Origin of the sequence: Pseudomonas sp. KU43P (assembly GCF_033095865.1) — a bacterium.
Taxonomy (GTDB): domain Bacteria; phylum Pseudomonadota; class Gammaproteobacteria; order Pseudomonadales; family Pseudomonadaceae; genus Aquipseudomonas.
Window position 1 is genome coordinate 5,540,515 of sequence record NZ_AP019365.1, and the last position, 115,343, is coordinate 5,655,857.

General features: G+C 62.0%; 97 protein-coding genes, 3 tRNA genes and 2 pseudogenes (2 of these 102 only partly in view). 58 read left to right on the forward strand and 44 right to left on the reverse strand.

Annotated elements, in window-relative coordinates; all coding sequences use genetic code 11:
• From KU43P_RS25390 to KU43P_RS25410, 5 genes are all read left to right on the forward strand, one after another.
• On the forward strand, positions 1-390 hold the 3' portion of the coding sequence (locus tag KU43P_RS25390; RefSeq protein WP_317660185.1) for an AsmA family protein. The gene continues 1,854 nt to the left of window position 1, outside the view; only the last 390 of its 2,244 coding nucleotides appear in the window; the start codon falls outside the window, past its left edge; the stop codon is at positions 388-390.
• Positions 387-1,454, forward strand: coding sequence for an A/G-specific adenine glycosylase (mutY, locus tag KU43P_RS25395; RefSeq protein ID WP_317660187.1), 1,068 nt, complete (start codon positions 387-389; stop codon positions 1,452-1,454). The genes KU43P_RS25390 and mutY overlap by 4 nt, the downstream gene beginning before the upstream one ends.
• On the forward strand, positions 1,451-1,723 hold the full coding sequence (locus KU43P_RS25400) for an oxidative damage protection protein (protein WP_317660188.1): 273 nt from the start codon (positions 1,451-1,453) through the stop codon (positions 1,721-1,723). Before mutY ends, KU43P_RS25400 begins: the two co-directional genes overlap by 4 nt.
• Before the next feature lie 90 nt (positions 1,724-1,813).
• Positions 1,814-1,889 (forward strand) — tRNA-Phe (locus KU43P_RS25405).
• 308 nt (positions 1,890-2,197) lie between these two features.
• Positions 2,198-2,641, forward strand: coding sequence for a hypothetical protein (locus KU43P_RS25410; protein WP_317660189.1), 444 nt, complete (start codon positions 2,198-2,200; stop codon positions 2,639-2,641).
• 129 nt (positions 2,642-2,770) lie between these two features.
• On the opposite strand, the gene gabP is transcribed toward KU43P_RS25410, so the two are convergent.
• The gene (gene gabP / locus KU43P_RS25415) at positions 2,771-4,156 is read right to left on the reverse strand and encodes a GABA permease (protein ID WP_317660190.1); all 1,386 of its coding nucleotides are present in this window, start codon (positions 4,154-4,156) and stop codon (positions 2,771-2,773) included.
• A 648-nt stretch (positions 4,157-4,804) separates the two neighbouring features.
• On the opposite strand from gabP, the gene KU43P_RS25420 reads away from it, so the two are divergent.
• The 5 genes from KU43P_RS25420 (at position 4,805) to KU43P_RS25440 (ending at position 9,109) form a co-directional block, all read left to right on the forward strand.
• On the forward strand, positions 4,805-5,578 hold the full coding sequence (locus KU43P_RS25420) for an ABC transporter ATP-binding protein (RefSeq protein WP_317660191.1): 774 nt from the start codon (positions 4,805-4,807) through the stop codon (positions 5,576-5,578).
• A 13-nt stretch (positions 5,579-5,591) separates the two neighbouring features.
• Positions 5,592-6,353, forward strand: coding sequence for an ABC transporter substrate-binding protein (locus KU43P_RS25425; protein ID WP_317660192.1), 762 nt, complete (start codon positions 5,592-5,594; stop codon positions 6,351-6,353).
• A gap of 54 nt (positions 6,354-6,407) precedes the next feature.
• Entirely contained in the window at positions 6,408-7,100 is a 693-nt protein-coding gene (locus KU43P_RS25430; RefSeq protein WP_317660193.1) for an ABC transporter permease, read from the forward strand.
• A complete protein-coding gene (locus KU43P_RS25435) occupies positions 7,100-7,789 on the forward strand; it encodes an ABC transporter permease (RefSeq protein ID WP_317660194.1) in 690 nt (229 codons plus the stop codon). The genes KU43P_RS25430 and KU43P_RS25435 overlap by 1 nt, the downstream gene beginning before the upstream one ends.
• Before the next feature lie 117 nt (positions 7,790-7,906).
• On the forward strand, positions 7,907-9,109 hold the full coding sequence (locus KU43P_RS25440) for a methyltransferase (protein ID WP_317660195.1): 1,203 nt from the start codon (positions 7,907-7,909) through the stop codon (positions 9,107-9,109).
• A 221-nt stretch (positions 9,110-9,330) separates the two neighbouring features.
• Here the strand turns inward: KU43P_RS25440 and KU43P_RS25445 are convergent, their stop codons facing one another.
• Both KU43P_RS25445 and KU43P_RS25450 read right to left on the reverse strand, forming a co-directional pair.
• A complete protein-coding gene (locus KU43P_RS25445; protein ID WP_317660196.1) occupies positions 9,331-9,603 on the reverse strand; it encodes a DUF3077 domain-containing protein in 273 nt (90 codons plus the stop codon).
• A gap of 4 nt (positions 9,604-9,607) precedes the next feature.
• Positions 9,608-9,877, reverse strand: a complete 270-nt coding sequence (locus KU43P_RS25450) for a hypothetical protein (protein ID WP_317660197.1) — start codon at positions 9,875-9,877, stop codon at positions 9,608-9,610.
• Between the two features lie 575 nt (positions 9,878-10,452).
• Between KU43P_RS25450 and KU43P_RS25455 the strand changes: the two genes are divergently transcribed.
• From KU43P_RS25455 to KU43P_RS25485, 7 genes are all read left to right on the forward strand, one after another.
• Positions 10,453-10,701, forward strand: coding sequence for a hypothetical protein (locus KU43P_RS25455; protein WP_317660198.1), 249 nt, complete (start codon positions 10,453-10,455; stop codon positions 10,699-10,701).
• 98 nt (positions 10,702-10,799) lie between these two features.
• Positions 10,800-10,875, forward strand: a tRNA-Thr gene (locus KU43P_RS25460).
• 165 nt (positions 10,876-11,040) lie between these two features.
• The gene (locus tag KU43P_RS25465) at positions 11,041-12,369 is read left to right on the forward strand and encodes a tyrosine-type recombinase/integrase (RefSeq protein ID WP_317660199.1); all 1,329 of its coding nucleotides are present in this window, start codon (positions 11,041-11,043) and stop codon (positions 12,367-12,369) included.
• 1,063 nt (positions 12,370-13,432) lie between these two features.
• Positions 13,433-13,948, forward strand: a complete 516-nt coding sequence (locus KU43P_RS25470; RefSeq protein WP_317660200.1) for an ATP-binding protein — start codon at positions 13,433-13,435, stop codon at positions 13,946-13,948.
• A 42-nt stretch (positions 13,949-13,990) separates the two neighbouring features.
• A complete protein-coding gene (locus KU43P_RS25475) occupies positions 13,991-15,055 on the forward strand; it encodes an N-acetyltransferase (RefSeq protein ID WP_317660201.1) in 1,065 nt (354 codons plus the stop codon).
• On the forward strand, positions 15,027-15,440 hold the full coding sequence (locus tag KU43P_RS25480; protein ID WP_317660202.1) for an ASCH domain-containing protein: 414 nt from the start codon (positions 15,027-15,029) through the stop codon (positions 15,438-15,440). The genes KU43P_RS25475 and KU43P_RS25480 overlap by 29 nt, the downstream gene beginning before the upstream one ends.
• Before the next feature lie 10 nt (positions 15,441-15,450).
• Positions 15,451-16,026 (forward strand): GNAT family N-acetyltransferase, encoded by a 576-nt coding sequence (locus KU43P_RS25485; protein ID WP_317660203.1) that lies wholly within the window; start codon positions 15,451-15,453, stop codon positions 16,024-16,026.
• On the opposite strand, the gene KU43P_RS25490 is transcribed toward KU43P_RS25485, so the two are convergent.
• Together KU43P_RS25490 and KU43P_RS25495 are read right to left on the reverse strand one after the other, a co-directional pair.
• A complete protein-coding gene (locus tag KU43P_RS25490) occupies positions 16,009-17,343 on the reverse strand; it encodes a hypothetical protein (protein WP_317660204.1) in 1,335 nt (444 codons plus the stop codon). The two genes, KU43P_RS25485 and KU43P_RS25490, sit on opposite strands and share 18 nt — an antisense overlap.
• 428 nt (positions 17,344-17,771) lie before the next feature.
• A pseudogene (locus KU43P_RS25495) lies at positions 17,772-18,101 on the reverse strand (radical SAM protein); the annotation flags it as partial.
• A gap of 400 nt (positions 18,102-18,501) precedes the next feature.
• On the opposite strand from KU43P_RS25495, the pseudogene KU43P_RS25500 reads away from it, so the two are divergent.
• Positions 18,502-18,822 (forward strand): annotated as a pseudogene (locus KU43P_RS25500) (winged helix-turn-helix domain-containing protein); the annotation flags it as partial.
• Positions 18,823-19,032: 210 nt separating this feature from the next.
• Positions 19,033-20,700 (forward strand): FMN-binding glutamate synthase family protein, encoded by a 1,668-nt coding sequence (locus tag KU43P_RS25505; RefSeq protein ID WP_317660205.1) that lies wholly within the window; start codon positions 19,033-19,035, stop codon positions 20,698-20,700.
• A 30-nt stretch (positions 20,701-20,730) separates the two neighbouring features.
• Here the strand turns inward: KU43P_RS25505 and KU43P_RS25510 are convergent, their stop codons facing one another.
• Positions 20,731-22,020, reverse strand: coding sequence for an OprD family porin (locus KU43P_RS25510; RefSeq protein WP_317660206.1), 1,290 nt, complete (start codon positions 22,018-22,020; stop codon positions 20,731-20,733).
• 469 nt (positions 22,021-22,489) lie between these two features.
• Between KU43P_RS25510 and KU43P_RS25515 the strand changes: the two genes are divergently transcribed.
• Complete coding sequence (locus KU43P_RS25515; protein WP_317660207.1) at positions 22,490-24,592, forward strand: TonB-dependent receptor; 2,103 nt, start codon at positions 22,490-22,492, stop codon at positions 24,590-24,592.
• A gap of 1,301 nt (positions 24,593-25,893) precedes the next feature.
• Here the strand turns inward: KU43P_RS25515 and KU43P_RS25520 are convergent.
• The 3 genes from KU43P_RS25520 to KU43P_RS25530 all read right to left on the reverse strand — a co-directional run bounded on the left by KU43P_RS25520 (position 25,894) and on the right by KU43P_RS25530 (position 30,421).
• On the reverse strand, positions 25,894-26,091 hold the full coding sequence (locus tag KU43P_RS25520) for a hypothetical protein (protein WP_317660208.1): 198 nt from the start codon (positions 26,089-26,091) through the stop codon (positions 25,894-25,896).
• Positions 26,092-26,274: 183 nt separating this feature from the next.
• Positions 26,275-27,381, reverse strand: a complete 1,107-nt coding sequence (gene aguA / locus KU43P_RS25525) for an agmatine deiminase (protein WP_317660210.1) — start codon at positions 27,379-27,381, stop codon at positions 26,275-26,277.
• A gap of 139 nt (positions 27,382-27,520) precedes the next feature.
• Positions 27,521-30,421: an aminotransferase gene (locus KU43P_RS25530; protein ID WP_317660212.1), complete on the reverse strand. Its 2,901-nt coding sequence runs from the start codon at positions 30,419-30,421 to the stop codon at positions 27,521-27,523.
• A 192-nt stretch (positions 30,422-30,613) separates the two neighbouring features.
• On the opposite strand from KU43P_RS25530, the gene rfbC reads away from it, so the two are divergent.
• From rfbC to KU43P_RS25555, 5 genes are read left to right on the forward strand one after another with little or no spacing between them, the layout of a single operon-like run.
• Complete coding sequence (gene rfbC / locus KU43P_RS25535) at positions 30,614-31,159, forward strand: dTDP-4-dehydrorhamnose 3,5-epimerase (protein ID WP_317660213.1); 546 nt, start codon at positions 30,614-30,616, stop codon at positions 31,157-31,159.
• Positions 31,156-32,016, forward strand: coding sequence for a dTDP-4-dehydrorhamnose reductase (gene rfbD, locus KU43P_RS25540; RefSeq protein ID WP_317660214.1), 861 nt, complete (start codon positions 31,156-31,158; stop codon positions 32,014-32,016). The genes rfbC and rfbD overlap by 4 nt, the downstream gene beginning before the upstream one ends.
• 38 nt (positions 32,017-32,054) lie before the next feature.
• The gene (locus KU43P_RS25545) at positions 32,055-33,869 is read left to right on the forward strand and encodes an ATP-binding protein (protein ID WP_317660215.1); all 1,815 of its coding nucleotides are present in this window, start codon (positions 32,055-32,057) and stop codon (positions 33,867-33,869) included.
• Positions 33,866-35,275 carry a sigma-54-dependent transcriptional regulator gene (locus tag KU43P_RS25550; RefSeq protein ID WP_317660216.1) on the forward strand — a complete coding sequence of 470 codons (1,410 nt, stop codon included), beginning with the start codon at positions 33,866-33,868 and terminating at the stop codon, positions 35,273-35,275. The genes KU43P_RS25545 and KU43P_RS25550 overlap by 4 nt, the downstream gene beginning before the upstream one ends.
• Positions 35,272-35,727: a YiiD C-terminal domain-containing protein gene (locus tag KU43P_RS25555; protein ID WP_317660218.1), complete on the forward strand. Its 456-nt coding sequence runs from the start codon at positions 35,272-35,274 to the stop codon at positions 35,725-35,727. The genes KU43P_RS25550 and KU43P_RS25555 overlap by 4 nt, the downstream gene beginning before the upstream one ends.
• 125 nt (positions 35,728-35,852) lie before the next feature.
• Here the strand turns inward: KU43P_RS25555 and cysQ are convergent, their stop codons facing one another.
• The gene (cysQ, locus tag KU43P_RS25560) at positions 35,853-36,680 is read right to left on the reverse strand and encodes a 3'(2'),5'-bisphosphate nucleotidase CysQ (RefSeq protein WP_317660219.1); all 828 of its coding nucleotides are present in this window, start codon (positions 36,678-36,680) and stop codon (positions 35,853-35,855) included.
• A complete protein-coding gene (gene nudE / locus KU43P_RS25565) occupies positions 36,677-37,243 on the reverse strand; it encodes an ADP compounds hydrolase NudE (protein ID WP_008098989.1) in 567 nt (188 codons plus the stop codon). Before nudE ends, cysQ begins: the two co-directional genes overlap by 4 nt.
• Before the next feature lie 64 nt (positions 37,244-37,307).
• Here nudE and yrfG point away from each other — a divergent pair, with 64 nt between their 5' ends.
• Entirely contained in the window at positions 37,308-37,970 is a 663-nt protein-coding gene (gene yrfG / locus KU43P_RS25570; protein WP_317660220.1) for a GMP/IMP nucleotidase, read from the forward strand.
• Between the two features lie 203 nt (positions 37,971-38,173).
• Here the strand turns inward: yrfG and lysM are convergent, their stop codons facing one another.
• Positions 38,174-38,614 carry a peptidoglycan-binding protein LysM gene (gene lysM / locus KU43P_RS25575; RefSeq protein WP_317660221.1) on the reverse strand — a complete coding sequence of 147 codons (441 nt, stop codon included), beginning with the start codon at positions 38,612-38,614 and terminating at the stop codon, positions 38,174-38,176.
• Positions 38,615-38,788: 174 nt separating this feature from the next.
• On the opposite strand from lysM, the gene fdhD reads away from it, so the two are divergent.
• From fdhD to KU43P_RS25590, 3 genes are all read left to right on the forward strand, one after another.
• Entirely contained in the window at positions 38,789-39,619 is an 831-nt protein-coding gene (gene fdhD, locus KU43P_RS25580) for a formate dehydrogenase accessory sulfurtransferase FdhD (protein ID WP_317660222.1), read from the forward strand.
• Positions 39,620-39,624: 5 nt separating this feature from the next.
• Positions 39,625-41,970: an FdhF/YdeP family oxidoreductase gene (locus KU43P_RS25585; protein ID WP_317660223.1), complete on the forward strand. Its 2,346-nt coding sequence runs from the start codon at positions 39,625-39,627 to the stop codon at positions 41,968-41,970.
• Between the two features lie 316 nt (positions 41,971-42,286).
• Positions 42,287-42,766, forward strand: a complete 480-nt coding sequence (locus KU43P_RS25590; RefSeq protein ID WP_317660224.1) for a glycine zipper domain-containing protein — start codon at positions 42,287-42,289, stop codon at positions 42,764-42,766.
• Positions 42,767-42,817: 51 nt separating this feature from the next.
• Here KU43P_RS25590 and KU43P_RS25595 read toward each other — a convergent pair whose 3' ends face one another.
• The 3 genes from KU43P_RS25595 to hslO all read right to left on the reverse strand — a co-directional run bounded on the left by KU43P_RS25595 (position 42,818) and on the right by hslO (position 46,104).
• Complete coding sequence (locus KU43P_RS25595) at positions 42,818-43,258, reverse strand: acyl-CoA thioesterase (RefSeq protein WP_317660225.1); 441 nt, start codon at positions 43,256-43,258, stop codon at positions 42,818-42,820.
• A gap of 225 nt (positions 43,259-43,483) precedes the next feature.
• Positions 43,484-45,025, reverse strand: coding sequence for a phosphoenolpyruvate carboxykinase (locus tag KU43P_RS25600; protein ID WP_317660226.1), 1,542 nt, complete (start codon positions 45,023-45,025; stop codon positions 43,484-43,486).
• Positions 45,026-45,204: 179 nt separating this feature from the next.
• A complete protein-coding gene (gene hslO / locus KU43P_RS25605; RefSeq protein ID WP_317660228.1) occupies positions 45,205-46,104 on the reverse strand; it encodes an Hsp33 family molecular chaperone HslO in 900 nt (299 codons plus the stop codon).
• Between the two features lie 120 nt (positions 46,105-46,224).
• On the opposite strand from hslO, the gene KU43P_RS25610 reads away from it, so the two are divergent.
• A complete protein-coding gene (locus tag KU43P_RS25610) occupies positions 46,225-47,019 on the forward strand; it encodes a phosphatase PAP2 family protein (protein WP_317660229.1) in 795 nt (264 codons plus the stop codon).
• A 116-nt stretch (positions 47,020-47,135) separates the two neighbouring features.
• Here KU43P_RS25610 and KU43P_RS25615 read toward each other — a convergent pair whose 3' ends face one another.
• The gene (locus KU43P_RS25615) at positions 47,136-47,537 is read right to left on the reverse strand and encodes an RNA-binding S4 domain-containing protein (RefSeq protein ID WP_317660230.1); all 402 of its coding nucleotides are present in this window, start codon (positions 47,535-47,537) and stop codon (positions 47,136-47,138) included.
• A 109-nt stretch (positions 47,538-47,646) separates the two neighbouring features.
• Between KU43P_RS25615 and KU43P_RS25620 the strand changes: the two genes are divergently transcribed.
• Together KU43P_RS25620 and rimK are read left to right on the forward strand one after the other, a co-directional pair.
• Positions 47,647-48,129 carry an ATP-dependent zinc protease gene (locus tag KU43P_RS25620; protein ID WP_317660231.1) on the forward strand — a complete coding sequence of 161 codons (483 nt, stop codon included), beginning with the start codon at positions 47,647-47,649 and terminating at the stop codon, positions 48,127-48,129.
• Positions 48,126-49,031 (forward strand): 30S ribosomal protein S6--L-glutamate ligase, encoded by a 906-nt coding sequence (gene rimK, locus KU43P_RS25625; RefSeq protein WP_012316721.1) that lies wholly within the window; start codon positions 48,126-48,128, stop codon positions 49,029-49,031. Before KU43P_RS25620 ends, rimK begins: the two co-directional genes overlap by 4 nt.
• 118 nt (positions 49,032-49,149) lie before the next feature.
• On the opposite strand, the gene KU43P_RS25630 is transcribed toward rimK, so the two are convergent.
• Together KU43P_RS25630 and ompR are read right to left on the reverse strand one after the other, a co-directional pair.
• Positions 49,150-50,463 (reverse strand): ATP-binding protein, encoded by a 1,314-nt coding sequence (locus tag KU43P_RS25630; protein WP_317660232.1) that lies wholly within the window; start codon positions 50,461-50,463, stop codon positions 49,150-49,152.
• Between the two features lie 13 nt (positions 50,464-50,476).
• Positions 50,477-51,217 carry a two-component system response regulator OmpR gene (gene ompR, locus KU43P_RS25635; RefSeq protein WP_317660233.1) on the reverse strand — a complete coding sequence of 247 codons (741 nt, stop codon included), beginning with the start codon at positions 51,215-51,217 and terminating at the stop codon, positions 50,477-50,479.
• Positions 51,218-51,400: 183 nt separating this feature from the next.
• On the opposite strand from ompR, the gene KU43P_RS25640 reads away from it, so the two are divergent.
• The 5 genes from KU43P_RS25640 (at position 51,401) to KU43P_RS25660 (ending at position 62,142) form a co-directional block, all read left to right on the forward strand.
• Positions 51,401-53,725 (forward strand): Tex family protein, encoded by a 2,325-nt coding sequence (locus KU43P_RS25640; protein ID WP_317660234.1) that lies wholly within the window; start codon positions 51,401-51,403, stop codon positions 53,723-53,725.
• Positions 53,725-54,108 carry a PaaI family thioesterase gene (locus KU43P_RS25645; RefSeq protein ID WP_317660235.1) on the forward strand — a complete coding sequence of 128 codons (384 nt, stop codon included), beginning with the start codon at positions 53,725-53,727 and terminating at the stop codon, positions 54,106-54,108. Before KU43P_RS25640 ends, KU43P_RS25645 begins: the two co-directional genes overlap by 1 nt.
• A 264-nt stretch (positions 54,109-54,372) precedes the next feature.
• A complete protein-coding gene (gene gshA, locus KU43P_RS25650) occupies positions 54,373-55,950 on the forward strand; it encodes a glutamate--cysteine ligase (RefSeq protein ID WP_317660236.1) in 1,578 nt (525 codons plus the stop codon).
• Positions 55,950-56,585 carry a TetR/AcrR family transcriptional regulator gene (locus KU43P_RS25655; protein ID WP_317660237.1) on the forward strand — a complete coding sequence of 212 codons (636 nt, stop codon included), beginning with the start codon at positions 55,950-55,952 and terminating at the stop codon, positions 56,583-56,585. The genes gshA and KU43P_RS25655 overlap by 1 nt, the downstream gene beginning before the upstream one ends.
• An 85-nt stretch (positions 56,586-56,670) precedes the next feature.
• The gene (locus KU43P_RS25660; RefSeq protein ID WP_317660238.1) at positions 56,671-62,142 is read left to right on the forward strand and encodes a DUF6543 domain-containing protein; all 5,472 of its coding nucleotides are present in this window, start codon (positions 56,671-56,673) and stop codon (positions 62,140-62,142) included.
• 46 nt (positions 62,143-62,188) lie between these two features.
• Here KU43P_RS25660 and KU43P_RS25665 read toward each other — a convergent pair whose 3' ends face one another.
• The 7 genes from KU43P_RS25665 to KU43P_RS25695 form a co-directional block, all read right to left on the reverse strand.
• The gene (locus KU43P_RS25665) at positions 62,189-62,404 is read right to left on the reverse strand and encodes a molybdopterin-binding protein (RefSeq protein WP_008095172.1); all 216 of its coding nucleotides are present in this window, start codon (positions 62,402-62,404) and stop codon (positions 62,189-62,191) included.
• Positions 62,405-62,449: 45 nt separating this feature from the next.
• Complete coding sequence (gene ssuB, locus KU43P_RS25670) at positions 62,450-63,262, reverse strand: aliphatic sulfonates ABC transporter ATP-binding protein (protein WP_317660240.1); 813 nt, start codon at positions 63,260-63,262, stop codon at positions 62,450-62,452.
• Entirely contained in the window at positions 63,259-64,056 is a 798-nt protein-coding gene (ssuC, locus tag KU43P_RS25675; protein ID WP_317660241.1) for an aliphatic sulfonate ABC transporter permease SsuC, read from the reverse strand. The genes ssuB and ssuC overlap by 4 nt, the downstream gene beginning before the upstream one ends.
• 10 nt (positions 64,057-64,066) lie before the next feature.
• Positions 64,067-65,215 carry an FMNH2-dependent alkanesulfonate monooxygenase gene (ssuD, locus tag KU43P_RS25680; RefSeq protein ID WP_317660242.1) on the reverse strand — a complete coding sequence of 383 codons (1,149 nt, stop codon included), beginning with the start codon at positions 65,213-65,215 and terminating at the stop codon, positions 64,067-64,069.
• Positions 65,216-65,280: 65 nt separating this feature from the next.
• Complete coding sequence (locus tag KU43P_RS25685) at positions 65,281-66,246, reverse strand: sulfonate ABC transporter substrate-binding protein (RefSeq protein ID WP_317660244.1); 966 nt, start codon at positions 66,244-66,246, stop codon at positions 65,281-65,283.
• Positions 66,247-66,602: 356 nt separating this feature from the next.
• Entirely contained in the window at positions 66,603-67,241 is a 639-nt protein-coding gene (locus KU43P_RS25690) for a peroxiredoxin (protein ID WP_286111975.1), read from the reverse strand.
• A gap of 165 nt (positions 67,242-67,406) precedes the next feature.
• Positions 67,407-68,738 (reverse strand): OprD family porin, encoded by a 1,332-nt coding sequence (locus tag KU43P_RS25695; protein WP_317660246.1) that lies wholly within the window; start codon positions 68,736-68,738, stop codon positions 67,407-67,409.
• 500 nt (positions 68,739-69,238) lie between these two features.
• Here KU43P_RS25695 and tauA point away from each other — a divergent pair, with 500 nt between their 5' ends.
• From tauA to tauD, 4 genes are read left to right on the forward strand one after another with little or no spacing between them, the layout of a single operon-like run.
• Positions 69,239-70,210 (forward strand): taurine ABC transporter substrate-binding protein, encoded by a 972-nt coding sequence (gene tauA, locus KU43P_RS25700; RefSeq protein WP_317660248.1) that lies wholly within the window; start codon positions 69,239-69,241, stop codon positions 70,208-70,210.
• Between the two features lie 19 nt (positions 70,211-70,229).
• Positions 70,230-71,018: a taurine ABC transporter ATP-binding subunit gene (tauB, locus tag KU43P_RS25705; RefSeq protein WP_317660250.1), complete on the forward strand. Its 789-nt coding sequence runs from the start codon at positions 70,230-70,232 to the stop codon at positions 71,016-71,018.
• Complete coding sequence (gene tauC, locus KU43P_RS25710; protein ID WP_317660252.1) at positions 71,015-71,854, forward strand: taurine ABC transporter permease TauC; 840 nt, start codon at positions 71,015-71,017, stop codon at positions 71,852-71,854. The genes tauB and tauC overlap by 4 nt, the downstream gene beginning before the upstream one ends.
• 47 nt (positions 71,855-71,901) lie before the next feature.
• Positions 71,902-72,735 (forward strand): taurine dioxygenase, encoded by an 834-nt coding sequence (gene tauD, locus KU43P_RS25715; RefSeq protein WP_317660253.1) that lies wholly within the window; start codon positions 71,902-71,904, stop codon positions 72,733-72,735.
• A 106-nt stretch (positions 72,736-72,841) separates the two neighbouring features.
• On the opposite strand, the gene betT is transcribed toward tauD, so the two are convergent.
• Both betT and epsC read right to left on the reverse strand, forming a co-directional pair.
• Positions 72,842-74,803, reverse strand: coding sequence for a choline transporter BetT (gene betT / locus KU43P_RS25720; RefSeq protein ID WP_317663916.1), 1,962 nt, complete (start codon positions 74,801-74,803; stop codon positions 72,842-72,844).
• 328 nt (positions 74,804-75,131) lie between these two features.
• Positions 75,132-76,064 (reverse strand): serine O-acetyltransferase EpsC, encoded by a 933-nt coding sequence (gene epsC, locus KU43P_RS25725; protein ID WP_317660254.1) that lies wholly within the window; start codon positions 76,062-76,064, stop codon positions 75,132-75,134.
• 271 nt (positions 76,065-76,335) lie between these two features.
• On the opposite strand from epsC, the gene tcyJ reads away from it, so the two are divergent.
• The 9 genes from tcyJ to KU43P_RS25770 all read left to right on the forward strand — a co-directional run bounded on the left by tcyJ (position 76,336) and on the right by KU43P_RS25770 (position 85,310).
• Entirely contained in the window at positions 76,336-77,130 is a 795-nt protein-coding gene (tcyJ, locus tag KU43P_RS25730) for a cystine ABC transporter substrate-binding protein (RefSeq protein ID WP_317660255.1), read from the forward strand.
• A complete protein-coding gene (gene tcyL, locus KU43P_RS25735) occupies positions 77,127-77,795 on the forward strand; it encodes a cystine ABC transporter permease (RefSeq protein ID WP_317660256.1) in 669 nt (222 codons plus the stop codon). The genes tcyJ and tcyL overlap by 4 nt, the downstream gene beginning before the upstream one ends.
• 2 nt (positions 77,796-77,797) lie before the next feature.
• Positions 77,798-78,556, forward strand: coding sequence for an L-cystine ABC transporter ATP-binding protein TcyN (gene tcyN / locus KU43P_RS25740; protein WP_317660257.1), 759 nt, complete (start codon positions 77,798-77,800; stop codon positions 78,554-78,556).
• 258 nt (positions 78,557-78,814) lie between these two features.
• Positions 78,815-80,056, forward strand: a complete 1,242-nt coding sequence (locus tag KU43P_RS25745) for an SfnB family sulfur acquisition oxidoreductase (RefSeq protein ID WP_317660259.1) — start codon at positions 78,815-78,817, stop codon at positions 80,054-80,056.
• A gap of 149 nt (positions 80,057-80,205) precedes the next feature.
• Complete coding sequence (locus KU43P_RS25750) at positions 80,206-81,387, forward strand: SfnB family sulfur acquisition oxidoreductase (RefSeq protein ID WP_317660260.1); 1,182 nt, start codon at positions 80,206-80,208, stop codon at positions 81,385-81,387.
• The gene (locus KU43P_RS25755) at positions 81,387-82,772 is read left to right on the forward strand and encodes an LLM class flavin-dependent oxidoreductase (RefSeq protein WP_317660261.1); all 1,386 of its coding nucleotides are present in this window, start codon (positions 81,387-81,389) and stop codon (positions 82,770-82,772) included. Before KU43P_RS25750 ends, KU43P_RS25755 begins: the two co-directional genes overlap by 1 nt.
• On the forward strand, positions 82,765-83,565 hold the full coding sequence (locus KU43P_RS25760) for a MetQ/NlpA family ABC transporter substrate-binding protein (RefSeq protein WP_317660263.1): 801 nt from the start codon (positions 82,765-82,767) through the stop codon (positions 83,563-83,565). Before KU43P_RS25755 ends, KU43P_RS25760 begins: the two co-directional genes overlap by 8 nt.
• 1 nt (position 83,566) lies before the next feature.
• Complete coding sequence (locus KU43P_RS25765; protein ID WP_317660264.1) at positions 83,567-84,676, forward strand: methionine ABC transporter ATP-binding protein; 1,110 nt, start codon at positions 83,567-83,569, stop codon at positions 84,674-84,676.
• Positions 84,666-85,310 (forward strand): methionine ABC transporter permease, encoded by a 645-nt coding sequence (locus KU43P_RS25770; RefSeq protein WP_317660265.1) that lies wholly within the window; start codon positions 84,666-84,668, stop codon positions 85,308-85,310. Before KU43P_RS25765 ends, KU43P_RS25770 begins: the two co-directional genes overlap by 11 nt.
• Before the next feature lie 109 nt (positions 85,311-85,419).
• Here KU43P_RS25770 and dibA read toward each other — a convergent pair whose 3' ends face one another.
• Positions 85,420-87,315, reverse strand: a complete 1,896-nt coding sequence (dibA, locus tag KU43P_RS25775) for a phosphodiesterase DibA (protein WP_317660266.1) — start codon at positions 87,313-87,315, stop codon at positions 85,420-85,422.
• Positions 87,316-87,462: 147 nt separating this feature from the next.
• Between dibA and desA the strand changes: the two genes are divergently transcribed.
• Both desA and KU43P_RS25785 read left to right on the forward strand, forming a co-directional pair.
• Positions 87,463-88,647 carry a delta-9 fatty acid desaturase DesA gene (gene desA, locus KU43P_RS25780; protein ID WP_317660268.1) on the forward strand — a complete coding sequence of 395 codons (1,185 nt, stop codon included), beginning with the start codon at positions 87,463-87,465 and terminating at the stop codon, positions 88,645-88,647.
• Positions 88,648-88,788: 141 nt separating this feature from the next.
• Positions 88,789-89,775 carry a sensor domain-containing diguanylate cyclase gene (locus KU43P_RS25785; protein ID WP_317663917.1) on the forward strand — a complete coding sequence of 329 codons (987 nt, stop codon included), beginning with the start codon at positions 88,789-88,791 and terminating at the stop codon, positions 89,773-89,775.
• A 96-nt stretch (positions 89,776-89,871) separates the two neighbouring features.
• Here KU43P_RS25785 and KU43P_RS25790 read toward each other — a convergent pair whose 3' ends face one another.
• The 5 genes from KU43P_RS25790 to KU43P_RS25810 all read right to left on the reverse strand — a co-directional run bounded on the left by KU43P_RS25790 (position 89,872) and on the right by KU43P_RS25810 (position 98,536).
• A complete protein-coding gene (locus KU43P_RS25790; RefSeq protein WP_317660269.1) occupies positions 89,872-91,167 on the reverse strand; it encodes a response regulator in 1,296 nt (431 codons plus the stop codon).
• Positions 91,168-91,304: 137 nt separating this feature from the next.
• The gene (gene gabT, locus KU43P_RS25795) at positions 91,305-92,582 is read right to left on the reverse strand and encodes a 4-aminobutyrate--2-oxoglutarate transaminase (protein WP_317660271.1); all 1,278 of its coding nucleotides are present in this window, start codon (positions 92,580-92,582) and stop codon (positions 91,305-91,307) included.
• Between the two features lie 178 nt (positions 92,583-92,760).
• Positions 92,761-94,203: an NADP-dependent succinate-semialdehyde dehydrogenase gene (gene gabD / locus KU43P_RS25800; RefSeq protein ID WP_016394128.1), complete on the reverse strand. Its 1,443-nt coding sequence runs from the start codon at positions 94,201-94,203 to the stop codon at positions 92,761-92,763.
• 305 nt (positions 94,204-94,508) lie between these two features.
• Positions 94,509-96,185, reverse strand: a complete 1,677-nt coding sequence (locus KU43P_RS25805; RefSeq protein WP_317660272.1) for an aryl-sulfate sulfotransferase — start codon at positions 96,183-96,185, stop codon at positions 94,509-94,511.
• A gap of 17 nt (positions 96,186-96,202) precedes the next feature.
• Positions 96,203-98,536 (reverse strand): TonB-dependent receptor, encoded by a 2,334-nt coding sequence (locus tag KU43P_RS25810; protein WP_317660273.1) that lies wholly within the window; start codon positions 98,534-98,536, stop codon positions 96,203-96,205.
• A 194-nt stretch (positions 98,537-98,730) separates the two neighbouring features.
• On the opposite strand from KU43P_RS25810, the gene KU43P_RS25815 reads away from it, so the two are divergent.
• On the forward strand, positions 98,731-99,639 hold the full coding sequence (locus tag KU43P_RS25815; RefSeq protein WP_317660274.1) for a LysR family transcriptional regulator: 909 nt from the start codon (positions 98,731-98,733) through the stop codon (positions 99,637-99,639).
• 113 nt (positions 99,640-99,752) lie between these two features.
• Here KU43P_RS25815 and KU43P_RS25820 read toward each other — a convergent pair whose 3' ends face one another.
• The gene (locus KU43P_RS25820; RefSeq protein ID WP_317660276.1) at positions 99,753-100,658 is read right to left on the reverse strand and encodes a TauD/TfdA dioxygenase family protein; all 906 of its coding nucleotides are present in this window, start codon (positions 100,656-100,658) and stop codon (positions 99,753-99,755) included.
• A 37-nt stretch (positions 100,659-100,695) separates the two neighbouring features.
• The gene (locus tag KU43P_RS25825; protein ID WP_317660278.1) at positions 100,696-101,739 is read right to left on the reverse strand and encodes an ABC transporter substrate-binding protein; all 1,044 of its coding nucleotides are present in this window, start codon (positions 101,737-101,739) and stop codon (positions 100,696-100,698) included.
• Positions 101,740-102,035: 296 nt separating this feature from the next.
• Between KU43P_RS25825 and KU43P_RS25830 the strand changes: the two genes are divergently transcribed.
• Both KU43P_RS25830 and KU43P_RS25835 read left to right on the forward strand, forming a co-directional pair.
• Positions 102,036-103,634, forward strand: a complete 1,599-nt coding sequence (locus KU43P_RS25830; RefSeq protein ID WP_317660279.1) for an ABC transporter permease — start codon at positions 102,036-102,038, stop codon at positions 103,632-103,634.
• On the forward strand, positions 103,631-104,494 hold the full coding sequence (locus KU43P_RS25835) for an ABC transporter ATP-binding protein (RefSeq protein ID WP_317660280.1): 864 nt from the start codon (positions 103,631-103,633) through the stop codon (positions 104,492-104,494). The genes KU43P_RS25830 and KU43P_RS25835 overlap by 4 nt, the downstream gene beginning before the upstream one ends.
• A gap of 9 nt (positions 104,495-104,503) precedes the next feature.
• Here KU43P_RS25835 and KU43P_RS25840 read toward each other — a convergent pair whose 3' ends face one another.
• The 6 genes from KU43P_RS25840 to KU43P_RS25865 form a co-directional block, all read right to left on the reverse strand.
• Positions 104,504-107,026 carry a dermonecrotic toxin domain-containing protein gene (locus KU43P_RS25840; RefSeq protein WP_317660282.1) on the reverse strand — a complete coding sequence of 841 codons (2,523 nt, stop codon included), beginning with the start codon at positions 107,024-107,026 and terminating at the stop codon, positions 104,504-104,506.
• 83 nt (positions 107,027-107,109) lie between these two features.
• Positions 107,110-107,385 (reverse strand): DUF971 domain-containing protein, encoded by a 276-nt coding sequence (locus tag KU43P_RS25845; protein WP_317660283.1) that lies wholly within the window; start codon positions 107,383-107,385, stop codon positions 107,110-107,112.
• Positions 107,385-108,350 (reverse strand): HEAT repeat domain-containing protein, encoded by a 966-nt coding sequence (locus KU43P_RS25850; RefSeq protein ID WP_317660285.1) that lies wholly within the window; start codon positions 108,348-108,350, stop codon positions 107,385-107,387. Before KU43P_RS25850 ends, KU43P_RS25845 begins: the two co-directional genes overlap by 1 nt.
• A 43-nt stretch (positions 108,351-108,393) precedes the next feature.
• Positions 108,394-108,639, reverse strand: coding sequence for a ferredoxin family protein (locus KU43P_RS25855; protein ID WP_317660286.1), 246 nt, complete (start codon positions 108,637-108,639; stop codon positions 108,394-108,396).
• 67 nt (positions 108,640-108,706) lie between these two features.
• Positions 108,707-110,431, reverse strand: a complete 1,725-nt coding sequence (locus tag KU43P_RS25860; protein WP_317660288.1) for a fumarate reductase/succinate dehydrogenase flavoprotein subunit — start codon at positions 110,429-110,431, stop codon at positions 108,707-108,709.
• Positions 110,428-111,177 (reverse strand): GntR family transcriptional regulator, encoded by a 750-nt coding sequence (locus KU43P_RS25865; RefSeq protein ID WP_317660289.1) that lies wholly within the window; start codon positions 111,175-111,177, stop codon positions 110,428-110,430. Before KU43P_RS25865 ends, KU43P_RS25860 begins: the two co-directional genes overlap by 4 nt.
• Positions 111,178-111,369: 192 nt before the next feature.
• On the opposite strand from KU43P_RS25865, the gene KU43P_RS25870 reads away from it, so the two are divergent.
• From KU43P_RS25870 to KU43P_RS25880, 3 genes are all read left to right on the forward strand, one after another.
• Positions 111,370-111,446 (forward strand) — tRNA-Arg (locus tag KU43P_RS25870).
• Positions 111,447-111,583: 137 nt separating this feature from the next.
• A complete protein-coding gene (locus KU43P_RS25875; protein ID WP_317660290.1) occupies positions 111,584-113,311 on the forward strand; it encodes a dipeptidase in 1,728 nt (575 codons plus the stop codon).
• Positions 113,312-113,514: 203 nt separating this feature from the next.
• Positions 113,515-113,952, forward strand: coding sequence for a CBS domain-containing protein (locus tag KU43P_RS25880; RefSeq protein ID WP_317660291.1), 438 nt, complete (start codon positions 113,515-113,517; stop codon positions 113,950-113,952).
• Positions 113,953-113,957: 5 nt separating this feature from the next.
• On the opposite strand, the gene KU43P_RS25885 is transcribed toward KU43P_RS25880, so the two are convergent.
• The 3 genes from KU43P_RS25885 to KU43P_RS25895 all read right to left on the reverse strand — a co-directional run.
• Positions 113,958-114,596 carry an NADH:ubiquinone oxidoreductase subunit N gene (locus tag KU43P_RS25885; RefSeq protein ID WP_317660292.1) on the reverse strand — a complete coding sequence of 213 codons (639 nt, stop codon included), beginning with the start codon at positions 114,594-114,596 and terminating at the stop codon, positions 113,958-113,960.
• Positions 114,597-114,668: 72 nt separating this feature from the next.
• A complete protein-coding gene (locus KU43P_RS25890) occupies positions 114,669-114,911 on the reverse strand; it encodes a DUF2789 domain-containing protein (RefSeq protein WP_317660293.1) in 243 nt (80 codons plus the stop codon).
• 62 nt (positions 114,912-114,973) lie between these two features.
• Positions 114,974-115,343, reverse strand: partial view of an aminoacyl-tRNA deacylase gene (locus KU43P_RS25895; RefSeq protein ID WP_317660294.1) — the 3' portion only. The gene runs 89 nt beyond the window's last position; only the last 370 of its 459 coding nucleotides appear in the window; the start codon falls outside the window, past its right edge; the stop codon is at positions 114,974-114,976.

A 115,343-nucleotide genomic window follows, 5' to 3' on the forward strand; every position in this document is an offset into this window, starting at 1 on the left:
GTGGTGCGCAACGGCGTAGCCAGCAATCCGGACCTCAAGGCGCGTATCCCCGGCCTTACCGTCAACGGCCACGGCGACCTCGACCTGCGCGTACTGGGCATGGACTACAACGTCGGCGTGATCGTCGAAGGTGACCAGCGTGCCATGCCGGACCCGGCCTGCCAGGTCAACGAACGCTTCGCAGGCGTCGAAGTGCCGCTGCGCTGCCGTGGCCCGCTGGAGCTGGGTGCCAAGGCCTGCCGCCTGGACCAGGACGGCCTGGGCAAGGTCGCAGCGAAGTTGGCTGGCAACCGCCTGAAAGACAAGATCGATGAAAAGCTCGATGAAAAACTCGGAGACAAAGTGAGCCCAGAACTGAAAGAAACGCTCAAGGGGCTGTTCAAGCGATGAGCCCAGAGCAGTTCTCCAGCGCCGTGCTGGCCTGGTACGACCAGCACGGCCGCCACGACCTGCCCTGGCAACAGGGCATCACCCCTTACCGGGTGTGGGTGTCGGAAATCATGCTGCAGCAGACCCAGGTCAGCACCGTGCTCAACTACTTCGACCGCTTCATGCAGGCCCTGCCGACCGTGCAGGCGCTGGCCGAGGCACCAGAAGACGAAGTGCTGCACCTGTGGACCGGGCTGGGTTACTACACCCGTGCGCGCAACCTGCAGAAGGCCGCGAAGGTGGTCGTGGAGCAGTATGGCGGCGAGTTCCCGCGCAGCGTCGAGCAACTCACCGAACTGCCCGGCATCGGCCGCTCCACCGCCGGGGCCATTGCCAGCATCAGCATGGGCATCCGTGCGCCGATTCTCGACGGTAACGTCAAGCGCGTACTGGCCCGCTACACCGCCCAGCCCGGCTACCCCGGCGAACCCAAGGTCGCCAACCAGCTATGGGCCACAGCCGAACGCTTCACCCCGCAGCAGCGTGCCAACCACTACACCCAGGCGATGATGGACATGGGCGCCACGCTGTGCACCCGTAGCAAGCCCAGTTGCCTGATCTGCCCGTTGCAGCGCGGCTGCGAAGCCCACCTGCACGGTGAAGAAACCCGCTACCCCGAGCCCAAACCACGCAAGGCGCTGCCTCAACGGCGCACGCTGATGCCGCTGCTGGCCAACCACGAAGGCGCTATCCTGCTGTATCGCCGCCCTTCCAGTGGCCTTTGGGGCGGCTTGTGGAGCCTGCCCGAGCTGGACGACATCGGCCAACTCGACGACCTCGCCTACCAGCACGGCCTGCGCCTGGCCGAGAGCCGCGCGCTTGACGGCCTGACCCATACCTTCAGCCATTTCCAGCTGGCGATCGAGCCGTGGCTGGTACGCGTCGACCCGGTCGGCCAGCACATGGCCGAGGCCGACTGGCTCTGGTATAACCTCGCCACCCCGCCGCGCCTGGGCCTCGCCGCCCCGGTCAAGAAGCTGCTCAAACGCGCGGCCGACGAACTGATTGCAGGAGATGCCCGATGACCCGCACCGTGATGTGCCGCAAGTACAAAGAAGAATTGCCAGGCCTGGACCGCCCGCCTTACCCAGGCGCCAAGGGCCAGGACATCTTTGATCACATCTCGCAGAAAGCCTGGGCCGACTGGCAGAAGCACCAGACCATGCTGATCAACGAAAAGCGCCTGAACATGATGAACGCCGAGGACCGCAAGTTCCTCCAAGGCGAGATGGACAAGTTTTTCGCCGGCGAAGAATACGCCCAGGCGGAAGGCTACGTACCACCGGCCGTATGACCCCAGAAATCGTAAGCGACGGAATTAATTTAAAATTTTTTCAAAAAGTCGTTGACGAGCGGTCTGGAAATCTATTTAATTCACCTCGTCGCCCAGATAGCTCAGTCGGTAGAGCAGAGGATTGAAAATCCTCGTGTCGGCGGTTCGACTCCGTCTCTGGGCACCACCTTCAAGCTTCTGGTGGTTGCAAAGTTACCCGAAGCGACAACAAGAAACCCGCCTAGTGCGGGTTTTTTGTTGTCTGTGATTTTTGCAGCAGGATCAGCAGCTTCACCCCAAGCGCCGGATGAGCTACTGGTCGGTCGTGCGCAGCCCATCGCCGGCAAGCCGGCTCCCACAGGTTTGGCGTTGTACCTGTAGGAGCCGGCTTGCCGGCGATGGGCCGCACAGCGGCCTCTGTCAGCAACACTTGGGTTTCCCAGGCAACTGCGCTTCAATACGCGCACTTTTCGGACACACCCAAGGAATCGCCCCATGGCCTCCAATACCAAGCAACAGAAACGCGCCAAACGCGCCGCCAGCAAGGCCAAGCAGAACCGCATGGTGCGCAGCGGCCAGGCGGTCAAGGCAAGCACGGGTGACAGCGCCAGCATCGAGCAGGTTTTCCACAAGGCCATGGAGTCGGACAGCTACAAGGAGCTGTTCAACAAGATGAAAGCCGCACAGGAAACCAGCCTGGTCGCGATGATCTCGGTGTTCCTGGTCGACCCGCTGCTGGCACTGGTGCTCAAGGGCCACAAAGAAGAACACGCCACCGACTACATCGTGCTGGTGTTCAACGCCTACCGCACCTGGCTTGATGGCGCCGACGAAGACACCACCATGGCCTGGCTGGAGAGCGACGAGTTCCAGGAAGCCTATATCGCCGCTTCCGAGCTGGTAGCCAAGCAGCAACAACAGCAGAAGCAGTTTGGCTAAAACCTCACCGCCCTGAAGCTTGCGGGGTACCTGTAGGAGCCGGCTTGCCGGCGATAGGGCCGGCACAGACAAACAAAAAGGCCGCGCCCTACCCAGGGCGCGGCCTTTTTTAATTGCAGCCCGCGCGGATCAGTTATCCAGCGCCACCCGCCCAGCAGCCTCACGCTTGCGATGCACCAGCAAGCCCGCTGCTACCACACCAATGCTCAGCAGCGCAGTCGCGATGATCTCGGCACGGTGGTCCTCACGCAGGGCCATCACCACCAGAATGGCAACGATGAAGGCAATGGTCGCCCAGGTCAGCCCCGGGAACAGCCACATCTTGAAGGCGATCTTCTCGCCGCGAGCCTCGCGCTGGCTGCGCATGCGCAACTGCGACACGGCAATCACCAGGTACACCAGCAGCGCGATGGCACCGGAGCTGGCCAGCAGGAACTCGAACACCTGGGCCGGCGCCACGTAGTTGGCGAACACGCACAGGAACGCCGCCGCGGTCGACAGCAATACCGCCACATACGGGGTAGCTGCCTTGGTGGTGCGCTGGGCAACGGCCGGTGCATCACCCCGTTTGCTCAGCGAGAACAGCATGCGCGACGAGGTGTACAGCGCCGAGTTCAGGCAGCTGGTCACGGCGATCAGCACGACGATGTCGACGATCAGCTTGGCGTTCGGCACGCCGATGCGGCTCAGTACAGTCTGGTAGGAACCGGTTTCGGCCAGCGCCGGGTCGTTCCACGGCACCAGGGCCACGACCAGGAAGATCGACACCAGGTAGAACAGGCAGATACGCCAAATCACCGAGTTGGTTGCACGGCTGATCTGCTTGCCCGGGTCTTTCGACTCGGCGGCAGCGATGGTCACGATCTCGGTACCCATGAACGAGAACATGGTGGTCAGCATGGCCGCCAGCACAGCGCCCAGGCCATTGGGCATGAAGCCCTGGGTATCGAACAGGTGGCTGGCACCGCTGACCTGGCTGCTTGGCATGAAGCCAAACATGGCAGCGCAGCCGACCACGATGAAGCCGATGATCGCCAGTACCTTGAGCAGGGCGAACCAGAACTCGAATTCACCGTAGTTCTTCACGCTGCACAGGTTGGTCGCCGTCAGGGCCAAGGTAATAAGGAGGGAGAAGGCCCACAGGTCGACTGCCGGGAACCAGGCATGCAGGATCGCTGCAGCCGCGTTGGCTTCCAACGGGATGACCAGCACCCAGAACCACCAGTACAACCAGCCAATGGTGAAGCCAGCCCAGCGGCCAATGGCGCGGTCGGCATAGGTGGAGAACGAACCAGTATCCGGCGAGGCGATGGCCATTTCGCCGAGCATGCGCATCACCAGCACCACCAAGGTACCGGCAGCGGCATAGGCCAGCAGCACGGCAGGGCCGGCAGCAGCGATGGCGTGGCCGGAGCCGACGAACAGACCGGCGCCGATGACGCCAGCAATGGACAGCATGGTGACATGCCGTTGTTTGAGCCCCTGAGCGAGGTCATTGGAATTGTTACCGCTCATAAAACTACCTTTGTAAGGAGTGGACCACCCGACTGAATACGAAGCGCGCCAGGGGTGAGTTAGGCGTCGCTGCAATCGGCGGTTTCCAGACGGCAATAAGCGGGCCATGTGCTGAATGCATTCGTCAGATAAGACTGGCAGGGCGTAAAGGACGCGGCTTGCAGGGCTTTCGGCCAACTCCTGACCGAAAGGCCGTCAAATCCGACAGGAAAGACGGGATTACGGAAATACCCACTTACAAATGCACCAGAGGTGCTCCTCGGTAACACCTCTGCACTATTGCAAAGCAAAAAAGTGCAACCTTGCGGTATCACCTTTTGCCTTGCGGGCCAATCGCGGGCAAGCCCGCTCCTACAGGGGCAGCAGCGTCAGCGGGTACGGCTTCAGCCGCGATCGAGGCCAAAATTGCTTCCCAGCCCTGCCCAAAACTGGCACCATCGCGCCTTTTTTCATCAAGGCTCTGGAGCTGGGCGACACCTTCGCGGACATCTGCGCGACGTTGCACTGCAGCGATGCGACAAACTGCCCCGCCACTGCCCCGAGCCCCCTGCGACCCTGTTGGCCGCCCTGATGCCGCTATGCTAGCTTGGCGCACGCCAGGAAGGCCGCCAACAGCTGGGAACGCACCCGAACACATGAGGACCGCACATGGCCCAGGCCACGCCCGCGCTGGAAATCCGCAATCTGCACAAACGTTACGGCGAGCAGGAAATTCTCAAGGGCATTTCGCTGACCGCGCGTGACGGTGACGTGATCTCCATCCTGGGATCGTCCGGCTCCGGCAAGTCCACCCTGCTGCGCTGCATTAACCTGCTGGAAAACCCTCATCAGGGTGAAATCCTCGTTGCAGGCGAAGCGCTCAAGCTCAAGGCCGCCAAGAACGGCGACCTGATAGCTGCCGACAATCGCCAGATCAACCGCCTGCGCAGCGAAATCGGCTTCGTCTTCCAGAACTTCAACCTGTGGCCGCACATGTCGATCCTCGACAACATCATCGAGGCGCCACGCCGCGTGCTCGGCCAGAGCAAAGCCGAGGCCATCGAAGCCGCCGAGGCGCTGCTGAACAAGGTCGGCATCTACGACAAACGCCACAGCTACCCCGCCCAGCTTTCCGGTGGCCAGCAGCAGCGTGCTGCCATCGCCCGCACCCTGGCCATGCGGCCCAAGGTCATTCTGTTCGACGAGCCAACTTCGGCGCTCGATCCGGAAATGGTCCAGGAAGTGCTTAACGTTATCCGCGCACTGGCCGAAGAAGGCCGTACCATGCTGCTGGTGACACACGAGATGAACTTTGCCCGCCAGGTGTCCAGTGAAGTGGTCTTCCTGCACCAGGGCCTGGTTGAAGAGCAAGGATCGCCGCAGCAGGTCTTCGAGAACCCGACCTCGGCGCGTTGCAAGCAATTCATGTCCAGCCACCGCTAACGGAGCAACACGAATGCAGACCTATAAGAAATTCCTCCTGGCAGCTGCCGCCACCCTGGTGATGTCGGCCAACGCCATGGCCGCAGAAAAACTGCGCATGGGTATCGAAGCCGCCTACCCACCGTTCAACAACAAGGATGCCAGCGGCCAGGTCGTCGGCTTCGACAAAGACATCGGCGACGCCCTGTGCGCCAAGATGAAGGTCGAGTGCGAAGTCGTCACCTCCGACTGGGACGGCATCATCCCGGCCCTGAAAGCGAAGAAATTCGACTTCCTGATCTCCTCGCTGTCGATCACCGACGAGCGCAAGGAGTCCGTTGACTTCACCGACCCGTACTACTCGAACAAGCAACAGTTCATCGCGCCGAAGAACGTCGACTTCAAGACCGACGATAAGTCACTCGAAGGCAAGACCATCGGCACCCAGCGCGCCACCCAAGCTGCGACCTGGCTGGACGATCACGGCGGCATGGACGGCAAATTCAAGGTCAACCTGTACGACGGCCAGGAAAACGCCTACCTGGACCTGACCTCCGGCCGCCTCGACGCCATCCTCGCCGACAAATACGCCAACTACGACTGGCTGAAGTCCGAAGCCGGCAAGAACTATGAGTTCAAAGGTGAGCCGGTCAACGACAGCGACAAGGTCGGCATCGCCGTTCGCAAAGGCGACGATGAGCTGCGCAACAAGCTCAATGCCGCACTGAAGGAAATTGTCGCCGACGGCACCTACAAGAAGATCAACGACAAGTATTTCCCGTTCAGCATCTATTGATTCGCCCCGACCGGTACGCCCTTGGGCGTGCCGGTCCTTAGAACGACCCTGCCCATGAATATCGACCTGCACGGATTCGGTCCGGCCCTGGCGGCTGGCACCTTGATGACCGTAAAACTGGCGCTTTGCGCCTTGCTGCTGGGGCTGGTCCTGGGCCTGCTCGGCGCTCTGGCCAAGACGTCCTCGATCAAGCCACTGCAATGGCTTGGCGGCTTCTACTCGACCCTGGTTCGCGGCGTGCCCGAACTGCTGTGGGTCCTGCTGATCTATTTCGGCACCGTCGGGCTGATGAACAGCCTCGGCGAAGCCCTGAACATGCCTGGCCTGGAACTCAGCGCCTTCGCCGCCGGAGTCATCGCCCTGGGGCTGTGCTTCGGCGCCTACGCCACCGAAGTGTTCCGTGGCGCCATCCTGGCCATCCCCAAAGGCCACCGCGAGGCCGGCCTGGCGCTGGGTCTGTCGAACGGGCGCATCCTGTCGCGGATCATCCTGCCGCAGATGTGGCGCATCGCCCTGCCCGGCCTCGGCAACCTGTTCATGATCCTGATGAAGGACACCGCGCTGGTGTCGGTGATCGGCCTGGAAGAAATCATGCGCCACGCGCAAATTGGCGTGACCGTGACCAAGGAGCCATTCACCTTCTATATGGTCGCCGCCTGCATCTACCTGAGCCTGACCATCGTTGCCATGACCGGCATGCACTTCATGGAAAAACGCGCCGCTCGCGGCTTTGCGAGGGCCGAATAATGAATTGGGAAGTGATCATCAAGTGGCTGCCGCGCCTGGCCCAGGGTGCCACCCTGACGCTGGAGCTGGTCGCCATCGCGGTCGTCGCCGGGTTGATCCTGGCCATCCCGCTGGGCATCGCCCGCTCCTCGCGCCACTGGTACGTGCGCGCTGTCCCTTACGGCTACATCTTCTTCTTCCGCGGCACGCCGCTGCTGGTGCAGTTGTTCCTGGTCTACTACGGCCTGGCGCAGTTCGACCTGGTGCGTTCGAGCAGCCTGTGGCCATACCTGCGCGATCCGTTCTGGTGCACCGTGCTGACCATGACCCTGCACACCGCTGCCTACATCGCCGAAATCCTGCGCGGTGCGCTGCAGGCCATCCCCAAGGGTGAAATCGAGGCGGCGCGGGCGCTGGGCATGTCGCGTGGCAAGACACTGTTCTACATCATGCTGCCGCGTGCGGCGCGCATCGGCTTGCCGGCGTACAGCAACGAAGTGATCCTGATGCTCAAGGCCAGCGCCCTGGCCAGTACCGTGACCCTGCTGGAACTGACCGGCATGGCGCGCACCATCATTGCCCGAACCTACCTGCCGGTAGAGATCTTCTTCGCTGCCGGGGTGTTCTACCTGGTGATCTCGTTCGTGCTGGTGCAAGGCTTCAAGCTGCTGGAGCGCTGGTTGCGCGTGGACGCCTGCCAAGGGCGTTGAGATCTCACTGGCTTCATCGCGGATAAATCCGCTCCTACCACCGGCCCGCGCGGTCCTCGTAGGAGCGGATTCATCCGCGATAAGGCCCTAAAATCCACCCCATACCTCACCCCTCCCATGCACCCTTTCCTCCACAGCCACCACCTAAGCAACCGCTTCCAGGCCCTCGACCAATTCCTGAGCGCCCACCAGCAGCTGTGGAAACCCCGCCCATTCACCGCCCTGCGCCTCGACTGGGAAACCGAATACCCCGAACTCGCCGCTTACCTGCGCCAATGCCCCCTGGCCGACGCCGAGTCCAGCATCGACCCACAAGACCTGCCAGCCCCCTTCCCACAACTGGCCCAGCAAGCCCAGCAGCTATCCGCCGTGGGCGACCTACCCGACATCGGCCTGCCACCCGCCGGCCACCGCCTCGACGTCAACGTCCCCGGCCGCAAATGGCAGCAGATCGAAGCCTTCAGCCGCCGCCTGGGCTTTCACCAACAGACCCACCACTGGCTAGACTGGTGCGCGGGCAAAGGCCACCTCGGCCGCCGGCTGCTACAGCCCGGCCAGCAACTGACCTGCCTGGAGTACGACGCCGAACTGGTGAGCGCCGGGCAAGCCCTGAGTGACCATCACCATCTGCCCGCCACCCATGTTCACCAGGACGTGATGGCCGCAGACAGCGCCCGCCACTTGGGCAGCGACAAGAGCGTGGTCGCCCTGCACGCCTGTGGCGAGCTGCACGTGCACCTGCTGCGCACTGCCAGCCAGCAAGGCTGCCGCCACTTGGCCGTGGCCCCGTGCTGCTATAACCGCGTCCCGGGCGACCACTACCAACCGTTATCCACAGCCGCGCAACATTCGCCCCTGCGGCTGTCGATGAACGACCTTGGCCTGCCGCTGAGCGAAACCGTGACCGCCGGCGCGCGGGTAAAGCACCAGCGCGACCGCTCGATGGCCCGGCGCCTGGCCTTCGACCTGCTACAGCGTCAGCAACGCCAGTGCGATGAGTACCTGCCTACCCCTTCATTGCCGGTCGCTTGGCTGGAGAAGCCATTGGAGCAGTACTGCCGCGACCTGGCGCAGCTGCGCGGGCTGGAGCTGAGCGTCACCCCAGACTGGGCAGCCCTCGAAGCCGCAGGCTGGCAACGCCTGGCTGAGGTACGCAACCTCGAACGGCTGCGCAACCTGTTCCGCCGACCGCTGGAAATGTGGCTAGTGCTGGACCGCGCCCTGTTCCTCGAAGAACAGGGCTACAGCGTTCGCGTTGGCACCTTTTGCGAATATCCACTGACACCGCGCAACCTGCTGCTGCTCGCCGAACGCGACTGATAGCCGCAGTACAACCTGTGGATAAGTCTGTGAACAAGCTTTTGATGACTGGATCAAGCCGAGCGCTATTTAAAGCCCTTCGGTTATTCCTACAGGCGCTCCAAGCCCAGTAAAAACAGGCGTTTGCGCAAAGACCAGCGGTGGAGTCAGTCGGCATGCCTTTCGCGCACACACTTGATGCCTCTTGTGCATAAGCTTTTCTTGTGCGTAGGCGCAAAGGCTCAGTGCAGGCGGTTCTTGGCCATTTCGATATCGTTCATCAGGGCCTTGGCCAGCGCACTCAAGTAGTCAGCAGCACCCAGCAGCTTGTGGTCGTCTTCCATATCGCCTTCACGAACGAGGTGCTTGATGTAGCCCAGCAGGATTGAAACCTGTTCATAGGCATCGTCCAGGGGAATGCCCGGTTGAACGCGCAGCAGGTCGATGGGTGGGTTGCCGACTTCCAGGAAGGTTTCGGCGCCCGCCGTCAGAAGGGTTGTGGTTTTTCCGGTCATGGCTTCACTCCCCGCCCTTATCTGCGGTTATGCGTGCCAGTGCATGTTCGGCGAGCACCCGTGCCGAATCGGTGGCGTGGGCAGCGTTACCGAGGATGTTCAGGCCGGGTTCGCCAGCGTGCAGGTGGCAGTATTCGTCGAGGGTGTCGATGACGCCGCACAGTAGCTCGGTGGCGTAGACAAGCGCGTCAGGCGGGGTGATGTCGCTGTGGATCGAAAAAAATGGAGTATTGAGGATTTTCTGGCGGGGTGGATCGGGGACAATCTTCTTCATGGCAGCAGCTCCGGTTGAACTGCCACGGTGACCTTTCTCACGGATCAAGGCGGCAGTCATACACGGGGTGAGAAAACCGAGGGAGCTACAAAGCTCGGCCAGACCGAAGTCTGCCCGTGTACGACTGCCATAAAAGCAAGCTCAGTAACTCCATAGCGGGTTCTCACGCCCGGTCACCAGAAATTGGCGACCCGGGAACGGTATCCCTGGGCCACTTCCCCGCCAACAGTGAAACTTCGCAAGCGTGCGTAGGATAATTCCCAAATGCACTTTTCCTGAAGCATTTGGTTCTAGGTTCAGAATTACCTTACTGGCTGATGGCCCTATCGCCGGCAAGCCAGCTCCCACAGGTACAACACAAGCCTCGAGAGCGGTACAACACCTGTGGGAGCCGGCTTGCCGGCGATAGGGCCAGAACAGCCACCCCAGCACAAAAGCGTTGCCCCCTCGGCCACCCTGCCGGTGTATCATCCCCATCCCAAATGATTAAAAAGCTACGTCGCACGCTGCCCACCAGCCTCGCGACCTTCTGGCGTTGCGCCAGAACCGACAATGGACTACCGGACTTTCACATCGTGACCCGAGCCAAACCCCTGATCCTGTTGGCCTGCACCCTGGCCCTCGGCGCTTGCGCCAGCAGCACCCCGGCGCCCCACACCAGCAATCTGGACTGGAATACCCCCGGCATGCAGCTAGGCGGCGACAACGGTCTGCCGCTACGCGTCGAAACCCCGTGCCGCAAGCGCGGCTGCGACAATGACAAGCTGTTCTTCAACCCCGCGAAGACCGAACCAAACGTCAACACCATCCACCGCGGCTGGTAGGAAAATTCCCCTTTCGGGCCGGTGACTTAGCTCATTTGCGCACAATCGAAAGGAAGTGGTTTACAGGCGCCATCCGATCGCTATAATGACGCCCCATTGCCGGTATAGCTCAGATGGTAGAGCAACTGACTTGTAATCAGTAGGTCCCGGGTTCGATTCCTGGTGCCGGCACCATATCCAGCTCCATCGCGTTCCACCGAATGCCTTGGAAGCCCCTAAAACCCGCCCTTTGGCGGGTTTTTTCGTTCCGGGACCCTCCGTCGGGATCCAACAAAATACCCCATCCCCGGGGGGTATTTTTAGGGTACAGCGTCTTGCCTGCATGGAGAACGTACCCTTATGCCACGCCTAGCCGTTCCTCTCAGCGACCTCAAATGCCGTACGGCGAAACCTCGCGAACGTGCCTACAAGCTATTCGACGGTGGCGGCATGTACCTCTTCGTGAAACCCAACGGCGTGAAAACGTGGCGATTGCGCTACTTCAAGCCCAGCGGCAAGGAGGGCACGCTGATCATCGGCAACTATCCCATCATCTCGCTGGCCGTCGCGAGGACCAAGCGCGATGAAGCCAAGGCCCTGCTGCTCGACAACCTCGACCCGATGGAAGAGAAGAAGAAAGCGAAGCTAGCTGCTCAACGAGCTTCCCTGCTTTTTGAAACCGTCGCCCTGGAGTGGCATGCCGAAATGTCGCGGCGCTGGACGGAGGGACACGCCAAGACCGTCATGAGCCGATTGCGCACCCACGTCTTCCCCCTGATCGGCCAACGCCCCATCGCTGAGATTGATACCCATGATCTGCTTGAGATCACTCTGCGTATCAAAGAGCGCGGCACCATGGACGTTGCTCTGCGCGTGCAGAATTATCTCTCCACGATCATGCGGGGCGCGAAGCGGGCACGGCAGATCAGCCAGAATCCTGCGCTCGATCTGGCAGGGTCGATTCATGCCCCGCGTACCGTGCACCGCCCTGCCCTCTCACTCAACCGCCTGCCCGAACTACTCAGCCGGATCGACAACTACAACGGCCGTGAGCTAACCAAGCTGGCTGTATTGCTGACGCTGCACGTGTTCGTGCGCTCCAGCGAACTGCGCTTTGCGCGCTGGGATGAGTTCGACCTGCAACGGGCGATGTGGGAAATCCCGGACACCCGCAAGCAAATCGACGGCGTGCGCAATTCCACTCGTGGTACCAAGATGAGCGGAGACATACAGATGGTGCCGCTCTCTCCCCAAGTCATCGCGATCCTTGAGAGGCTGCGCGGCTTGAGTCGCTTCTCCGAACTGGTGCTGCCCGGTGACCACAAGTACTGGAAGCCAATGTCGGAGAACACGGTTAACCAGGTGCTGCGCAACGTTGGCTACGACACCTCCAAGGAGGTATGCGGACATGGATTCAGGACCATGGCTTGCAGCGCCTTGCTTGAGTCAGGGCTGTGGACAGACGCGGCCATTGAGCGGCAGATGAGCCACAAGGAACGCAATCGCGTGCGCGCCGCCTATATCCACAAGGCCGAATTTCTGGAGCAGCGTCGGCTGATCATGGCGTGGTGGAGCAATTACATCGATGCCAACAGATCGGGGCATGTCACTCCACATGAGTTCGCCCATCCAGCTGGCGACAACATCACTCCCTTGCCAAGTGGGCGTGGCGCATTCAATCGTCGGTGAACCCTCCAGAACACCGCTGGCCGCTCTTTAATTCGGGTCCATCCAAACAGGGCTGCAAAGCCGCCCTGTTTGAATGGACCTCGCTTTGCAAAGCTAAAAGTCGACACAAATCCTTTGGATACCACTGATTTCCACCGGTGGATAATTTCATGCACAGCCCCAGAGGCCACGAGGAATGGGGCGTTGACCAAAACTATCCACAGGCGTAGAACTGTTGTTGCAAACGCTGTCGTTGACAGCACCCCAGGTGACCCGAGCCTTCAAGGTCACGCCGCTCCCGCGGTGGTTCTCCCCAAGGGCGATTCGCATCCGGCAGCTCGCCCGGTCACTACCCATGTGATGGATGCTCCTATACCTATGGCGCTCGTGCGCCAGATACACCGTAACTCGCTGCCCTGCAGCAACCTACCCGCTTGGCCGACTATTGCGCCAACCTGTGCCCGTCTCTTTCTGTGGAAAGAGACGGGCACTTCTAACACTGCTGCAGCCCTGATAGCACAAGGCTTTGCGGCAGTCCCCCTCGTGACAATCGGCGTGACAAACGCCGATGTCACCAGCAACAGCCATGTAGATGATGGTGCCGCAGACCAAGGAATGGATTGCACCTGACTGACAGTCAGGCATGCCCCGGTCATCGCATTGCTGCTTGCACCTGGCTCAGGATCTCGCGGCACTGGTCTCGTCAGCCAATGCAGCCTCCACCCGCCCATCGGTAACGGTGCTCAGGAGGTCAGATCATGAGATGCCCTTGCTCCCGGTCGTAAGGAGCCGCCAGTCCCGCGCTAGAGGACATCCCCACAGGTCGCAGGGGCCTTGATCCCTGATAACACTCAGCATTCTTGGCGGGATGACGTGGGACAAAGAACGAGAGGTAAAAGTAGGAGGCAGTGGGTATGACGCTAAACGGATGAAATGCTTTGCCATAGACACCGGCAGCACACATTGGTAGTGTCCAAAAACGAATGATTGCATCTCGGATACCATAAACAGTCTGGCCAAGAAAACGCACTCAACAGTTGACTTCTCAAGGTTGATTTCCCTTTGCCCTACCATGAAGGTTTCTATGATCATATTTGTAGCTGGCGTTTATGGATCTGGAAAAACCACCATATGCTCTCGGCTAGCAGCAGACTTAGGGTATCTAAGCGTCAGCGCAAGTGAGCTGATTCGAGCACGTCGAGGGAGTGCGTCCTGGAACAGTTCGAAAGAGACCCAGGACATAGAGCGCAATCAACAAATATTAATTGAGGCTGTCGCAGACCTCAAGATGAATCATCGCAATATATTACTAGACGGTCACTTCGCGCTGCTAGATTCCGAAACCAGAATAACCGTTCTACCGCAGAAGGTCTTCGACAATTTAAGCGTAGATAAAATAATCCTAGTTGAGTCCAGCATCCAAGATATTGAATCACGCCTAAAAGCAAGAGACAAAGAGGAGTGGGATCGCAAACTCATAAAAGAGCTTATCATTTCTGAAAGAAATAATGCTCTCGCCTATCACCAAGCAACTGGGACGCCACTAAAAATAGTCAACAGTAAAAATTATCGGGACATAATCCCCTACTTGGAAAAATAATAAATAACGCCATCACAATACACATCGATAAAGGAGTATCAAGTGAAAGGCTTGCAGCACAAAAAAATCTCAGAAATAGATGGAAACGATCCTTTTTTTAATTCCCTGAAAGAAGACTACAGCGAGTTCTGCTCTTGGTACGCAAAAAAAGCAAACGCTGGTGAGGAAGCATACGTATTCCACAACTCTAGAAAAAGAATGGACGGCTTTTTATATCTAAAGCTTGAGACTGATCCGGATCCAAGCATCGCCCCTCCCCTTCCACCTGGCAAAGCATTGAAGGTAGGCACACTTAAGATAAATGCCCACGGAACAAAGCTTGGTGAAAGATTTATCAAAAAAATTTTTGATCATGCGATGAGCCATAAAGTTGACTACATTTATGTGACGGTTTTTGAAAAGCATGCCGGCCTTATTAATTTATTGGAGCGCTACGGTTTCGAAAAGCGCGCCTGTAAGACTTCGATAAATGGCTCAGAACATGTCCTAACTAGGGACCTCAATCTAGTGACAGGTCACGTCGTTAGAGACTTCCCCCACTTTGAGTTAGCCGACAAAAAATTCTACCTTCTCGCAATTTACCCGGAATACCACTCAGCATTCTTACCTGACTCAATACTCAATGGCGAAAGCCACGATATCCTAGAGGACGTATCACACACAAATAGCATACACAAAGTATACATTTCAGGAATAAATAGAACAAAATGCTTGAAACCCGGTGACATTGTTGCGATTTATCGAACCAATGATGGAAAAGGTAAAGCCTATTATCGCTCCGTCGTTTCCTCACTGGGCGTAGTCGAGGAAGTACGGCAGATAAAATCCTTCAAAAACGAAGCGCAATTTATTAAATACACAAAACCATATAGCATCTTCACCATTGAACAACTCAAAGACTATTTTACTAATAAGCAAAAATCATATATAATAAAATTTACATATAATGCAGCGCTGAAAAAAAGAATTATCCGCAAACGGCTTATCGAAGAATGCCTGATTAGCACCCGTACTCGATGGGATTTCACCCAGCTTACAGAGAAACAGCTAAGATGGATTGCAAAAGAAGGTGAAATTAATGAAAGTATTATTATCCATCAAGCCTGAGTACGCTAATAAAATTCTTAGTGGTGAGAAAAAATTCGAATTTCGAAAAGTTTCATTTACGAACACCGACGTGAAAACTGTAGTGATCTATGCAACTAAACCTGTGGGAAAGGTCGTCGGGGAGTTCGAGATTCTAAAAATTTATAGCGACTCCCCTTCAAAAATTTGGGAACGGACCAAAAATTCGGCAGGCATCGATAAAAAATATTTTGATCGATACTACGAGGGAAAGGATCTAGCTATTGCAATCGCGGTCGGAGCTGTTCATCAATATGAGTCCCCTAAAAACTTGTCTGATGTAGGAGTTGGAATCTCACCGCCGCAATCTTTCTGCTATATTAAACCTAACGAGAGAGAACAGCAGCGAGAACTGGAGCTCGGATAAGGATATATTAATGATGAATTTGTCGCGAGAGGTGGATATAGACTGGGTCACCAGCTCGTTGAGAGCTGTTGATCAGAAATTTTTGATCGCCAATCCTTGGGCGTACGACCATGTATTGCCCGTTATCATTAGTCATCTTCACGATCTTTCAGGCTACTATCCAAGTTTTAACACTTGGTTAGACCATAAGGTCATACCTGGATTACTTTCAGGCGAGCGAACAATCCTTCTTGAGCATAGCCGAGGTTGTTTATCTGGATTAGCTATAGTCAAGAATGATGGTCTCGAGCAAAAATTGTGCTGCTTACGAGTTCTGCCGAGATTTCAAAATACTGGAGTTGGATTGAAATTATTTGAGCGCTCATTCCAAACACTCAACACAAGCATGCCTTTGCTATCAATTGCAGAAGAGCAAAAACCTGTTTTTAGCAGGCTATTCAAATACTATGGTTTCGAATTAGCCAAAAAGTATCATGATTATTACCGCCCTATGAAAGACGAGCTCAGCTTTAATGGACTGATCGAAGCTGAGCCCGTATTTAAAAAGAACTCGAATTGCTCTCAAAAGCTAATTTTTCTGACCTAAATGTTTGAGGGCTTTTTTCTTCAAATGTCCGAGTAGTGGCCGGGCACCTATCAATAAAAATCCGAATGCCAAGTACATTGATAACCAAGCCACCTTCCGCCCGCAACCGTCAGGTATCTCTTTAGCGATACAAGTCGTGCTAATATCCCATAATGCACTTCCCGACGCTCCGAAAATAACAACAAGTGTGACAAAGCGGGCTATCGAAAGGTAGTCAGATCGCACCTTTGAAAAACGGCCAAGGACAATTAGATCCTTGACGGAGTCTCCTTCTTTGCTTGCGGTCCATTGGTAACCCAAGTAATTTCTAACACTAGTCTCTTCAGAAATACCCACGCTGCTGTCAAGGCGAATGTACTCGTTCCAAACCTCTTCGTCCATGAGGGAACGATAGCCCTTATAATCCTTCGTATCAGAAACGCATACTTCATCTCGAATCGTTGTCAGAAAACAATGAATTCTCTGAAATTTCGGAAACTTCAACCGGTCGTTGCCGCTCAGAAGTTCTTCTGGCACCCCGCGACGCACATTAATTCTAAAATCAATAATCCGAGTTTCCGTGTTGGAACTGATTAACGCCCGATCCTTCTGGATAAAATCTACACTGTATACGCTAGGTGGAACATTTCGAATACGAAAGCGAATGTAGGCAGACTCGCGGCGATCTTTTATATTCGTAATAGCTGGACGACTAGGTAAGGTGATTGTCAACCGGGTACATACGTTTTCGTCGCTCAGAAAAATAGGCTCAACTTTAAAAAGCTGAGTATTCAGGCGAACCAAAGAGAAAGGTTTAACATCTTGCCCATCTTTTCTAAAACTAATATTAGCGTAGTTGCCTTCACCAAATCCGTCATAGTGAACGACCTCATTAAAAATCGCGGCAACGCTCTTTTCGCCATTTAATCTCGAACCAAGATCACTTACATCTTTCAGTTCAACTTTCCATGGAAAATCAACCACGACCGCAGAATAAGCATCACGCTTACCGATCATAAGCCCAATATCCATGAAGGGAGACAGTCTATCACGACCTGTTTCCCACAAATTCACATGGAGTTCATCCTCAAGTTCTCTTTCCCAGAGATCACCTGATTTTTTACGTTGTTCTATCAACCTCGTCTTCCGCGCCTTAGTACTCGCTAGCCAAACCTCTCTGACACTGACTTGATCGTCTAGAACGGTTTCGGTATTCGAGTGGGGTTGGTTGTCTTCCTGAGGGATGGCCTTTATCGGTAACTTAGGAGATCCGTGCTTTACGGGCTCCTCTTCATCAGATAAGTACCTGACAATTATCCCTGAAAAAGAATGGCGCATCGAACGCGTCCTTGGATTTCCGCACAATCGTAGGGGCATTTCACCTTTTTTTGTTGAATCTGTCAATAACTGCGCACCCCCAAAAATAGGGTAAAAGCGCTTAATATGCAGGATCACATAAACTTGTAAACGGCAAAACATTATTTATGCTTGACACACAACTTGCCTAAAGCCTTTTCTCAGGGCTGTGGTAGGCCATAAAGATACTTCTAAAGATGCCTTGTGCTACAAACCAACGCCTACAATGGCTGCTGACACCCCAATTCGATTCCACCAAACGCCATAACTAGCTGATTTATTTATAGCTACCCTATGAGGTACGCCAAAAAATCCACCAAATTCCAACCCCGCGAATCCCCTACCCTCACAGCTAGAAACCGTTCGTCTGGTGCCGCACCATAGGCAGTATCAAAAAAGGCTCACCGAAAGGTGTGCCTTTTTTGTTTGAAACCGCGCTCGCGGACCGCTCGCATGGCAGCAGGGAGCGCGGGTTGCAGCGTGGCTTCGCCGCCGCTGAACACCACCGCCTGCAACAGTTCCTGGCGGCGATCGAGCAGGTCGGTCACGTCGTGCCAGGGCACGCCGGGCTCGGTGCGGCGGAGGGTCAGCTCGGGGTTGTGGCAATAGCGGCAGTGCCAGGCGCAACCCTGGCAGAACACTGCGCAGGCGAGGTGGTCGGGGTAGTCGAGGGTGGTCAGGGGTTGTAGGCCGCCGATGCGCAGGGCGCTGGCTTGGGATTTGGGGTTGGGGGTTGGCATGGGCGCTTCTGGGCAGGGAGGGAGAGCTGTGTTGCCTGGGCTGGCCTCATCGCCGGCAAGCCGGCTCCCACAGGGATATCCACAGGCCTTCAATCCAGCGCTGTAACTGTGGGAGCTGGCGGGCTTGCGGCAATAGCGCGGACCGGACCATGCAACCGGTAGAGTTTGCTTGGAGAGGACTGGGGCAGCCTGGGTGAGCATCTGCAGGGTGAAACGGGTAGGACGGCTGGCAAACCCCGAATACTCATTTGTGAATACTTCGTATTTGCAGATGGTTTTTGTTACGATAGCCGGCATATCCTCCACGACCTCCCTGCCGGTGTTTTACCCGATGAGCACGACCTTGCCGGTCGTTGTCGATGACGACCACATTAAACCCGAATGCCCGGATGCTCCTGCCGACGTACAGCGCTTTGCCGGCTTCACGCTGGAACATGCCACCCGCCAACTCACCCGTCCCGATGGCGTATCGCTGACCCTGCCCCGCTCCGACTACCAAGTGCTGTGCGAACTGCTGGCGGCCAGCAACCGTGTGCTATCACGCGATCGGTTGACGCGCAGCGCGTTCGGCCGCGAACACCTCCCTGACGACCGTTCGGTGGACATGTGCATCAGCCGCCTGCGCCAGCAACTGCGCCGTGCACCCGGCGCAGACGTGCAGATACTCACCCTGCGCAACGAAGGCTACCTGCTGAGCATCGCCCGCGCCGAGGTCGGATAGGGCTGCTTTGCAGCCCACTCGCCGGCAAGCCGGCTCCCACAGGGACACCACTGGCTTCAAGACTTGCGCGTTACTTGTGGGAGCCGACTTGCCGGCGATGAGGCCAGCAGCAACACCGCAAACCGTAAGAGTGTTTTACCGATTCGCCAGGTTTTCCCACCGGCCAGTTTGCCTATCCTTGGCCCGGTCATCCTGTTTTGCGATGGACCCATGAAACACTCTCTACCCAGCCGCTACGCCTGCCTTGCCGCCTGCCTGCTCTTCACCTTCGCCAGTCTGCCGCTGCTCACCCAGCATGCCTGGTTGTGGCCGCTGACGGTGGTCACCGCCCTGCTCAGCCTGGTCGGCCTCAATGACCTGCGCCAGAGCCACCACGCTGTGCGGCGCAACTATCCGATCCTGGGCAACATCCGTTACCTGATCGAAACCATTCGCCCGGAAATCCGCCAGTACCTGATCGAGGGCGACGACGACAAGCTGCCGTTCTCGCGTTCGCAGCGCTCGCTGGTATACGCCCGTGCCAAGAATGAAAGCGCCGAGAAGGCCTTCGGTACGCTCAACGATGCCTACAAGCCTGGCTTCGAATTCATCAGCCATTCGATGCTGCCGGTGGCAACGCCGGACCCAGCCTCCTTCCGTATCTCCATCGGTGGGCCGCAGTGCCGCCGGCCTTACTCGGCGTCGATCTTCAACATCTCGGCAATGAGTTTCGGCGCCCTCAGCGCCAATGCCATCGCCGCACTCAACCAGGGCGCGCGCCTGGGCCGTTTCGCCCACGACACCGGCGAAGGCAGCATCAGCCCCTACCACCGTGAGCACGGCGGCGACCTGATCTGGGAGATCGGCAGCGGCTATTTTGGCTGCCGTACCGAAGACGGGCACTTCGACCCGAAGCGCTTCGCCGCCCAGGCCAGCGACCCGCAGGTGAAGATGATCGAGATCAAGCTCAGCCAGGGCGCCAAGCCGGGCCATGGCGGCATTCTGCCGGGGCACAAGGTGAGTGCGGAAATCGCGGCCACCCGTGGTGTGCGTGAGGGCGAGGATTGCATCTCGCCAGCCGCGCACAGCGCGTTCCGCACGCCCATCGAGTTGCTGAATTTCGTCGCCGGCCTGCGAGAGCTTTCGGGCGGCAAACCGGTGGGTTTCAAGTTCTGCCTGGGCCACCCGTGGGAATTCATGGGCATTGCCAAAGCCATGCTGGTGACCGGCATCACCCCCGACTTCATCGTCGTCGATGGCAAGGAAGGCGGCACCGGCGCGGCGCCGCGCGAATTCAGCGACAACATGGGCGTACCCATGCGTGAAGGCCTGATGTTCGTGCACAACACCCTGGTGGGCTTGAACTTGCGTTCGAGCATCCGTATCGGGGCAGCGGGCAAGATCGTCAGTGCCTTCGATATCGCCAGCGTGCTGGCCATCGGTGCCGACTGGGTCAACTCGGCGCGGGGCTTCATGTTCGCCATCGGCTGCATCCAGTCGCAGAGCTGCCACACCAACAAGTGCCCGACCGGCGTGGCCACCCAAAACCCGTTGCGCCAGCGCGCACTGGTGGTGCCGGACAAGGCACAGCGGGTCGCCAGCTTCCACCGCAATACCTTGCACGCCTTGGCCGAGATGCTCGCGGCCGCTGGCCTGGAGCACCCGTCGGAGCTCAAGCCCAAGCACCTGGCGCGGCGCATCAGCACCAGCGAGATCAGCCTGTTTTCGGACCTGCACCAATTCCTCAAGCCGGGCGAATTGCTCAGTGGCTCGATTGAAAGCGAGTTCTATGCGCGGATGTGGCGGATGGCGCGCAGTGACAGCTTTGCGCCGGAGACGGGGGACATGGCTGTGGTGCCAGCGACGCCAGCACGCAGAAAAGAAACAGCCCCGGCATAGGCCGGGGCTGTTCGGTACAACCAATCAGTATCAGAAGATGCTGATTGGGTACTCGACGAATACGCGAACTTCGTTGCCGTCGTCGAAGTAGCCGTTCTGACGAACGCTTTCCGACGTACGCAGCCAGGAGCCACGCAGTTTGACCGACAGGTCCTTGGCAGGGCCGTCTTGAACCACGTAGCGCAGCTGGTTGAAGATCTCGCGCTCTTTGCCTTCGCCGAAGCCGTGGGTGTTGATGTTGTCACCACGCACGTAAGCGATCTTGTAGGTCAGGCCAGGAATGCCGAAGGCGCCGAAGTCCAGGCCGTAGGCGAGCTGCCAGGAACGCTCGTCCTCGGCGTTGAAGTCAGACCAGTACGAGTTGGCCAGGTAAATGGTCGAACCACCATCACCGACGCCGCCGCGGTCCTGATACCAACCGTAGTTGTAGCCAGTGCTACCGGTGCTGCGCTGGTGCGCCACTGTCACCGAGTGCGGGCCGAACGCGTAGGTGGCCGCAAGGCTCCAGATGGTGTTGTCGTCACCGGTCAGGTCGGCCTTCTGCACGTACTTGCTGTTGATGTCCGACTTGTAACCGTTGAAGTCCAGGGTCAGGGACTGGTCTGCCGCGATCGGGAAGACGTAGTTCAGGCCCAGGTAGTGCTTCTTCATCACGTCTTCGATATTGGACGTGTAGGCAGAGGCAGTGAAGTTGTCGGTGAACTTGTAGCTGCCGCCGAACACATCGATCGACTTCAGGTGGCCGCTGTCACGGCCCTCGGCGCTCTTGCGCGCTTCCTGGGTGAAGTGACCGGCATTGAGCTCCAGGCCCTCGATCTCCTTGGAGGTGATGAAGGTGCCGGTGTAGCTCTCAGGCAGCAGACGGCTGTCGTCGTACTGCAGCACCGGCAGGGCAGGCATCATGTCACCGTACTTGAGCACAGTGTTGGAGACGCGGAACTTGATGGCTGCGCCACCACGGGCCAGGTTGTGCGGCGAGTTCTTAGGGTCGCTGTCGCTGGCTTTGAAGAAGTCGATACCGGCAGCGCCGTTGCGGCCTTTGCCGCCGTCGAGGCGCATGGCGTACAGGCCAAAGGCGTCAACGCCCACACCTACGGTGCCTTGGGTGAAACCGGAGGAGAAGTTGCCGATGAATGCCTGGCCCCATTCGCTCTGGTCTTTCGTGCCGTGCTTCTTGTCGCGGTTCATGTAAGCGTTACGCAGGAGAACGTTTGCGTGGCTGTCCTCGATAAAGCCCTTGCTGTCGGCCTGCTCGTTGGCCTGGGCCTGGGTCGCGGCGATCATCGCCAGGGCGACCAGGCTGATCCTGGTTTTCAACATGTTGTTTTCCTTATTCCTAATCAAAAACGCTCTGCAATATGACGCCAGGAACCAACGCCCCTTCGTAGGTTCGACGCTTTGCGGATCCAAACTGAAAAGCCCGCCGAAGCTTATGTGGCGGGCCTTGTGCAGCAGCATGGCCATGTCATGGCCAGCAGGCGTTGGCCGAATCCTAGCCGTGTGCGATTACAAATGTCAAAAAGTCGTGAAATGCAGGTCGATATAACCAAAATCTCCCAGAGGAACAGTGCATTTCCATGCAGGTTCACGCGGTCGGTGGGTAATTTATCTTTTGTCAGAAATATCAATTTGATCCTAATCACGATTTACCATGCTGCGCTCACACCAAGGTGCTAGTAACAAAGTGATACAAACGTAAAGACAAGTCTTTACGAATAGGCAAGCGGCAGTAAATAACAAGCATTACCATTCGCATCCCTTTTTACCTGCCTCAGGTTTGGATGCCTCCATGCTTGCCCCTTGCCGTATTTCACCCCTGACGCTCGGCCTCTCGCTGCTGTTCAGCGCCAGCCTGGCCAGCGCCGCCACCACGACCCTGCCGGAGCTGTCGGTTACCGCCGACAGCGAGCGCGAAGAAGACAACCCCCGGGTCAAGGAGGTCAGCACCGCCACCCGCACCTCTACGCCGGTGCGCTACGTACCCCAGGCCATCGACACGGTGAAGGCCGCCAACGTGCTGGACTACGGCAGCAACACGCTGGGCAAGGCGCTCGAAGGCATCCCCAACGTCAGCAGCGGCGCGGACACGCGCTTCGACAGCGTGCGTATTCGTGGTTTCGAGGCGAGCAACGATTTTTACCTGGACGGCATCCGCGACGACAGCCAGTACATTCGCGACCTGCACAACATCGAACGGGTCGAAGTGCTCAAGGGGCCGGCAGCGGTGTTGTACGGCCGTGGCAGCCAGGGCGGCATCGTCAACCGGGTGAGCAAGGCGCCAGAGCATGGCCGCCGCTCCTCCATCGAGGCCCAGGGCGGCAGCGAAGACCTGCGCAGCCTGTACGCCGACCTCAGCGCCGACCCCAGCGATACCGTGAGCCTGCGCCTGAACCTGGGCAACCAGGACAACAACAGCTTCCGCGATGGCGTCGACGGCAGCCGCCAGCTGTTCGCGCCGTCGATGAGCTGGCAGATCTCGCCTGACCTGAACTGGCTGGTGCAGTACGAATACAGCCGCTACAACCGTACCCCGGACCGTGGCATCCCCGGGGTCAATGGGCGCCCGGCGGATGTGAGCGGTAGCACCACCTACGGCGATACCCAGCGCGACTACATCGACGATCGCGCGCAGTCGTTGCGCTCGCGCCTCAACTACCAGCTCAACGACACCTGGCAACTGCGCCACACCCTCGGCCTGTTCCAGCTCGACAGCGACTTCGACAACACCTACGCGACCGGCTACAACGCCAGCAACAACACGGTCACCCGCCAGCGCTGGCAACAGGACCTGACCACCCGCAACCTGTTCAACAACCTCGAGGCCGAAGGCGATTTCGCCACCTGGGGCGTGGAACACACGCTGCTGGTAGGCCTGGAGTTCGGCCACCAGCGCCGCGACCCGACGCTGTACACCGCTGCGCCGGTTTCGGCCGGCGGCAAGCCGGTGCCCGGCCTGGACCTGAACAACCCGAACCGCGACCTGCAGCACAACGGCAGGATGGTGGTATCGAGCAACAACCACACCGTGGTCGACAGCCGTGGCCTGTACCTGCAGGACCAGATCCGCCTGAACGATCAGTGGCAGATCCTGGCTGGAGTGCGCTTCGACCAGTTCGAAGTGGAAACCACCAACAAGGTGCGCGACCTCTCCGAAAAGCAGGACAGCAACACCACCAGCCCGCGCCTGGGCGTGGTCTACACGCCGTGGCGCGACCATTCGTTCTACGCTTCGTGGAGCAAGACCTTCTCGCCGGTCGGCGGCGGCCTGATCGGCATCACCCCGGGCGCGCCCGGCAACACCAATGACACAAGCCCAGAGCTGACCCGGCAGAAAGAAATCGGGATGAAAAGCGACTGGCTCGACGAGCGCCTGACCACCACCCTGGCCATCTATGAGCTGGAGCTGTACAACCGCCGCACACGTGACCCGAACAACCCGGAAATCACCTTGATGAGCGGCCTGCAGCGCTCCCGCGGCGTGGAGCTGACCGCCACCGGCAACATCGTCGGCAACTGGTACGTGCGCGGCGGTATCGGCCTGCAGGACGCTACCATCGTAAAGGACAACAACGGCCTGGAAGGCAACCGCATCAACGACGTGGCCAAGCGCAACGGCAGCCTGTTCGTGACCTGGAAACCGGAGCTGGGCTGGTATGCGGAAACCGGGTTGACGATGGTGGGCGAGCGTTATGCCGACAACCAGAACACCACGGTGTTGCCGGGTTATGGGCGTTGGGATGCGCTGGCTGGCTTCCGTACCCGGGAATGGGATGTGCGGGCGGCGCTGAGCAATATTGCCGACAAGACCTATTACAGCTCGGCGACCAGTGCGGCACAGATTCAGCCAGGGGATCCGCGGAGCCTGGTGGTGACGGGGACTTACAGCTTCTGATGTTGTCTGCGCTGGCCCTATCGCCGGCAAGCCGGCTCCCACAGGTTTCAAGCCTTGCGCTGTTCCTGTGGGAGACCTATTACAGCTCGGCGACCAGTGCGGCACAGATTCAGCCAGGGGATCCGCGTAGCCTGGTGGTGACGGGGACTTACAGCTTCTGATGTTGTCTGCGCTGGCCCTATCGCCGGCAAGCCGGCTCCCACAGGTTTCAAGCCTTGCGCTGTTCCTGTGGGAGACCTATTACAGCTCGGCGACCAGTGCGGCACAGATTCAGCCAGGGGATCCGCGTAGCCTGGTGGTGACGGGGACTTACAGCTTCTGATGTTGTCTGCGCTGGCCCTATCGCCGGCAAGCCGGCTCCCACAGATTTCAAGCCTTGCGCTGTTCCTGTGGGAGACCTATTACAGCTCGGCGACCAGTGCGGCACAGATTCAGCCAGGGGATCCGCGTAGCCTGGTGGTGACGGGGACTTACAGCTTCTGATGTTGTCTGCGCTGGCCCTATCGCCGGCAAGCCGGCTCCCACAGATTTCAAGCCTTGCGCTGTTCCTGTGGGAGACCTATTACAACTCGGCGACCAGTGCGGCACAGATTCAGCCAGGGGATCCGCGTAGCCTGGTGGTGACGGGGACTTACAGCTTCTGATGTTGTCTGCGCTGGCCCTATCGCCGGCAAGCCGGCTCCCACAGGTTTCAAGCCTTGCGCTGTTCCTGTGGGAGACCTATTACAACTCGGCGACCAGTGCGGCACAGATTCAGCCAGGGGATCCGCGTAGCCTGGTGGTGACGGGGGCTTACAGCTTCTGATGTTGTCTGCGCTGGCCCTATCGCCGGCAAGCCGGCTCCCACAGGTTTCAAGCCTTGCGCTGTTCCTGTGGGAGACCTATTACAGCTCGGCGACCAGTGCGGCACAGATTCAGCCAGGGGATCCGCGTAGCCTGGTGGTGACGGGGACTTACAGCTTCTGATGTTGTCTGCGCTGGCCCTATCGCCGGCAAGCCGGCTCCCACAGATTTCAAGCCTTGCGCTGTTCCTGTGGGAGACCTATTACAACTCGGCGACCAGTGCGGCACAGATTCAGCCAGGAGATCCGCGTAGCCTGGTGGTGACGGGGACTTACAGCTTCTGATGTTGTCTGCGCTGGCCCTATCGCCGGCAAGCCGGCTCCCACAGGTTTCAAGCCTTGCGCTGCTCCAGTGGGAGCCGGCTTGCCGGCGATAGGGCCGCTACAGGCATTGCACAAACAAAAACGCCACCGCATTCACGGTGGCGTCTTGCATTGGGGCGGGCTCCTGCCCTGATTTCAGTGCCACACACCCAGCAGTGCTTCCAGCTCCGCATCGCTGATCAGCCCCTGCGGATAGCGGCCGTCAAGCAGACGTCGTGGGTCGGTCGTCCTGACCCTTTTGCTTCCATGGTGCTTCAGCCACTGCGCCAGCATTCTGAGCGATTGGCGATTCACTGACGATGGGCGCAAAGCCGTCTCACTTGCTGCATTCATGTCTACACGTACTCCCTGGGCCCGTGAGCGGCTAATTTACGTAGTGATTGTTACAAGACGGAGATCCGACGTGCTTCAGTAACTCCATGAAATCAATACAAAACATATGCCATTTGCAGTGCCGCATATCGCCCGCCAAAAAAAAGGCCCGTCATCTGACGGGCCTTTTCATTCGACGCAGTCTCAGCGCTTGAACGGCGCCGGTTGCTGCTGGGTCAGGCAGTGGATGTTGCCACCGCCCAGCAACAGCTCGCGGCCAGGAATCATCACCACTTCGTGGTCCGGGAAGACCTTGGCCAGGATCGCTCTGGCCTGGGCATCTGCCGGGTCGTTGAAGCTCGGCGCGATGATGCCGCCGTTGACGATCAGGAAGTTCACGTAGGAGCCGGCCAGGCGCACCGACGGGTCGCGCTCCTGGCTTCCGGCAACGTGGTCGACGCCGGCGCACTCTTCTTCGGTAGCGAACAGCGGGCCTGGAATTGGCATCTTGTGCACCACGAACTCGCGGCCTTTGGCGTCGCGGCTGTTTTTCAGCACGTCATAAGCCGCGTGGCAGCGTGCGTAGTTGGGGTCGTTGGAATCATCGGTCCAGGCCAGTAACACTTCGCCTGGGCTGACGTAACAGCAGAAGTTGTCGACGTGGCCATCGGTCTCGTCGTTGTACAGGCCGTCCGGCAGCCAGACGATGGTTTCCACCGCCAGGTGCTCGCGCAGGATCTCTTCGATCTGCTCGCGGTTCAGGTGCGGGTTGCGGTTGCGGTTGAGCAGGCATTCTTCGGTGGTGATCAGGGTGCCTTCGCCGTCAACGTGGATCGAGCCGCCTTCAAGCACGAAGCCCTCGGTGTGGTAGCGCTGGCAGCGCTCCATTTCCATCACCTTGGCCGCCAGTTCCTCGTCGCGGTTCCACGGTGCGTAGAGGCCGCCATCGAAACCGCCCCAGGCATTGAAACCCCAGTCCACGCCGCGCACTTCGCCTGCGTCGTTGATCACGAAGGTCGGGCCGGTGTCGCGCACCCAGGCGTCGTCGTTGCTGATTTCCACCACGCGGATGTTCGGCAGGTCGAGCTGGCGACGGGCGTTTTCATACTGGCCGGCGGAAACGGCGACGGTTACCGGCTCGAAGCGGGCAATGGCCTTGGCCAGGGTCACGTGGGCAGCCTGGGCAGGCTTGCCACCCAGGCGCCAGTTGTCCGAACGCTCGGGCCAGACCATCCAGACCTGGCTTTGCGGCGCCCATTCGGCGGGCATGTGGAAGCCGTCGGCGCGAGGCGTGGAGTTCAGGGTTTTCATCGGTAACCTCAGGGAAGAAGGGAAGGCATGGCGATTTTATACCCGATATATATCGATAATTAAAGCTCACCAACCAACCGTTAAGGAATAAAAAAACCGCGTTTGTCGATAACAATCGACAACCGCGGTTTCACCGTGATTACAGTCCTTCGGACAGGATGCGGTCGATGCTATCGACAAAGTAGTCCACGCTGGCCTGCGTGGTGCACATTGGCGGCTTGATCTTGAGGATGTTCAGGTAATCCCCGGTCGGCTGCATGAAAATGCCAAGGTCACGCAGGCGGTTGCACAGCACCATGGTTTCTTCGGTGGCCGGCTCCAGGGTCTGGCGGTCGCGCACCAGCTCCAGGCCCAGGTAGAAGCCCGAACCATGTGCGGCACCGGCAAGCGGATGTTTATCGACCAACGCCTGCAAACGCGCCTTGAAGTAGCGGCCGGTGTCGCGGGTGTTCTCCCACAAGCCTTCTTCGTCCATCACATCCAGCACCGCCATGCCGATACGGCAACTCACTGGGCTACCGCCTGCCGAGGAGAAGAAGTAGCCCTCCGCCTCCAGCGCCTCGGCGATCTCGCGGCGGGTGATGACAACGCCCAGTGGCTGGCCGTTGCCCATGCCCTTGGCCATGGTGATGATGTCGGGCACCACGCCCTGCTCTTCGAAGCCCCAGAAATACTCGCCCAGGCGGCCGTAACCCACCTGCACTTCGTCGGCGATGCACACACCACCGCGTGCACGCACTTTGGCGTAGGCCTGTTGCAGGTAGCCTGCCGGCAACGAGATACCACCGGCATTGCCGTACACCGGTTCGCAGATCATCCCGGCCAGCTGGCGGCCACGGGCATCGAGGTCGGCAAGCTTGGCATCGACATCGCGCAGGTAGTCGGCGGCACTGTCTGCGCCCCGATAACGACCACGGAAGGTATTCGGTGCCTCGACCGGGTGCACCCAGTCCGGGCGGGTTTCCAGGGCCTGCGGGTTGTCGGCGATCGAGGTGGAGATGGCATCGGTGGCCACCGACCAGCCATGGTAGGCCTCCAGCACGCTGATCAGGTCGCGCCCGCCGCTGTAGGCCCAGGCCAGGCGAATCGCCAGGTCATTGGCTTCAGTGCCGCTGTTGACCAGGAACACCCGGTCGAAACCCTCGGGCGCCAGTTTCAGCAGGCGTTCGGAGAACTCGGCGATGGCCGCGTAGTGGAAGCGTGAGTTGGTGTTGACCAGCGACCATTGCCGCGCCGCCTCGGCCGCCATGCGCGGGTGGCCGTGGCCCAATACGGCAACGTTGTTGAGCATGTCCAGGTAGGAGCGGCCCTGCATGTCGATCAAATAGTTGCGCCAGCCGCGCTCGATCTGTGGCGGCTGCGCATAGTAGTGCTTCTGCGAGCGGGCGAAGCTGGCGTCGCGACGGGCCAGCAGCGCCTGGGGATCGGGCAGCGGCTCGGCGTCGCAATCGAAGCCCAGCAGCGCCGCTGGCGATGGGCATAGTGCCAGCCAGGCAGCGGCCCGGGATGGAGTGGCGAAAAAAGGCGGCTGCAGTGTGCCGTCCAGGCACAACTGCACACTGAGGAAACCACAACTGTTGCCCAGCATCTGGCCCTTGGCCACGGCCTGGCCGTCTGCCGGCGTCTCTTCCAGGCCGCTCAGCCACAAGGCGAACTGCGGCGTATGTAAACAACCACGGCCTTCGCCATGGCGCTGCCAGGTGCCTGCCTGCGGCGCCTGTACCGCAGAGCCGTTGGGCACATGCAGTTCGACGCCCAAGGCACAGGTGGCCGGTTCGTCGGCGCGGTCGATATGGGTTTGCGACAGGCGATACTGCCCATGCAGGGTGCACGTCGGAGCAGGTTGTGCGGTCAGCAGGTGCTGGTCGAAACCGGCCTGCTCCCAGTTACCGGCTTCGCAGTGGGGGCTGAGCACACCCAGGTCGAGCCGGTTGATCGCCTGCCCGGCCAGTTCTGGTAGCAACGGTGCGCAATCGGCCAGGTCGGGGCTGCTCGGCGCGACCCCGGCTGCCTGCAGGATGGCAGCTTGCATCAGGGCAAACGGCACGGCGGTGGCGGTGTCGAAGATCTCCCACTCGTGGGCGATGTTGTCACGCGTGTACTGGTTGCCTGGGTCCACGGCCAGTTGCTGCTCACTGCTCAGCACCAGCACCGCAGCGCGGTTGAGCACCAGCGGCCACAGGGCGCGCAGCTCGGCCTCGCTCAGCGGGTTGACGGCCTGGTAGGCTTGCACCGCTGGCAGAATGCGCAGCGGATCGCCTTCGGCGTGGTGCAGCAACGCCGCGCAGGTCACGGACAGGTCGGCGATACGCCAGGTGCGCAACAGGTCACCGAAATCGATGACACCCTGCAACTGCCACTGGCGCTCGCCATCGCGGGCCCACACGGCATTGTCGTCGGTGATATCCAGATGCACGGCCTGTGTCGGTAGTTTGCCCACCAGTGGCGCCAGTTGTTCGCTGGCCTGGCGCGTGGCCTGCTCGATACGCGCACGCTGTGCCGGGTCCTGCAGCACGGGCAGCAGGTGCTCGATCAGGGCCTGGGCGTGCTGTGGATCCCATTGCAGGGTACGCGCAAGGCCAGGATGGTCGAAGCCGGCGAGCGCCTTGTCGACGCTGGCGCACAGCGCGCCCAGTTCGGCGATCAGCCGCACCGGCATGTGCTTGAGTCGAGTCAGCGGCTGCCCCTCGATATAATCGAGCAAACGTGCCCGCAACGGTTGCCCGTCGATGTCCAGCGCCAGCAGGGCCTGCCCGTCGCGAGACGGACGCACGGCCGGCACCGGCACGCCCTGCTCGCGCAGGTACGCCAATGCGGCATGCTGCGCCTCCAGCTCAACCTGGGCGTAACTGCCGTGGCAAACCTTGAGCACGTAGCGGCGCTGCCCCGTGTCCAGCCGGAAGTTCAGGTCCTGCTGGCTGCCCAGCGCGCACAGGCTGCCGGCAAGGTCGTAATGCGCCTGCAGCAAGGCATGGGCCTGGGCTTCGCTGAGCGAAGGGCTGGGCAGGCTGGAACGCTGGATCAGGGTGCTGAGGGGCATGAAGATGAAACCTCTTTTACTTTTCGCTTATCTCGCCACCGCCAAGGCCGATAAACAAGTGGCAAAGATGAAATGATGATCATGCGTCAACGCGTAGACCCATCGACAATCTAGGCTGCAAAAGGCCAAGGGCGGCAAAACTGCACATGACCGGTACGGTCGAATTCTGAGCACACTGGTCAAAAAAACGCCATGAACATAATCGCCACTGCAATACCTGACTTACTGATCATCGAACCGAAGGTCTTCGGCGATAGCCGCGGGTTCTTCCTCGAAAGCTTCAACGCCCGTGAGTTCGCCAAGGCGAGCGGGGTGGAGGCGCGCTTTGTTCAGGACAACCACTCCCGCTCGCAGCGCGGCGTGCTGCGCGGCCTGCATTACCAGATCGACAACCCTCAGGGGAAGCTGGTGCGGGTCACGCAAGGAGAAGTGCTCGACGTGGCCGTGGACATCCGCCGCAGTTCGCCGACATTCGGCCGCTGGGTGGCCACCCGCCTGAATGCCGACGACCACCGCCAGTTCTGGATTCCACCGGGGTTCGCCCACGGTTTCCTGGTGCTGAGCGAATCGGCCGACTTCCTCTACAAGACCACCGACTACTACAACCCCGCTGCCGAACGCTGCATCCGCTGGAATGACCCGGACCTGGCCATCGACTGGGGCCTGGAAACACCACCCTTGCTGTCGGCCAAGGACCAGGCAGGTGACTGGCTGGCAGACGCGGACCTGTTCCCATGAAAATTCTCGTCTGTGGCCGCAACGGTCAAGTCGCCCAAGCGCTGGCCACTCAACTGGCCGGGCTTGGCGAAATCCACCTGCTGGGCCGCGACCAACTCAACCTGGCCCGCCCCGAAGCATTGCGCGACCCGCTGCGTCGGCTGGCGCCGAACCTGATCATCAACGCTGCGGCGTATACCGCAGTGGACCAGGCCGAGAGCGAGGCAGATGCCGCCTACGCGATCAATGCCGACGCACCCCGCGTACTGGCCGAAGAGGCGCTGCGCCTCGGCGCGCTGCTGATCCACTACTCTACCGACTACGTTTTTGACGGTTGCAAGGCTACGCCCTACACCGAGGCCGACAAGCCCAACCCGTTGAGCATCTATGGCCGCAGCAAACTGGCGGGTGAGCAGGCCATTGCCGCCGTGGACGGCGAACACCTGATTCTGCGCACCAGCTGGGTGTATTCGCTGTACGGGCGCAACTTCCTGCTGACCATGCAGCGCCTGCTGCAGGAAAAACCGCAACTGCGTGTGGTCGACGACCAGATTGGTGCACCCACCTGGGCAGCGAGCATCGCCACCAGTACCCGCGCCCTGATCGAGCGCTGGCAGGCCGGTCAGCCTGGAGCCTGGGGCACCTATCACCTGACCGCCCAGGGCGAAACCTCCTGGTTCGGCTTCGCCCAGGCCATCGCCGAGCAGCTCAAGGCTCGCGGCCTGCCGTGCGCTGAGCTGCTGCCCATCCCCACCAGCGACTACCCGACCCCCGCACGTCGCCCGCTCAACTCGCGCCTGGACTGCACACGCCTGGCCCGTGAATGGGACATCCGCCTGCCGCAGTGGCAGCAAGCGCTGATCGACTGCCTCAAGTAGCGCATAATTGCGCCAGACTCTTCTGGCGCATTTACGCAATGATTGCAAAACCGACGCCCCCACGCCGCCCCCGCTGGCGCAGCCTGGCCTTGCTGGCGCTGTGCCTGGCCCCGCTGCTGTGGCCACTGCACCACCTTGCCGAACGCTATTACCAGGACGAACTGGCCTCGCAGAACCGCCAGACCCTCGACCTGTACGTGGCCAACCTGCTCGGCACCCTGCACCGCTATGAAACCCTGCCGCAGATTCTCGGCGAACTGCCGGCGCTGCGCTCGGTGCTGGCCGACCCGTTCAAACTCGAAGCGGTCACCAACGCCAACCGCCTGCTCAAGGACATCGTCCAGCAGACCGGTGCCGAGGTCATGTACCTGATGGATGTCAGCGGCAATACCCTGGCGGCCTCCAACTGGGACAAGCGCGATAGCTTCGTCGGCCGCAACTTCGCCTTCCGCCCATACTTCATCGAAGCCATGGACGGGCACCTGGGGCGCTTCTTCGGCCAGGGCACCACTTCGGCCAAGCGCGGTTACTTCTTCGCTGCGGCCGTGCACGACCGCGAGCGGATCGTCGGCGTGCTGGTGGTCAAGGTCGACCTCGACCACACCGAAACCCTGTGGGGCCGCACCCCGGAGCAGTTGCTGCTGACCGACCACAACGGCGTGGTCATCCTCACCTCGCGGCCCGACTGGCGTTTTCGGGCCACCCGTGCGCTGACCGAGGCCGAGCGCCAGGCCATCATCGCCATCCAGCCCTACCCCACCCAGGCGCCGCAACCCCTGGTGCTGAACCCCGACGCCTGGCTGGCGCAAACCCGTGACATCAAGGAAACCGGCTGGCAGGTCAGCCTGCTCGCTCCTCGCGCGCTGGTCGACCGTTCGGTGCAAACGGTGATGGCGATTGGCGGGGGTACGCTGCTGGTATTGATGCTGCTGGCCGGCCTGGTGATGCAACGGCGCCGCCACTACATCGACCGCATCGATTTCGAGGCCCGTGGCCGCCAGGAGCTGGAAGACCGCGTGGCGCAGCGCACCGCCGACCTCGAAGGCCTCAATACCCGGCTGAAGAACGCCGTGCTGGAACGCGAAAATGCTCAGCAGGAGCTGGTACGCGCCCAGGACGAACTGGTGCAGGCCGGCAAGCTGTCGGTGCTCGGCACCATGTCGGCAAGCATCAGCCACGAGCTCAACCAACCGCTGGCTGCAATCCGCAGCTACGCGGAAAACGCCGAGATCCTGCTCGACCATCAGCGCACCGAAGATGCACGCGGCAACCTCAAGCTGATCGGCGAGCTGACCGGGCGCATGGCGTCGATCATCGCCCACCTGCGCGCCTTCGCCCGCCGCGACCGCCACGCCCCGGAAAGCGTGGCACTGCAGCCGGCACTGGACGATGCCCTGGCGTTGCTGGCCAAGCGCCGCCGAGCGATGGCCGTGGAGCTGGTGCGCGACCTGCCGGACGCCACCTTGTGGGTGCAGGCCGGCGAAACACGCCTGCGCCAGGTGCTCGGCAACCTGCTGGCCAACGCCCTCGACGCCCTGACCGAAAAGGCCAACCCGCGCCGCTTGTGGCTGAGTGCCGAAACCGCTGATGGCTACGTCTACCTGTACATCCGCGACAACGGCCCAGGCTTCAGCCGTCAGGCCTTGGAGCATGCCAAGGAGCCGTTCTTCACCACCAAGACTCGCACCCAGGGCCTGGGCCTGGGCTTGGCCATCTGCGAAAGCCTGATGCGCGCCCTGGGCGGTGAACTGCTGCTGGCCAACCACCCGGAAGGTGGCGCCCTGCTGACCCTGCAACTACGCGTGGCCGCGCCCGGCGCCAACCTGCAACCCTCGGAGGACCCCTCGGCATGACGACCGAGACACAGATCGACAGCCAGGCCCAGGTGCTGCTGGTGGACGACGACCCGCACCTGCGCCAGGCCCTGAGCCAGACACTCGACCTGGCCGGGCTCAAGGTGGTGGCGATGGCAGACGCGCAAGGCCTTGCCGAGCGCCTGGAACCTGACTGGCCGGGCGTGGTTGTCAGCGATATCCGCATGCCCGGTATCGATGGCCTGCAGCTGTTGGAACAACTGCATGGCCGCGACAGTGAACTGCCAGTGCTGCTGATTACCGGCCACGGCGATGTGCCCCTGGCCGTACAGGCCATGCGCGCCGGTGCCTACGACTTCCTGGAAAAGCCCTTCGCCAGCGATGCCTTGCTCGACAGCGTGCGCCGCGCCCTGGCCCTGCGCCGCCTGGTGCTGGACAACCGCAGCCTGCGCCTGGCCCTGAGCGACCGCCAACAACTCGCCACCCGCCTGGTCGGCCATTCGCCTTCCATGCAGCGCCTGCGCGAGCAGATCGGAGCCCTGGCCGGCACCCGCGCCGACGTACTGATCCTCGGTGAAACCGGGGCCGGCAAGGAGGTGGTGGCCCGCGCCCTGCACGACCTGTCCAGCCGGCGCGATGGGCCATTCGTTGCCATCAATGCCGGTGCGTTGGCCGAGTCGGTGGTGGAGAGCGAGCTGTTCGGCCATGAACCTGGGGCCTTCACCGGCGCGCAGAAGCGCCGCATCGGCAAGTTCGAATTCGCCAACGGCGGCACGCTGTTCCTCGACGAGATCGAGAGCATGAGCCTGGACGTGCAGGTGAAGCTGCTGCGCCTGCTGCAGGAGCGGGTGGTAGAGCGCCTGGGCGGCAACCAGCTGATACCGCTGGACATCCGCATCATTGCCGCCACCAAGGAAGACCTGCGCCAATCCGCCGACCAAGGGCGTTTTCGCGCCGACCTCTATTACCGCCTGAACGTGGCTCCGCTGCGCATCCCGCCGCTACGTGAACGGGGCGACGACATCCTGGTGCTGTTCCAGCATTTTGCCGATGCCGCCAGCCAGCGCCACGGCCTGCCGCCGAACAGCCTGCAACCGGCGCAACGCGCCATGCTGCTGCGCCATGGCTGGCCGGGCAACGTGCGTGAGTTGCAGAACGCCGCCGAGCGCTTCGCCCTCGGCCTGGAGCTGGCCCTCGACGGCGAGGTGGCCGCTGCCGCGCCGCCAGCCGCGCCGATACTGCTGGGCAACCTGAGCGAACAGGTCGAGCGCTTCGAGCGCTCGCTGATTGCCGCCGAACTGGCCCAACCACACAGCTCCATGCGCAGCCTCGCCGAAGCCTTGGGCGTGCCGCGCAAGACCCTGCACGACAAGCTGCGCAAACACGGCCTGCATTTTGAAGGTGGCAGCAGCGGGCCCGACGACCACGAGGAAAACCGCCCATGAGTTCCGATAGTCAATACCTGCAGTCCGTTCTGCACGGCGACATTCCGCTGACCCGTGAAATGGGCATGGAGGTCATCGATTGGCATGCCCATACCCTGCGCCTGCAGCTGCCGCTGGCCGCCAACGTCAATCACAAGAGCACCATGTTCGGCGGCAGCCTGTACTGCGCCGCGGTGCTGGTGGGTTGGGGCTGGCTGCACCTGCGCTTGCGCGAGCTGGGTATCGATGACGGGCATATCGTCATCCAGGAGGGGCAGATCAGCTATCCGCTGCCGGTGACCGGTGCGGCGGTGGCACGCTGTGCGGCGCCGGACGAAAAGACCTGGGAGCGCTTCGTGACGATGTATCAGCGCCGTGGGCGCGCGCGGCTGACGCTGGAGACCACGGTGAGCAATGTCGATAGCGATGAGCCGGCGGTAAGGTTCAGCGGCCAGTACGTCTTGCACCGCTGATGGTTATCTGCTGGCTTTACCGGCCCTATCGCCGGCAAGCCGGCTCCCACAGGTACTCCACCGCTCTCAAGACTTGTGGAGTCCTTGTGGGAGCCGGCTTGCCGGCGATGAGGCCGGGCCTGCCATCAGCGCTTGATATGTTGGTCGATGAACGCCTGGCGCCACACCGCCGCAGCCGGCAACGCCAGGAAGAACGGGTTGAGCAGCGATTCACGCGCCGGATAACGGAACGGCTGCCCCTCCAGGTCGATCACCTCGCCCCCAGCACCTTCCAGCACCCCCTGCGCCGCAGCGGTATCCCACTGCGAAGTCGGCGCCAGGCGCGGGTAGCAATCGGCACTGCCTTCGGCCAGTAGACAGAATTTCAGTGAGCTGCCGATATTCGCCAATTCCAGCTCTCCCACCGCAGCCTTCAGACCTGCCAACAACGCCTCCTGCTCCGGGCTGGAATGGCGACGGCTGGCCACCACCGTGAAGCGGCCATCGGCAGATGGCGTATTGCGCACCCGAATCGGCAGGGCATCGCTGCCGGCCTCGGCGCGCCACGCACCCAGCTCGCGCCCACCGAAATAGCAGCGCCCGTTGGTCGGCATCGACACCACGCCAAACACCACCTCGCCATTTTCGATCAGGGCGATGTTGACGGTGAATTCCTCGCTACCGGCAATGAACTCCTTGGTGCCATCGAGCGGATCGACCAGCCACCAGCGTTGCCAGCCCTCGCGTGTCGCCAAGGGAATATTGCAGTCCTCTTCGGACAATACCGGGATATGCGGCGCCAGCGCCTGTAGGCCGTCGGCGATCACCCGGTGCGCCGCCAGGTCGGCAGCGGTCACCGGCGAGTCGTCGGCTTTGTTGGTCACTGCCACGTCGGCGCGCCAGAACGGCAGGATCGCCTCGCCGGCCAAACCGGCCAGCTTGACCACTTCGAGCATCAGTTGCTGGTCGTTCATACGTCGAGCAGCCCACGCTGGATCAGCAGGTCACGGGCGAGATACAGCGCCGCCAGCGCCCGCCCTTCGGTGAACTGCGGGTGCATGGCCAGTGCCGAAAGTTCGCGCAGGTTGACCTTGTCGACCCGCATCGGCTCCGGCTCGTCGCCTTCCAGGCGCTCCTCGTACAAGTCGCTGGCCAGCACCACCTGGATCTTCTGGCTCATGTAGCCCGGCGACAGCGACAGCTCGGTCAGGTGCTCCAGCTGGCGTGCGCCAAACCCGGCTTCTTCCTTGAGCTCGCGGTCGGCCGCAGCCAGCACGTCCTCACCGGGTTCGATCAACCCCTTGGGCAGCGACAGCTCGTACTCGTCGGTACCACCGCAGTATTCCTCGACCAGCACTGCATGTTCGGCGTCGAGCATGGCCACGATCATCACAGCGCCATAGCCGTTGCCGCGGCCAACCAGGCGCTCGTAGGTACGCTCGTTGCCATTGCTGAAGCGCAGCTGCACGGCCTCGACGCGGAACAGGCGGCTGCTGGCGACGATTTCGCGGCTGAGGACGGTGGGTTTCTGGCGCATGGGGCGGCTCCTTGGCGTGAACGGGTTACTATACCGTGGCTTGCCGACTGAACGAGAGTTTCCCATGCCTGTTCTTCCCTGGTCTGCCATCGATACCGTCCTGCTGGACATGGACGGCACTCTGCTCGACCTGCACTACGACAACCGCTTCTGGCTCGATCACCTGCCCCAACGCTATGCCGAGCTGCACGGGGTGAGCCGGGCCATGGCGGAAATGGAGCTGCAGCCGCTGTTCGAGCGCAATGCCGGTACCCTGAACTGGTACTGCCTGGACTTCTGGAGCCGCGAACTGAAGCTGCCGATCCGCGAGCTCAAGCGTGAGATTGCCGACCTGATTGCCCTGCGGCCCGATGCCGATACCTTTCTGGCAGCCATCCGCCAGGCCGGCAAGCGCGTGGTGATGATCACCAACGCCCACCGCGATTCGCTGTCACTGAAGCTGGAGCGGGTAGAGCTGGCACCGTACTTCGAGCGGCTTATCAGTTCGCATGATTACGGGTATCCCAAGGAAAGCCCGCAGTTCTGGGATGCGCTGCAGGCGGATATCGGCTTCGAGCCGGGGCGCAGCCTGTTCATCGACGATACGCTGGCCATCTTGCGCAGTGCACAGCGGTTTGGCGTGGCGCATCTGCTGGCGGTGCGCCAGCCCGATAGCCAGGCGGCGCCGCGCGATACCCAGGAGTTCGCGGCAGTCGAGGACTACCGCGAGCTGCTGCTGGGTCTGTAAGGCCGCCATCGCCGGCAAGCCGGCTCCCACAGGTACAGCACAGAATCAGGGAACTGCGTAGTACCTGTGGGAGCCCACAGGTACAGCACAGAATCAGGGAACTGCGTAGTACCTGTGGGAGCCCACAGGTACAGCACAGGATCAGGGAACTGTGTAGTACCTGTGGGAGCCGGCTTGCCGGCGATGAAGCCTCTGCAGGTCTATCAGTCAGGAATACGCAGAACCTGCCCTGGGTAGATCTTGTCCGGGTGCGACAGCATCGGCTTGTTCGCCTCGAAGATCTTGTTGTACTGGTTAGCGTTGCCATACACGACCACGGAAATGGCTGACAATGTGTCGCCCTTCTTCACGGTAACGAACCGCGCAGCCTTGACCACCGGCCCGGTCACTTTAATCTGGTCATCGACGCTGGCCACACCATTGATATTGCCCGCCGCCAGGATGATCTTCTCCTTCTCCTCCTGGCTGGCCACTTCGCCGCTGAGGATGATCTTGTCGCCCTCCACCGTGGCAGTGATGTTGGGATTGCCCAAACCAACCTTGCTCACGTGCTCCTTCAACTGCTCCTCGGCATTGGCATTGCCGGGGGTCAGCAGGTCGATCAACTTCTCGCCGGCTTCCTTCACGAAACTGAACAGGCTCATGACGCGCTCCTTGTTGACGTTTACCTTCGGAGCAAGGAGTCTAGGCCAGCTTTGCCCACCCCGCCCTTGCAGCTCATCGACGCGCTCTATCAAGGCATAGACCCTAGCGATTAGACGTGCGCGGCCCACCGGCCTAGGCTGGTGCTATCAAATAGCCGCCGGTAGTCAGCCCCGATGAACAGCAAACCTCCGGTCTGCGCGGCCTCCACGCCTCTGGCCATGCCCGCTGCCAGCAATACCTACGACTATGTCCAGCTCGACGACGGCGAGCAGGCGAGCACTCCGCTGGCCGAAGAAGTCGCCCTGGCCATCGCCTACAACGGCCTCAACCAGGCCGTGATGCTGGTCAGCCCCACCGACCTGGAAGACTTCGCGGTCGGCTTCAGCGTCGGCAGCGGCATTGTCGAAGGCACGGCGGAAATCTACGACCTGAAACTCTCCGGCAGCGGTTCGGCGATGTACGCCGACCTGGAAATTTCCAGCCGGGCGTTCTGGAACCTGAAGAATCAGCGCCGCCAGCTCGCCGGCACCAGTGGCTGCGGCCTGTGCGGGGTAGAGGCCCTGGAGCAGGCGCTGCCGGAACTTGCCGAGCTGCCGGGCGCGACGCTGCCGCCTGCGCATTGGCTGGCCGGCCTGCGCCAGCGCATCGATGCCTTCCAGCCGCTGGGCCAGCACTGCGGTGCGGTGCATGCGGCGCTGTTCATGAACGACCAGGGCGAACTGCTGCTCGGCCGTGAAGACATTGGCCGGCACAACGCCCTGGACAAACTGATCGGTGCCCTGCTGCGCCAAAGCATCAGCACCACTGGCGGCCTGGCCATCGTCACCAGCCGCTGCAGCCTGGAGCTGATCCAGAAGGTGCTGCGCGCCGGTATCCAAACCCTGGTCAGCCTGTCGGCGCCGACCGGCCTTGCCCTGCAATGGGCACGCAAGCACAACCTCAACCTCATTCACCTGCCCAAACACAGTGCACCGCGGGTTTACAGCCCAGCGGCGGAGTCGTAACAGCCGTGACCTCGTACCAGAACCTTCCGGACAACGCCCCAGCCTCCTCCCCTCGCTACCAGCCCTACTCCGGCCCTGCCGGTGGATGGGGCGCGCTGCGCAGCGTGGCCAAGGCCTGGGTCGGCAGCGACAACGCACTGAAGAACATCCGTGCGCTGCTCAAGACCAACCAGAATGGCGGCTTCGACTGTCCAGGCTGCGCCTGGGGCGACTCCCCCGAAAGCGGCATGGTCAAGTTCTGCGAGAACGGCGCCAAGGCGGTCAACTGGGAAGCCACCAAGCGCCGCGTCGACGCAGCGTTCTTCGCCCGCTACAGCGTCAGCGCGCTGCGCCAGCAGAGCGACTACTGGCTCGAGTACCAGGGCCGCCTGACCGAGCCGATGGTCTATGACTCGGTGAGCGACCGCTACCAACCCATCGCCTGGGACGCTGCCTTCGCCCTGATCGCCCGCGAACTGAACAAGCTGGCCACACCGGACCAGGCCGAGTTCTATACCTCCGGCCGCGCCAGCAACGAAGCGGCGTATCTCTATCAGCTGTTCGTGCGGGCCTACGGCACCAACAACTTCCCCGACTGCTCGAACATGTGCCACGAAGCCAGCGGCGTGGCACTGGGGCAAAGCGTCGGGGTCGGCAAAGGCACGGTCACCTTCGACGACTTCGAGCATGCCGACGCAATCTTCGTCTGGGGGCAGAACCCGGGCACCAACCATCCACGCATGCTCGACCCGCTACGTGACGCGGTGAAGCGCGGTGCCCAGGTGGTGTGCGTCAACCCGCTCAAGGAACGTGGCCTGGAACGCTTCCAGCACCCGCAGAACCCACTGGAAATGCTCACCAACAGCGACCGCCCGACCAACACTGCGTTCTTCCGCCCAGCCCTGGGCGGCGACATGGCGATGCTGCGCGGCATGGCCAAGTTCGTGCTGCAGTGGGAGCGCGAGGCCCAGGCCAAGGGCGAGTCCGCCGTGTTCGACCATGTGTTCATCGCCGAACACGGCCAAGGTGTCGACGCCTACCTGGCGGCGGTGGACGCCACACCATGGCAGCAGATCGAGGAACAATCCGGCCTGGCGCGTGACGACATCGAACTGGCTGCCCGCATGTACTGCCGTGGCAAGCGGGTGATCATGTGCTGGGCGATGGGCATCACTCAACACCGCCATTCGGTGGCGACCATCCAGGAAATCGTCAACCTGCAGATGCTGCGCGGCAACATCGGCGCGCCCGGCGCCGGCCTGTGCCCGGTACGTGGCCACAGCAACGTGCAGGGCGACCGGACCATGGGCATCAACGAACGCCCGCCGCTGGCGCTGCTCGATGCCATCGAGAAACGCTTCGGCTTCCCGGTGCCACGGCACAACGGCCACAACACCGTCGAGGCCATCCATGCCATGCTCGACGGCCGTGCCAAGGTCTTCATCGGCCTGGGCGGCAACTTCGCCCAGGCCACTCCTGACACTGAACGCACCGCCCAGGCCCTGCGCAACTGCGCGCTTACCGTGCAGATCAGCACCAAACTCAACCGCAGCCACCTGATTCACGGCCAGCAGGCGCTGATCCTGCCGTGCCTGGGGCGTACCGATATCGACCTGCAGGCCGACGGGCCGCAGGCGGTCACTGTGGAAGACTCGTTCAGCATGGTCCACGCCTCCAACGGCCAGTTGAAACCGCTGTCGACGCAGATGCGCTCGGAGCCGGCCGTGATCGCCGGTATCGCCGCTGCCACCTTGGGCAAGCACCCGGTGGACTGGCATTGGCTGGTGGCCGACTACGACCGTATCCGCGACCTGATCGGTGACACCATTGCCGGCTTCAGTGGCTTCAACCAGCGCCTGCGCCAACCCGGCGGTTTCTACCTGGGTAACAGCGCCGCCAGCCGCGAGTGGAAGACCGCTTCGGGCCGCGCCAACTTCAAGGCGAACCTGCTGCCGGACAGCTTGCTCGACGAGCGCGTGCGCGCCAGCGGCCAATTGCCGGACTTGATCATGCAATCGATGCGTTCGCACGATCAGTACAACACCACCATCTACGGCCTGGATGACCGTTATCGCGGAGTGCGTGGCCAGCGTGATGTGCTGTTCGCCAACGAAGCCGACATCATTCGTCTGGGCTTCCAGCCGGGGCAGAAGGTCGACATCGTCTCGTTGTGGGGGGATGAGCACGTGCGCCGTGTGCACGGTTTCACGTTGCTGGCGTTCGATATTCCGGCGGGGCAGGCAGCGGCCTACTATCCGGAAGTGAACCCGTTGATTCCGCTGGAGAGCATTGGCGAGGGCAGCCATACGCCGACGTCCAAATTCGTTGCCATCAAACTGGAGCGGGCGCGGGACGACGGGCGGATTTTGTAAATGCTCAAGGGCCTTATCGCCGGCAAGCCGGCTCCCACAGGGACGCCACAGTTTTCATGATTTGTGCTGTTTCCATGGGAGCCGGCTTGCCGGCGATAAGGCCCGTCGCAGCACCACCCAAAAACGAAAAAAGCCCTGTTCCACGGGGGTCAGGGCTTCGTCACAAATATTTCAGACCTGCAATATTCGATAAAGTTTCATCGCAAAAACAATAACTTAGAAAATTGTGTACAACTCGTGCTACTCGTCGGATTTGCGTTGCCACAAGGATCTCGGAGCCTCAAATTCGCCTCGTCATCCCTATGAGGCTCTGTTGATGAAGAAGTACTCCTCGATTCTGTTGTTGTCTTTCAGCTTGCTCAGCGGCGTTGCCATGGCCGGTGGCAATACCGAGGCCGGCATTGGCGGCGCATTGGGTGGGGTACTCGGCTCCGTAGTGGGCAACTCCATTGGTGGTAGCACCGGCGGCGCGATTGGTGCCGGTCTGGGTGGTGCGGCCGGTGGTGCCCTGGGTGCCGACAAGCGCCAGCGTGGCGAAGCCGCCATTGGTGGCGCGCTGGGCGCCGCAGGTGGCAACGTGGTCGGGCGTTCGATGGGCGGCACCACCGGTAGCTACATTGGTGCAGCCGCTGGTGGCGGCATCGGTGGCGCGGCGGGTAACTACCTAGGCAACAAGGCCGATGAAGACGAGCGCCACGACGATCGCAAGTACTACAGCCGTGGCTACCGGGACGGTCGTCATTATGACCGTGGTCGCCACTACGGCCACCGCAAGCACAAGCACTACCACCACTGATACGGGGCACCACCCCGGATTGAAAAGCCCCGCCTCGCCAGCGGGGCTTTTTCATGCCTGCGCGTCGAGCTGCAGACCGGACAGGATGATCTGCAGCCCCTCAGGCAGCGGCACGGGCCTGCCAGTGGCGCGCTCGACGAAGACCTGCACCACAGACCCCGCCGCACAGGCATCTGCCTCTCCCGGGCGATACAGCGCCAGCCGGTATTCCACCGTACTCCCTGCCAGGCGCGTCACACCCAGCCCCACCTCGAGCACATCCGGGAAGCCCGGCAAGGCGTAGAAGTCCGCCGCAGAGCTCACCACGAAGGCCGCCAGCGCCCCCTCGCGCAGGTCGAACTCTGCCTGTTCGACCAGGAAGGCCTGGATGGCAGTCTCGAAAAAGCCGTGCACGGTGGCACCGGCGATGTGGCCGTTGTGGTCGTTGTCCTGAGGGCGGGTGAGGATGGGGTGGAAGTGGGAGAAGGCGCCGCGGTTGGGGGACTCATTCATCTGGCAGGCTCGTTTTATCGCGATGGTTGCTATCAGTGAAACAGAATTTCCAGATTTGTGGGTGCTTGTTGCGGCCCTATCGCCGGCAAGCCGGCTCCCACAAGGGCTGTGGTGTACCTGCGGGAGCCGGCTTGCCGGCGATAGGGCCGGAACCGGCAATACGACTCTGGCAGGCACAAAAAAGCCGCCCCAAAGGGCGGCTTTCTCGTTGCGGCCGGGTTCAGCTTACAGCTGTGGACCCGCAGCCTTGATGGCGTCGGATACCTCGAACTTCTTGAAGTTCTCGGTGAACAGCTTGGCCAGGCCTTTGGCAGCTTCGTCGTAGGCAGCTTTGTCAGCCCAGGTGTTGCGTGGGTTGAGCAGCTCGGTCTCGACGCCCGGAACGGCCTTCGGCACGTCCAGGTTGATGATGTCCAGGTGTTCGGTTTCGGCGCCGACCAGAGCACCGCTCTGGATGGCGGCGATCACGCCACGGGTGGTCGGGATGCTGAAGCGCTTGCCAACGCCGTAGCCGCCACCGGTCCAGCCGGTGTTGACCAGGTAGACCTTGGAGCCGAAGGCGTTGATACGCTTGATCAGCAGCTCGGCGTACTCGCCAGCCGGACGCGGGAAGAACGGTGCGCCGAAGCAGGTGGAGAAGGTCGACTTGATGCCGCCGCCCGAACCCATTTCAGTGGAACCGACCAGCGCGGTGTAGCCGGACAGGAAGTGATAGGCCGCCTGCTCGTTGTTCAGGATCGAAACCGGAGGCAGAACACCGGTCAGGTCGCAGGTCAGGAAGATGACCGCGTTCGGCTCGCCACCCAGGTTGGCTTCGGCGCGCTTGGCGACGTGCTCCAGCGGGTAGGCGGCACGGCTGTTCTGGGTCAGGCTGACATCGGCGTAGTCGGCGTGCTTGTTACCGTCGAGCACGACGTTTTCCAGCACGGCGCCGTGCTTGATGGCTTTCCAGATGACCGGCTCGTTCTTCTCGGACAGGTCGATGCACTTGGCGTAGCAGCCGCCTTCCATGTTGAAGACAACGCCTTCGCCCCAGCCGTGCTCGTCGTCACCGATCAGGTAGCGGCTTTCGTCGGCCGACAGGGTGGTCTTGCCGGTGCCGGACAGGCCGAAGAACAGGGTCACGTCGCCCTCTTCGCCAATGTTGGCTGCGCAGTGCATCGGCAGCACATCAGCGGCCGGCAGCAGGAAGTTCTGCACCGAGAACATGGCTTTCTTCATTTCACCGGCGTAGCGCATGCCAGCGATCAGCACTTTCTTCGCAGCGAAGTTGATGATCACGCAGCCGTCGGAGTTGGTGCCGTCACGCTCTGGTTCGCACACGAAGTTGGCGACGTTGAGGATCTGCCACTGGTCGCGGCCAGCCGGGTTGAACTGCTCCGGGTTGATGAACAGGCAACGGCCGAACAGGTTCTGCCAGGCGGTCTGGGTGGTCATCTTCACCGGCAGGTAGTGCTCGGCGGCAGCCCCTACGTGAACGTAGGAAACGAAGTGATCCTGGGCGTTGTTGAACGCCTCGACGCGGTCCCACAGGGCATCGAACTTGTCGGCCGGGAACTTGCGGTTGATCGGGCCCCAGGCGATGGCAGCCTGGGTGGAAGGTTCTTCGACGATGAAACGGTCAGCCGGCGAACGGCCAGTACGGTGGCCAGTTTCGACTACCAGTGCGCCAGTATCGGCCAGCACGCCTTCACCGCGGGACAGCGCTTCTTTAACCAGCTCATCGACGCTCAGGTCGGTGTACACGGTGTTGTTGGCTTGCGTCATGAGATACCCCATCCGGCCCGAGGCCGAGTGCTCCAAACGTTTTGTAGTTGTCTCGAAAAAACTACTACAGCGAAAAAAGTGGCCGGATTATGCCAGAAACGCCCAAAAAAAGTAGGCCCCTCCTGTCGTAACTGCGCTTTTGCGCAATTAGACAAGAGATTTACCTACGATTAACCGTTTCAGTGGCGAGTTTCTGAGGCCGTGTCGGTGCCGCCACCCGCGAACAGTTGCGCCACATCGCTGGCATCGAAGAAATAGCGCTCGTTGCAGAACTGGCAATCGATCTCCACCTTGCCGCCGCATTCTTCGACCAACTGCTTGGCATCGTGCTCGCCAAGACTGACCAGCGCATTGCCGGAACGTTCGCGCGAGCAGCTGCATTTGAACCGCAGCGGCTGGATATCGAACAGGCGCACGGCGTCTTCGTGGTACAGGCGGTGCAGCAGGGTTTCGTTGTCTTCAGCCCACTCCTGGGCCTTCAACGTGCTGGCCAGGGCGACCACGTGCTGCCAGCTGTTTTCGCGGTCTTCCTCATCACGCTCGCGGTCGACCGGCAGCTGTTGCAGCAGCAGACCACGCGCCTTGCCGCCTTCAGCGTTGAGCCAGAAACGGGTGTTGGTCTGCTGCGACTGGACGAAGTAGTTGGTGAAGCATTCCGACAAGTTGGCGCCGTCGAGCTCGACGGTGCCTTGATAACGCTGGCCCTTGACCGGGTCGATGGTCAGGGTCAGGTGGCCGTCGGGCATCAGCTGCGCCAGCGTCGCGCCATCCGGGATCTGGTCGGCTTCATAGCGGGCCATGCCACGGATATCGCGCTCGCTGGAGCACTCCACCATCAGCAGCGGGATCGGCCCCGCCGAACGTGCCTGCAGAATCAGCAGGCCGTCGAACTTCATCGCGCCTACCAGCAATGCCGTGGCGGCCATCAGCTCGCCGAGCACTGCAGCCACTGGCTGTGGGTATTGGTGACGCGCCAGCACCGCGGCGTAGCTGTCGTCCAGCGCTACCCACTCGCCGCGGATATCGCGGTCGTCGAAGATGAAACGCTGGGTGAAATCGGTATCCGGCAAATCGCTCATAGGTTTTGGCTATCTGAAAAATGATGACAAAATAGTTACACGGGGTTTCGGCTTACTGCAAAGCCCCGTGGGAGAGCGCTTGCAAGGCGCTCCGAATCCTGTTGGCAATAGAGGTATTTTATGGACAATCGACCACTGTTCCAAGCAAGGTGGTCCTGGGGCCCATTGGCAGCCTGTACCCTGCTACCCATCGCTCTACTGTGTTTCTGGTTATGGCCCATTGGCCAGATCCTGTGCCTGACTTTCGACGAATGGCTGTTCCACAGCCTCAATTCACCACTGGCCGACAACACGCTCTGGCGCTACATCTGGACGGTCGGCAGCCTGCGGCCGTTCGACATCGCCGTTGGCCTGATCCTTCTCACCGTGCTTATCCGTGGCGACTGGGTGTTCAAAGCCTGCCAGGTGCGAGAGGCCTTTTTCGGATTTCTCGTCACCCTAATCCTATTAGTGGTGATTCGCGCGCTGTTTTCCAAGTGGGTAGATGCTGCCGGCTGGCAACATGTGAGCCCGTCCATGGTGCTCGACAACGTCGTGCACCTCAGCGACTACTATCCGAACCTGGAGAAAGCCTGGGAACTGAAAGACCGCTCCAGCAAGAGCTTCCCTGGCGATCACGCCTCGGTGCTGCTGATCTGGGCATTGTTCATGAGCCTGTTCAGCCGCCGCGTGGGCCAGTACCTGGTGATTTGGGGCCTGGCGTTCCTGTTCATGCTGCCACGGCTGGTGGCGGGTGCGCACTGGGGGCAGGACGACTATATCGGTGGTTTGCTGATGGCGGTGCTGGCGTTGGGCTGGAGTTGCCATACACCGTTGGCGGCCAAAGGCAGTGCACTGCTGCTGCGCTGGACCGCACCGCTGTTTGAATTGGCCGCCAAGCTACCGTTGGTCGGGCGGTTGGCGGTGGAACGTTAGCCCGTCAGGGCTGCCCTGCAGCCCATCGCTGGCAAGCCAGCTCCCACATAGTCCTTGGTGTTGCGGCCCCCTGTGGGAGCCGGCTTGCCGACGATTGGGCCGCAAAGCGGCCCCCCTCAATCAAAACTGCCATGCAGCTGGTGAATCTGCCGCCGCTGCTTCTTGTTCGGCCGGCCGTCAGTGGTCATCCCCAGCGCACCAGCCTTGCGCATGTCTGCCGCCTGTTCACGACGGCGTACGCTCTCTTCGGTTTCCTCATACAGCGTCTGCGCCTCTGGTGCGCCACGGCGCACCACCGACAGCGCCTTGACGACTACGGTGCGTTCATCAAAGCCGGTACGCAAAACGAACTCATCCCCGACACGTGGTTCCTTGCCCGGCTTGCAACGCTCGCCCCGGCAATGCACCTTGCCACTCTCGATCGCCGCCTTGGCCAATGCGCGGGTCTTGTAGAAGCGCGCCGCCCACAGCCATTTATCCAGGCGAACCTTGTCGTCGTCTTCGGCTTTTTGTGCCATCTCGTTTCCTCGAATTCTGTCTTTAATCGAACTGTACTACCGTAACCATCGGATGCAAAAAGTCCCCATCGTGCTTACAGTTCACCACCTCATTCGCAGGGTGTGTTTCGTGAAGACATTTGACCATCTGACTGTGATCGGCCTGCGCGAGTGGGTCGCTCTGCCCGACCTCGGCCTGGCGGGCCTTCGAGCCAAGATCGACACCGGCGCCAGCACCTCCAGCCTGCATGCCACCGATGTCGAGCCATTCGAGCGCGACGGCCAGGCCTGGGTGCGTTTCACCGCCCATCTGGGCTCGGTGGTGCAGTTGCGCCACCGCCGGTGCGAAGCGCCACTGGTCACCATGAAAACCATCAAGAGCTCCAACGGCCACGCCCAGACCCGCTACGTCATCCGTACGCCACTGGCACTGGGCGACCGGGTGTGGGAAGTCGAATTCACCCTGGCTTGCCGCAAGAACATGCGTTACCGGCTCCTGCTCGGCTCCAAGGCGCTGATTCACGGGCAACTGGTGGTCAACCCGGGCCTCAAGTACGTTCAAGACAAACCGGCCTTTCCGGCCACCCTTTCCCCTGTCACAGGTGCTGCATGAAGATCGCTGTGCTGTCGCGCAATCCGCGTCTGTATTCCACCCGCCGCCTGGTCGAAGCCGGTACCCAGCGTGGCCACGAAATGGTAGTGATCGATACCTTGCGGGCCTACATGAACATCGCCAGCCACAAGCCGCAGATCCACTACCGCGGCAAGCCGCTTGAAGGGTTCGATGCAGTGATTCCGCGCATTGGCGCCTCGGTGACCTTCTACGGCTGCGCGGTGTTGCGCCAGTTCGAGATGATGGGTGTGTACCCGCTCAACGAGTCGGTGGCCATCGCCCGTTCCCGTGACAAGCTGCGCTCGCTGCAACTGCTGTCGCGCCGCGGCATCGGCCTGCCGATCACCGGCTTCGCCCACTCGCCGGACGACATCCCCGACCTGATCCAGATGGTCAATGGCGCGCCCCTGGTCATCAAGGTGCTCGAAGGCACCCAAGGCATCGGCGTGGTGCTGTGCGAGACCACCCAGGCAGCCGAGTCGGTGATCGAGGCTTTCATGGGCCTGAAGCAGAACATCATGGTTCAGGAGTACATCAAGGAGGCCGGCGGTGCCGACATTCGCTGCTTCGTGGTCGGCGACAAGGTGATTGCCTCGATGAAGCGTCAGGCCAAGCCAGGGGAGTTCCGCTCCAATCTGCATCGTGGTGGAGTCGCCAGCCTGATCAAGATTACGCCTGAAGAGCGGATCACGGCCATTCGCGCCGCCAAGGTGATGGGTTTGAGCGTGGCGGGTGTGGATATCCTGCGCTCGAACCATGGGCCGTTGGTGATGGAGGTGAACTCTTCGCCAGGGTTGGAAGGGATCGAAGTGACCACCGGCAAGAACGTGGCCGGGATGATCATCGAGCATCTAGAGAAGAATGGCGGGCCGAATCAGACCCGAACCAAGGGCAAGGGTTGACTCAAGGGCCCTATCGCCGGCAAGCCGGCTCCCACAGGGTCACCACAATGCTCAAGACCTGTGGGATACCTGTGGGAGCCGGCTTGCCGGCGATAGGGCCGTTACAGGCAACCAAAAATCAAACAGCATTGCGCGGCAACAATAGCCCCAACGGCAACCGCACCCGCGCCTCGATCCCACCGCCGGACCGGTTGCGCAACTCCACATTGCCGCCGTGCTGCGCCGCGATCCGCTTGACGATCGCCAAGCCCAAACCGGTGCCCTTGCCACCGCGGGCACGGTCCCCGCGAATGAACGGGTTGAAGATGGTCTCCAGCTCCGACTCGTCAATCCCCGCGCCACGGTCAAGCACGCTCAAGACCACATACGGCGCACTCTCGTCACCCGACACATAGGCAGCCACCTCCACACCCTTGCCGGCATGGTGCAAGGCATTGCCGATCAGGTTGCCCAGCATGCGCTTGAGCGAAACCCGGCGCAGCGGAAACGGTGGAATCGGCTCCAGGCACAGGCGCACACGCTCATGCGGCTGGTTATAGGGGGCCACCACTTCACGCACCAGGTCGGCAAGGTCGACTTCTTCCACCGGCTCGTCACGCCCATCACGGATGAACGCCAGGAACTGGTCCAGAATCGCGTCCATATCCTCGATGTCACGCACCATGTCGTCGCTCAGCTCGCTGTCGCTACCCAGCAACGACAAGGAAAGGCGCAAGCGCGTCAGCGGTGTGCGCAAATCGTGGGAAACCCCCGCCAGCATCAGCTCGCGCTCTCGCCCCGCCTGCTCGACATCCTCGGCCATCTGGTTGAAGGCCCGGTACACCTCGGTCATTTCGCTGGGTGTGTCGCTGATCGGCAGGCGCACGCTACGCCCCTGGCCCAATTGACGGGCAGCAAATACCAGGCGTTTGAGCGGTTGGTTGAGCTGGCGCACGAAGATCCACGCCGAGGCGGTCGACAACAGGCCAATGGCCAGGAACCAGCCCAGCACGTTCCAGATCTTCTGCCCGCGCAGCGGGTGGGGATACAGCGGCACCTTCAGCCACCCCGGGCCCAGGCTCGGCGCATTGACCCACAGCGCCGGCGGCGCGTGGATGCGTAAGCGCACTTCGGTGTCATCACCCAGCTCGGCCTGCATCTGCCGCTGGTAAATCTCACTGTAGGGCCAATGCTGTTCGCCTTCGGGCACGCCAGAACCAGTCACCCGGATCAACCCGGCGGCCTCGGCGATCTTGTCGCGGTTCTCTTCATCGGCAGCCCAGTAGGCGCGCAAGGTCAGTGCCACACCGTGGCTGTACTGTCGGTCGACCAGCACGTCCTCGTTCATCAGCAGGTAGACCAGGGTCAACGCCTTGGAGAACAGGACGACGATCAGTACCAGCCACAAGGTGCGGGCAAAGAAACTCTGCGGAAACCAAAGCGGTGTTTTCATTGACGGCGCAGCATCACTTACCAGCGTTTCCGTCTGGGACGAACACGTAACCCACACCCCAGACCGTCTGGATATAGCGTGGTTTGGACGGGTCCGGCTCGATCATGCGGCGCAGGCGCGAGATCTGCACGTCGATGGAGCGCTCCAGGGCGTCCCACTCACGGCCTCGGGCCAGGTTCATAAGTTTGTCGCGGGTCAGCGGCTCGCGGGCATGCATGACCAGCGCCTTGAGCACGGCGAATTCACCGGTGGTGAGCATGTGCACTTCCTCACCGCGCTTGAGCTCGCGGGTGGCCAGCGACAGCTCGTAGTCGCCGAAGGTGACCGACTCGTCTTCGCTGCCAGGAGCACCCGGCACGCTCGGCGCCTGACGGCGCAGCACGGCTTTGACCCGCGCCATCAGCTCATCAGGGTTGAACGGCTTGCCCAGGTAGTCGTCGGCACCCAGCTCCAGCCCCTTGATGCGGCTGAGTTCGTCGCCCTTGGCGGTGAGCATGATGATCGGAATCTGGTTGTTCGACTGGCGCAGGCGCTTGCACGCGGACAGCCCGTCTTCACCCGGCAGCATCAGGTCGAGCACCACCAGGTTGAACACCTCGCGCTGCAGCAGGCGGTCCATCTGTTCGGTGTTGGGCACCGCGCGGGCGCGATAGCCCTTGCTGGTGAAGAAACGTTCCAGCAGGCTGCTGAGCCCGGGATCGTCGTCGACGATGAGAATCTTGTCACCTTCAGCGGTGTTGGGGGTGCCAGTCATGAATAACTCCTCTGATATCGCCGCGCATTATGGCGTAGCCATTACCCTGCGTGACGTGAGCATTGTTAGCAGATTTTTCCCCGGGCGCCAGTTCCTGGCCATCGGCGCTGGCCGGGCGCCATCACCGCAAGCCGTTTTCGATGGGTATAATGCGCGGCTTTCAATCCTTGTCAGGTGGTTTACATGGACAGCATCAACAGCCGTATCGCCGAGGAACTGGGCGTTCGCCCGCAGCAGGTCGAAGCGGCCGTGGGCTTGTTGGACGAAGGCTCGACCGTGCCCTTCATCGCCCGTTACCGCAAGGAAGTGACCGGCAGCCTGGACGACACCCAGCTGCGCCACCTGGAAGAGCGCCTGCGCTACCTGCGCGAACTCGACGAGCGCCGCGCCAGCATCCTGTCCAGCATCGAGGAACAGGGCAAGCTGACCCCGGAACTGGCCCGCGAGATCAAGCTGGCCGACACCAAGACCCGCCTCGAAGACCTCTACCTGCCCTACAAGCAAAAGCGTCGCACCAAGGGCCAGATCGCCCTGGAAGCGGGCCTTGGCGAGCTGGCCGACGGCCTGTTCAACGACCCGCAGCTGACCCCGGAAAACGAAGCCGCGCGCTTCGTCGACGCCGACAAGGGCGTGGCCGACGTCAAGGCCGCGCTGGAGGGTGCCAAGTACATCCTCATGGAGCGCTTCGCCGAAGACGCCGCCCTGCTCGACAAGCTGCGCAACTTCCTCAAGCACGAAGCGGTGCTCAGCGCGCGCGTGGTGGCTGGCAAGGAAGAAGAAGGCGCCAAGTTCCGCGACTACTTCGCTCATGACGAACTGCTGCGCAACGCCCCGTCGCACCGCGCCTTGGCGATTTTCCGCGGGCGCAACGAAGGTGTGCTGAGCGCCTCGCTGAAGGTCGGCGAAGAGCTGCCAGGCACCTCGCACCCATGCGAACTGATGATCGGCAGCCATTTTGGCCTGGAAAACCACAATCGCCCGGCAGACAAGTGGTTGGGCGAGGTGGTGCGCTGGACCTGGAAGGTCAAGCTGTACACCCACCTGGAAACCGACTTGTTCGGCGAGCTGCGCGACAACGCCGAAGGCGAGGCGATCAACGTCTTCGCCCACAACCTGCACGACCTGCTGCTAGCCGCGCCGGCCGGCCCGCGCGCCACCCTGGGCTTCGACCCGGGCCTGCGTACCGGCTGCAAGATCGCCGTGGTCGATGCCACCGGCAAGCTGCTGGACCACACCACGGTCTACCCGCACGCCCCGAAGAACGACTGGGACCGCACCATTTCCATTCTCGCGGCGCTGTGCGCCAAGCACTCGGTTGAGCTGATCGCCATCGGCAACGGCACCGCCAGCCGTGAAAGCGACAAGCTGGTGGCCGAACTGGTGAAAAAATACCCCGCCCTGAAGATCACCAAAGTCATGGTGTCGGAAGCCGGTGCCTCGGTGTACTCGGCCTCGGAGCTGGCCGCCCGCGAATTCCCGGACCTCGACGTGTCGATTCGTGGCGCCGTGTCGATCGCCCGCCGCCTGCAGGATCCACTTGCCGAACTGGTGAAGATCGACCCGAAATCGATCGGTGTCGGCCAGTACCAGCACGATGTATCCCAGGTGAAGTTGGCCCGCGGCCTGGACGCGGTGGTCGAGGACTGCGTGAACGCCGTGGGCGTGGACGTGAACACTGCCTCGGTGGCACTGCTGACCCGCATTTCCGGCCTGAACGCCACCCTGGCGCAAAACATCGTCGCCCACCGCGACGCCAACGGCCCGTTCGCCACTCGCGCCGCGCTGAAGAAAGTAAGCCGCCTGGGTGAAAAAACCTACGAACAGGCTGCAGGCTTCCTGCGCGTCATGAACGGCGACAACCCGCTCGACGCCTCCGCCGTGCACCCTGAAGCCTACCCACTGGTGAAGCGCATCGCCGCCGACACCGACCGCGACATCCGTTCGCTGATCGGCGACAGCGGTTTCCTCAAGCGCCTCGACCCCAAGCGCTTCACCGACGAAACCTTCGGCCTGCCGACCGTCACCGACATCCTCCAGGAACTGGACAAGCCCGGCCGCGACCCACGCCCCGAGTTCAAGACCGCCACCTTCCAGGACGGCGTCGAGGACCTCAAGGACCTGGAGCCGGGTATGATCCTCGAAGGCGTGGTCACCAACGTCACCAACTTCGGTGCCTTCGTCGACATCGGTGTGCATCAGGACGGCCTGGTGCATATCTCGGCGCTGTCGGAGAAGTTCGTGAAAGACCCGCGCGAAGCGGTCAAGGCCGGTGACGTGGTCAAGGTCAAGGTCATGGAAGTGGACATCCCGCGCAAACGCGTCGGCCTGTCCATGCGCATGAGCGATACCCCAGGCGAGAAGGTCGAAGGCAACCGTGGCGGCAACCGTGGCAATGGCGGCAACCGCCCGCAGCAGCCACCACGCCAGCGTGAAACGGCCACCGCCGCCCCCGCCAACAACGCCATGGCGGCACTGTTCGCCAACGCCAAGCAGCTGAAGAAGAAATGATGGAAATCCCCAAGGAGCTGACCGAGAGCGCCTACAGCCAGTTGCTTGGCTGCCGCGTACAACGCCTGGACACCGGCGTTGCCGAGGTGGCCCTGGCGCTGGAGCCGCACTTGCGCAACCGCGGCCAGAAGCTGCACGGCGGTGCGATCTTCAGCCTGGTGGACATCGCCATGGGCCTGGCCTGCTCGGCCAGCCATGGTTTCGACCAGCAGAGCGTGACCATCGAGTGCAAGATCAACTACCTGCGCGCCGTCAGCGACGGTGAGGTGATTTGCACCGCCCGTGTGCTGCATGCCGGGCGTCGCACGCTTGTGGTCGACGCCGATGTAGTCCAAGGCGACAAACTCGTGGCAAAAGCTCAAGGAACCTTCGCGGTTCTCTAGCTCACCAAGCTCTATCTGCGGTATTTTCGGCAATAGCTTGGGGCCACTTCGTGCCCCATCGCCGGCAAGCCGGCTCCCACCTTGTCTGCAGCGCTGCTGACACCTGTGGGAGCCGGCTTGCCGGCGATGGGCCGCGAAGCGGACCCGAATTCGGTGCCGGAACCGCGTAAACCAGGCGACAACGCCAGTTCCTTTTCCAACTACCCTTGTAGACCGTCATCCCTACCCCCATATTGGGGCGACTGACGCGTGAAGGAATCCATCTTGAGCGACCTCCTCAACCGCCGCCTGAGCCTGCTCGGCGCCAATCTTCCCCTGCTCGAGCAGTGCCTGCACGGTATTGAGCGCGAATGCCTGCGAGTGACCGATGAAGGTCGCCTGGCCCAGACCCCGCACCCGGAAGCATTGGGTTCGGCGCTGACCAACGAGCAGATCACCACCGATTATTCCGAGTCGCTGCTGGAGTTCATCACCCCAGCCCTGGCAGACCCGGCCAAGGTGCTCGAGAGCCTCGAACAGACCCACCGTTTCGTCTACAGCAAGCTCGCCGACGAATACCTGTGGAGCCCGTCGATGCCGTGCACGCTGCCGGCCGAGGAGGACATCCCGATCGCCGAGTACGGCACGTCCAACATCGGCAAGCTCAAGCACGTCTACCGCAAGGGCCTTGCCCTGCGTTACGGCCGCACCATGCAGTGCATCGCCGGTATCCATTACAACTTCTCCCTGCCAGAGGCCCTGTGGCCCCTGCTGCGCGATGCCGAAGGCAGCACCGAAAGCGCCCGCGACTACCAGTCCTCGGCCTACATCGCGCTGATCCGCAACTTCCGCCGCTACAGCTGGCTGCTGATGTACTTGTTCGGCGCCTCGCCGGCCCTGGACAAAGGTTTCCTGCGCGGCCGCCCGCACCAGCTCGAAGAGCTCGATGCCGAAACCCTGTTCCTGCCCTACGCCACCAGCCTGCGCATGAGCGACCTGGGCTACCAGAGCAATGCCCAGGCGGGCCTCACGCCCTGCTACAACAACCTGGACAGCTACACCGACAGCCTGCGCAAGGCCGTCGGCACGCCCTACCCGCCCTATGTCGAGATCGGCACCCATGTGGATGGCGAGTGGGTGCAGCTGAACACCAACATCCTGCAGATCGAGAACGAGTACTACTCGAACATCCGCCCCAAGCGCGTCACCTACACCGGCGAGCGGCCGATCCAGGCCCTGACCTCGCGTGGCGTTCAGTATGTGGAAGTGCGCTGCCTGGACATCAACCCCTTCCTGCCAGTGGGCATCGACCTGACCGAGGCGCGCTTCCTCGATGCGTTCCTGCTGTTCTGCGCGCTGGAAGAGAGCCCGCAACTGGACAACGGCGAATGCAGCCAGTGCACCAGCAACTTCCTCACCGTGGTCAAGGAAGGCCGTCGGCCGGGACTGGAACTGCACCGTGATGGCCAGCCCATCGCATTGAAAGCCTGGGCCGGCGAGCTCATTGCGCGCATCGGCCAACTGGCCGACCTGCTCGACCGCGCCCACGGCGGTGACGAACATGCCAAGGCGCTGGCCGAACAGCAGGCCAAGGTCGAAGACATCTCGCTGACGCCGTCGGCGCAGGTGCTGGCACGCATGACCGAGCATGACGAAAGCTTCGTGCAGTTCTCCCTGCGCCAGAGCCGCCTGCACGCCCAGACCTTCCGTGAGCAGCCGCTGCCCACCGAGCGTCAGCAAGCCTACGAGACCCTGGCCCGCGACTCGCTGGCCGAGCAGTCGCGCCTGGAGCAACAGGAGGTCGGCGACTTCGACCTGTTCGTCGGTGCGTACCAGGCCAGCATCCTGGCGATCAGCAACTGATGAACCGCAGCGCCACCCCACGCAAGCCACGCGCCAGCAGCCAGGCCAGGATCGAAGCGATCCTGGCGGCGGCTCGCGAATTGCTGGCCGGGCAAGGGGTGGCCGCGTTGTCGATCTACAGCGTGGCCGAGCGGGCGCAGATTCCGCCATCGTCCGTGTACCACTTCTTCGCCAGCGTGCCGGCCTTGCTTGAAGCACTGACCGCGGATGTGCACCGAGCGTTTCGCGAAGCCTTGAGTGCGCCCATCGACAGCAGTGCGTTCACCACCTGGCACGCGTTGTCTCGGCTGGTCGAACAACGCATGCTGGCCATCTACAACGAGGACACCGCAGCGCGTCAGCTGATCCTGGCCCAGCATGGGCTGAGCGAAGTGGTACAAGCCGACCGCCAGCACGACATGGAGCTGGGCGAGCTCATGCACAGGCTGTTTGATCGACATTTCCAGCTACCGGCCATGCCGGGCGATGTGGATGTCTTCGCATTGGCCATGGAGCTGAGCGACCGGGTGTATGCTCGCTCGATGCAGTTGTTCGAACAGATCACACCTCGCATGGCAGAGGAAGGCATGCGCGTTTTCGAGGCCTACCTCGCACTCTACTTGCCGCCCTTCCTACCCAAGCGCACCCTCGGCTGAATACATAGATTTACCACCGAGCAAGGCGTAGCGACCGTTTCAATGAGGCATTTGCAAATGTGCAACCTCAAAGAGACCATTGCCCATGCCTACCCCCGAAAGCTTTCAAAACGCCCATGTCCAGGCATTACTGCTTACCGACACAGATACCGTCGACCAACAGTTGGCCGGCAGGAGTAATCTGCTGGTGGCCGCCAAGCCCGCCTGGGTGCACACCACCAGACAGCTGCGACGGCTGTTGGACGGAGCGCCCACTTTGCAGCATGCGCTGCGGACAACGTTGCGTGCCCACCTCGATTTGAACCCTGATGCCTGCGGCCTGCACCACGATGGCCGGCAAGTGACCCTGCTGACCTTCGCCGCCCGCCTGCTCGCCAGCCCGGTGCTCGGCAATGCCTTCTCTACGTGGGCCACCTGGGGCTTCGACGAAGCGTCACAACGGTCGCAATGGACCGCCAAAAACTGGATTACCGAGCTCAATCCAGTCGTAAATGCGCTGAGCCTGCAGGCATCCCGTAATTACTGGCAAGGCCGTATGCCAGGTACCGCCATCTCGCGGCAAAAACACGCGAGCAGCTTGCTGCGCCAACACTTCCTGAGCTGCCTGGACATAGCATTCGGCATCGGCAAGTTGGGTCTCGACGACTGGAAACAAGGCCGGCGGCCTGAGCTCAGCCACGCACAGCTGCAATGGCGACTACCTACCGGAACCCTGCTGACCAGTACCGCTGCACTGGCGCTGGCGCCGCAATCCGGCGATTCGGGTTGGTTGATCTACCTGCCGAGTATCAACAACGCCATCCTGCGCTTCGACAGCCTTCAGAGCATGCGTGACTGGATCTTGCTCAACCGTTCCTGGTTCTGGTCGGACCCAAGGTCGCCCATTTCCACCGGCACACGCGACAACGTGATCGTCACAACGATTGAAACCGATGGCTTCGACGCGCTGGTGGAAGACCATGTGCGGCAAGGCCAGGTCATTTCCGACTACCTGCTGGACCAGGCCTGTGAGCAGAGTGAAACCGACCCGCTGGACTGGAGCGACCTGCAGCGCTGGGAAGCCAAACGCAGTTCGATCATCTTGGCAACCCTCGCGCCAACCACCGAGGCTGCCATTGATGCAGTGACCGCGACCGATACGGCAATGGCGCAGGAAGAGGTTCATTTCGCTCACTTGGAGCAGTACCTGCCATCGGCCAGGCGCCAGGATCAGATCGAGCATCAGGAGGCGCTGCTGGGGCAATACCTGGACGGCGACACCTCCCCCACATCGCTCAACTTCACCCTGCTGCGAGAACGCCAGGAACAGCTGAACCAGTCGCAGGACGAACTGGACCTGCTACTGCTTGAGCTACCCGATCAGGTAACCGATGCGGACTTGAAAGTGCTCAAGGGGGAAGAGACGCTGGAAGAGCTGATCAGCGAAAAGCTGTGTCAGGCCCTGCTGAAGGAAGCGCGTTTGCAGAATACCTTGGGTGATCTTTCACCCACCCACCTGGAATGGATCGAAAGTCTCGTCGACAGGCCCGAGCCAAGTCTGCGGCGGGCCGTGCAAGCCAGCACGCTGGAACTGGTCGCCGGCGACCTCAAGTGGCAGCTGTGCGGCTACATGACATTTCGCGCCACGCCCAACGACGACACACAGGATGATTCGCTGCTGCTCTACCGGCCCGGCCAGCGCGGCGGCCTCATGGCCTTCGATGATCAGTGGCAGCTTGCCAGGCGCTTGCTGGCAACGCTCCAGGGAGCATGGCCCGATGCCCTGCTGGAATCGGCTGCTCCAACAGACAGTTCAGGCCTGCTCGATGCCCTGGCCAGCTCAACAGCGGTCACGTTCATACACTCACCCATCCTTTCGCACTTCATGCACGATTGCGTGAAAGCTGTCGTCACTGCGTTGCCTGCCCAGGCTACGCGCGAACAGACCCGGCAGCGCCTGTGCAGCAGCGAGAATCGCGCCAGGGCCCAGGCCATGGCGCGGTTTGCGGAACAGAACCGTACTGACCATATCCAGCAACAGTTAGCGCCGCTGCAACACCTCGATAGCAAACAGCGGGCTGAGCTCGTCTCCCAAATGGAGGCATTGCAGGTATCACTGTATGCATCGGGAAAGGTGCTCAAGGGCCTGCCAACGCAGGCAGCATTTTCGCGGGCCATGCTGCATCAACACCTGCGCAACGCATTCAAGCTGCAGGAAATACCGCAGATCAGCCTTGATATCGCCGACAGCGTCACGACCAAGAAAGAGGTCGCCGGTCAGTCCGCCACAGGCGGTGCCAGCGCCATAGTCGTGCCGGTCTACAGCAAGGAGCGCAGCGATGTTGCCCTGGAAACATTCATGCTGCAGGCGTTGGATGATAATCGGCGCTTGCTGCTCAAAGACGCCAATGTGAAGTTCGAACCCTCAGGCAACGCCCTGCTGCGAGCCAACGTAACGCCAGCCTACATTGCTGAGCTGATCGAGCAGCTGGACATGGCTGGCAGCTACGAAAGGCACATAGTCGATACTTTTCAAGGTTCCAAGGAAGCATCCGATTGGCACGCCCAACTGCGCCAGGAAACCCTTCGTGCGCCTTATGAGGATTGCTTGAGGGTGCTTGTGCTGACCAGGCCGACCAGCCTCGACAACCATGGCCAACACCTGCTGGAAACATTCTGCCAGGAACAGGTCGATGCATTGGCTTCCAGAACCATTGCCTACCACACCCTCATGCTCAGACCCGACACGGCAGCCGACGGCTCAAGCGATAGCGCAGGGCTTTCCGACACCTATGTGATCAAGGGCACCACCGGCCCCGTACTGCTCTACGTACCGAACGCTCCCGTCGGACACGTCATCAGCCAGCACGAAAGCGCCGACGCGGCCTGCGAGGCACTGCAACGCATGGCGCTGGACGACAGGATGGTCCGGTTTCTGGCGCTGCAGGCCGACGCTGGCGACCCAACCCAGCATGAAAGCTACATCAACACCGCACTGAAGAGCGCTATCAGATTCATCGCTCTTGGCCCGGCACGCCGCGAACCGATGCCCACGCATCAGTGTCACCTGGACATGGGCGAACGGATCCGCAATCACCGCGCGACCTCACGTAGCCAGGCCGACGTGACGCTGTCAGCACCGGACAGCTTTGATCATCATTTTTTCATGGGTTTGAAACTGGCGCTCTGCTTCGTGCCGGGCGCGGGTACGGCAATAGCGGCATACGATGGCTGGCATGCCGCGAATGCTGCAGTCCGCGCCTTCGGCCGTGGCGACGAAGAGGAAGGGCTGCAGCACTTGGTCAGCGTGCTGCAGTCCATGAGCGATGCCATCGTTTCGCTCGCGCTACTGGGCGCCTCGGCCAAACCTGCGCCCTCGGCACGCCAACTGACGCTGCAACGTCAGCGGATCGACCCGCTTCGCTCGTTGGGCGGGATTCGCAAGCAGCGGCCTAACCCTTTTGCCGGTTACGAAGTCGAACCGCCGCTGGGGTCGCTACAACGCTCCACCCATGCCAAAGGCACAGGTGTGCTCAAGCTTGCGGGCACTGAGCAGCACTACATAACGCGAAACAGCACCTGGTATGCCGTGGGTTGGGACTCGACCTACGCGACCTGGAGGCTCAAGCCGCAAGGTGTCCGCAGCTACCGTCAGGCCGTGCAGCTCAGCGAGTTGGGGACATGGGAAACCCCCGGCAGGCTGAGCGGCCTGCTGGTCGAGAACGGGCTTGCTGGTGGCGGCGGTGCACTCAGCAACCTCTTCGAACAAGGCATTGCAATCTGGCGTACTGCGCTTGGCCGGCAGCGGCCACAACTGACCGGGCTGGAACTGGCGCGCGAGATAGACGGTGAGCTCCAGCGCATCGCCGCAAGCATGAAGACAAAGCAGGTAGCCTACCGATCAGCCATGCAGCCGCACATCGATGGGCAGGCGCTCAGCACTGCGCAGCGCGTCGCCATTGCCGATGCCCGCAAGCAACTGAGTGACGAGCTCAACGTGAGCATCGCGTACAACGAACACAGCATTGCGCGCCTCAAGGAGCAACGTGCAACGCTGAACAGGGCGGATTTCAGAAGGTTCGTTGGCTTGTGTGAGCAAAACATCAATGAAATGAGCGTTCTCGACATGAATCTGGCGTCTGGGCGTTTTCTCCTTGCCAGTGAGCGGGTGCTGCAGGCATCCAACGCTATGAGAACTGCAAGCGCCAGTGCCTCGGCCGCCCCATTGATCAAGCGCCTGGCGATAGAACTGCAGGTGGCAGAGAACGAACTGGCCGACACTTTGGCGATGATCGAGCGCATCGCCATTCGCCACCACAATCGGCGCAAGCAGTTGCAGGGCAGCGTATTGACCCAATACATGCACAACGCCGACGCGTCGGGCCTGACGCTTGATGTGGCCAAAGCGCGACTGACTCGGGCCTCGATCCTTTCAAACATACTGTTCGACGCCAACGCTGTCGAAAATGTGAACCGGGATATCTTTCTGGATCTTTACCTCGACCAGGGTAGTGCCTTGCGCAGCACGCTCTTCAGCCATCTTGCATTGCCCAGGGCAGGCCTCACCCGCGCTCAGGATCGGCATTTCCTGACGAATGCCCAAAGGCACTACCAGCATTACCTCAACCACCTCACCGCCTGGGAAGACACCTTCCAGGCCCTCATAGCCAAGGACCAAGCCCAAACGTTCCGCCAACTCATGGGCCAACTGATCAAGGAGATTGATGACGACCTGGCCAACGTTATCCCGCGCCCCGCCGTCAACCCCGATCGCGGCCCTACCCGCCCGCGGTTGTTCGAAACCGAGGACGGGCCACGCATCGGTAGCGAGGTCAGCGAACACGGGCAGATACGCATGCACATCAACCGGCCCAATACGCAGCAGGCGCATTCCATCTACATCAAGAACGATGCGAACACGTGGCAGCTGATCCGGCCCGCACGCGCTACCCCGACTCAGTCGCTGCCGGAACTTGTGAAGATTGCCAAGGCGCGGCTGAACGATGTGCCCAAGCACCGGGCCAGGTTGCCCCAATACAAGACACCGGATGCGATACCCATCGACCTTGAAGACATCGCACAGGGCTACGCGCAGCAACTACGATTCCTTGCAAAAAGGATTCGTGAAAAAGCTGGCCCGGCGATCACTGGTGAGCACGACACCCTGGTGAAAAGTCTGGACACCAGTGCCGACGAACTGGACGCACTGGGTCGAACGCTACGTATCGAGCAAACCAAGGCGACCGGCAAGCCTTCGGTATGGCATCTGGATTACCTGCTGGAACAGCAAGAAGTTGAAGTAGCCTGGTCGCGCACATTGAAAGCGAAAGTGGATCGCAAAGGTCAACCCATCGAATACCTGGAAGAGTATCGGGTGAATGACAAGCACACCAAGGAGCCCGTCTGGTATGCCCATTTCCACTTTCGTCAACGGCCGACGCAGGGCTTTACGCGGCTTGAGGCAGGCCATTTGAAGCATCCGAGTGAAAGAAACCTCGGTGCCGGGGCCTGGCGGGGTAACTTGAGTGAAGCCCAAGCCACCCGGATTTTCGACAACCTGCGCCCGGCCAGCGACTGACGCGGCATCCTCGCCTGGGCTGCATGGCAGCCCAGGCATTAACTGCTCACAGCTTGGCGATAGACACTTCCGTCGATTTGACGAAGGCAATCACCTCGCTGCCCACCTGCAGCTCCAACTCCTTCACCGAACGCGTGGTAATCACCGACGTCACGATACCCGAGGCCGTCTGCACGTCGATTTCCGACAGTACCGGGCCTTCGAGGATTTCCTTCACGGTGCCTTTGAACTGGTTACGTACGTTGATCGCTTTGATAGTCATGGCTTGATTCCTTCGCTATTGGCTTCAGTCTGGTAAGTGAGTCATTCAGTGCGCCCAACGCAGTTGCGTGGGCAAAGGGGCTACAGGGTCCGGCGCGGGCGGTGTGCCCGGGGCCGACAGGACACGGTTGAGCACTTCGCTTTCCAGCGCGGCCAGGCGGTGCGAACCACGCGCCCTCGGCCTTGCCAGTTCGACGGTGAGGTCCAGGCCGACTTCGCCGTCCTCGATCAGGATCACCCGGTCGGCTACCGCGACGGCTTCATTGACGTCGTGGGTGACCAGCAACACGGTGAAGCCGTGCTGGCGCCACAGGCGTTCGATCAGTTGCTGCATTTCGATACGGGTCAGCGCATCCAGCGCGCCCAGCGGCTCATCCAGCAGCAGTAGGCGCGGCTGGTGAATCAGTGCGCGGGCCAGGGCCACACGCTGCTTCTGGCCGCCGGACAACGCCGCTGGCCACTCGTTGGCGCGGTCAGCCAGGCCGACCGCTTCCAGGGCATCCAGCGCACGTTGGCGCCAGTCGCCACGCAGGCCCAGACCGACGTTGTCGATCACCTTCTTCCAGGGCAGCAAGCGCGCATCCTGGAACATCAGGCGGGTGTCCTCGCGGGCATCGGCCAGCGGCGCGGCGCCGGCCAGCAGTTCACCGGCACTGGCCTGGTCGAGCCCGGCCAGCAGCCGCAGCAAGGTGCTCTTGCCGCAGCCACTGCGGCCGACGATGGCGACGAACTGGCCGGCCGGGATGTGCAGGTCGATGCCGCGCAGCACCTCACGCTGGCCGAAGGTCTTGCGCAGGCCGTTGGCTGCCAGCGGGATGCCTCGCAGCAGGCGTGGCGGTTGTTCCTTGAGCACGGTCATGCGCCCTCCTTCTTCGCCAATTGGTAGGCGGGGTGCCAGCGCAGCCACATACGTTCCAGGCCGCGAGCGGCGAGGTCGGCGAGCTTGCCGAGCACGGCATACAGCACGATCGCCAGGACCACCACATCGGTCTGCAGGAACTCACGGGCATTCATCGCCAGGTAACCGATACCGGCATTGGCCGAAATGGTTTCGGCAACGATCAGGGTCAGCCACATGAAGCCCAGGGCGAAGCGCACCCCGACCAGGATCGACGGCAGCGCACCCGGCAGGATCACCTGGCGGAACAGGCCGAAGCCCGACAGGCCGTAACTGCGCGCCATCTCCACCAGCGCCGGGTCGACGTTGCGGATACCGTGGTAAGTGTTCAGGTAGATCGGGAACAGCGTGCCGAGCGCGACCAGGAAAATCTTGGCCGACTCGTCGATACCGAACCACAGGATCACCAGCGGAATCAGCGCCAGGTGCGGCACGTTGCGGATCATCTGCACCGAGCTGTCGAGCAGGCGTTCGCCCCAGTTCGACAGGCCGGTGATGAAGCCCAGCAACAGGCCGATGCTGCCGCCGATCAGGAAGCCCAGGCCGGCACGCCAGCCGCTGATGGCCAGGTGTGACCAGATCTCGCCGCTGCGCACCAGCTCGACCCCCGCACTTACCACCGCGCTTGGCGCTGGCAGGATGCGCGTCGACAGCCAGCCCGCGCTAACCGCCAACTGCCAGACCGCCAGCAGTGCCAGCGGCAGTGCCCACGGGGCCAGGCGCTGGGCCAGGGTGGAGGACGTTGCACGACTCATGGCCCCGCCCTCAGCTCTGCGACACGGACTTGGGCAGGATGTCGTTGGCCACCATCTCGCCGAACGGGCTCACGTAGCCACCGGTTTCCGGTTGCTCCGGGCGCTGCACGTCAAGGTGAGGGAACAGCAGCTCGGCCACACGGTAGGACTCTTCCAAGTGCGGGTAGCCGGAGAAGATGAAGGTATCGATGCCCAGCTCGGCGTACTCCTTGACCCGCGCGGCCACGGTCGGGCCATCGCCAACCAGCGCGGTACCCGCGCCGCCGCGCACCAGGCCGACACCGGCCCAGAGGTTGGGGCTGACTTCCAGGTTGTCACGGTTGCCGCCGTGCAGGGCAGCCATGCGCTGCTGGCCAACCGAGTCGAAGCGCGCCAGCGACGCCTGGGCGCGAGCGATGGTGTCATCGTCCAGGTGCGAGATCAGGCGGTCGGCGGCGGCCCAGGCTTCTTCGTTGGTTTCACGCACGATCACGTGCAGGCGGATACCGAAGCGCACTTCGCGGCCTTGGGCGGCGGCCTTTTCTCTCACCTGGGCAATCTTCTCGGCCACAGCGGCCGGTGGCTCGCCCCAGGTCAGATAAAGCTCGACCTGTTCGGCGGCCAGGTCCTGGGCAGCTTCGGACGAACCACCGAAGTACAGCGGCGGACGTGGCTGCTGAATCGGCGGATAGAGCAGCTTGGCGCCCTTCACCTGGATGTGCTTGCCGTCGTAGTCGACGTTTTCGCCTTCCAGCACCTTGCGCCAGATGCGGGTGAATTCGACCGAGGCCTCGTAGCGCTCCTGATGGTTCAGGTGCAGGCCGTCACCGGCCAGCTCGTCCGGGTCGCCCCCGGTCACCAGGTTGAACAGCGCACGGCCGTTGGACAGGCGATCCAGAGTAGCGGCCTGGCGCGCAGCCACTGTCGGCGAAATGATGCCGGGGCGCAGGGCGACCAGGAACTTCAGGTGTTGCGTCACCGGGATCAGCGAAGCGGCCACCAGCCAGGAGTCCTCGCAGGAGCGCCCGGTAGGGATGAGTACCCCACCGAAGCCCAGGCGGTCGGCGGCCTGGGCGATCTGCTGTAGGTAACCGTGGTCGACCGCGCGGGCGCCGTCGGAAGTGCCCAGGTACTTGCCGTCACCGTGGGTAGGGAGGAACCAGAAAATGTTAAGGCTCATTGGAGTTGTCTCCTCAAGGGTGGCTCAAGCCGGAGTGACGTGACACCCCGGCGCAGGCAAATCGATCAAGGCGCGCTGGCGACCTTGGCCGGGGGTGTCCAGATCACGTCCTTGATGCTCAGCGGCTTGGGAATCAGCTTGAGCGCCTGGAAGGTGTCGGCGATTTTCTGTTGTGCAGCCACGACCTCGGGGGTCAGCGGGGCAGCACCGTAGCCTTGGCGCTTGACCGAGGTCAGGGTGATATCGGCAGGCAGGCCGAGCAGCGGCGCGACCTGGTCGGTGACCTGCTGCGGGTTGGCCTGGGACCATTCACCCACGGCGCGCACTTCTTCGATCAGGGTGTTGATCACGGCCGGGTGCTGGGTCGCGTAGTTGCGGGTGGCCAGGTAGAACTGGTGGTTGTCGACCAGGTCCTTGCCATCACGCAGGGTGCGAGCCTGGAGCTGTTGTTCGGCGGCGGCCTGGTACGGATCCCAGATCACCCAGGCATCGACGCTGCCACGCTCGAAGGCGGCGCGAGCATCGGCGGGCGGCAGGTACACCGGCTGGATGTCGCTGTACTTCAGGCCGGCGTCTTGCAGGGCGCGGACCAGCAGGTAGTGAACGTTGGAGCCTTTGTTGAAGGCGACTTTCTTGCCTTTGAGTTCCTTCACCGACTGGATCGGCGAGCCCTTGGGCACGAGGATGGCTTCGCTGTGCGGCGCAGGTGGTTCGTAAGCGACGTAGAGCAGGTCAGCACCGGCGGCCTGGGCGAACACCGGCGGGGTTTCGCCGGTGACACCAAAGTCGATGGAGCCCACGTTCAGCCCTTCGAGCAGCTGCGGCCCCCCGGGAAACTCGGTCCATTGCACCTGCACGCCCTGCTCGGCCAGGCGTTTCTCAAGCGTGCCCTTGGCTTTGAGCAGCACCAAGGTGCCGTATTTCTGGTAACCGATACGCAGGCTCTCGGCCTGGGCTTGGGTAATGGCGCCGAAGGACACAGCCGCCGCAAACAGGGCGACCAGACCACGACGCAAGAAGACTGTGCGCATGGCGCTCTCCTGTGCGATTGGGTTCGGGTTGCACCTGCTTGCCTCGTTGGCGGGCGAGTAAGGTGGTGAAGCGAAGGTGGCTGGGTAAAGTCCAGCGCTAAGGGGTGTGCTGTTGGGGTGACATTACCAGCCTGTTTATATATCTAGAAATCATATTTTTTTATTTGTTTATTCCATAAATGTCTTTTGTTTTCACTGGCCCCGTCGCCGGCAAGCCGGCTCCCACAAGGGGCCTGCCTTTGACTTACTGTGGGAGCCGGCTTGCCGGCGATGGGGCCCTTTCAGGCATAAAAAAGGGCCGTAGAAACGGCCCGAATATCCCTGCTATGGCTAAGAGCAATGCAACGAGGAATTCATCAACGATTGGGTTGCGGGGTCAGCCGCAGATAGGGTTTGACCGCCCGATAACCTTTCGGGAAGCGCTGCTTGATCTCGTCCTCGTCCTTCAACGAAGGCACGATCACCACCTCGTCGCCGTCCTGCCAGTTACCTGGCGTGGCGACCTTGTGGTTGTCGGTCAGTTGCAGCGAGTCGATCACCCGCAGGATTTCGTTGAAGTTGCGCCCGGTACTGGCCGGATAGGTGATGGTCAGGCGCACCTTCTTGTTCGGGTCGATGACGAATAGCGAGCGCACGGTCAGGGTGTCGCTGGCATTCGGGTGGATCAGGTCGTAGAGGTCGGACACCTTGCGGTCGGCGTCGGCGATGATCGGGAAGTTGACCACGGTGTTCTGGGTTTCGTTGATGTCATCGATCCAGCGGTGGTGCGAGTCGACCGGGTCTACCGAGAGCGCGATGGCTTTGACGCCGCGCTTGGCGAAGTCGTCCTTGAGCTTGGCGGTCAGGCCCAGCTCGGTGGTGCACACCGGGGTGAAGTCGGCCGGGTGGGAGAACAGCACACCCCAGCTATTGCCCAGCCATTCGTGGAAACGGATCTTGCCTTCGCTGGAATCCTGTTCGAAATCGGGGGCGATGTCGCCGAGTTTGAGGCTCATGGGGTGCGGCTCCTGTGCTGTGTTCTGGCCTTGTGAGGTTCAATGTGCCTGTATCGGATTAAAAACAAAAAGAATAAATAATGATTTATTTATAACTGTTTTGCATACCGTATGGCAGGCACAAAAAAGCCTCGCACTAGGCGAGGCTTCTGGTAGAGCTACTACTTACAGGAAGTTGTAAGTGTAGTTCACGATGAAGCGAGTCTGGTCCTTGTCGACCGGCGCTTGGCCTTCACCGCGATAGACACCGTGACGCAGGCTAGCACCCAAGCCTTTGAGGGTGCCTTCCTGGATCACGTAGTCGATACGGGCGTCACGTTCCCACTCGTGGTAGGTGCCATTGCCAGAAGTGTTGCGAATATCGGTACCGCGCAGATACGCAATAGAAGCCTTCAGGCCAGGCGCACCAATACGGGCGAAGTCATAGCTGTACTGACCGAAGGTGGTGTTGGTACCGGCACGGGCAAACTGGTTGATCATGCTGTCGGTGAACAGGTAGAAGCTCGCGCCACCTGCGCCTTCCAGGTTACCGTTACCGTCTTCGACGTTACCTTGGTTCAGCCAGACGAAACCACCATCATCGCTGACCTGCTGATGACCGAGCATCAACGCATGGCCACCCAGGGCGTAGGTGAACATGGCGGACCAGGTCTTGTTGTCGATCTCGCCGGCATGCTTGGCATAACCGCCGTTGTTGTTGAAGAAGTACTCGCCGCCGTCGCCGTTCTTGCCATCGCTGCTGCTGTCGAAATAGCGCAGGTCGGTCTTGAACGAGGAATCATCGGAAATCTTGTAGACGTGGGTAGCACCCAGGAAGTGCTGCTTGTAGAAGTCTTTCAGATTCGAGTAGTAGTACTGCAGGGTCAGGTCTGGAGTGAGCTTGTAGTCCAGACCGCCGTAGTAGAACTTGTTGCTGTCGACAGCAGAACCGGCGACAGAAAGACCAGTACGGTTGCTCGAGGCACGGCCCATCGCGTGGGTAAGCTGACCGGCGTTGATGGTCAGGTTGTCGATTTCCTTGCTCTGGAGGGTACCGCCTTCAAAGGTCTGCGGCAGCAGACGGCCATCGTTGGCCACCAGGATCGGCAGGTTCGGCGCCAGGGCGCTACCGTAGTGAACCTCGGTTTTGGAGAAGCGTGCCTTGGCGTTACCGCCAATGCGAGCCCAGTCATGGACAGCAGAGCCATCGGAGTCGCTAGGGAAGAAGCTGTTGTTGGCATCAGGACGGCTGCCACGGCCACCATCCAGGTGAATGCCCCACAGCGCTTGTACATCGACGCCGAAACCAACGGTACCTTGGGTAAAGCCAGACAGATAGTCGAGTTTGAAGCCCTGACCGGTTTCGTTCTGGTCAGCACCGCCTTCGCGGTTATCGTCGTTGAAGTACATGGTGCGCGAGCTCAGGGCCAGTTTGCTGTCTTCAACGAAACCGGCAGCGCCTGCAGTTTGGGCGAAAACCCCCAGTGCCACGGCCACGGCCAGGCTTGACTTGTACATGTTTTGCTCCTCTACGTTCTAATTCTTGTGTATCTCTGGCGGCGGAGTCTTCTGCCCCGCTCACCGTGGATGGGCGATTTAGTCCCAAAGCGTGACCAGTAAGTCAATCGTTTCTGAACGTTTCGCGACTTTGGTCTAAGGACGCAACCTGCGCTACAGGATAATGACAATCCTATAAATCCAAAATGACCGTTTTATGAATTAGTAAGATTTTTACGGAATATAGATCGAACCTTTACAGCCAGAAGTTGTATCGACCCCGTCAATCATACCTTTAGGTTATGTGCAAACGTTTGCCGACCAGCTGCCCGCCAACCACCCCTGACGAGGGGAAAAAGACTAGCAGCGCGCCGCTGTTCCGCCAGTCGCCATTTCCGAACCCGCCCGCGTTAAAGCATTTGGCTCCTAAGCTAATTCTAAAAAGTTATTTATTTTTGATTTCTTAGATCATCTAGTCTTCTCGCCATCCATCACATCGATTGCCTGACGAGAGGTTCACCATGATCCCGCATGCCCCGCTGCGCCTGTTCGCCGCCCTGACCCTCGCCGGCACCAGCTGGTTGGCCCAGGCCGCCGACCTCACCGTTGCCTACCAGACCACCGTCGACCCCGCCAAAGTGGCCCAAGTCGATGGCTCCTATGAAAAAGCCAGCAAGGCCGACATCGCCTGGCGCAAGTTCGATAACGGCGCCGATGTGATCACTGCGGTCGCCAGCGGCGATGTGCAAATCGGCTACCTCGGGTCGAGCCCGCTGGCCGCTGCCGCCACCCGCAAGCTGCCGGTGGAGACCTTCCTGATCGCCACCCAGATTGGTGCAGGCGAAGCGCTGGTCGCCCGTGACGGCATCAAGTCGCCGCAAGACCTGGTCGGCAAGAAGGTCGCCGTACCGTTCGTTTCCACCGGCCACTACAGCCTGCTGGCTGCGCTGAAGCACTGGAACATCGACCCATCCAAGGTGCAGATCCTCAACCTCGCGCCACCGGCGATCATCGCTGCCTGGAAGCGCGGCGACATCGACGCCACCTATGTCTGGGATCCTGCCCTGGGTGTGGCCAAGGAGAACGGCAAGGTGCTGATCACTTCGGGCGAACTGGCCGAGCAAGGCGCACCGACCTTCGACGCCTGGATCGTGCGCAAGGACTTCGCCGAGAAGCACCCGGACGTGGTCAAGGCCTTCGCCAAGGTCACTCTCGACGCCTACGCCGACTACCGCAAAGACCCTAAAGCCTGGCTGGCCAATAAGGACAACGTGGCCAAGCTGGTCAAGCTGTCCGGCGCCAAGGCCAGCGACATTCCGGTCCTGCTGGAAGGCAACGTCTACCCGCTGGCTGCCGACCAGGCCAACGCCCTGGGCGCACCGACCACCCAGGCACTGACCGACACCGCCACCTTCCTCAAGCAACAGGGCAAGGTCGACGCGGTACTGCCGGACTACTCGCCCTACGTCAGCGCCAAATTCCTGCCTAACTGAACCTGATCCGGAGCCTGTCATGGCCTTGCTCGAACTGGAGCGCATCAGCGCACAGTACCCCGGCGCCAACACCCCGGTGCTGGCCGACATCAACCTGAGCCTGGGGCCTCGCCAACTGCTGGTGGCCCTCGGGCCATCGGGCAGCGGCAAGACCTCGCTGCTCAACCTGATCGCCGGTTTCGTCGCCCCCAGCGGCGGGCGTATCAGCCTCGATGGCGTGCCGGTGCAAGGCCCTGGCGCCGAGCGCGGCGTGGTGTTTCAGGACGATGCGCTGCTGCCGTGGCAGAACGTGCTGGGCAACGTCGCCTTCGGCCTCGAACTGGCCGGCGTTCCGCGGGCCGAACGTGAAGCCAAGGCCCGCGAAATGCTGGCCCTGGTCGACCTCGACGGCTTCGGCGAACGGCGCATCTGGCAATTGTCCGGCGGCCAGAAACAACGCGTGGGGCTGGCTCGTGCGCTGGCAGCCGACCCACGGGTGCTGCTGATGGACGAGCCGTTCGGCGCGCTCGATGCCTTTACCCGTGAACAGGTGCAGGAGTTGCTGCTACAGGTGTGGCAGCGCACGGCCAAGCCGGTGTTCCTGATTACCCATGACATCGAAGAAGCAGTATTCCTGGCCAGCGAACTGGTGCTGCTGGCCCCCAACCCAGGGCGCGTGGTCGAGCGCATGCAACTGGACTTCGGCCAGCGCTACGCCGCTGGCGAGCCCGCTCGGGCGATCAAGTCCGACCCACGCTTCATCGAAACCCGCGAGCATGTGCTGGCGCGGGTGTTCTCTCAACGCCAAAGCCTGCAGGAGCCCGCATGAGCAGCATCGATCTGCCGGTCGTCGGCAAGCGCGACGCCCACGCCCGGCCAGCCGTGAAAGCCAGCCGCCCATTGTCCACCCGCTGGATCAGCACCCTGACCCTGGCCAGCCTGTTGCTGGCCTGGTGGCTGGTGACCGCCGCCGGCTGGATCGAGCCGCTGTTCCTGCCCTCGCCAGGCGATATCCTGGCCAAGGGCTGGGCCCTGCTCACCCAGGGCTACATGGACGCCAGCCTGTGGCAGCACCTGGGCGCGAGCCTTGGCCGTATCGGCCTGGCGCTGGCCGCCGCCGCCCTCACCGCCATCCCGGTCGGCATCGCCATCGGCTACAACCGGGTGGCCCGCGGCATCCTCGACCCGCTGATCGAGTTCTACCGGCCCATCCCACCACTGGCCTACCTGCCGCTGATCGTCATCTGGTGCGGCATCGGCGAACTGTCCAAGGTGCTGCTGATCTACCTGGCGATCTTCGCCCCGATCGCCATCGCCACCGCCACCGGCGTGCGCACCGTCGACCCAGCCAGGCTGCGCGCCGCGCAGTCGCTGGGTGCCACCCGGGCTCAACTGATTCGCCATGTGATCCTGCCCAGCGCATTGCCCGACATCCTCACCGGCATCCGCATCGGCCTGGGGGTCGGCTGGTCGACCCTGGTCGCCGCCGAGCTGATCGCCGCCACCAGCGGCCTGGGCTTCATGGTGCAGTCGGCAGCGCAGTTCCTGGTCACCGATGTGGTGGTGCTGGGCATCCTGCTGATCGCCCTGATCGCCTTCGCTCTGGAGATGGGCCTGCGCGCCCTGCAACGCAAGCTGGTGCCCTGGCACGGGCAAAGCCACTGAACTGGACTGATCACGCCGGCAATCCGGCGCCTAGCACGAGAAAAGCCATGAGCCTGACCATAACCCCACTCAGCCCGGCGCTAGGCGCCCAGATCAGCGGCGTGGACATCAGCCGCGACATCAGCCTGGAGCAGCGCGACGCCATCGAACAGGCGCTGCTCAAGCATCAGGTGCTGTTCTTTCGCGACCAGCCGATCAACCCAGAGCAGCAAGCGCGCTTCGCCGCGCGTTTCGGCGACCTGCACATTCACCCGATCTACCCCAACGTGCCGGAAACCCCACAGGTGCTGGTGCTCGACACCGCCGTCACCGACGTGCGCGACAACGCCGTGTGGCACACCGATGTGACCTTCCTGCCGACCCCTGCATTGGGCGCGGTACTCAGTGCCAAGCAACTGCCAGCCTTTGGTGGCGACACCCTATGGGCCAGCGGCATCGCCGCGTTCGAAGCGCTGTCGGCGCCGCTGCGCGAGATGCTCGATGGGCTCAGCGCCACCCATGATTTCACCAAGTCGTTCCCGCTGGAGCGTTTCGGTACCACGGCAGAGGACCTGGCGCGCTGGGAGGAGACCCGGCGCAAGAATCCACCCCTGTCACACCCGGTGGTGCGCACCCACCCGGTGAGCGGGCGCAAGGCGTTGTTCGTCAACGAAGGGTTCACTACGCGGATCAACGAGTTGAGCGAATGGGAGAGCGAGGCATTGCTGAAACTGCTGTTTGCCCATGCGACGCGACCGGAGTTCAGCATTCGCTGGCGTTGGCAGGAGAATGACGTGGCGTTCTGGGATAACCGCGTGACGCAGCATTTTGCCGTGGATGACTACCGGCCGAATCGGCGGGTGATGCACCGGGCGACCATCCTTGGGGATGCGCCGTTCTGAAGGGCCTTGGGGAGGCCTTTGGCCTCCAATCGCCGGCACGCCGGCTCCCACAGAGGAAAGTGCAGCGCTACAAATCCTGTGGGGTCCGGCTTGCCGGCGATTGCGCCTACCTGACCAGATGCAGGTACTGCATGTGCCGCTCGTACTGGTCGAGAATGTCGTTGATGATCTGCTCCTTGCTGTAGCCCACCAGGTCGTAATTCTGGCTGCCTTCGCTCAAGTGCACTTCCGCCCGGTAGTAGCGGCGGTTCTTCAACTCCTGGGTTCCCAACCCGCCCAGCGCAAACGACGGCGTGAAGTAGCCACGCATCTGCACCTGGTAGATGAACGGCTGTTCCTCGCCATGGCCGACCTTCAGGCTGACGTTGTCATGGCTCGGGTCATCCTGGGTCACCAGCACCAACCCCTTCTGCTCGAACACTTCGCGCACGTCGGCAATCGCTGGGCGCACCACGTCGTCCATGAAGCGGTACACCTCGTCGCGTGACGGGAAATGCACCGCCTGGCTCAAGCGTTGGCGCCAGCCACCGCGGCCACGGCGCGATTGAGCGAACGGCGCCAGCGAATGCATCTGCGCGATCTGCCGCTGGCTCTCCAGGTAGAAGGCCTTGTGCAGCCCCCACATCATGCACAGCAGGATCAGCGAGAACGGCAGCGACGTCAGTACCACCGCCGACTTCAGCGAATCGATGCTACCCGCGAACAGCAGCCCGCTGGTAATCAGCGCGGTCATCACGCCCCAGAAGATACGCAGCCAGTTCGGGCCGTCCTCGTCGGCACCACCGCCCTTCGCCGACAGGGTCGAGAGCACCACCGTGCCGGAGTCGGCCGAGGTGACGAAGAACACGAAGCTGATGAACACCGTCACGGCGATGACTGTCTTGCTCCACGGGTAGGTTTCCAGCAGCAGGTACAGGCTCATCGAAGGGTTGTCCAGGGCCGACTGGCCCAGGGCGGTCATGCCGTGGTTGATCACCTGGTCCAGCGCGCTGTTGCCGAAGATCGACATCCACGCCAGGGTGAAGCCCAGCGGAATCAGCAGCACGCCGAAGACGAACTCACGGATGGTGCGGCCGCGCGAAATGCGCGCGATGAACAACCCAACGAATGGCGCCCAGGCAATCCACCAGGCCCAGTAGAACACCGTCCAGCCACCCAGCCAGTCACGGTTCTCGCCGTAGGCGTACACGTCGAAGCTCTTGCGCGGCAAAGCCCCCAGGTAGTCGCCGAGGTTCTGGATCAAGGTATTGAACAGGTGCTGGGTAGGCCCCGCGAACAGCACGAACAGCAGCAGCGCGCAGGCCAGGAACAGGTTGATGTCGCTCATCACCCGCACGCCCTTCTCTACCCCGGCGACTGCCACGGCCACCGCCGCGCCCATCATCAAGGCGATCAGCAGCACCTGCACCCACTGGCTGTGGCTGATGCCGAACAAGTAGTCGAGGCCAGCATTCAAATGCAGCACACCAAAGCCCATGTCGGCGCCCAGACCGAACACTGTGGCGATGATGCCGAAGCCATCCACCGCATAGCCGATGGGGCCGTTGATACGCTTGCCGATCAGCGGGTAGAGCGCCGAGCGCAGGGCCAACGGCAGGTTGTGGCGGTAGGCGAAATAGGCCAGCGCCATGCCGACGAAGGCGAACACGCCCCAACCATGCAGGCCCCAGTGCAGGAACAGGATCTGCATCGCCTGGCGCCCTGCCTCGGCCGTGCCGGCCTCGCCTTGCGGCGGCTGGAGCATGTGAGTCAGCGGTTCGGAGACGCAAAAGAAGAACAGGGTGATGCTGATGCCGGCGGCGAACAGCATGCCGGCCCACGACAGGTAGCTGAACTCGGGTTCGTCGTGGTCGGCACCGAGCTTGATCTTGCCGTAGCCGGACAACGCGGTGACCACCACGAAGACCAGGTACAGCGTCATGGCCAGCATGTAGTACCAGCCGACCGTGTTGGCCGCCCAGTTCTGTGCTGCCAGCAGCCATTCGCCTGCGGCTTGCGGGAAGGCGATGACTACCAGGCCGAAGATGAGGATGAAACTTGCCGCGAAGTAGAACACCGGAGGGTTCATGCGGATTTTGTCGGCGGCAAGGGAAGGGGTCGGTGCACTCATGCAGCATGCACCTCGTCGATTGACGTGAGGTTCGGAATGAACGGGTTCAGCAAAGGAATCCTCCTGTTGAACACCGGCAGCGGACCAGCGTTTTTCATTGAACAAGCGTTCAAGTTAAACATGGATCGGATTTCAATGCGAACCGGGGTGCTGATCGGTGCATGCCTGTAGCGGCCCTATCGCCGGCAAGCCGGCTCCCACTGGTACCCCACTGCACTCAGCTTCGGCGGGGTTACCTGTAGGAGCCGGCTTGCCGGCGATAGGGCCAGCAAGGCCAGCAAAGAACTCAGTTCTTGTCCTGGCAATCCAGCTGCAGGTTCGCCTGGGTAATGTTGCTCTCGGCCGGCACACTGCGGGTCAGCCACACATTGCCGCCAATGGTCGAACCCTTGCCGATCGTGATCCGCCCCAGGATCGTCGCCCCCGCATAGATCACCACATCGTCCTCGACGATCGGGTGCCGCGCCAGGCCCTTGTGCAGCGTCCCCGACTCATCGCTGGGGAAGCGCTTGGCGCCCAAAGTCACGGCCTGGTAGATACGCACACGCTCACCGATGATCGCGGTCTCACCAATCACTACACCGGTACCGTGGTCGATGAAGAAGCTCGGGCCGATCTGCGCACCGGGGTGAATGTCGATGCCGGTGGCCGAATGCGCCAGCTCCGAACTGATCCGCGCCAGCAACGGCAAGCCGGCCCGGTACAGGTGATGGGCCAGGCGGTGATGGATGATCGCCAGGATGCCCGGGTAGCACAGCAGCACTTCATCGACGCTGCGTGCCGCTGGGTCGCCGTGGTAGGCCGCCAGCACGTCGGTATCGAGCATCACCCGCAGGGCCGGCAGCGCCGCCGCGAAATCCTGGATCAGGCGCAGGGCCTGGGCATCCACGGTCGCCAGTTCACCCTTGCTCTGCCGTGCGGCATAACGCAGTTCGAGGCGGGCCTGGGCCAGCAGCGCGGTGAGCGCAGCATCCAGGGTATGGCCGACGTAGAAGTCTTCGCTTTCCTCGCGCAGGTCCACCGGGCCCAGGCGCATCGGGAACAATGCGCCGCACAGTTGCTCGAGAATCTGGCGCATGGCTTCGCGCGACGGCAATTCTCGCCCGCCCTGCTCTCCTATGCTGCGGCCATTGCGGCTGCGCCACTGCTCACGGGCGCCGCGCAGGCCGCTGACAATACTGTGCAACTGCCAATGCGCCGAAGATGGTTGTTCGCTCACGGTGTTCTCCTGCCAGTGGGGCAATCGGTATTTTGCAATCCACTCTACGGCAAATCCGTCCCTTGGAAAAAACAACGCTTTATTCCATCCTGCGCTAAGTCAGGCATAAGCAGCGATGACGAACCGGGCATCGTCGCCTACCCTCAACCCTGCTTGTAGCTGAACTTTTTATTGAAAGCGCATAAGAAAATAAGTTTTTATTATTTCCTGGCCTATCAAGCCAACTCTATAGTCGCCACCCACTACTTCCACAACAAGCGCGGGGCCTGACATGTCGAAATTTGCCAAACCGCTTCTCAACGCCAGCCTGGCGATCCTGCTGGGCGCCGGGTTGCTCAGCCAGGCATTTGCCGGCGAGCAACTGAAGACCATCCAGGAAAAAGGCGTGATCAACGTCGGCCTGGAAGGCACCTACCCGCCGTTCAGCTTCCAGGATGAAAACGGCAAGCTGGCAGGCTTCGAGGTCGAGCTGTCGGAGCTGCTGGCCAAGGAGCTTGGGGTCAAGGCCAAGATCCAGCCCACCAAGTGGGACGGCATTCTCGCTGCGCTGGAGTCCAAGCGCCTGGATGTGGTGGTCAACCAGGTCACCATCTCCGACGAGCGCAAGAAGAAGTACGACTTCTCCGAGCCCTACACCGTTTCCGGCATTCAGGCACTGGTCCTGAAGAAGAAGGCTGCCGAGCTCAACATCAAGACCGCGCAGGACTTGGCCGGCAAGAAAGTCGGCGTGGGCCTGGGCACCAACTACGAACAGTGGGTCAAGCAGGACGTACCGAAAGCCGAAGTGCGTACCTACGAGGATGACCCGAGCAAGTTCGCCGACCTGCGCAACGGCCGCATCGACGCCATCCTGATCGACCGCCTGGCCGCGCTGGAATACGCGCAGAAAGCCAAGGACACTGAGCTTGCCGGCGATGCCTTCTCACGCCTGGAAAGCGGCGTGGCCTTGCGCAAAGGCGAACCGGAACTGCTGGAGGCCATCAACAAGGCCATCGACAAGCTCAAGGCTGATGGCACCCTGGCCAAGCTGTCCGAAAAATACTTCGGTGCCGACGTCACCAAATGATCGCTGAAAGCCTGCAACTGGTAGTCGACTCCACGCCCTTCTTGCTGAAGGGCGCGGGTTATACGGTGCTGCTGAGTGTCGGCGGCATGTTCTTCGGCCTGGTGCTGGGTTTTGCCCTGGCGCTGATGCGGCTGTCGAAGATTCTGCCGCTGAACTGGCTGGCGCGGGTCTACGTGTCGTTCTTTCGCGGCACACCGCTGCTGGTGCAGCTGTTCGTCATTTACTTCGGCATGCCGCAGATCGGCATCGAGCTCGACCCGATCCCGGCATCGCTGATCGGCCTGTCGCTGAACATGGCCGCCTACATCTGCGAGATCCTCCGTGCAGCGATCTCCTCCATCGACCGAGGCCAATGGGAAGCCGCCGCCAGCATCGGCATGACCCGTACCCAGGCCATGCGCCGGGCGATCCTGCCTCAGGCCCTGCGTACCGCGCTGCCGCCGCTGGGCAACAGCTTCATTTCGCTGGTCAAGGACACCGCCCTGGCGGCGACCATCCAGGTGCCCGAGCTGTTCCGCCAGGCGCAGCTGATTACCGCACGCACCTTCGAAGTGTTCACCATGTACCTGGCGGTGGCGGTGATCTACTGGGTGCTCTGCAGCATCCTCGCGCACTTCCAGAACCGCATGGAAGCGCGGGTCAACCAGCATGACCAGGAGCACTGAAGATGATTGTCGTAGAAGGCCTGACCAAGCAGTTCAAGGGCCAGACCGTGCTCAACGGCATCGATGTGACCGTGCAGCCTGGCGAAGTGGTAGCCATCATCGGCCCCAGCGGCTCGGGCAAGACCACCTTCCTGCGCTGCCTCAACTTACTGGAAACCCCGGACGCCGGGCGCATTCGCATCGGCGACATCAGCATCGATGCCAACCGCCCACTGGGTGGCCAGCAAGGGGCGATACGCCGGTTGCGCCAGCAGGCCGGCTTCGTCTTCCAGAACTTCAACCTGTTTCCCCACCGCACGGCGCTTGAGAACGTCATCGAAGGGCCGGTGATCGTCAAAAAGACGCCCCGCGAGCAGGCCATCGAACTGGGCAAGCGCTTGCTGGCCAAGGTCGGCCTCGCCGGTAAGGAAGACGCCTACCCAAGGCGCCTGTCGGGCGGCCAGCAACAGCGGGTGGCCATTGCCCGTGCCCTGGCCATGGAGCCTGAAGTGATCCTGTTCGACGAACCGACCTCGGCGCTCGACCCGGAGCTGGTCGGCGAAGTACTTGCGACCATCCGTGGGCTGGCGGAAGAAAAGCGCACCATGATCATCGTCACCCACGAGATGAGTTTTGCCCGTGATGTGGCGAATCGAGTGATCTTCTTCGACAAGGGCGTGATCGTCGAGCAGGGCGAGGCCAAGGCGCTGTTCGCCAACCCCAGGGAAGAGCGGACCCGGCAGTTCTTGCGCAAATTCCTCGGGACTGCGGCTTCGGAATAACTCACTGGCCCTATCGCCGGCAAGCCGGCTCCCACACGTGCACCACTGTTCTCAAGGGCAGTGGTGTTCCTGTGGAAGCCGGCTTGCCGGCGATAGGGCCAGCTGCATTCAGCAAAAACCCACTTCTATATATATTCCAAAAGGTTAGTTCATAAACATTTAATAAGCCTTTAGGGTATATAAACCGGACCACCGGACCAGCAAACGTTTGTCGCCATCAGCTGAAGCGACGCATCCACTTTGTGAGGTTCGGTACTGATGTCCACCCTGCCAGAAACCCAATTCCACAGCGACCTCGACAGCTCGCCCCTGCTGCTGCCGGCCAAGGTCCTGCGCAATGACGCCGAAGCCCTGCAGGCCGCCCGAGAACTGGCCGACGTCGCCCGTGAGCAAGCTGCTCGCCGCGACCAGCAGCGCAAGCTGCCCTGGGCCGAGATCGAACAGTTCACACGCAGCGGCCTGGGCAGCATCAGCGTGCCCAAGGCCCATGGCGGCCCCGACGTCTCGTTCGAGACCATCGCCGAGGTGTTTCGCCTCATCAGCGCCGCCGACCCGGCGCTGGGGCAGATCCCGCAGAACCAGTTCGGCCTGCTGCAACTGCTGCGCGTCGCCGCCACCGAGGCGCAACAGGCGGTGATTTTCCGCAGCGTGCTCGACGGCTGGCGCATCGGCAATGCCGGGCCAGAACGCGGCACCAAGGACACCCTGACCCTGAAGGCCCGCATCACTCGCACCGGTGACGGCTATCGCATCAGCGGTGAGAAATTCTATTCCACCGGCGCCCTGTTCGCCCATTGGGTCGCGGTCAAGGCCCTGGACGACGAAGGCCGCCAGCGCCTGGCCTTCGTCCGCCGGGGCTCGCCAGGGCTGCGTATCGTCGACGACTGGTCGGGCTTCGGCCAACGCACCACCGCCAGCGGTACTGTGCTGCTCGACCAAGTCCCGGTCGACGCGGAACTGGTGATCGACAACTGGCGCCAGCGTGACGTGCCGAATATCCAAGGCGCCGGCTCGCAGTTGGTCCAGGCCGCCATCGATGCCGGCATCGCCGAGGCGGCGATCGACGACGCCATCCATTTCGTGCGTGAGAAATCGCGGCCTTGGATCGAGGCCAAGGTAGACCGTGCCGGCGACGACCCTTATGTGATTGCCGACATCGGCCGGCTGAAACTCGAGCTGCATGCAGCCGAGGCGCTGCTACGCAAGGCTGCGCGGGTGCTCGACGAGGTCAGTGCCGCACCGATCGATGCTGCGGCGGCAGCCCGGGCCTCGATTGCGGTGGCCGAGGCCAAGGTGCTGACCACCGAGATCGCCCTGCAAGCCAGTGAAAAGCTGTTCGAGCTGGCCGGCAGCAGCGCCACACTTGCCGAATTCAACCTCGACCGCCATTGGCGCAACGCCCGCGTGCACACGCTGCATGACCCGGTGCGCTGGAAGTATCACGCGGTGGGTGCCTATTACCTCAACGGGGCCTTGCCGGCGCGGCATTCCTGGATCTGATTTGCGGCCTTGGGGCTGCTATGCAGCCCAATCGCCGGCAAGCCGGCGCCCACAGAGAGCTCACACAACCTGAGATCAGCGCTGTACCTGTGGGAGCTGGCTTGCCAGCGATTGGGCCGAACTGCGACCCCAAGGGCCCGGAGAACACCATGACAACATCGATCATCACCAGCGACACCCAAGCCCTCACCATCGCCGAAGCGCTCGCCCAGCAACTGCGCCGCGACAGTGCCCTGCGCGACCGCGAACGGCGCCTGCCGCACGCCGAACTGGACCTGTTCACCCGCAGCGGTCTGTGGGCCATCAGCGTACCCAAGGCCTTCGGCGGCGCCGGGGTGTCCAACGTCACCCTGGCCAAGGTCATAGCGCGCATTTCCCAGGCCGACGCCTCGCTCGGGCAGATCCCGCAAAACCACTTCTACGCTCTGGAAGTGCTGCGGGTGAACGGTACATCTGCCCAGCAGCAACGCCTCTACGCCGAAGTACTGGCCGGCCAACGCTTGGGCAACGCCCTCGCCGAGCTGGGCACCAGGACCGCCCATGACCGCACTACCCGGCTGACCCGCGACGCTGGCGGCTATCGCATCAACGGCCGCAAGTTCTACGCCACCGGTGCCCTTTACGCCCAGCGCATCCCCACCTCGGTCATCGACGAGCAAGGCGTGCAGCACCTGGCCTTCGTGCCGGCCGACAGCCATGGCCTGCACGTGATCGACGACTGGAGCGGCTTCGGCCAGCGCACCACCGGCAGCGGCTCGGTGGTCTTCGACAATGTGCGGGTACGCGACGAAGACGTGGTGCCCTTCCAGTCAGCCTTCGAGCGCCCCACACCGGTCGGCCCGCTGGCGCAGATCCTCCACGCCGCCATCGACACCGGTATCGCCCGCGCGGCCTATGAAGACGCCCTGCACTTCGTGCGCACACGCAGCCGGCCATGGGTCGATTCCGGCCTCGACAAAGCCAGCGACGACCCACTGACCCTGAAAAGCTTCGGCCACCTGAGCATTCGCCTGCACGCCGCCGAGGCCCTGCTCGAACGCGCCGGTGAATACCTCGACCGCGCCCAGGCCGACAGCAACGCCCACACCGTCGCCGCAGCCTCCATCGCCGTGGCCGAAGCCCGTGCGATCAGCACCGAAATCGCCCTCGCCGCCGGCACCACGCTGTTCGAGCTGGCCGGCAGCCAAGCCACCCTGGCCGAACACAACCTCGACCGCCATTGGCGCAACGCCCGCGTGCACACCCTGCACGACCCCGTGCGCTGGAAGTACCACGCCATCGGCAACTTCTACCTCAACGACGTAAACCCACCACGCCGGGGGACCATCTGATGGCCAAGCAAATCCTGCTCAATGCCTTCAACATGAATTGCATCGGCCATATCAACCACGGCTTGTGGACCCATCCACGGGACACCTCGACCCAATACAAGTCGCTCAACTACTGGACCGACCTGGCGCGCCTGCTCGAGCGCGGGCTGTTCGACGGGTTGTTCATCGCCGACATCGTCGGCACCTACGACATCTACGGCCAGTCGCTGGACGTGACCCTGAAGGAGTCGATCCAGCTTCCGGTCAACGACCCACTGCTGCTGGTCTCGGCGATGGCCGCAGTCACCCGCCACCTGGGTTTCGGCCTCACCGCCAACCTTACCTACGAGGCGCCGTACCTCTTCGCCCGGCGCCTGTCCACGCTCGACCACCTGAGCAACGGCCGGGTCGGCTGGAACATCGTCACCGGCTACCTCGACAGCGCCGCCCGTGCCATGGGCCTGGAGCAGCAGCCGGAACACGACCGCCGCTACGACCAGGCCGATGAATACCTGCAGGTGCTGTACAAGCTGCTCGAAGGCAGTTGGGCGGACGATGCCGTGGTCGAGGACCGCGCACGGCGGGTATATGCCGAGCCGGAAAAGGTACGCAAGGTTCATCACCACGGCGAGTTCTACAAGGTCGAGGGCTACCACCTGTGCGAACCTTCGCCGCAGCGCACCCCGGTGCTGTTCCAGGCCGGTAGCTCGCCACGCGGCCTGGCCTTCGCCGGCAACCATGCCGAGTGCGTGTTCATCAGCGGCCAGGACAAGGCCGCGACCCGCTCCCAGGTCGACAAGGTACGCGCCGCCGCCCAGGCCGCCGGGCGCGACCCGCAGGCCGTCAAGGTGTTCATGGGCATCACGGTGATCGTCGCCCCCACCGAACACGAGGCCCAGGCCAAGTACACCGAATACCTGCGTCATGCCAGCCCGGAAGCCGGCGTGGCGCATTTCGCCGCGTCCACCGGCATCGACTTCGCCGCCTATGGGCTGGATGAACCAATCGGCGCCAGCAAGGGCAACGCCATCCAGTCGGCTACCCGCCAGTTGCAGGATAACGCTTGGACCCGCCGCCGCCTGCTGGAGCAGCACGCCCTGGGCGGGCGCTACGTGACCTTGGTCGGCGCGCCCGATCAGGTCGCCGAACAGCTGATCGCCTGGATCGACGAAACCGGCCTGGACGGTTTCAACCTGACCCGCACCGTCACGCCGGAAAGCTTCGAAGACTTCATCGACCTGGTGGTTCCGCAACTGCAACAGCGCGGCCGCTACAAGACCGCGTACGCCGAAGGCACCCTGCGCGAAAAGCTGTTCGACACCCGCCACCCGCACCTGCCCGCCGAGCACACCGGCTCGACCTATCGCCAAACCTCTGCCCCGACTGGAGTTGCACACCATGCTTGAGAAACTGTTCCGGCCCGTCGCGGCCATTGCCCTCTCTCTGGGCCTTGCCAGCGGCGCATCCGCCGCCGAACCGCTGAAGGTCGGCACCACCGCTGCCTTCGCCATCCCGCTGGAAGCCGCGGTGGAAGAAGCTCACAAGCAAGGCCTGGAAGTGAAGCTGATCGAGTTCAGCGACTGGATCGCGCCGAACGTCAGCCTCAACAGTGGCGACATCGACGTGAACTACTTCCAGCACATCCCGTTCCTGGAAAACGCCAAGGCCGCTGCCAGCTTCAACCTGGTGCCCTTCGCCCCCGGCATCATCAACAACGTCGGCCTCTACTCGAAGAAGTACAAAAGCTTCGCCGAACTGCCCGAAGGTGCCAGCGTGGCCATCGCCAACGACCCGATCAACAGTGGCCGCGGCCTGCAACTGCTGGCCAAGGCCGGGCTGATCACGCTCAAGCCGGGGGTCGGCTACAAGGCCACCGAAGACGACATCGTCGCCAACCCGAAAAAGCTGAAGATTCTCCAGGTGGAGGCCGTGCAACTGGTGCGCGCCTATGACGATGCCGACCTGGTACAGGGCTACCCCGCCTACATCCGCCTGGCCAACAGCTTCGAGGCCACCTCGGCGCTGCTGTTCGACGGCCTGGAGAACAAGGAGTACGTGATCCAGTTCGTCATCCGCCCGCAAAGCAAGAACGACCCGCGCGTGGCCAAGTTCGTCGACATCTACCAGCACTCGCCGGCCGTGCGCGCGGCGCTGAACAAGGCCCATGGCAGCCTTTATCAAGCCGGCTGGGAAGGCTGACATGAGCCAGGCCAGCGCCCTCAAGGCGCCCACCGCTCAAACCGCGCCGCCACCGGCTCGGGAGCAGGCCTTGCGCCCGGAGGTCAATGAAGCCCATGTGCGCTTCATCGGCCTCGGCAAGACCTACCCGGGCCAGGAGCAGCCGGCTCTGCAAGGCATCGACCTGAATATCCGCCGCGGCGAAATCTTCGGCATCATCGGCCGCAGCGGCGCGGGCAAATCGTCACTGCTGCGCACCATCAATCGCCTGGAGCAACCCAGCCAGGGCCGCGTGCTGATCGACCAGGTGGACATCGCGCCATTCGACGAAGACCGCCTGGTGGCGCTGCGTCGGCGTATCGGCATGATCTTCCAGCATTTCAACCTGATGTCGGCCAAGACCGTATGGCAGAACGTCGAGCTGCCACTGAAGGTGGCCGGCGTGACCAAGGCGCAGCGTCAGCAAAAGGTTCGCCAATTGCTGGAGCTGGTCGGCCTGCAGGAAAAGCATCACGTCTACCCGGCCCAGCTTTCCGGTGGCCAGAAACAGCGCGTGGGCATCGCCCGCGCTCTGGTACACGATCCTGAGATCCTGCTGTGCGACGAAGCCACATCGGCGCTGGACCCGGAAACCACGGCCTCCATCCTCGAACTGCTGCGCACCATCAACCAGCGTCTAGGCCTGACCGTGGTACTGATCACCCATGAAATGGCGGTGATACGCGACATCTGCCATCAAGTGGTTGTGCTGGAGCGCGGCCAGGTGGTGGAACACGGCGAGGTGTGGCAGGTGTTCGGCACGCCTCGCCACGAAGTCACCCGGACCCTGCTCGCACCGCTTCAAACCAAGCTGCCAGCCGGGCTTCAGGCACGCCTGCGGGCTAGCCCCGCAGGCCGTGACAGTGCGCTGGTGCTCAAGCTCAGCGTGTTCGGCGAACCACCACTGTCGGATGTGTTCCACGACCTCGGCGGGCGAGTGCGCCTGCTCCAGGGAGGTGTGGAAACCATTGGTGAGCGTGCCCTCGGGCAACTGATCCTGTCGGTGCAGGGCTCCCCCCACGACACCCATCAATTGCTCGAACGCGCCCGCCGCTGGGCACAAGACGTGGAGGTACTGGGCCATGTGGTTTGATCGCCTGCTCGAAGGCCTGCTCGACACCCTGCTGATGGTCGGCGTGTCGTCCTTGATCGCCTTGCTGGTGGGGGTGCCGATGGCAGTGTTGCTGGTCACCAGCGACAAGGGCGGCATCTATGAGGCGCCGCTGCTGAACCGGGTGCTGGGCGCCTTCGTCAACCTGTTCCGCTCGATCCCGTTCCTGATCCTGATGGTCGCGCTGATCCCCTTCACCCGCCTGGTGGTGGGCACCACCTACGGCGTGTGGGCTGCGGTGGTGCCGCTGACCATCGCCGCCACGCCGTTCTTCGCACGGATTGCCGAGGTGAGCCTGCGTGAAGTGGACCATGGGTTGGTGGAAGCCGCACAGGCCATGGGCTGCCGACGCTGGCACATCGTCTGGCATGTGCTGCTGCCCGAAGCGCTGCCGGGGATCGTCGGTGGGTTCACCATTACCCTGGTGACCTTGATCAACTCGTCGGCCATGGCCGGGGCGATTGGTGCAGGTGGGCTGGGGGATATCGCCTACCGGTACGGGTATCAGCGGTTCGACAGCCAGATCATGCTGACCGTGATTGCCATGCTGGTGGCGCTTGTGGCGTTGATTCAGCTGGGAGGGGATCGCTTGGCCAAGGGCTTGAACAAGCGCTAGGACTGGGCCCGCTTCGCGGGCCATCGCCGGCAAGCCAGCTCCCACAGGAGACAGCGCAATGCTTGGGGCTGTGGTGAACCTGTGGGAGCCGGCTTGCCGGCGATGGCCCTCAACCCCAACGCAAATTCTCGGCCGGCACCGGCCGCCCGAACCAGTACCCCTGCCCGAGCTGGCACTGCTGTTCCAGCAGAAACCGCGCCTGCTCCGCCTGCTCGATGCCCTCGGCATGCACCTGCATGCCCATGCTCCGCGCCAATGCAATGATCACCCGCACGATCGCGATGTCGTCATCATCCAACGGCAGCCCGGCGACGAAACCCTGGTCGATCTTCAGTTTCTGCACCGGCAAACGCTTGAGCCGCAGCAGTGACGAATAGCCCGTGCCAAAGTCGTCGATCGCCAGGTTCAGGCCCAGTTCACGCAGGCGGTGCAACTGCTCCAGCGCCACCTCCGGGTCTTCCATCACCGCGCTCTCGGTCACCTCAAGTTCCAGACAAGCCGGGTTCAGCCCCGTTTCGTGAAGCACTTCGGCCACCTGCAGATACAGATCGCGCTGGCCAAACAAGCGGCTGGACACGTTGACCGCGACAAAGTCGAGCTTGCGCCCATCTTCCTGCCACTGAACCATCTGCCGGCACGCCTGGCGCAGCACCCAGGCATCGATCTCGGCGATCAGCCCGGTACGCTCGGCGATCGGAATGAATTCACCGGGCGGCACCAGACCGCGCATCGGGTGCTGCCAGCGCACCAGCGCCTCGACACCCACCATGCGGGCGCTGAACAGGTCGAAAACCGGCTGGTAGAACACCCGCAGCTCATCCTGCTCCAACGCCCGGCGCAGTTCGCCTGCGGTTTCCACCCGATGCTGGGCATGGGCAGTGAGCTCTTCGGTGTACAGCGCGTAGCAGGCGCGGCCATTGGTCTTGGCCTTGAACAGCGCCGAGTCGGCGTTGCGCAGCAACTGCTCGGCCCCCAGCGCATCACTGGGGAACAAGCTGATGCCGACACTGGCACTGATGAACAACCGATGCCCTTCGAATTTGAACGGTTCGCGCAGACGTTCGATGATGCTCTGTGCCAGCTTGCCGGCTTGGCCGATCTCCTGGCAGTTCTCGGCCAGCACACCGAATTCGTCACCGCCCAGGCGCGCCAGGGTCACGCCGTTGCCCAGCAGATCGCGCAGGCGATCGCCCACCATTTTGAGCAACTGGTCGCCGATGGTATGGCCCAGGCCATCGTTGATGCTCTGGAAATGGTCGAGGTCGAGCAGCAGCAAGGCGCAGCCGCGCTTGTTGGCCTGGGCAGCAGCCAGTGCCTGCTCAACACGGTCGTTGAACAGCAAGCGGTTGGGCAGGCCGGTGAGCGGGTCGTGATGGGCCAGGTAGGCCAGCTCCTGCTCGGAATGCTTGATCGCGCTGATATCACTGAACACCGCCACATAGTGGGTCAGCGCGCCGCTGTCGTCGCGGATGGCACAGATGGTCTGCCACTGCGGGTAGATCTCGCCGCTTTTGCGCCGGTTCCAGATCTCGCCGCTCCACTCGCCCTTCTCGGCCAGGGTGGCGTAGATCTGCTGGTAGAACGGCACACCATGGCGCCCCGACTTGAACTTGCTCGGGCGTTGGCCGAGCACTTCGTCCTGCTGGTAGCCGGTGATGCGCATGAAGGCACGATTGACGTGCACGATCAGGCCGTCGCGGTCGGTGACCAGCACGCCTTCCAGCGTGCTGTCGAACACGGCCGCCGCCATGCGCAGCCGCTCGCGATCCTCGCGCCGCAGGCGCGCTCCGACACCGATGAAATTGAGCAGGCGAGCGCGGGAAAAGAAGATCAGCAAGGCACTGACCAGCACCCACACCATCACATTGATCTGCCGGCCTACGGTCAACGCCAGGGGATCATCGCTCATGCTGTGCAGCACCAGCTCGGCCAGCACCAGCCACAGAAACGAGAACACCACATACAGCGCGGCCATGCGCAAGGCGTCGCGAACGGAAACAGACATGTCGGGGGGAAAAGCCCATGAAAAAAGATGGGGCATTATAAAGGTAGAAACATGCCGTGACGTCCTATCTGAAAGGGTGACTGGTTTTATTTCCCTACCAAGGGATAATCAGACCTTTCCCCTGCATTCTCGAGGGTTTCCATACCTATGTGGTACAACGGTCTACTCGACTTGTCGGTCTGGCAACTGGTCGGCGTCACCTTGCTGATGACCCATGTGACGATCGTCAGCGTCACCATCTACCTGCACCGCTATTCCGCCCACCGCGCGCTGGAACTCAATGGCGCGCTCAAGCACTTCTTCCGCTTCTGGCTGTGGCTGACCACGGCGCAGAACACACGTGAATGGACGGCCGTGCACCGCAAGCACCACGCCAAGTGCGAAACACCCGACGACCCGCACAGCCCGGTGCACAAGGGTTTGAGCACTGTGCTGCGCAAGGGTGCAGAGCTCTACCGCGAAGAGGCGCGCAACCCCGAGACGCTGCGCATCTACGGCAAGAACTGTCCGGACGACTGGATCGAACGCAACCTCTACTCCCGCTACAAGCTCGGCGGCATCGCCCTGATGGCGGTGATCGACCTTCTGCTGTTCGGCACCCTGGGCATCACCGTGTGGGCCATCCAGATGATGTGGATTCCGTTCTGGGCCGCCGGCGTGGTCAACGGCCTGGGCCATGCGATGGGTTACCGCAACTTCGAATGCCGCGACGCCGCCACCAACCTGGTGCCCTGGGGCATCATCATTGGCGGCGAGGAGCTGCACAACAACCACCACACCTACCCCAACTCTGCCAAGCTGTCAGTCAAGCGCTGGGAGTTCGACATGGGCTGGGCGTGGATACGCCTGCTGTGCCTGCTGCGCCTGGCCAAGGTGCAGCGCGTGGCGCCCATCGCCCACCGCGTCGAGGGCAAGGCGAGCCTGGACATGGACACCGCCATGGCCATCCTCAACAACCGCTTCCAGATCATGGCCCAGTACCGCAAGCTGGTGATCGGCCCGCTGGTCAAGCAGGAGCTGGCCAAGGTAGACACCTCGGTACGCCATCGTTTCCGCCGCGCCAAGCGTCTGCTGTCGCGGGAAACCAGCCTGCTGCAGGACCGCCACCATGTGCGCATCGAATCGATGCTTGCCCACAGCCAGGCACTCAAGACCATCTACGAAAAACGCCTGGCCCTGCAGCAGATCTGGGCCCGTACCAGCGCCAACGGCCACGATATGCTGGCCGCGATGAAAGACTGGGTGCACGAGGCCGAAGCCAGCGGCATCCACGCCCTGCACGACTTCGCCGCGCAACTGAAAACCTACTCCCTGCGCCCCAGCAGCACCTGATGCCGTTGATCGGCACGCCCTGCTCTGGGGCGTGCCAGCTCGGAACTTCACCCCCTCGAACACACTCGAATTCGGCACATCGCCCGCGTGGCGGGCCGGTTCGTGGCCGCACGCATTCCCGTCGAGAACCGCTCCGTGCACATGGCCAAGAACATCAATTCATCCCTGCCCGGCAACTCACCCCCCGCAGCCGCGCAAACCCTGCTTGCCCTGCTCCACGCCCAAGGTGAAGTTGCCCGCCTGAGCGAGCGCGAGCAGCTTTACAGTTCGTTGCTGGACAGCGTAAACGCCGTGCTCTGGGCGTTCGACTGGGAGACTCGCCAGGTGCTCTACGTCAGCCCCGCCTACGAACGCATCTTCGGCCGCCCGGCGAGCCTGGTGCTGGCCGACTACAACGAGTGGCGCGACAGCATCTACCCCGACGACCTGGAATACGCAGAACGCAGCCTGGCCCAGGTGCTGCTCAAGGGCGCAGTTGAAGACCGCGAGTACCGCATTCTCAACGCCAAAGGCGAACTGCGCTGGCTGAGCGACAAGTGCTACATCAACCAACAGCGCGAAGGCGACCGAGTGATCATCGTCGGCATTGCCGAGGACATAACCGAAAAGAAGCACCTCGAAGGCGAATTGCAGCGCCTGGCCACCACCGACGTGCTGACCCAGAGCAGCAACCGCCGGCACTTCTTCGATTGCGCCCGCCAGGCCTTCGATAGCGCCCGCGAAGACGGCACGCCTCTGGCGTTCCTGCTGCTGGACATCGATGACTTCAAGCAGATCAACGACAGCTACGGCCACCAGGAAGGCGACCAGGTGCTGCAGCACATCGCCGACAGCGGCAAGGCCGTACTACGCCGCGGTGATCTGTTCGGGCGTATTGGCGGCGAAGAGTTTGCAGCGGTGTTTCCTGGCTGCAATGCGCAGGTTGCCGAGCAGATTGCCGAGCGGCTGCAGCGGGAGATTCAACGGCTGAGTTTCAGCCATGGCGAGCAGACGTACGGGGTGACAGTGAGCCAAGGGCTGACAGGGCTTACCGATGAAGACGAGTCGCTGGACAGCTTGTTTGCCCGGGCCGATGCGGCGATGTACCGGGCCAAGCGCCAGGGCAAGAATCAGATCGTGCGCGGCTGATTTGTCGGAGCCGGCTTGCCGGCGATAGGGCCCTCAAAGGCTGTGCAGGTCTGCCTGCTCCGGCCTCATCGCCGGCAAGCCGGCTCCCACAGGGACTCAGGTGGGGGGCTTTTCTTCAGGCGCAGGCGGCTCTTCATCCTTGCTATCGATGACCGCTGAACTGGCTTCTTCCTGCGGTTTATCCACAGGCCCCTCCACCTTGCGCAACCGGCTCAACTCCGGCAACCCCACCTTCAACAACCGCGCAGTCTTGTTGCTGGCCACTTTCTCCAACCCTTGAGCAGCCGGTAGCCGCGCCAACTGCCCGGCAAGGTTCATCGCCAGGATCTCGCGCGAATACACCCCACCGCCCAGCTGATAGATCGCCGCGATCAGTTCGCGTAGGCTCAACGGCAAGCGCCAGCGGGTGCGCAAGGCCGAACCGAACGCCGCACCGAAGTCCTCCAGCGCCACCTTGACCCGCGCCTCGTCCAGCTCCCCACCGGCCAGGCTCCACTCCTGCAAGCAACGCAACACCGCCAAGTCCCCCAGGCAATGCAACAAGCCGGCGCAATAGCACCGCTCTTCATCCAGTTCGAGCATACGCGCCAGGGAACGGGCGTACTCGGCAGTGTGCAGCGACAGGTTCCAGAAGTGCGCGGCCTGCTGTGCCAGCAATGGATCGCTCAGACGTGCACTGCGCTTGAGCGTCAGGCCCAGGATCAGGTTCATGCTCTGGGTGCTGCCCAGTTTGTTCAACGCCTGCATCAGCGTTTGCACCGGCGCATCACGGTGCAGGGCGGCACTATTGGCAGCTGCGATCAACACGGCGGTGACCTGCGGGTCGCTGCGTACTTCCTCTTCCAGCACCTTGAGGTTCAGACCCTGCGGGTTGAGCGCGCGTTTGATCGCCTGCTGCACGTCGGCGAACAGCGGGCCGCCATCGGCATTGGCCCGGCGCTGTTCAAGAAAGGCCGGCAAACTGGCACCCGGTTGCAGCGGCGGCACCGGGCAGGCGATTTCTTCGCCCACCGCCAGCAGCAGTTCTTCCAGGCGCTTGCGCAGGTTGTCCATGTTCAACGGCTTGCTCAGGTAAGCCGTGGGGTGAAGTGGCAGCGCTTCATGCACACTGGCGCTGTCGCTGCGGTTGCTCATGAGGATGAACGGCAGGCTAGGCCCTTTGGCGCGTACCTTGCGCAGCAGGTCGAGGCCGTCGACACCCGCCAGCTCACGCGCAGCAATGATCAGGTCGGGTTTGCTGGCCAGGGCCGACAGCGCCTGGGAGCCGTCGGCACAGACTTGTAGCCGGGCGTCGCAGCGCACGCTGAGCAGCATTTCACGCAGCATGTCGCGTACCCAAGGGTCGCCTTCGGCAATCAATACGCTAGGTGGGGCGGGGTCTGCAGCGCTCATGGCCAACTCCTGAATATCCCTGACACGCAATCCGTCGCAGCTTCCAAGGTAAGTCCTGCCACAACCATAGCGTCATGGGCCTTTGTTGGGCACAAAAAAAACCCGCCTAGGCGGGTTTTTTTATGAAGCGCGTCACATCAGGCGAGTTCAGCGAAGCACTCTTCGATGATGGCCAGGCCTTTATCCAGCAGTGCGTCTTCGGCGGTCAGCGGAACCAGGATACGCAGGACGTTGCCGTAGGTGCCGCAGGACAGCAGGATCAGACCCTTGTCACGCGCCTTGGCAACCACTTGGGCGACGGCAGCAGCGTTCGGGGTGTGGGTGCCTTTTTCGAAGACTTCCACAGCGATCATCGAGCCCAGACCACGGACGTCGCCGATGATCGGGTGCTTTTCCTGGATCTGGCGCAGGCCAGCGGTCAGGCGCTCGCCGACAGCCTTGCTGCGGTCCAGCAGTTTCTCTTCCTCGAACACTTCGATCACGGCCAGGGCCGCAGCGCAAGCGATCGGCGAACCGGCGTAGGTGCCACCCAGGCCACCTGGAGCAATGGCGTCCATGTATTCGGCCTTGCCGCACACACCGGCCAGCGGGAAGCCGCCAGCGATGGATTTGGCGAAGGTGGTCAGATCAGGCGCGACGCCCATCTGTTCCATGGCGAAGAAGGTACCGGTACGGCCCGCGCCAGTCTGTACTTCGTCGGCGATCAGCAGGATGCCGTGCTTGTCGCACAGCTCGCGCAGGCGCTTCATCAGCTCTTTCGGCGCTGGCAGGAAGCCGCCTTCGCCTTGTACCGGCTCGAGGATGATCGCGGCGATGTCGCGTGGCTCGGCGTCGTTCTTGAAGATGCGCTCGACCGAGGCGATGGCGTCGTCAACGCTGATACCGTGCAGTTCGCTCGGGAACAGGGCGCGGAAGATGCCGCCTGGCATCAGGCCCATGCCAGCGGAGTACGGAACGACCTTGCCGGTCAGGCCCAGGGTCATCATGGTACGGCCGTGGTAGCCGCCGGTGAAGGCGATCACGCCAGCGCGGCCAGTGGCGGCACGGGCGATCTTGACGGCGTTCTCGACGGCTTCGGAGCCGGTGGTCACCAGCAGGGTCTTCTTGTCGAAGTCACCTGGAACCAGCTTGTTGATCTTTTCGCACAGCTCGACGTAAGGCTCGTAGGCCAGCACCTGGAAGCAGGTGTGGCTGACCTTGGTCAGCTGCTCTTGCACGGCTGCAACCACTTTCGGGTGCAGGTGGCCGGTGTTCAGTACGGCGATGCCGCCAGCGAAGTCGATCAGTTCGCGGCCTTCAACGTCGATCACGGTCGAGTTCTTCGCGGTGTCGACGAAGATCGGGTGGATCTGGCCAACGCCACGTGGGACGGCGGCTACACGACGTTGCATCAAGGATTCGTTGGTCTTGCTCATAATGCCCTCATTTGCGCCGATCAGCGGCGCTTTTACTCGGGGGTGGCTGGGTGTGCCTCTGAACAGTATTCGTTGATCGACTGTCGGAAGAGCCCTGGCCACCAGGTACTGCGATGTCAAAAAGGCCAGCGAGACGTCGCTCTCGCGCCCCGCTGGCAGAGGTAAAACCTTCAGCGCATCAGATGCTGATGCACAGGTATTTGATTTCGAGGTAGTCCTCGATGCCGTACTTGGAACCTTCACGGCCCAGGCCCGAGGCCTTGATGCCGCCGAACGGCGCGACTTCGTTGGAGATCAGGCCGGTGTTGATACCGACCATGCCGTATTCCAGAGCCTCGGCAACACGGAACACACGGCTCATGTCACGGGCGTAGAAGTACGAGGCCAGGCCGAACTCGGTGTCGTTGGACATGGCGATGACTTCGGCCTCGTCCTTGAAGCGGAACAGCGGCGCCAGCGGGCCGAAGGTCTCTTCCTTGGCGACAGCGGCAGACTTCGGCACATCAACCAGGATGGTCGGCTCGAAGAAGTTGCCTTCGATGATCTTGCCACCGGCCAGCACTTTGGCGCCTTTCGAAACGGCGTCGTCGATGTGTTCCTGGACCTTGGCGACAGCTTTGCCATCGATCAGCGGGCCAGTGGTGGTGCCTTCTTCCAGGCCGTTACCGATCTTCAGCTTGGCAACTGCGGCGGCCAGCTTCTCGGCGAAGGCGTCGTAGACACCGTCCTGCACGTAGATACGGTTGGCGCAGACGCAGGTCTGGCCGTTGTTACGGTACTTGGAGATGATCGCGCCCTCGACCGCCTTGTCCAGGTCGGCGTCGTCGAACACGATGAACGGGGCGTTGCCACCCAGCTCCAGGGAAACTTTCTTGATGTCCTTGGCGCATTCTTCCATCAGCTGGCGACCGATTTCGGTCGAGCCGGTGAAGGACAGCTTGCGTACCAGGGAGTTGCCAGTCAGCTCGCCGCCGACTTCACCAGCGCTGCCGGTCACGACGCTCAACACGCCAGCCGGGATACCGGCACGGTTGGCCAGCTCGACCAGGGCCAGAGCGGAGTACGGGGTCTGCGAAGCAGGCTTGAGCACCATGGTGCAGCCAGCGGCCAGGGCCGGGCCGGCTTTACGGGTGATCATCGCGGCCGGGAAGTTCCACGGGGTGATGGCCGCAGTAACGCCGATTGGCTGCTTGATGACGATCAGGCGCTTGTCTGGCTGGTGGCCCGGGATGGTGTCACCGTAGATGCGCTTGCCTTCTTCGGCGAACCACTCGATGAACGAGGCAGCGTAGACGATTTCGCCCTTGGCTTCGGCCAGTGGCTTGCCTTGCTCGGTGGTCATCAGGCGAGCCAGGTCTTCCTGGTTCTCGATCATCAGTTCGAACCAGCGACGCAGCTTGGCCGAACGCTCCTTGGCGGTCAGTGCACGCCAGGCCGGCAGGGCCTTGTCGGCGGCTTCGATGGCGCGGCGGGTTTCCGCGGTGCCCATCTTCGGCACGGTACCGATGACTTCACCGGTGGCCGGGTTGGTCACCTTGATGGTCTGGCCGCTGTCCGCATCCAGCCACTCACCGTTGATGAAGGCTTGCTGGCGGAACAACTGAGCGTCTTTGAGCTGCATGTCGGCTTCCCGAATTGTTGAATTATTGAAAAGCGCCCACTACAGGGCATCGAGCGTTTGAAATCTCAAACGAATGCTAAGGGGATGCTGGGGTGTAGGACAATAGGCTGTTCGAAAAAAAGAACGAATGGTTGAACAGCCTATCCGAAAATGCGCTGTCCCCATCGCCGGCAAGCCGGCTCCCACAGAGACCCTACCCGATACCTGTGGGAGCCGGCTTGCCGGCGATAGGGCCAGTACAGGTTAGACGAACGAACTGAAAGAAATGTGAAGGGAGGACCGACGGCCCTCCCGAAGGGAATGAATCAGAAGGCCCTGGCCAGGTCGATAACCAGCGCCCGGTAGCCGACACTGCCCGGCTGGCGGCTGTGCACCTTCAGCTCTACCAGCACCTCCTGGGTACCCCGGCGTACCTCGTTGAGTACCGTGGTGGTGAGCTTCTCCGGCGTGAGGAAGTTCACCGAAGCCGAATAAATGAATTGAGTGTCGGTCTCCGGCCGGTAGGCCACCACCGAAGTCACCGGGCTGTACCACTCGTCGCCGCGCTCCTTGCCGTACTCCCACACCTGCTCGACCGTGCCCTTGGCCTCGTCGATCCGGTACTCCACCGCCCGGCTGTAGTTGCCGCTGATCTTCGTCGGAGCAAAGTCGCGCCCCCAGCCATTGTCGAACACGGTCAGGGTGCCTTTGCCGGTGAGCCAGGCAGTGTGCTGGGTCCAGGACCAGTCGAAGCCTTCGCTGGCGATCGGTTTGAGTACTTTGTCCTGCAAACGCTGCGGCCAGCCCTGAGGCGAGGCCAGAATCCACTTCACCTGTTTGTCACGGCCAATCTTCGCAACGCCCTGATGACGCGCTGAAACGATAATGCTGTCGTCATCTGCATCGTAGTCGATGGCATTGACGTGCGCCCAGTTGCGCCCGGTCCCCACACCTGGGGTGTCGCCGAATGGCAGGTCGCCTTCAGCCAGTTCGTTGGCCAGCCGATCGTCCTGCTTCTGCACCCCCTCAGGCAGTTGCAAGGCAGCCTTGCCCAGGGTTTCCAGAAGGTCGCCGCGGTAAGGGTCGAGAATCTGGTTCAGGTCCCAGAAGTCGAGTACGTCTCCTGCTTCATTGACTTCGATGATGTGGTCGCGAATCGAGCGTACGCGCTTGCCGTCCGGGCGGCGATAGTCGCTGGTACCGACCCTCAGCAGGTAGGTGCCGTTGGCGGTTTCGCGGATTTCATGGGAGAAGTCGGCGAACTTGTCGGGCAGGCTTCGTTGCCAGATGCGTCGGCCGAGCAGGTCGTACTTGGAATAAGTCTGGCCCTGGCCCCAGATCAGCTTGCCGTCGTGGGTCTGGTGGAAGCCCATCGTGCCGCCCAGGGCATCACGGCGGTTGGAATCGTGGATCTGCTCGATATCCAGGTACCAGCGTACGTCGCCATTGCTATCGGCAATCCAGTTGTTGCCCACCTGGTCCCATTCGGCGGCGCCGCCCAGGCCATTCCACTTGAAGGCGCGCCCCCCTGGGATGTCGCCTTGCAGGTGGTTGAACAGGTACAGGCGGTTCTCGAAACCGGGCGCGACCTTGACCGGCTCCACCTCCGGCAGCGCCGCAGTCTGGTTCGCCACAACCGGCAGACGCACGGCCGGTGCGTAGATCTGGTAGCGCTGGCGAATGCGCTCGCCGTCGAGCTTGTAGGTCACTTCCACCTGGTTGACGTAATCCGGGTACAGCCCGAACACCGGTATACCGCCGTAGGTCCACAGCGAACGGTCGGACACCTCGTAGGCGATGTCCACGCCGCGCTCGCCACGGCCGAGCACACGGACATGGGCCGCGCTCAAGGCGCGCCCACCGTCACGGATGATGGCGGTCAACGGGGCCAGGCGATAGGGGTTGACCTGCACATCGCCTAGCAACGTTTCACCCTGCGCGGGCACCTTGGCGGTGAGGCAGGCGCCTTCAGGTAGAACGGGGGTTTCGGTCTTGGCATTCATGGCAAAGCTCCTTGTGCTCAGAAGTCGTAACGGGCGGTGGCGCCGAAGGTGCGCGGGGTACCGAGCACGCCGGCATAACCACCGTTGGCGGAGTTCCACAGGCTGGTGAAATAGGTCTTGTCGCCGGCGTTCTTCACCCACAGCGAGAGGTCGAGCACGCCGTCGCCCTGGTCAAGGCGTACGCCGGTGGACAGGTTGACCAGCGCGTAGCTGGGGATCTGGCCGTAGTCGGAGTCGTCGATGGTGCCCACCGCCTTGGAGCGGAATGCGTAGCTGGCGGTGACGTAGGGCTCGATGTGCTCGGCGAGTTGCCACTTGTACTGGCCGTTGAGGTTGGCGATGTACTTGGAGGCGCCGACCACCTGGTGGCCAGACAGGTCGCAGGTGGCAGTGGCGTTGGCCAGGCTCACCTCGGGCGGGCACGGGGCATCTTCGTAGTCGGTGTAGCGCACCTCGTTCCACGAGCCGTTGAAGTTCACCGTCAGGCCACGAATCGGAAGGGCCGTGGCTTCGAACTCAAGGCCCCGCGAGCGTACGCTGCCGGCGTTGGCCAGATACTGCACGCGGTTGGCCTCGTCGTAGACGTTGGCCTGGTAGCCGTGCACCTCGGCCCAGAACAGGTTGGCGTTAAGCTGCAGGCGGTCGTCGAACAGTGTGCTCTTGAGCCCTACTTCGGCATTGTTGACCCGTTCGGTGCCGACCAGCAGCGAGTCGGTACCCAGCCGCGGCGCCGCGCCGACAGTGAGGTTGATGCCACCGGACTTCTCGCCATGGGTGAGCGTGGCGTAGCCGAGTAACTGCTCGTTGAAGCGATAGCTAAGGCCCAGCAGGCCCGACGGGCTGAAACTGTACTGGTTCAGGTCACCCGAATCGTAGGCCCCCACCCTGCCCTGGCGCGCGGCAGCGGCGGCGCCGGTCACTGCCGCGCCACCGGTTGGCGCATCGCGGGTCACCCAGGCGCTTTTCTCTTCATAGGTGCCGCGCACGCCGGCAGTGAAGTCCAGGCGGTCGGTAATGTGCCAGGTGCCTTGACCGAACAGGGCGTAACTGTCGGTATCGATATGCCCGTCGCCAATGGTATTGACGTTGTTCAGGGCGCCGCTCGGGGTAAGGTTCCAGATGTCGGCCTTCGGGCCGTAATAGGTGAAGGAGGTGTTGTCCAGGTCCTGCTTGAAGTAGTACGCGCCGAGCACGTAGTCGAATACCCCACCGGTTGGCGACGCCAGGCGAATCTCCTGGGAGTACTGCTTGTCACGCACCGATACCCCAGCGCTGTAGAACACCGGCTCGTTGAGGCCGTCGTCGTTGCGCGGGGTGAAGTCCCACCAGCGGTAGGCAGTGATCGAGGTCAGGGTGAAGTCGTTGGGCAGTGTCCAGTTGGCTTCCACCGAGGTGCCACCCTGGAACACCGTCACCTGCTGGTCGGCGTCGAAGTTGACCTTGCGGTGCTTGCCCGACACCAGCGTCGCGCCGGCCTGGGCCGCCAGGGTTTCATAGCGGTTGACGCCATTGATGGTCGGCCCGGTGCTGTACAGGCTGAGGATGCCGTTATCGGAGTCTTCCTCGTTGTACTCGCCGATCCAGCGCAGGTTGAAGGTTTCGCTGGGCTTGAACAGCAATTGGGTACGAAAGCCCTGGCGCTTGCCACCGTTGAGGTCATGGCCGTCGTGGATGTTCTTCACGTAACCGTCGTCTTCGGTGTGATAGGCGCTGATGCGCCCGGCCAGGGTGTCGCTGATCGGCCCAGAGAAACTGCCCTGGGTCTGCAGGTAGCCATCCTCACCGATGGACTGCTGGATGCTGCCCTCGCGGTGGAAGGTCGGCTTGCGCGTGGTGATGTTCAGCACTCCCGCCGTGGTGTTCTTGCCGAACAAAGTGCCTTGCGGACCGCGCAGCACTTCAAGCTGCTCCACGTCGAGCAGGTCGAACACCGCCATGCCCGGGCGTCCCAGGTAGACGTTGTCGAGGTAGATGCCGACGCTGCCTTCCAAGCCGTCGCTGGCCGGGTTGTTGCCCAGGCCGCGAATCGAGATGCTCGACTGGCGCGCATGCACATAAGCCACGTTGGTGCTGGGCACCAGCTGTTGCAGATCCTGCACACGGTAGATGCGCTGGGTTTCCAGGGTTTCGCTGTCGAGCACGCTGATCGGCGTGGGCACGTCCTGCGCGGTTTCCTCCCGGCGGCGGGCGTTGACCGTGACGGTGCCGAGTTTGGCGTCCTGTTCCACGGCAGGGGTGCTGGGCAGCTCTTCGGCGAAGCTGCCACCGGAGGCCGCCAGCAAAACGCCCGCGGCAAGAGGATGCAAGGCGGCCCACGACACGCGCGTCGGCCAATGGAAAACTCGGGACATGCAAATGCTCCTTGAGGCATGGGCCCTGGGGCGAGCATTTCCGTTAGCGGAACCGAATCGCGGTCAGTCGGGCTTATATTCTTTTAGGTGATATAAATATTTGTAATTCATATTTTGTGGAATAAGTAACACCCTTTATAAGGGGGCTCACCCTCTTCATCAATTGCATTCGACCGAAAGTTTTCATGTAGAAAATGCATATCGACCTCCGCCAGCTCCGCCACTTCATCGCCCTTGTCGAGCACCGCAGTTTTGTCGCTGCGGCGGCCGCGGTGAACCTGTCGCAATCGGCATTCAGCCGCAGCATCCAGACCCTGGAGCACAACGTTGGCTGTCGCCTGGTCGACCGCGCCAGCAAGGAGCTTTCGCCCACCCGTCAAGGCTTGCTGGTACTGGAACATTCACGCCGGCTGGTGCACGGGGCGCACAAGCTGGTCAACGAGATTCACCAGTTCAATGGTGCGACTACAGGCGTTGTGCGCTTCGGCTCCGGCCCGGCGCCGGCCGGTGGCCTGGTCCCTCGGGCGGTGGCGCGTTTCGTCGCCGAGTACCCAGCGGCGCGCACGTGCTTCCAGGTGGATAACTGGCAGGCCTTGAACCGCAAGCTGATCGCCGAGGAGATCGAATTCTTCGTCGCCGATACCCGCCAATTCGAGTCCGACCCGGACTACCGGGTGCACAAGCTGGCAGCCCAGCGTTGGCATTTCTGCTGTCGCGCTGGCCATCCGCTGACCGCACGCAGCCAGGTCAATGCAAGGGATCTGTTCGACTACCCGCTGGCCACCACCTTCCGCCCGCCGAACATCCGCAAGGTGCTCAGCGACCTCAGCGGCCGGCAGGACTTCCTGCCGACGGTGGAGTGCGAGCATGGTTATGCGCTGCTCAATGTGGTGATGAACTCGGACACCATCGGCATTGCCTGCAGTGCCAACCTGCGGCCGTATCAGGCAGGGCTGGTGGCGCTGGAGTTGGCGGATCTGGCGCCGGAACAGGAAGAGTCGTTCTTTACCCGCTATGGGGTGGTGAGCCGAGTGGGGTATGGCTTGTCGCCATTGGCGCAGGGGATGGTCAGGCAGTTGATTGCCTGTGATACAGAGGTGTGATCGGCGGACGCTTCGCCCCCAAATCGCCGGCAAGCCGGCTCCCACATCGATTACCACCGACCCTGTGGGAGCTGGCTTGCCAGCGACTGGGCCGCAAAGCGGCCCCGGCAATATCAGCCTTTACGGGTCGTTCGGCTCAACTGCCCATCGATCCCGACCGGCACCTCACCCGCCAACGTCACCCGCCGCACGATACGCGGCTGGGTACCGTAATCATCCACTGCATAGTGCTGCGTAGCACGGTTATCCCAGATCGCCACATCTCCCGCTTCCCAGCGCCAGCGCACGGTGTTTTCCAGGCGTGTCACATGCCCCTGCAACACGGCGAACAGATGCTGCGAATCCGCCAGCGAGTAGCCCTTGATGCGCTTGACGAAGTGCCCAAGCTGGAGCGCCCGCTCACCGCTGACCGGATGCACTCGTACCACTGGGTGCTCGGTCTCGTACACGGTCGAGGTGAACACCTGGCGATAGCGTTCGAGCTTGGCCGGGTCGACGTCCGGCTTGATGCTGGCGTAGTCATACTCGTTGCTGTGTACCGCCCACAGCTTGTCTGCCAACTCGCGCAGCGGCTCGGGAAGCTCCTGGTAGGCCGCGGCGGTATTGGCCCACACGGTGTCGCCACCAGAGGCCGGGGCCACCACACTGCGCAGGATCGAGGCTTTCGGGTAGGCATCGACGAAGGTCACGTCGGTGTGCCAGGAGTTGGCCCGCTGGCCTTCGGCGCCATCGAGCTGGAGCAGGTAGCTGGTGCCGTCGACCACCGGCACGGTGGGGTGTGCGACCGGTTCGCCAAGCAACTTGGCGAAGCCTTCCTGGCTCAGGTCATCCAGGTGGGTCTGGCCACGGAAGAAGATCACCTTGTGTCTGACCAACGCGGCCTGGATGGCCTCGACCGTGGCGGCATCGAGGTCGGCAGACAGCTTGACGCCGCGGATTTCGGCGCCGATGCGACCGGCGACAGGGTGGATATCGAGTTCGAAGGCTTGCGGCGCGGTGGCCAGTGCGGCATTGCTCATGGTCGTGGTCCTTTTGCGGTCATTGTCGGGTGAGGTTTCAACGGGCGGCCTGCACGGCCTTTTCCTGTTGCAAGGCAGCATCGAGGAAGCGGGTGTCGATCCAGTCGGACACCTGGAAACTACGGCGGATCAGGCGCTCCTTGGCGGCCAGGTCTACGCCTTGTTGCAGTTGCGTGACGAATTCGGCATCCAGGCGTGGATCGAAGTAGTGGGCGAGGTTTTCCTGAGCCAGGTCGTCGGCGAGGATGCTGCGCGGCCAGTTGGCGTTGCTGGCCACCAGATCGACGTAGGCGTCGCGGTTACGTTCGTCGCGCACCCAGCTGGCGGCACGCTCCTGGGCATTGACCAGGCGTTGGACCAGTTCGGGGTACTTGGCGATGAATTCGCCGGTGCCCAGCAGCACAGCCTGGGTACTGCCGGCGCCTTCCAGGTCGCGGGAGTTGACCGGCAACTCGACCAGGCCCCGCTCACGCAGCGAAAGCAGGCTGGAAAGGCCCCAGGTGGCATCGATCTGCTTGGCGGCCAGGGCAGCGTTGGCGGCATTGAAATCCAGGTTGATCACTTTCAAGTCGCGCTCCGACAATCCCTGACTGGCCAGGGCGCTGGCGAACGACAGCTGGTTCGCGGTGCCGCGGAAAACCGCTACGCGCTTGCCCTTGAGGTCGTGCAGGGTCTTGATACCCGAACCGGGTACTACCCCCAGGTAGCTCTTGACCCCGCGTACACCGGCCGTCAGCACGCGGGTGTCGAGGCCGTTGGCCTTGCCGACGATCGCTGCCAGATCGCCCAGGTAGGCGAAATCAGCCTGGCCGTTGGCCAGCGCCTCGTTGATCACAGGGCCCGCGCCCTTGAAGAAGTGCCAGTCGATGCGGATCCCGTCCTTGGCGAACGCCTTCTCCAACAGTTGCTGATCGCGCAGCACATCGACCACGCCTCCGGCGCTGTGCTTGCTGCCTGCGCTCAGGTCGGGCACAGCGATGCGAATGCTTTCTGGCTTGGCCAATTCGGCGGCCTGGGCATTGAGGGTGAACAGGCCGACCAGCCCGAGGGCATGGATCAGGTGGCGCAGTGGGGTTCTCATGTGAAGGCTCCTTGGCAGGCTGCCACCGGCGATGGCCGGCGCTTTAGCCAGAAGCTAGGCGGGTCTGGTTAGAACCTACAAAGATCAAAACTTCATTTTTTAGTAACCAGAAGGCATAAATCAGACAGCGCGCGGCTCTGCGGTGGGCTTGCGAAATACGCATGTGAAATATGAGGAAAACGCAACGGCAAAGGGCTTACGCGAGATGAGGTTGCGTGCTCTTATCTCTTGAATGTCACTTAATGGATTTTTTTATTCCTTAAGTGCATAACCATGAAACGTACCGAGAGATGCCGATGAATGGAATTCTGAGCAAGGGTCGGGCAAGCCTTCTGGGGCCGCGGCGCGGCCCCTTCGCGACGCAAGGCCGCTTCTACATTGGCGGGCGCGTGCTTCCCTGGGTGCTGCCTGGGCTGATCGCGCTGTTGTGGTGGGTGGCGAGTCGGCAGCACTGGATGAGCGAGCAGATTCTGCCGGCACCTTCGCTGGTCTGGCAAAGTGCTGTGGAGTTCGGTTCCGGTGAGCTCTGGGGGCACCTGTGGATAAGTCTGCAGCGGCTGTTCTGGGGGCTGCTGGCAGGCATCGCCAGTGGCTTGTTGCTGGGGGCCTGGCTGGGCACTTCGCGACGCGCGCAAACGCTGGTATTGCCCAGTTTCGTGGCGCTGGCACAGATTCCGACCTTGGCGTGGATCCCGCTGTTCATGTTGTTCTTCGGCATCGGTGAACTGCTCAAGCTGGTGGTGCTGGTGAAAGCCGTGGTGGTGCCAGTGACCTTGCACACCCTGGTGGGTGTGCGCGACGCCCAACCCAAGCTGCGCGAAGCCGCAGGCGTGTTGCGCCTGCCTCGGCATCTGCTGTTCCTGCGCCTGTTGCTGCCGGCCGCCCTGCCCGCCTTCCTCACCGGCGTACGCCTGGCACTGGCCACCGGCTGGACCTCATTGCTGGCGGTGGAACTGCTGGCCTCCAGCGAAGGCATCGGTTACCTGATGGTATGGGGCCGCCAACTGTTCATGCTCGACCTGGTGCTGCTGTGCATTCTGGTGATCGGCCTGGTCGGCGCCCTGCTGGAGCGCGGCTTTTCAAACCTGGAGAAGCGCCTGCTGTTCTGGCCGCAACCCGCCACAGGCGAACAGCAGCGCGGGCCTGTGCCCAGGGGCTGGCAAAGCCTGCTGCTGCCGGCGGCATTGCTTGCCCTGTGGCAGGCCAGCAGCAGCCTGGGCTGGGTCGACACGAATATCCTGACTTCGCCGCTGGAGGTACTGCACACATTGCTCGCCGGCCTGGCCGATGGTTCGCTGGCGCACGCCATGCTGCTGAGCCTGCAACGTACCCTGACTGGATTGCTGCTCGGTGGCAGTGCCGGATTGCTGTTGGGCTTGCTGCTGGGCCTTTCATACCCTGCCGAGCGGGTATTGAGCCCCAGCCTGTCGGCATTGCGCCAAGTGGCGCTGTTCGCCTGGGTGCCGCTGCTCACGGCCTGTTTCGGACTGGGCGAAGGCGCCAAGCACGTGTTCGTCGGCCTGGCAGCCTTCTTCCCCCTCTTGATCGCCACGCAACGCGGCATCGCCAGCCTCTCGCCGCAGCTGGCCGAAGCCGCTCGTACCCTGCGCCTGAGCCTGTGGCAACGGCTGCGCCTGCTGGTGCTGCCTGGCGCTGCCCCGGCCATTTTCGCCGGCCTGCGCCTGTCGCTGATCTACGCCTGGCTGGGCACCATCGGCGCGGAGTACTTCATGCCTTCGGATGGTGGCATTGCCAGCCTGATGATCGGCGCGCAGCAGCTGTTCCGCATGGATCAGGTCATGGCTGCGATGGTTTTGATCGGCCTGGTCGGCGCCCTGCTCGGCACCCTCGGACAACGCCTCGAATCGCGCGCCACGCGCTGGAGAACCGCATGAACGCTTTCAATCCCTCGACCCTCAAAGCAGCCAACCAGGCCGTCGCCACGCCGTCGCTGGTCAGTTTCGAAAACGTCGGCAAGGCGTTCCGTGTGGACGGCCAGCCCTTCGAAGCCTTGCGCGACTTCAACCTGTCGATCGAGCAGGGAGAATTCATCGCCATCGTCGGCGCGTCGGGTTGTGGCAAGTCCACCTTGCTGCGGCTGCTGGTGGGCCTGGACACCGACTACAGTGGCAACATCCGTATCGACGGCAAGCCCGTCACGGGGATCGGTGGCGAGCGTGGCATCGTGTTCCAGGAGCACCGTTTGTTCCCCTGGCTGAACGTGGAGCAGAACATCGCCCTGGGCCTGGTCAACGAACCCCTCACCCAAGGCGAACGCGCCAGACGAGTCCACGAGCATGTTCAACTGGTGGGCCTGACCGGCTTCGAGTCGGCCTATCCGCACCAGCTATCCGGTGGCATGGCCCAGCGTGTGGCGATTGCCCGCGGCCTGGTGGCCAGCCCAAGGATCCTGCTGCTGGATGAACCTTTCGGCGCCCTGGATGCGCTGACCCGCCAGCAGCTGCAGGACGAGCTGCTGGCCATTCGCGAGCGCGCCGGCATCACCATCCTGCTGGTAACCCACGATGCCGAAGAAGCCACTTACCTGGCAGACCGCGTGGTGGTTCTGCAGCCGCGGCCAGGGCGTATCAAGCAGCTGGTGGACATCGCCCTGCCGCACCCGCGCAACCGTACAGGCGTGGCGCTGCACGGCCTGCGCGAGCAGGTGCTGCAACAGATCACCGGCCATCACGCCCCTGTCACACCGAATGCCAGGCGCGTGGAGGGCCTGCGCCCCGAACTCATCGCCCTCTAGCGGCCACGACTACTGTTCGCGCGGGAAAAACCGTTCGAGCCAGGGTGGGTTTCCCAGCTTCTGGGCATAGGCCTGGCGGTCGAATGGCTGGCCGCTGCGCATTTCGAAGGCAGCGTCCCCGGCACGCCGCGGGACTTCCCGCAGGCTGAACTTGATGAAGCGGTAGTGCTGGCCTTGAACGTCGTGGATGCCTTCGATGCGGAAGGTAGACCCCGGCGTGAACAGCACTTCCGCTTCCTGCCAGTTCAACGAGAACGGCGCCACCGGCGTGCCGCTGAGTCCTTCGCTGCCGGCCAGCTCATACAGCACGGTGTATGGATCGAAATTTGCGGCAACCTCAGCAAGTGGTCGTTCGGCGGCTTCCTTCGGCAGCATGAAGCGGCGCGGGATATAGGGGCTCTCGGTGAATGACGTGAAGTCCGTGGCCACCAGCAGATTCCCCACCTGGATCGCGCCTTCGCGGTAGCGCGCACCCAGCGCCACGCGTTGGCCGCGGCTGCCTCGCCAGAGCACCGAAGCGTTGCTGCCGGGTAGCTGTTCCAGTGAGTCGACAAGGGTGGTCACGAAGTGGTCGAGCAAGGCCGCCGAATACCCCTGCAGTCGACTGCGATCTCCCCTGAACAGGTCATTGACCTTGGCCATGTGGCTGCTGTACTCCATGGCCAGGTCGTTGTGCAATTCGCCTTCCTGGCTGAAGGTGTAGGATCTCTGCCCCTGCACCTCGACGTAGTGATGACCGAACTCATCGACAGGCGCCATGTGCCCGGAAAAGGTCGGTACAGCCGAACGCTCCAGCAAACCGGACTGACGCTCCAGCAACGCCGTTGAAAGCCGCTGGCTCATTGGCTTGTCGATCTCCATGTAGGTGTCCCAGAACTGGCGCGTCAGCGCATCGGGATCGCCTTCGGGCGCATACAATCGCCATTGACCGTCCAGCCCTCGGCGCACCAGCAGCGTTTCGCGTATTTCCAGGTCATCGAGGTCACGCAGCACCATCCAGCTGGACCAACTGCTGTTGTACTGCACCGGTAGGACCATTTCGTCCATGACGATCCAGCTGCGTCCCTGCTCATCGATGTTCAGCCCTTGCAGTGGAATCGACTCCTGCGCAGGCTCGACGGCAAGCAGATTGCTGTCGAGGTCTTCCAACATGCGCCTGATCCGCTCGGATGACCGGGCCGGTTGCAGCAACCGGGTCATGAAGCCGGAAAAGTGCGGAGGTTCACGATAAATCAGCGCCTTGAGCCCGAACGCTGTGTGCAGCAGCTCGAATACACTGACCAGTGCATCGCCCACTGCAGCGATGACGGCTTGACGGCGCTTCTGGCTCGAACGCGCTCGCACTGCCGTGTCCACGTCCAGTGTCAGTCGCGTCAGTCCAGCGCCTAGCATCACCAGGCCCAGCGGCCAGGCCATCAGCGAGAAACTGCCGAACACCTGGATGAAAGCGCCCAGGTAGCCGCGCCACAATTGCTTGCGCAGGTCGGCATTGCTGACCAGGTTATGCAGGGTCACACGCAGGTCTCCCTTGACCCACAGCATCAGGCTGTCGAACAGGTCGGGCAGGACAAGCGCCTGCCCCTGTCCGAACGGCCAACGGGGAGTCGTGTAGGAGCCACTGCGCTCGCGCACTTCGTGCAACACAGCGTGCCTGTGTTGTTCATCGGTGAACGTGTCCATTCGGTACAGCGCGCTCAGCCATGCCAATGCATTGGGCCCGTTCACCTGTGTGAAGAGCCAGCGGACCATCGCCTGCTGGTTGGCAAAGCCCCGCAAGGGTGATTCCTCTGCCGGCGTGTAGAGCACCACCCGCCCAGAGGCATGTTGCAGGGTCAGCAAATGGCAGTTGCGCTCCGGAAAATGACGCACACTGATGAGATCGCCCGACGCGGGACGCGACAACGCAGCCAGCGTGACGGGTTTTGCCGGTTCGAGCCCGAGCCAGTCACGCAGGTTCTGCCTGTCTTCGGCTTGCAGCAACCCTGCCTTTACGCCCGCCTCGATCCGGGCGATGAAAATGGCCCGGGCCAGGATTGGAAAGTCCAGCCCCTCCTTGCCCCAGAAGCGCTCTTCACTCGCCGCGGCCTCGGAGGCGAAGTCCAACTGCCACAGGTCGTCCATTACCTCAGTCGGTTTCAGGGCGACTTCATTGTCGGCGCCATACCCATCGGCATCGCTACCCCGGGTATAGAACCCGCTATACACCGGCAAGGTGTCGGGCGCGACCTGAAAACCCAGGCCGAACCTGTGAATCAGCAGATCGGTGAAGCGCAAGGATTGTGTCGGCGGCCCCGCATGCTGCCACCCGGTGGTGGTCGCAGCGGTGGAGGCCGAATCGAATGCATGCCACCAGACCTTGTCCGGGTCCAGCGGTTTGCCGGTATGTTCGAGCAAGTAGGCAGCGGCGTGTTGCCGGGCCAGGCGATGAGGATCGGGCCAGGCGTCGATGTAAGCCTGGGCTTTGCTCATCACGGCCCTGGCGTCACCAATGGCTGCCAGACTGCGGGCGAAATGGTCGAGATCTAGAAGCACGGTGAAGATTCCCCAAGTCAGGAAGAATCCTCATTGAGCCAACGCGAGCGGGCTGCACGGTGCCAGTGCGCTACCACCTCTTTTCAACCTAGTTCGCGCAGGTAGCACCATGGGTAGATCCCACGGTCATGCCCATCGCTGAACACCAACTGCAGACCATAACCCTGAGGCACGATACGCTCGATCCGGACATCGTCAGGCACCAGGTTGATCCTCCCTTCGAGGGCCGCCGCTTTGCACCGCGAGCACGGGCAGGCACTGCGCAGGCGTGCGTAGCTCAGGCGCTGCAACCGTTCGGCCCACTGCAACTGCAAAGTGCCAAGGCTGCGCAGGTGGCTGATCGCTGCGGGGACATCCATCAGCAAGTACCTTGCAGCTGCGCCAACGCGATACGCACCGCCTTGCGTACTTCCGGGTCGCTGTCGGCCTGAGCCTGCTGCAAGGCAGGCAAGGCCCCCCCAAGGCCCAGCTCACCCAACGCGAGCGCCGCCTCCTTACGCAGGTTAGCGATGGCATGCACGAGCAGGACGACCAGCGCATCCAAGGCAGGCGTATGACGCAAGCGCCCGAGCGAGCGCGCCGCACGCAGACGCACTTGCCAGTATTCATCGTCCAGCGACTTGATCAACGCCGCGCCCGCTGCCTGCTGGCCGATCTTGCCCAGCGTCGTGGCAGCCTCTTCACGCACTTGCCAGACGCTGTCAGCAAGCGCCGCGATCAGCGCCTGCAGCACCGACTCATCACGAGCCAGGCCCAAGGCGGCGACGGACGCACGACGGGCCTCGGTGTCTGGCTCAGACATGGCAAGCCGGGTCAACGCTGGCAATGCCGGCTCATGCTTGAGCCACCCAAGAATGCCTACGGCCTCGCGACGGACGGTGGCATCGGCGTCCTCCAGTGCGACCATCGCCGGTACGGCAGCCTCCTCCAGGCGCAGTTCACGCAGTGCGCGCAAGGCACTGGCCCGGACAAAGGCGTCGGCATGGCTGACCCAGGGCAGAATCAGCAACCCGGCTTCATGACCCTTGAGCTCGCTCAGGCTCTGCGCGGCGGCCAGGCGCACTGGCTCGGCAGGGTCGGTCAGGGCTGCACACAAGGCCTGGACAACTTCGGCGTGCTCCCACGCTTCGAGCAGCCGGGCCGCTTCGGCACGAACCGCCTCAGCGGGGTCGACCAACAACGCATCGGTCAGCCAGGGCAGTGCTTGCGGCATCTCCAGATCGGCCAGTTCGATCAGGGCAATGCGCCGCACGCTGGCATCGCCATCGCCAAGGCGCGGCAGCAGTTCAAGGATGTCGGGGTGGTCGGTATGGCGTTCAGTCATGGCGCGATCCGTAGCGGAGGATGGTCAATGTCTGCGAGAGGTTTCAGCGCAGTAGGTAAGGGATGTCGACCTTCACGGCGCCAGTGGGGCAGTCCTTCTCGCAAGGCATGCAGTACCAGCATTCGTCGAAGGCCATATAGGCCTTTTGCGTGGCCGGGTTGATGGCCAGCAGGTCCATGGGGCAGACCTCGACGCACACGGTGCAGCCTTTTTCGGCGATACATAGGTCTTCGTCGATGGTGACCGGGGCGCTGCTGCGGAAAAAGATTTCTTGTGGCTGGTAGGCCATATCACGGGCTCCTCTGGGCCTTGGGCCCTTGTTTTGCTTCTGGCATCACATGGTCCGGCATGGCCATCTATGCTGCATCGGCCTTGAGCCGTAGGCGGTCATAGGCAGTCTGCTCGTCGGCATCCAAGGCGATGAGGTAGGGTTCGATGGCTTTCTTGAAACTGGTCATCTCGCCGTCCTCGCCCTTCTTCAGGTGGCAATGGCAGAACCACTCGCCATCGTTGCGTTCGGGGAAATCGACCCGATGGTGGTACAGCCCCCAGCGGCTTTCCTCACGGAACAGCGAGGCACGGGCGGCCATTTCGGCGCAGTCGCGAATTACCGCCACCTCCATCGCGCGCATCAGTTCGTGGGGGTTGCTGGCCTTCATCTGGGCCAGGTCGCGCTCGATTTCGGCAAACCGGGCCAGGCCGATTTCCATCTTCTTGGTCACCTTGGGTGGCTGCAGGTAGTCGTTGACCATGCGCCGCAACTTGTACTCGACCTGCGCTGGCGGCAGGCCGTGCTCGCGCTGCAGTGGCGCAAATACCCGCTCCCGCTCACGCTCGACCTGGGCCACATCCACCTCGGCCAGCTCGCGCCCGGCCACGTATTGCGCGGCATTCACACCGGCGAACCAGCCATAGGTAAAGGCTCCGAGCATGTAATTGTGCGGCACGGCCGCCATGTCGCCGGCCGCATACAGGCCCTTGACGCTGGTCTCGGCCTTCTCGTTGACCCAAACGCCCGAAGCTGAATGCCCAGAGCAGAAGCCGATCTCGGAGATGTGCATCTCGACCATGTGTTGGCGGTAGTCGGTGCCGCGTCCGGCATGGAACTGGCCACGGCTGGGGCGTTCGTTGCTGTGCAGGATTTCTTCGATGTTCTGAATGGTCTCCTCGGCCAGGTGGTCGAGCTTGAGAAACACCGGCCCGTTGCCGCCTTCGAGCTCCTGGTGGAACTCCCACATCATCTGCCCGCTCCAGTAGTCGCACTCGATGAAGCGTTCACCCTTGCTGTTGGCGGTGTAGCCGCCCAGCGGGCCGGTTACGTAAGCACAGGCCGGGCCGTTGTAGTCCTTGATCAGCGGGTTGATCTGGAAGCACTCGAGGTTGGCCAGCTCGGCGCCTGCGTGGTAGGCCATGGCATAGCCATCGCCGGCGTTGGTCGGGTTCTCGTAGGTGCCCATCAGGTAGCCCGACGAAGGCAGGCCCAGGCGCCCGGCAGCTCCACAGGCGAGGATCACCGCCTTGGCGCGCACCACGCGGAACTCGCCGCTGCGACAGTCGAAACCGAGCACACCGGCGGCAGCACCTTCGCTATCGAGCAGCACACGGGTGCAGACCATGCGGTTGCTGATTTCGACGCGGGCACGCTTGAGCTGGCGGTACAGCACCTTCTTGATGTCATGGCCTTCTGGCATGGGCAGCACGTAGGCGCCCATGTGGTGCACCTTCTTCACGGCGTAGTCGCCGGTTTCGTCCTTCTCGAACTTCACACCCCAGCGGTCGAGCTGCTCGATGGTTTCGAAACTGTGCGTGGCATAGGCATGCACGGCGGCCTGGTTGACGATGCCGTCATTGGCCACGGTGATTTCCTTGGTGTACTGCTCAGGCGTGGCGTGGCCGGGGATGATCGCGTTGTTCAGGCCGTCCATGCCCATGCTGATGGCGCCGCTGCGCTTGACGTTGGCCTTGTCCAGCAACAGCACGCGCAGTTGCTTGTCGTGCTCCTTGGCCTTGATCGCCGCCATTGGGCCGGCGGTGCCGCCACCGATGACGATGATGTCGTAGTCCTGGGTCTGGATACTCATGCCTTGCTCCCCTTCTGGCGGTCGATGCGCAGGCGGTACTGGAAGGCATCGCCGCGGTAATACAGGTGTTCGAAGTCCAGCGGCGCGCCGTCGGCGGTGTGGGTAAGGCGCTCGATGCGCATGATCGGCGCGCCCTCTTCCACCTCCAGTGCCTGGGTCAGGTCGCTGTCGGCAAGCACGGCATCGATGGCAAGGTCGGCGTGACCAAGTGCAATGCCGCAGTCGTTTTCCAGCAGCAGGAAGATGTCGCGGGTGACCAGGTCGGCCTTTTCCAGCTTTTCCCCCACGGCCTTGGGCAGCCAGGTCAGCTCGAGCGAAACCGGCTCGCGGTTGATCAACCGCACCCGGCGGATCTCGGTCACCAGGCTGCCCTCTTCAACCTGCAGCCGCGCCGCCACCAGCGCAGTGGCCGGTACGTGGCGAAAGCTGCGCAGGCGGTTGATCACCTCGTAACCCATCTGCGTCATCGACTCGGCCAAGCCCTGCAAGGTGCTGACGTTCTGGAACGCCTTGGGTTTGGCGACAAAGGTGCCTTTGCCGTGAATCTTGAAGATCAGCCCTTCTTTCTGCAGGTCACCCAATGCCTGGCGCACAGTAATGCGGCTGACATCGAACGCCTTGCCCAGCTCGTTTTCCGAAGGCATGCGACTGTGGGGCGGGTAAGTGCCATCGAGGATGCGCTCGCGCAGCAGCTCCTTGAGCTGGGTGTAGAGCGGTACGGGGGACAGGGGGAGCAGTTCGGCCATGGGTCTCTTCGCTGATCGATGACTTGTTATAACAAGTTGTGACCAGATGTTAGCGAGCATAAGAACGGGCGGGGAAATACTGTTATTGCATATGCATAGATGGGTTTGTGGTTGCCCGAGCAACCGGGAAAAATGGCCGAAGATCAAGGCGATGGACGACATCGAATCAGATGGGTATCATGCGTGCGCGTTGCACTCGTAGCTCAGCTGGATAGAGTACTGCCCTCCGAAGGCAGGGGTCGTGGGTTCGAATCCCGCCGAGTGCGCCATATCAGAAAGCCCTGGGCCCAAGCCCGGGGCTTTTTCATTTGTGCGACATATCGCATTCTGGCACTCCCGTGCCACGGGGCATTGGTGATAGCGTGAGCATCCCTTTTCACCGTAACGCGAAGGAATGCGCACCCCCATGCTCCTGAAAAAACTGACCGCAACCGTGCTGCTGGCCAGCGCCGGGCTGCTCACGCTCCCAGCTCAGGCCAACCTGACGCAGGAACAGTCCGCCGCCATCATCAAGGCATACGACGGCGCCGACCCTGCCAACTTCAAGGCGTTTCTCGGCAAGCTCAACGGCAGTGACCTGGCCAAGGCCGACAACCTCGGGGCAACCCTCGATGCCTTCCTCGCCAGCAAGCCCTTGAGCGCCGACCAGCAGCACGAAATCAACCGCCTGCTGGGCCTGTACACCCGCATCAAATACGGCAAGGCCGCCACCGAAACCCTGCGTGAACTGGTAGCCATCCCCACCTTCAGCGTCGATGGCGTGCCGCAGCACGAGAACCCCGAGTTCCTCAAGATCGCCGACAAGATCAAGGCCCTGGCCGAAGGTTTCGGCCTGACCTTCCGCAACATCGACAACCGCGTGTACGAGATTTCCCTCGGCGCGGGCAAGGAAGTCGTCGGTATCCATGCTCACGCCGACGTAGTGCCGGTCAACCCGGACAACTGGAAGCTGGACGACGGCACCCGCCTGGACCCGTTCAAGGTCACCCTGGTCGGCGACCGCATGTACGGGCGCGGTACTGAAGACGACAAGAACGGCATCGTCGTGGCGCTGTATGCGCTGAAGGTGGCCAAAGACGAACAGCTGCCCTTGGCCCGGCAGTTCAAGCTGCTGATCGACACCACCGAAGAAACCAGCGGCGAGGCTATCCCCTACTACTTCGCCCGCAACCCGACGCCTGACTACAACCTGGCGCTCGACGGCGGCTACCCGGTGGTGATCGCCGAGAAAGGCTACGGCACGATCATGGCCAGCTTCAGCAAGCGCCCAGGCAGCGGCAAGGGTGCGGAAATCATCAACCTTACCGGCGGCTTGGCCACCAACCAGATTCCTACGACGTCCGTGGCAACGCTCAAGAGCGACAACCCGGCGCAATTGGCCACACAGCTTGAAAAAGCCGGTGCCGAGTACGTGAAGCGCAACGGTACCGACTTCAAGATCGACGCCAAGGCCGACGGCGACAAGGTGCTGCTCACGGTCACAGGCGTTTCGGCCCACTCTTCCGAGCCGGAATCCGGGGTCAACCCAGTGGCACGCATGCTCGACTTCATCAACGGCCTAGGCCAGCAGGTGCCTCTCAAGCACAACCACTTCACCGATGCTGCTCGTTATGCCGCCGACAACTGGGGCCTGGACTACCTGGGCAACAAGCTAGGCGTTGCGTTCAAGGATGATTTCATGGGCCCGCTGACGGCCTCGCTGACTTTTGTAGGCGTGGATGAAAAAGGCCTGAAACTGGCGGTGAACCTGCGCATTCCAAAGGGCAAGCCGCTGGCCACGATCAAGGACGAACTGGCCGACAAACTGGGCAAGTGGACACGCCAGAGCCACACGTCGGTGGCCTTCAACTACAGCCTCGACGAGCCGATGTTCCGCAACCCCGAGGGTGAGTGGGTCAAGGCTTTGCTCGATGTGGCCAGCGAGAACCTGGGCATGAAGCATGCGTTCGGCACGTCTGCCGGCGCTACCTCGGTGCATGACCTGCCTAACGGCGTGCAGTTCGGGCTGGCAATGCCGGACGTGAAGTACACCGGACACAACGACAACGAGTTCAAGACCGTGGAACAGTTCATGCTCGACCTGCAGGTAGTGAGCGAGATGGTGGCGCGGATCGGGCAGATGCCGAACCTCTGAATCGCCATTAGGGCCTATCGCCAGCAAACCGAGTGGTGAACATGTGGGCGCCGGCTTGCCGGCGATAGGGCCAATCCGTTCATGCGCCAAATCATGACGTTTTTCAATCGGCTCCATGCCGTTTCCTGCATTGCCGTGCAGGCCGGCGTGCCGGATGCTTTATTTACTCCAAGAGCTCGGTTTTTCCACCCGCAGAGGCCCGTATGAAGAACGTCGAAGAAATCCTGAAAACCAAGTCCCAGCACCAGACCGTGTACACCATCGGCCCGGGTGACTCGGTGCTCGACGCCCTGAAAATACTGGCGGAGAAAAACGTCGGTGCGCTCCCAGTGGTTGAAAACGACAAGGTGGTGGGCATCGTCAGCGAGCGTGACTACGCCCGCAAGCTGGTGCTCAAGGGGCGTTCTTCGGCAGCCACGCCGGTGCGGGATATCATGAGCGCGCCGGTGGTCACGGTCGAGCCGAAGCAGAACCTCGAGTACTGCATGAACCTGATGACCGACCGTCACCTGCGCCACCTGCCGGTGGTCAGCGATGGCGAGCTGCTGGGCCTGTTGTCTATTGGCGACCTGGTCAAGGAAACCATCAAGGAGCAGGCCAGCCTGATCCGTCAACTGGAACAGTACATCCGCGGCGAATAAGCCGCTCAGTGGTAGGCGCGTTCCAGCTCGTCCAGCTGATGGTCGAAGCTGCGCAGGCGCGCCGACCAGGTATACACCAGCACTTCCAGATCCCGGTTAAGCACCGCCGTGTTGCCATGCCCGTTGCTCGAGGGTTCGCACAGGTCGAGCTGGTAACGCTCCCGCGCCATGGCCGTGGCCACGCTGGAGAGGTCGCGGGCATTGGCCAGCCAATGATGGTGATGGTCGTGAATCTCGCGGTCGAGTACTCGGCACTGGCGTTTCAGGGCATCCAGGCTCTGCTCCAGCGGCGTGCCCTTGAGCTCGCCCATCACTTCTTCGAAGGTGCGCCCCGAATGCCAGTAGCTACCCCAGAAGTAACGGTCGAACACCGTCTCGACCCGACGTAGCGCGACCTTGGTGTTCCAGATGGTCAGCAATGTTCGCCCCTGAGCCACTTCACGTTTGTTCAGGTGCAATTGCTGCCAGGCTATCCATGTCAGCCCCAGTAACGCGACCGCCGCGGTGATCGCCGCAGCCGCATAGAGGAACTGAACGGCCTGGTTCATATGCTGGGTGTGGCGGATACCATAGAAGTAACCGGCCGTCAGGGTGCCCAGGATCGTCACGGAGCACCAGAAACCTGGTGCGTAGGGATCTTTCATAGCGCCTATCCCCTTCTTGTTTTTCCTGAGCATAGCAACGGCCAAATCACTCATCAGGTGCCACTCGGCGCTTTATTTTCGCGGGCGACGCAAGGCCTCGTTGAGCTGATCGAAGGGCACTGCCCAATCGGAATCCTCAATGATGCTTTCCTTCAGGAATGTTCTTTGAGAGTCGGTCCAGAACGGCGCATCCACCAGCTTGATTTCATTCTTCAGTGGCGAATGACTGGTGATGAACTGGTCGATGCTATTCGGGTCGTCGGCCAACCCCAGCTGCTTGAATAGTTCGGCGAATGGATGTGTCGGTGCGTCCATTGTTCCTCCTCATGTGCCGGGCAGGCCGTCCACGACGCCAACCCGGCATTGGTGTGAGCACATCAGCACAGCTCGCGTACTTCGGCTTGCGGTACCAGCTTGAGGTACTGCTCCATGCTCATGTGGATCAGGTGATCGTGGTCACCCGCCTCCAGGTAGACATCACCCTGGCGGGTAAGGCTCGAATCAAGCAGCATTTTTATCTGGTAGGCGTCTCCCATGGCCGGGATGGCGCCGCGCTCGCAATCACCGAACAGGCTTGGCAGGCCGCTTTCGCGAGTCAGTTGCCAGGCGCCGGACACGCGCACTTTGCTCATGTCCAGGTGACGGTTGGCCGGTAGCACGGCCATGATGTAGTTGCCATGGCGGTCATCGAGCATGACCGACTTGGCGACCCGTTCGGCGGGTACCCCGGCCGTGCGCGCCGACTCC

Coding starts and splice junctions, on each gene's coding strand:
- mutY (WP_317660187.1), top strand. CDS start 387: ATGAGCCCAGAGCAGTTCTCCAGCGCCGTGCTGGCCTGGTACGACCAG.
- KU43P_RS25400 (WP_317660188.1), top strand. CDS start 1,451: ATGACCCGCACCGTGATGTGCCGCAAGTACAAAGAAGAATTGCCAGGC.
- KU43P_RS25410 (WP_317660189.1), top strand. CDS start 2,198: ATGGCCTCCAATACCAAGCAACAGAAACGCGCCAAACGCGCCGCCAGC.
- gabP (WP_317660190.1), bottom strand. CDS start 4,156: ATGAGCGGTAACAATTCCAATGACCTCGCTCAGGGGCTCAAACAACGG.
- KU43P_RS25420 (WP_317660191.1), top strand. CDS start 4,805: ATGGCCCAGGCCACGCCCGCGCTGGAAATCCGCAATCTGCACAAACGT.
- KU43P_RS25425 (WP_317660192.1), top strand. CDS start 5,592: ATGCAGACCTATAAGAAATTCCTCCTGGCAGCTGCCGCCACCCTGGTG.
- KU43P_RS25430 (WP_317660193.1), top strand. CDS start 6,408: ATGAATATCGACCTGCACGGATTCGGTCCGGCCCTGGCGGCTGGCACC.
- KU43P_RS25435 (WP_317660194.1), top strand. CDS start 7,100: ATGAATTGGGAAGTGATCATCAAGTGGCTGCCGCGCCTGGCCCAGGGT.
- KU43P_RS25440 (WP_317660195.1), top strand. CDS start 7,907: ATGCACCCTTTCCTCCACAGCCACCACCTAAGCAACCGCTTCCAGGCC.
- KU43P_RS25445 (WP_317660196.1), bottom strand. CDS start 9,603: ATGACCGGAAAAACCACAACCCTTCTGACGGCGGGCGCCGAAACCTTC.
- KU43P_RS25450 (WP_317660197.1), bottom strand. CDS start 9,877: ATGAAGAAGATTGTCCCCGATCCACCCCGCCAGAAAATCCTCAATACT.
- KU43P_RS25465 (WP_317660199.1), top strand. CDS start 11,041: ATGCCACGCCTAGCCGTTCCTCTCAGCGACCTCAAATGCCGTACGGCG.
- KU43P_RS25470 (WP_317660200.1), top strand. CDS start 13,433: ATGATCATATTTGTAGCTGGCGTTTATGGATCTGGAAAAACCACCATA.
- KU43P_RS25480 (WP_317660202.1), top strand. CDS start 15,027: ATGAAAGTATTATTATCCATCAAGCCTGAGTACGCTAATAAAATTCTT.
- KU43P_RS25485 (WP_317660203.1), top strand. CDS start 15,451: ATGATGAATTTGTCGCGAGAGGTGGATATAGACTGGGTCACCAGCTCG.
- KU43P_RS25490 (WP_317660204.1), bottom strand. CDS start 17,343: ATGCGCCATTCTTTTTCAGGGATAATTGTCAGGTACTTATCTGATGAA.
- KU43P_RS25505 (WP_317660205.1), top strand. CDS start 19,033: ATGAAACACTCTCTACCCAGCCGCTACGCCTGCCTTGCCGCCTGCCTG.
- KU43P_RS25510 (WP_317660206.1), bottom strand. CDS start 22,020: ATGTTGAAAACCAGGATCAGCCTGGTCGCCCTGGCGATGATCGCCGCG.
- KU43P_RS25515 (WP_317660207.1), top strand. CDS start 22,490: ATGCTTGCCCCTTGCCGTATTTCACCCCTGACGCTCGGCCTCTCGCTG.
- KU43P_RS25520 (WP_317660208.1), bottom strand. CDS start 26,091: ATGAATGCAGCAAGTGAGACGGCTTTGCGCCCATCGTCAGTGAATCGC.
- aguA (WP_317660210.1), bottom strand. CDS start 27,381: ATGAAAACCCTGAACTCCACGCCTCGCGCCGACGGCTTCCACATGCCC.
- KU43P_RS25530 (WP_317660212.1), bottom strand. CDS start 30,421: ATGCCCCTCAGCACCCTGATCCAGCGTTCCAGCCTGCCCAGCCCTTCG.
- rfbC (WP_317660213.1), top strand. CDS start 30,614: ATGAACATAATCGCCACTGCAATACCTGACTTACTGATCATCGAACCG.
- rfbD (WP_317660214.1), top strand. CDS start 31,156: ATGAAAATTCTCGTCTGTGGCCGCAACGGTCAAGTCGCCCAAGCGCTG.
- KU43P_RS25545 (WP_317660215.1), top strand. CDS start 32,055: ATGATTGCAAAACCGACGCCCCCACGCCGCCCCCGCTGGCGCAGCCTG.
- KU43P_RS25550 (WP_317660216.1), top strand. CDS start 33,866: ATGACGACCGAGACACAGATCGACAGCCAGGCCCAGGTGCTGCTGGTG.
- KU43P_RS25555 (WP_317660218.1), top strand. CDS start 35,272: ATGAGTTCCGATAGTCAATACCTGCAGTCCGTTCTGCACGGCGACATT.
- cysQ (WP_317660219.1), bottom strand. CDS start 36,680: ATGAACGACCAGCAACTGATGCTCGAAGTGGTCAAGCTGGCCGGTTTG.
- nudE (WP_008098989.1), bottom strand. CDS start 37,243: ATGCGCCAGAAACCCACCGTCCTCAGCCGCGAAATCGTCGCCAGCAGC.
- yrfG (WP_317660220.1), top strand. CDS start 37,308: ATGCCTGTTCTTCCCTGGTCTGCCATCGATACCGTCCTGCTGGACATG.
- lysM (WP_317660221.1), bottom strand. CDS start 38,614: ATGAGCCTGTTCAGTTTCGTGAAGGAAGCCGGCGAGAAGTTGATCGAC.
- fdhD (WP_317660222.1), top strand. CDS start 38,789: ATGAACAGCAAACCTCCGGTCTGCGCGGCCTCCACGCCTCTGGCCATG.
- KU43P_RS25590 (WP_317660224.1), top strand. CDS start 42,287: ATGAAGAAGTACTCCTCGATTCTGTTGTTGTCTTTCAGCTTGCTCAGC.
- KU43P_RS25595 (WP_317660225.1), bottom strand. CDS start 43,258: ATGAATGAGTCCCCCAACCGCGGCGCCTTCTCCCACTTCCACCCCATC.
- KU43P_RS25600 (WP_317660226.1), bottom strand. CDS start 45,025: ATGACGCAAGCCAACAACACCGTGTACACCGACCTGAGCGTCGATGAG.
- hslO (WP_317660228.1), bottom strand. CDS start 46,104: ATGAGCGATTTGCCGGATACCGATTTCACCCAGCGTTTCATCTTCGAC.
- KU43P_RS25610 (WP_317660229.1), top strand. CDS start 46,225: ATGGACAATCGACCACTGTTCCAAGCAAGGTGGTCCTGGGGCCCATTG.
- KU43P_RS25615 (WP_317660230.1), bottom strand. CDS start 47,537: ATGGCACAAAAAGCCGAAGACGACGACAAGGTTCGCCTGGATAAATGG.
- rimK (WP_012316721.1), top strand. CDS start 48,126: ATGAAGATCGCTGTGCTGTCGCGCAATCCGCGTCTGTATTCCACCCGC.
- KU43P_RS25630 (WP_317660232.1), bottom strand. CDS start 50,463: ATGAAAACACCGCTTTGGTTTCCGCAGAGTTTCTTTGCCCGCACCTTG.
- ompR (WP_317660233.1), bottom strand. CDS start 51,217: ATGACTGGCACCCCCAACACCGCTGAAGGTGACAAGATTCTCATCGTC.
- KU43P_RS25640 (WP_317660234.1), top strand. CDS start 51,401: ATGGACAGCATCAACAGCCGTATCGCCGAGGAACTGGGCGTTCGCCCG.
- KU43P_RS25645 (WP_317660235.1), top strand. CDS start 53,725: ATGGAAATCCCCAAGGAGCTGACCGAGAGCGCCTACAGCCAGTTGCTT.
- KU43P_RS25655 (WP_317660237.1), top strand. CDS start 55,950: ATGAACCGCAGCGCCACCCCACGCAAGCCACGCGCCAGCAGCCAGGCC.
- KU43P_RS25660 (WP_317660238.1), top strand. CDS start 56,671: ATGCCTACCCCCGAAAGCTTTCAAAACGCCCATGTCCAGGCATTACTG.
- KU43P_RS25665 (WP_008095172.1), bottom strand. CDS start 62,404: ATGACTATCAAAGCGATCAACGTACGTAACCAGTTCAAAGGCACCGTG.
- ssuB (WP_317660240.1), bottom strand. CDS start 63,262: ATGACCGTGCTCAAGGAACAACCGCCACGCCTGCTGCGAGGCATCCCG.
- ssuC (WP_317660241.1), bottom strand. CDS start 64,056: ATGAGTCGTGCAACGTCCTCCACCCTGGCCCAGCGCCTGGCCCCGTGG.
- ssuD (WP_317660242.1), bottom strand. CDS start 65,215: ATGAGCCTTAACATTTTCTGGTTCCTCCCTACCCACGGTGACGGCAAG.
- KU43P_RS25685 (WP_317660244.1), bottom strand. CDS start 66,246: ATGCGCACAGTCTTCTTGCGTCGTGGTCTGGTCGCCCTGTTTGCGGCG.
- KU43P_RS25690 (WP_286111975.1), bottom strand. CDS start 67,241: ATGAGCCTCAAACTCGGCGACATCGCCCCCGATTTCGAACAGGATTCC.
- KU43P_RS25695 (WP_317660246.1), bottom strand. CDS start 68,738: ATGTACAAGTCAAGCCTGGCCGTGGCCGTGGCACTGGGGGTTTTCGCC.
- tauA (WP_317660248.1), top strand. CDS start 69,239: ATGATCCCGCATGCCCCGCTGCGCCTGTTCGCCGCCCTGACCCTCGCC.
- tauB (WP_317660250.1), top strand. CDS start 70,230: ATGGCCTTGCTCGAACTGGAGCGCATCAGCGCACAGTACCCCGGCGCC.
- tauC (WP_317660252.1), top strand. CDS start 71,015: ATGAGCAGCATCGATCTGCCGGTCGTCGGCAAGCGCGACGCCCACGCC.
- tauD (WP_317660253.1), top strand. CDS start 71,902: ATGAGCCTGACCATAACCCCACTCAGCCCGGCGCTAGGCGCCCAGATC.
- betT (WP_317663916.1), bottom strand. CDS start 74,803: ATGAACCCTCCGGTGTTCTACTTCGCGGCAAGTTTCATCCTCATCTTC.
- tcyJ (WP_317660255.1), top strand. CDS start 76,336: ATGTCGAAATTTGCCAAACCGCTTCTCAACGCCAGCCTGGCGATCCTG.
- tcyL (WP_317660256.1), top strand. CDS start 77,127: ATGATCGCTGAAAGCCTGCAACTGGTAGTCGACTCCACGCCCTTCTTG.
- tcyN (WP_317660257.1), top strand. CDS start 77,798: ATGATTGTCGTAGAAGGCCTGACCAAGCAGTTCAAGGGCCAGACCGTG.
- KU43P_RS25745 (WP_317660259.1), top strand. CDS start 78,815: ATGTCCACCCTGCCAGAAACCCAATTCCACAGCGACCTCGACAGCTCG.
- KU43P_RS25750 (WP_317660260.1), top strand. CDS start 80,206: ATGACAACATCGATCATCACCAGCGACACCCAAGCCCTCACCATCGCC.
- KU43P_RS25755 (WP_317660261.1), top strand. CDS start 81,387: ATGGCCAAGCAAATCCTGCTCAATGCCTTCAACATGAATTGCATCGGC.
- KU43P_RS25760 (WP_317660263.1), top strand. CDS start 82,765: ATGCTTGAGAAACTGTTCCGGCCCGTCGCGGCCATTGCCCTCTCTCTG.
- KU43P_RS25765 (WP_317660264.1), top strand. CDS start 83,567: ATGAGCCAGGCCAGCGCCCTCAAGGCGCCCACCGCTCAAACCGCGCCG.
- KU43P_RS25770 (WP_317660265.1), top strand. CDS start 84,666: ATGTGGTTTGATCGCCTGCTCGAAGGCCTGCTCGACACCCTGCTGATG.
- dibA (WP_317660266.1), bottom strand. CDS start 87,315: ATGTCTGTTTCCGTTCGCGACGCCTTGCGCATGGCCGCGCTGTATGTG.
- desA (WP_317660268.1), top strand. CDS start 87,463: ATGTGGTACAACGGTCTACTCGACTTGTCGGTCTGGCAACTGGTCGGC.
- KU43P_RS25785 (WP_317663917.1), top strand. CDS start 88,789: ATGGCCAAGAACATCAATTCATCCCTGCCCGGCAACTCACCCCCCGCA.
- KU43P_RS25790 (WP_317660269.1), bottom strand. CDS start 91,167: ATGAGCGCTGCAGACCCCGCCCCACCTAGCGTATTGATTGCCGAAGGC.
- gabT (WP_317660271.1), bottom strand. CDS start 92,582: ATGAGCAAGACCAACGAATCCTTGATGCAACGTCGTGTAGCCGCCGTC.
- gabD (WP_016394128.1), bottom strand. CDS start 94,203: ATGCAGCTCAAAGACGCTCAGTTGTTCCGCCAGCAAGCCTTCATCAAC.
- KU43P_RS25805 (WP_317660272.1), bottom strand. CDS start 96,185: ATGAATGCCAAGACCGAAACCCCCGTTCTACCTGAAGGCGCCTGCCTC.
- KU43P_RS25810 (WP_317660273.1), bottom strand. CDS start 98,536: ATGTCCCGAGTTTTCCATTGGCCGACGCGCGTGTCGTGGGCCGCCTTG.
- KU43P_RS25815 (WP_317660274.1), top strand. CDS start 98,731: ATGCATATCGACCTCCGCCAGCTCCGCCACTTCATCGCCCTTGTCGAG.
- KU43P_RS25820 (WP_317660276.1), bottom strand. CDS start 100,658: ATGAGCAATGCCGCACTGGCCACCGCGCCGCAAGCCTTCGAACTCGAT.
- KU43P_RS25825 (WP_317660278.1), bottom strand. CDS start 101,739: ATGAGAACCCCACTGCGCCACCTGATCCATGCCCTCGGGCTGGTCGGC.
- KU43P_RS25830 (WP_317660279.1), top strand. CDS start 102,036: ATGAATGGAATTCTGAGCAAGGGTCGGGCAAGCCTTCTGGGGCCGCGG.
- KU43P_RS25835 (WP_317660280.1), top strand. CDS start 103,631: ATGAACGCTTTCAATCCCTCGACCCTCAAAGCAGCCAACCAGGCCGTC.
- KU43P_RS25845 (WP_317660283.1), bottom strand. CDS start 107,385: ATGGATGTCCCCGCAGCGATCAGCCACCTGCGCAGCCTTGGCACTTTG.
- KU43P_RS25850 (WP_317660285.1), bottom strand. CDS start 108,350: ATGACTGAACGCCATACCGACCACCCCGACATCCTTGAACTGCTGCCG.
- KU43P_RS25855 (WP_317660286.1), bottom strand. CDS start 108,639: ATGGCCTACCAGCCACAAGAAATCTTTTTCCGCAGCAGCGCCCCGGTC.
- KU43P_RS25860 (WP_317660288.1), bottom strand. CDS start 110,431: ATGAGTATCCAGACCCAGGACTACGACATCATCGTCATCGGTGGCGGC.
- KU43P_RS25865 (WP_317660289.1), bottom strand. CDS start 111,177: ATGGCCGAACTGCTCCCCCTGTCCCCCGTACCGCTCTACACCCAGCTC.
- KU43P_RS25875 (WP_317660290.1), top strand. CDS start 111,584: ATGCTCCTGAAAAAACTGACCGCAACCGTGCTGCTGGCCAGCGCCGGG.
- KU43P_RS25880 (WP_317660291.1), top strand. CDS start 113,515: ATGAAGAACGTCGAAGAAATCCTGAAAACCAAGTCCCAGCACCAGACC.
- KU43P_RS25885 (WP_317660292.1), bottom strand. CDS start 114,596: ATGAAAGATCCCTACGCACCAGGTTTCTGGTGCTCCGTGACGATCCTG.
- KU43P_RS25890 (WP_317660293.1), bottom strand. CDS start 114,911: ATGGACGCACCGACACATCCATTCGCCGAACTATTCAAGCAGCTGGGG.